General features: G+C 73.7%; 117 protein-coding genes, 1 other RNA gene and 3 pseudogenes (2 of these 121 cut by a window edge). 63 read left to right on the top strand and 58 right to left on the bottom strand.

Annotation, left to right across the window (positions count from 1 at the left end; translation table 11 throughout):
- The 3 genes from I4I82_RS26845 to I4I82_RS26855 form a co-directional block, all read right to left on the bottom strand.
- On the bottom strand, positions 1 to 517 hold the start of the coding sequence (locus tag I4I82_RS26845; protein WP_218596171.1) for an AAA family ATPase. It extends 779 nt beyond the left edge of the window; 517 of the gene's 1,296 nt are visible here — the first part of the coding sequence; it begins with the start codon at positions 515 to 517; its stop codon lies beyond the left edge, outside the window.
- Positions 514 to 687, bottom strand: a complete 174-nt coding sequence (locus I4I82_RS26850) for a hypothetical protein (protein WP_218596172.1) — start codon at positions 685 to 687, stop codon at positions 514 to 516. The genes I4I82_RS26845 and I4I82_RS26850 overlap by 4 nt, the downstream gene beginning before the upstream one ends.
- Before the next feature lie 68 nt (positions 688 to 755).
- Positions 756 to 1,571, bottom strand: coding sequence for a hypothetical protein (locus tag I4I82_RS26855; RefSeq protein WP_218596173.1), 816 nt, complete (start codon positions 1,569 to 1,571; stop codon positions 756 to 758).
- A 207-nt stretch (positions 1,572 to 1,778) separates the two neighbouring features.
- Here I4I82_RS26855 and I4I82_RS26860 point away from each other — a divergent pair, with 207 nt between their 5' ends.
- Positions 1,779 to 2,006: a hypothetical protein gene (locus I4I82_RS26860; RefSeq protein ID WP_218596174.1), complete on the top strand. Its 228-nt coding sequence runs from the start codon at positions 1,779 to 1,781 to the stop codon at positions 2,004 to 2,006.
- Positions 2,007 to 2,100: 94 nt separating this feature from the next.
- On the opposite strand, the gene I4I82_RS26865 is transcribed toward I4I82_RS26860, so the two are convergent.
- From I4I82_RS26865 to I4I82_RS26950, 18 genes are all read right to left on the bottom strand, one after another.
- On the bottom strand, positions 2,101 to 2,382 hold the full coding sequence (locus I4I82_RS26865) for a hypothetical protein (protein ID WP_218596175.1): 282 nt from the start codon (positions 2,380 to 2,382) through the stop codon (positions 2,101 to 2,103).
- A gap of 38 nt (positions 2,383 to 2,420) precedes the next feature.
- Positions 2,421 to 2,891, bottom strand: a complete 471-nt coding sequence (ssb, locus tag I4I82_RS26870; protein WP_218596176.1) for a single-stranded DNA-binding protein — start codon at positions 2,889 to 2,891, stop codon at positions 2,421 to 2,423.
- A complete protein-coding gene (locus tag I4I82_RS26875) occupies positions 2,891 to 3,355 on the bottom strand; it encodes an HNH endonuclease signature motif containing protein (protein WP_218596968.1) in 465 nt (154 codons plus the stop codon). Before I4I82_RS26875 ends, ssb begins: the two co-directional genes overlap by 1 nt.
- Positions 3,356 to 3,504: 149 nt before the next feature.
- Positions 3,505 to 4,374, bottom strand: a complete 870-nt coding sequence (locus tag I4I82_RS26880) for a recombinase RecT (protein WP_218596178.1) — start codon at positions 4,372 to 4,374, stop codon at positions 3,505 to 3,507.
- A gap of 556 nt (positions 4,375 to 4,930) precedes the next feature.
- On the bottom strand, positions 4,931 to 5,818 hold the full coding sequence (locus I4I82_RS26885) for a YqaJ viral recombinase family nuclease (RefSeq protein WP_218596179.1): 888 nt from the start codon (positions 5,816 to 5,818) through the stop codon (positions 4,931 to 4,933).
- On the bottom strand, positions 5,815 to 5,976 hold the full coding sequence (locus tag I4I82_RS26890) for a hypothetical protein (protein WP_218596180.1): 162 nt from the start codon (positions 5,974 to 5,976) through the stop codon (positions 5,815 to 5,817). Before I4I82_RS26890 ends, I4I82_RS26885 begins: the two co-directional genes overlap by 4 nt.
- Positions 5,973 to 6,269, bottom strand: a complete 297-nt coding sequence (locus I4I82_RS26895) for a helix-turn-helix domain-containing protein (RefSeq protein WP_218596181.1) — start codon at positions 6,267 to 6,269, stop codon at positions 5,973 to 5,975. The genes I4I82_RS26890 and I4I82_RS26895 overlap by 4 nt, the downstream gene beginning before the upstream one ends.
- Positions 6,266 to 6,712, bottom strand: a complete 447-nt coding sequence (locus I4I82_RS26900; protein WP_218596182.1) for a hypothetical protein — start codon at positions 6,710 to 6,712, stop codon at positions 6,266 to 6,268. The genes I4I82_RS26895 and I4I82_RS26900 overlap by 4 nt, the downstream gene beginning before the upstream one ends.
- Entirely contained in the window at positions 6,712 to 7,110 is a 399-nt protein-coding gene (locus I4I82_RS26905) for a hypothetical protein (RefSeq protein WP_218596183.1), read from the bottom strand. The genes I4I82_RS26900 and I4I82_RS26905 overlap by 1 nt, the downstream gene beginning before the upstream one ends.
- Positions 7,107 to 8,084, bottom strand: a complete 978-nt coding sequence (locus I4I82_RS26910; RefSeq protein ID WP_218596184.1) for a DNA-methyltransferase — start codon at positions 8,082 to 8,084, stop codon at positions 7,107 to 7,109. The genes I4I82_RS26905 and I4I82_RS26910 overlap by 4 nt, the downstream gene beginning before the upstream one ends.
- On the bottom strand, positions 8,081 to 9,385 hold the full coding sequence (locus I4I82_RS26915) for a helicase-related protein (RefSeq protein WP_218596185.1): 1,305 nt from the start codon (positions 9,383 to 9,385) through the stop codon (positions 8,081 to 8,083). The genes I4I82_RS26910 and I4I82_RS26915 overlap by 4 nt, the downstream gene beginning before the upstream one ends.
- Complete coding sequence (locus I4I82_RS26920) at positions 9,382 to 9,558, bottom strand: hypothetical protein (protein ID WP_218596186.1); 177 nt, start codon at positions 9,556 to 9,558, stop codon at positions 9,382 to 9,384. Before I4I82_RS26920 ends, I4I82_RS26915 begins: the two co-directional genes overlap by 4 nt.
- Positions 9,555 to 10,124: a response regulator transcription factor gene (locus I4I82_RS34800; protein ID WP_218596187.1), complete on the bottom strand. Its 570-nt coding sequence runs from the start codon at positions 10,122 to 10,124 to the stop codon at positions 9,555 to 9,557. Before I4I82_RS34800 ends, I4I82_RS26920 begins: the two co-directional genes overlap by 4 nt.
- Before the next feature lie 136 nt (positions 10,125 to 10,260).
- A complete protein-coding gene (locus I4I82_RS26930; RefSeq protein WP_218596188.1) occupies positions 10,261 to 10,728 on the bottom strand; it encodes a DUF6197 family protein in 468 nt (155 codons plus the stop codon).
- Positions 10,725 to 11,048, bottom strand: coding sequence for a hypothetical protein (locus I4I82_RS26935; RefSeq protein ID WP_218596189.1), 324 nt, complete (start codon positions 11,046 to 11,048; stop codon positions 10,725 to 10,727). Before I4I82_RS26935 ends, I4I82_RS26930 begins: the two co-directional genes overlap by 4 nt.
- Positions 11,045 to 11,329: a hypothetical protein gene (locus I4I82_RS26940; protein ID WP_218596190.1), complete on the bottom strand. Its 285-nt coding sequence runs from the start codon at positions 11,327 to 11,329 to the stop codon at positions 11,045 to 11,047. Before I4I82_RS26940 ends, I4I82_RS26935 begins: the two co-directional genes overlap by 4 nt.
- A gap of 72 nt (positions 11,330 to 11,401) precedes the next feature.
- A complete protein-coding gene (locus I4I82_RS26945) occupies positions 11,402 to 11,599 on the bottom strand; it encodes a hypothetical protein (RefSeq protein ID WP_218596191.1) in 198 nt (65 codons plus the stop codon).
- The gene (locus tag I4I82_RS26950; RefSeq protein WP_218596192.1) at positions 11,596 to 11,847 is read right to left on the bottom strand and encodes a helix-turn-helix domain-containing protein; all 252 of its coding nucleotides are present in this window, start codon (positions 11,845 to 11,847) and stop codon (positions 11,596 to 11,598) included. The genes I4I82_RS26945 and I4I82_RS26950 overlap by 4 nt, the downstream gene beginning before the upstream one ends.
- Positions 11,848 to 12,067: 220 nt before the next feature.
- On the opposite strand from I4I82_RS26950, the gene I4I82_RS26955 reads away from it, so the two are divergent.
- Positions 12,068 to 12,511 (top strand): hypothetical protein, encoded by a 444-nt coding sequence (locus I4I82_RS26955; protein ID WP_218596193.1) that lies wholly within the window; start codon positions 12,068 to 12,070, stop codon positions 12,509 to 12,511.
- Positions 12,512 to 12,678: 167 nt separating this feature from the next.
- Positions 12,679 to 13,008 carry an ImmA/IrrE family metallo-endopeptidase gene (locus I4I82_RS26960; RefSeq protein WP_218596194.1) on the top strand — a complete coding sequence of 110 codons (330 nt, stop codon included), beginning with the start codon at positions 12,679 to 12,681 and terminating at the stop codon, positions 13,006 to 13,008.
- Here the strand turns inward: I4I82_RS26960 and I4I82_RS26965 are convergent.
- Positions 13,005 to 14,381 carry a recombinase family protein gene (locus I4I82_RS26965; RefSeq protein ID WP_218596195.1) on the bottom strand — a complete coding sequence of 459 codons (1,377 nt, stop codon included), beginning with the start codon at positions 14,379 to 14,381 and terminating at the stop codon, positions 13,005 to 13,007. The genes I4I82_RS26960 and I4I82_RS26965 overlap by 4 nt on opposite strands.
- Positions 14,382 to 14,453: 72 nt before the next feature.
- Between I4I82_RS26965 and cobC the strand changes: the two genes are divergently transcribed.
- From cobC to I4I82_RS26995, 6 genes are all read left to right on the top strand, one after another.
- A complete protein-coding gene (gene cobC, locus I4I82_RS26970; protein ID WP_218596196.1) occupies positions 14,454 to 15,563 on the top strand; it encodes an Rv2231c family histidinol phosphate aminotransferase CobC in 1,110 nt (369 codons plus the stop codon).
- A complete protein-coding gene (locus I4I82_RS26975; RefSeq protein ID WP_218593573.1) occupies positions 15,560 to 16,702 on the top strand; it encodes a Nif3-like dinuclear metal center hexameric protein in 1,143 nt (380 codons plus the stop codon). Before cobC ends, I4I82_RS26975 begins: the two co-directional genes overlap by 4 nt.
- Entirely contained in the window at positions 16,699 to 17,436 is a 738-nt protein-coding gene (locus I4I82_RS26980; RefSeq protein WP_218593572.1) for a zinc ribbon domain-containing protein, read from the top strand. The genes I4I82_RS26975 and I4I82_RS26980 overlap by 4 nt, the downstream gene beginning before the upstream one ends.
- Positions 17,433 to 18,095, top strand: coding sequence for a histidine phosphatase family protein (locus I4I82_RS26985; RefSeq protein WP_218593575.1), 663 nt, complete (start codon positions 17,433 to 17,435; stop codon positions 18,093 to 18,095). Before I4I82_RS26980 ends, I4I82_RS26985 begins: the two co-directional genes overlap by 4 nt.
- A gap of 89 nt (positions 18,096 to 18,184) precedes the next feature.
- Positions 18,185 to 18,715: a beta-class carbonic anhydrase gene (locus I4I82_RS26990; protein WP_218593571.1), complete on the top strand. Its 531-nt coding sequence runs from the start codon at positions 18,185 to 18,187 to the stop codon at positions 18,713 to 18,715.
- A 24-nt stretch (positions 18,716 to 18,739) separates the two neighbouring features.
- Positions 18,740 to 20,053 carry an SLC13 family permease gene (locus I4I82_RS26995; protein ID WP_218593570.1) on the top strand — a complete coding sequence of 438 codons (1,314 nt, stop codon included), beginning with the start codon at positions 18,740 to 18,742 and terminating at the stop codon, positions 20,051 to 20,053.
- Positions 20,054 to 20,060: 7 nt separating this feature from the next.
- Here I4I82_RS26995 and I4I82_RS27000 read toward each other — a convergent pair whose 3' ends face one another.
- A complete protein-coding gene (locus I4I82_RS27000; protein ID WP_218593569.1) occupies positions 20,061 to 20,825 on the bottom strand; it encodes a sulfite exporter TauE/SafE family protein in 765 nt (254 codons plus the stop codon).
- A 53-nt stretch (positions 20,826 to 20,878) separates the two neighbouring features.
- Between I4I82_RS27000 and I4I82_RS27005 the strand changes: the two genes are divergently transcribed.
- The 3 genes from I4I82_RS27005 to rnpB all read left to right on the top strand — a co-directional run bounded on the left by I4I82_RS27005 (position 20,879) and on the right by rnpB (position 22,291).
- Complete coding sequence (locus I4I82_RS27005) at positions 20,879 to 21,553, top strand: HAD family hydrolase (protein ID WP_218593568.1); 675 nt, start codon at positions 20,879 to 20,881, stop codon at positions 21,551 to 21,553.
- Complete coding sequence (locus I4I82_RS27010; protein ID WP_218593567.1) at positions 21,553 to 21,726, top strand: hypothetical protein; 174 nt, start codon at positions 21,553 to 21,555, stop codon at positions 21,724 to 21,726. The genes I4I82_RS27005 and I4I82_RS27010 overlap by 1 nt, the downstream gene beginning before the upstream one ends.
- 159 nt (positions 21,727 to 21,885) lie before the next feature.
- Positions 21,886 to 22,291: RNase P RNA component class A (rnpB, locus tag I4I82_RS27015), an RNA gene on the top strand.
- 210 nt (positions 22,292 to 22,501) lie between these two features.
- Here rnpB and I4I82_RS27020 read toward each other — a convergent pair.
- The 3 genes from I4I82_RS27020 to I4I82_RS27030 form a co-directional block, all read right to left on the bottom strand.
- Positions 22,502 to 23,731: an IS256 family transposase gene (locus tag I4I82_RS27020; RefSeq protein WP_218596478.1), complete on the bottom strand. Its 1,230-nt coding sequence runs from the start codon at positions 23,729 to 23,731 to the stop codon at positions 22,502 to 22,504.
- A gap of 712 nt (positions 23,732 to 24,443) precedes the next feature.
- Positions 24,444 to 24,845 carry a type II toxin-antitoxin system VapC family toxin gene (locus I4I82_RS27025; RefSeq protein ID WP_218590240.1) on the bottom strand — a complete coding sequence of 134 codons (402 nt, stop codon included), beginning with the start codon at positions 24,843 to 24,845 and terminating at the stop codon, positions 24,444 to 24,446.
- The gene (locus tag I4I82_RS27030) at positions 24,842 to 25,042 is read right to left on the bottom strand and encodes a hypothetical protein (RefSeq protein WP_218590241.1); all 201 of its coding nucleotides are present in this window, start codon (positions 25,040 to 25,042) and stop codon (positions 24,842 to 24,844) included. The genes I4I82_RS27025 and I4I82_RS27030 overlap by 4 nt, the downstream gene beginning before the upstream one ends.
- A gap of 718 nt (positions 25,043 to 25,760) precedes the next feature.
- Here I4I82_RS27030 and I4I82_RS27035 point away from each other — a divergent pair.
- From I4I82_RS27035 to I4I82_RS27065, 7 genes are all read left to right on the top strand, one after another.
- Positions 25,761 to 26,081 (top strand): hypothetical protein, encoded by a 321-nt coding sequence (locus I4I82_RS27035; protein ID WP_218590242.1) that lies wholly within the window; start codon positions 25,761 to 25,763, stop codon positions 26,079 to 26,081.
- A 144-nt stretch (positions 26,082 to 26,225) separates the two neighbouring features.
- Complete coding sequence (locus tag I4I82_RS27040) at positions 26,226 to 26,444, top strand: hypothetical protein (protein WP_218590243.1); 219 nt, start codon at positions 26,226 to 26,228, stop codon at positions 26,442 to 26,444.
- 65 nt (positions 26,445 to 26,509) lie between these two features.
- Positions 26,510 to 27,196 (top strand): response regulator, encoded by a 687-nt coding sequence (locus I4I82_RS27045; RefSeq protein ID WP_218590244.1) that lies wholly within the window; start codon positions 26,510 to 26,512, stop codon positions 27,194 to 27,196.
- A gap of 11 nt (positions 27,197 to 27,207) precedes the next feature.
- Positions 27,208 to 28,560, top strand: coding sequence for a sensor histidine kinase (locus I4I82_RS27050; RefSeq protein WP_308112835.1), 1,353 nt, complete (start codon positions 27,208 to 27,210; stop codon positions 28,558 to 28,560).
- A gap of 160 nt (positions 28,561 to 28,720) precedes the next feature.
- Positions 28,721 to 28,864, top strand: a complete 144-nt coding sequence (locus I4I82_RS27055) for a hypothetical protein (protein ID WP_218590245.1) — start codon at positions 28,721 to 28,723, stop codon at positions 28,862 to 28,864.
- A gap of 51 nt (positions 28,865 to 28,915) precedes the next feature.
- Positions 28,916 to 29,365, top strand: a complete 450-nt coding sequence (locus I4I82_RS27060; protein ID WP_218590246.1) for a hypothetical protein — start codon at positions 28,916 to 28,918, stop codon at positions 29,363 to 29,365.
- A gap of 28 nt (positions 29,366 to 29,393) precedes the next feature.
- Positions 29,394 to 31,022, top strand: a complete 1,629-nt coding sequence (locus I4I82_RS27065) for a BCCT family transporter (protein ID WP_226370263.1) — start codon at positions 29,394 to 29,396, stop codon at positions 31,020 to 31,022.
- A 73-nt stretch (positions 31,023 to 31,095) separates the two neighbouring features.
- On the opposite strand, the gene I4I82_RS27070 is transcribed toward I4I82_RS27065, so the two are convergent.
- Positions 31,096 to 31,782 (bottom strand): hypothetical protein, encoded by a 687-nt coding sequence (locus I4I82_RS27070; RefSeq protein WP_218590247.1) that lies wholly within the window; start codon positions 31,780 to 31,782, stop codon positions 31,096 to 31,098.
- A 246-nt stretch (positions 31,783 to 32,028) separates the two neighbouring features.
- On the opposite strand from I4I82_RS27070, the gene I4I82_RS27075 reads away from it, so the two are divergent.
- The 11 genes from I4I82_RS27075 (at position 32,029) to I4I82_RS27125 (ending at position 43,926) form a co-directional block, all read left to right on the top strand.
- Positions 32,029 to 32,688 (top strand): cytochrome c oxidase subunit II, encoded by a 660-nt coding sequence (locus I4I82_RS27075; protein ID WP_218590248.1) that lies wholly within the window; start codon positions 32,029 to 32,031, stop codon positions 32,686 to 32,688.
- 112 nt (positions 32,689 to 32,800) lie between these two features.
- On the top strand, positions 32,801 to 34,450 hold the full coding sequence (locus I4I82_RS27080) for a cytochrome c oxidase subunit I (RefSeq protein ID WP_218590249.1): 1,650 nt from the start codon (positions 32,801 to 32,803) through the stop codon (positions 34,448 to 34,450).
- On the top strand, positions 34,447 to 35,040 hold the full coding sequence (locus I4I82_RS27085; protein WP_218590250.1) for a hypothetical protein: 594 nt from the start codon (positions 34,447 to 34,449) through the stop codon (positions 35,038 to 35,040). The genes I4I82_RS27080 and I4I82_RS27085 overlap by 4 nt, the downstream gene beginning before the upstream one ends.
- Positions 35,037 to 35,522: a cytochrome c oxidase assembly protein gene (locus tag I4I82_RS27090; protein WP_226370264.1), complete on the top strand. Its 486-nt coding sequence runs from the start codon at positions 35,037 to 35,039 to the stop codon at positions 35,520 to 35,522. Before I4I82_RS27085 ends, I4I82_RS27090 begins: the two co-directional genes overlap by 4 nt.
- 92 nt (positions 35,523 to 35,614) lie before the next feature.
- Positions 35,615 to 35,902 carry a hypothetical protein gene (locus I4I82_RS27095; protein WP_226370265.1) on the top strand — a complete coding sequence of 96 codons (288 nt, stop codon included), beginning with the start codon at positions 35,615 to 35,617 and terminating at the stop codon, positions 35,900 to 35,902.
- Positions 35,903 to 35,905: 3 nt separating this feature from the next.
- A complete protein-coding gene (gene fdh, locus I4I82_RS27100; RefSeq protein WP_225920695.1) occupies positions 35,906 to 39,166 on the top strand; it encodes a formate dehydrogenase in 3,261 nt (1,086 codons plus the stop codon).
- The gene (locus I4I82_RS27105; RefSeq protein ID WP_218590255.1) at positions 39,163 to 40,140 is read left to right on the top strand and encodes a 4Fe-4S dicluster domain-containing protein; all 978 of its coding nucleotides are present in this window, start codon (positions 39,163 to 39,165) and stop codon (positions 40,138 to 40,140) included. Before fdh ends, I4I82_RS27105 begins: the two co-directional genes overlap by 4 nt.
- Positions 40,137 to 41,168, top strand: coding sequence for an NrfD/PsrC family molybdoenzyme membrane anchor subunit (gene nrfD / locus I4I82_RS27110; RefSeq protein ID WP_226370266.1), 1,032 nt, complete (start codon positions 40,137 to 40,139; stop codon positions 41,166 to 41,168). The genes I4I82_RS27105 and nrfD overlap by 4 nt, the downstream gene beginning before the upstream one ends.
- A gap of 406 nt (positions 41,169 to 41,574) precedes the next feature.
- A complete protein-coding gene (locus I4I82_RS27115) occupies positions 41,575 to 42,405 on the top strand; it encodes a DUF427 domain-containing protein (RefSeq protein WP_218590256.1) in 831 nt (276 codons plus the stop codon).
- Positions 42,406 to 42,691: 286 nt separating this feature from the next.
- A complete protein-coding gene (locus tag I4I82_RS27120) occupies positions 42,692 to 43,441 on the top strand; it encodes an alcohol dehydrogenase catalytic domain-containing protein (RefSeq protein ID WP_225920696.1) in 750 nt (249 codons plus the stop codon).
- Positions 43,438 to 43,926: an MDR/zinc-dependent alcohol dehydrogenase-like family protein gene (locus tag I4I82_RS27125; protein WP_225920697.1), complete on the top strand. Its 489-nt coding sequence runs from the start codon at positions 43,438 to 43,440 to the stop codon at positions 43,924 to 43,926. The genes I4I82_RS27120 and I4I82_RS27125 overlap by 4 nt, the downstream gene beginning before the upstream one ends.
- Before the next feature lie 53 nt (positions 43,927 to 43,979).
- On the opposite strand, the gene qcrA is transcribed toward I4I82_RS27125, so the two are convergent.
- Together qcrA and qcrC are read right to left on the bottom strand one after the other, a co-directional pair.
- Positions 43,980 to 45,092 carry a cytochrome bc1 complex Rieske iron-sulfur subunit gene (gene qcrA / locus I4I82_RS27130; RefSeq protein WP_226370267.1) on the bottom strand — a complete coding sequence of 371 codons (1,113 nt, stop codon included), beginning with the start codon at positions 45,090 to 45,092 and terminating at the stop codon, positions 43,980 to 43,982.
- Positions 45,089 to 45,907 carry a cytochrome bc1 complex diheme cytochrome c subunit gene (gene qcrC, locus I4I82_RS27135; RefSeq protein WP_218590258.1) on the bottom strand — a complete coding sequence of 273 codons (819 nt, stop codon included), beginning with the start codon at positions 45,905 to 45,907 and terminating at the stop codon, positions 45,089 to 45,091. The genes qcrA and qcrC overlap by 4 nt, the downstream gene beginning before the upstream one ends.
- 201 nt (positions 45,908 to 46,108) lie before the next feature.
- Here qcrC and qcrB point away from each other — a divergent pair, with 201 nt between their 5' ends.
- Together qcrB and I4I82_RS27145 are read left to right on the top strand one after the other, a co-directional pair.
- The gene (gene qcrB, locus I4I82_RS27140; protein WP_226370268.1) at positions 46,109 to 47,614 is read left to right on the top strand and encodes a cytochrome bc1 complex cytochrome b subunit; all 1,506 of its coding nucleotides are present in this window, start codon (positions 46,109 to 46,111) and stop codon (positions 47,612 to 47,614) included.
- Positions 47,611 to 48,243, top strand: coding sequence for a copper chaperone PCu(A)C domain-containing protein (locus tag I4I82_RS27145; protein ID WP_218590260.1), 633 nt, complete (start codon positions 47,611 to 47,613; stop codon positions 48,241 to 48,243). The genes qcrB and I4I82_RS27145 overlap by 4 nt, the downstream gene beginning before the upstream one ends.
- Before the next feature lie 7 nt (positions 48,244 to 48,250).
- Here the strand turns inward: I4I82_RS27145 and I4I82_RS27150 are convergent, their stop codons facing one another.
- The 3 genes from I4I82_RS27150 to I4I82_RS27160 all read right to left on the bottom strand — a co-directional run bounded on the left by I4I82_RS27150 (position 48,251) and on the right by I4I82_RS27160 (position 50,058).
- Entirely contained in the window at positions 48,251 to 48,682 is a 432-nt protein-coding gene (locus I4I82_RS27150) for a hypothetical protein (protein ID WP_218596197.1), read from the bottom strand.
- Between the two features lie 124 nt (positions 48,683 to 48,806).
- Positions 48,807 to 49,562, bottom strand: a complete 756-nt coding sequence (locus I4I82_RS27155; RefSeq protein ID WP_226370269.1) for a DUF1990 family protein — start codon at positions 49,560 to 49,562, stop codon at positions 48,807 to 48,809.
- Between the two features lie 34 nt (positions 49,563 to 49,596).
- Positions 49,597 to 50,058, bottom strand: coding sequence for a phage holin family protein (locus I4I82_RS27160; protein ID WP_218594590.1), 462 nt, complete (start codon positions 50,056 to 50,058; stop codon positions 49,597 to 49,599).
- A gap of 183 nt (positions 50,059 to 50,241) precedes the next feature.
- Between I4I82_RS27160 and I4I82_RS27165 the strand changes: the two genes are divergently transcribed.
- From I4I82_RS27165 to I4I82_RS27175, 3 genes and pseudogenes are all read left to right on the top strand, one after another.
- A complete protein-coding gene (locus tag I4I82_RS27165; protein WP_226370270.1) occupies positions 50,242 to 51,270 on the top strand; it encodes a glucose 1-dehydrogenase in 1,029 nt (342 codons plus the stop codon).
- Between the two features lie 27 nt (positions 51,271 to 51,297).
- Positions 51,298 to 51,729 (top strand): annotated as a pseudogene (locus I4I82_RS27170) (cation:proton antiporter domain-containing protein); the annotation flags it as partial.
- Positions 51,730 to 51,796: 67 nt separating this feature from the next.
- Positions 51,797 to 52,120, top strand: coding sequence for a cation:proton antiporter domain-containing protein (locus I4I82_RS27175; RefSeq protein ID WP_226370271.1), 324 nt, complete (start codon positions 51,797 to 51,799; stop codon positions 52,118 to 52,120).
- Positions 52,121 to 52,141: 21 nt separating this feature from the next.
- Here I4I82_RS27175 and I4I82_RS27180 read toward each other — a convergent pair whose 3' ends face one another.
- The 10 genes from I4I82_RS27180 to I4I82_RS27225 all read right to left on the bottom strand — a co-directional run bounded on the left by I4I82_RS27180 (position 52,142) and on the right by I4I82_RS27225 (position 62,788).
- Positions 52,142 to 53,575: an NADH-quinone oxidoreductase subunit N gene (locus I4I82_RS27180; RefSeq protein WP_218596198.1), complete on the bottom strand. Its 1,434-nt coding sequence runs from the start codon at positions 53,573 to 53,575 to the stop codon at positions 52,142 to 52,144.
- Between the two features lie 5 nt (positions 53,576 to 53,580).
- Positions 53,581 to 55,068 (bottom strand): complex I subunit 4 family protein, encoded by a 1,488-nt coding sequence (locus tag I4I82_RS27185; protein ID WP_218593565.1) that lies wholly within the window; start codon positions 55,066 to 55,068, stop codon positions 53,581 to 53,583.
- A gap of 2 nt (positions 55,069 to 55,070) precedes the next feature.
- Positions 55,071 to 57,029, bottom strand: a complete 1,959-nt coding sequence (locus I4I82_RS27190) for a proton-conducting transporter transmembrane domain-containing protein (RefSeq protein WP_226370272.1) — start codon at positions 57,027 to 57,029, stop codon at positions 55,071 to 55,073.
- Complete coding sequence (gene nuoK / locus I4I82_RS27195) at positions 57,026 to 57,328, bottom strand: NADH-quinone oxidoreductase subunit NuoK (protein WP_218593563.1); 303 nt, start codon at positions 57,326 to 57,328, stop codon at positions 57,026 to 57,028. Before nuoK ends, I4I82_RS27190 begins: the two co-directional genes overlap by 4 nt.
- Positions 57,325 to 57,894 carry an NADH-quinone oxidoreductase subunit J gene (locus I4I82_RS27200; protein WP_218593562.1) on the bottom strand — a complete coding sequence of 190 codons (570 nt, stop codon included), beginning with the start codon at positions 57,892 to 57,894 and terminating at the stop codon, positions 57,325 to 57,327. Before I4I82_RS27200 ends, nuoK begins: the two co-directional genes overlap by 4 nt.
- Entirely contained in the window at positions 57,891 to 58,826 is a 936-nt protein-coding gene (locus I4I82_RS27205) for an NADH-quinone oxidoreductase subunit H (RefSeq protein WP_218593561.1), read from the bottom strand. The genes I4I82_RS27200 and I4I82_RS27205 overlap by 4 nt, the downstream gene beginning before the upstream one ends.
- Positions 58,819 to 59,850, bottom strand: coding sequence for a hypothetical protein (locus tag I4I82_RS27210; RefSeq protein ID WP_218596199.1), 1,032 nt, complete (start codon positions 59,848 to 59,850; stop codon positions 58,819 to 58,821). The genes I4I82_RS27205 and I4I82_RS27210 overlap by 8 nt, the downstream gene beginning before the upstream one ends.
- A complete protein-coding gene (locus I4I82_RS27215; RefSeq protein WP_218596200.1) occupies positions 59,847 to 60,197 on the bottom strand; it encodes an NADH-quinone oxidoreductase subunit A in 351 nt (116 codons plus the stop codon). Before I4I82_RS27215 ends, I4I82_RS27210 begins: the two co-directional genes overlap by 4 nt.
- Before the next feature lie 34 nt (positions 60,198 to 60,231).
- Entirely contained in the window at positions 60,232 to 61,122 is an 891-nt protein-coding gene (locus tag I4I82_RS27220; RefSeq protein WP_218593219.1) for a DMT family transporter, read from the bottom strand.
- Positions 61,123 to 61,216: 94 nt separating this feature from the next.
- A complete protein-coding gene (locus I4I82_RS27225) occupies positions 61,217 to 62,788 on the bottom strand; it encodes an alanine/glycine:cation symporter family protein (RefSeq protein ID WP_218593218.1) in 1,572 nt (523 codons plus the stop codon).
- A gap of 153 nt (positions 62,789 to 62,941) precedes the next feature.
- On the opposite strand from I4I82_RS27225, the gene I4I82_RS27230 reads away from it, so the two are divergent.
- Genes I4I82_RS27230 through I4I82_RS27245 form a run of 4 tightly spaced genes read left to right on the top strand, consistent with a single transcriptional unit; the run spans position 62,942 to position 67,264 of the window.
- Positions 62,942 to 65,422, top strand: coding sequence for a molybdopterin oxidoreductase family protein (locus I4I82_RS27230; protein WP_218593217.1), 2,481 nt, complete (start codon positions 62,942 to 62,944; stop codon positions 65,420 to 65,422).
- Positions 65,419 to 65,907: a hypothetical protein gene (locus I4I82_RS27235; protein WP_218593216.1), complete on the top strand. Its 489-nt coding sequence runs from the start codon at positions 65,419 to 65,421 to the stop codon at positions 65,905 to 65,907. Before I4I82_RS27230 ends, I4I82_RS27235 begins: the two co-directional genes overlap by 4 nt.
- Positions 65,904 to 66,578, top strand: coding sequence for an acetate uptake transporter family protein (locus I4I82_RS27240; RefSeq protein WP_218593215.1), 675 nt, complete (start codon positions 65,904 to 65,906; stop codon positions 66,576 to 66,578). The genes I4I82_RS27235 and I4I82_RS27240 overlap by 4 nt, the downstream gene beginning before the upstream one ends.
- A complete protein-coding gene (locus tag I4I82_RS27245) occupies positions 66,575 to 67,264 on the top strand; it encodes a hypothetical protein (protein WP_218593214.1) in 690 nt (229 codons plus the stop codon). The genes I4I82_RS27240 and I4I82_RS27245 overlap by 4 nt, the downstream gene beginning before the upstream one ends.
- On the opposite strand, the gene I4I82_RS27250 is transcribed toward I4I82_RS27245, so the two are convergent.
- The 6 genes from I4I82_RS27250 to I4I82_RS27275 all read right to left on the bottom strand — a co-directional run bounded on the left by I4I82_RS27250 (position 67,261) and on the right by I4I82_RS27275 (position 72,739).
- Complete coding sequence (locus I4I82_RS27250; protein ID WP_218593213.1) at positions 67,261 to 67,548, bottom strand: hypothetical protein; 288 nt, start codon at positions 67,546 to 67,548, stop codon at positions 67,261 to 67,263. The genes I4I82_RS27245 and I4I82_RS27250 overlap by 4 nt on opposite strands.
- Positions 67,549 to 67,624: 76 nt before the next feature.
- On the bottom strand, positions 67,625 to 68,524 hold the full coding sequence (locus tag I4I82_RS27255) for a YihY/virulence factor BrkB family protein (RefSeq protein WP_218593212.1): 900 nt from the start codon (positions 68,522 to 68,524) through the stop codon (positions 67,625 to 67,627).
- A gap of 2 nt (positions 68,525 to 68,526) precedes the next feature.
- A complete protein-coding gene (locus I4I82_RS27260; RefSeq protein ID WP_218596201.1) occupies positions 68,527 to 70,677 on the bottom strand; it encodes a transglycosylase domain-containing protein in 2,151 nt (716 codons plus the stop codon).
- Between the two features lie 169 nt (positions 70,678 to 70,846).
- Positions 70,847 to 71,416: a DUF2238 domain-containing protein gene (locus tag I4I82_RS27265; RefSeq protein ID WP_218594266.1), complete on the bottom strand. Its 570-nt coding sequence runs from the start codon at positions 71,414 to 71,416 to the stop codon at positions 70,847 to 70,849.
- Between the two features lie 130 nt (positions 71,417 to 71,546).
- Positions 71,547 to 71,699, bottom strand: coding sequence for a hypothetical protein (locus I4I82_RS27270; protein WP_218594265.1), 153 nt, complete (start codon positions 71,697 to 71,699; stop codon positions 71,547 to 71,549).
- 389 nt (positions 71,700 to 72,088) lie between these two features.
- Positions 72,089 to 72,739 carry a hypothetical protein gene (locus I4I82_RS27275; RefSeq protein ID WP_218594264.1) on the bottom strand — a complete coding sequence of 217 codons (651 nt, stop codon included), beginning with the start codon at positions 72,737 to 72,739 and terminating at the stop codon, positions 72,089 to 72,091.
- Between the two features lie 183 nt (positions 72,740 to 72,922).
- Here I4I82_RS27275 and I4I82_RS27280 point away from each other — a divergent pair, with 183 nt between their 5' ends.
- Positions 72,923 to 73,330: a hypothetical protein gene (locus I4I82_RS27280; RefSeq protein ID WP_218594263.1), complete on the top strand. Its 408-nt coding sequence runs from the start codon at positions 72,923 to 72,925 to the stop codon at positions 73,328 to 73,330.
- On the opposite strand, the gene I4I82_RS27285 is transcribed toward I4I82_RS27280, so the two are convergent.
- The 4 genes from I4I82_RS27285 to nhaA form a co-directional block, all read right to left on the bottom strand.
- Positions 73,215 to 75,815 carry an MMPL family transporter gene (locus tag I4I82_RS27285; RefSeq protein ID WP_218596202.1) on the bottom strand — a complete coding sequence of 867 codons (2,601 nt, stop codon included), beginning with the start codon at positions 75,813 to 75,815 and terminating at the stop codon, positions 73,215 to 73,217. The two genes, I4I82_RS27280 and I4I82_RS27285, sit on opposite strands and share 116 nt — an antisense overlap.
- Complete coding sequence (locus I4I82_RS27290) at positions 75,808 to 76,434, bottom strand: hypothetical protein (protein ID WP_218593707.1); 627 nt, start codon at positions 76,432 to 76,434, stop codon at positions 75,808 to 75,810. Before I4I82_RS27290 ends, I4I82_RS27285 begins: the two co-directional genes overlap by 8 nt.
- A gap of 268 nt (positions 76,435 to 76,702) precedes the next feature.
- Positions 76,703 to 77,461, bottom strand: coding sequence for a hypothetical protein (locus I4I82_RS27295; RefSeq protein WP_218593706.1), 759 nt, complete (start codon positions 77,459 to 77,461; stop codon positions 76,703 to 76,705).
- Between the two features lie 108 nt (positions 77,462 to 77,569).
- Positions 77,570 to 78,904, bottom strand: a complete 1,335-nt coding sequence (gene nhaA / locus I4I82_RS27300) for a Na+/H+ antiporter NhaA (protein WP_372451506.1) — start codon at positions 78,902 to 78,904, stop codon at positions 77,570 to 77,572.
- A 214-nt stretch (positions 78,905 to 79,118) separates the two neighbouring features.
- Here nhaA and I4I82_RS27305 point away from each other — a divergent pair, with 214 nt between their 5' ends.
- Positions 79,119 to 79,328 (top strand): DUF3040 domain-containing protein, encoded by a 210-nt coding sequence (locus tag I4I82_RS27305; protein ID WP_218593705.1) that lies wholly within the window; start codon positions 79,119 to 79,121, stop codon positions 79,326 to 79,328.
- A 24-nt stretch (positions 79,329 to 79,352) separates the two neighbouring features.
- On the opposite strand, the gene I4I82_RS27310 is transcribed toward I4I82_RS27305, so the two are convergent.
- The gene (locus I4I82_RS27310) at positions 79,353 to 80,237 is read right to left on the bottom strand and encodes an IS5 family transposase (RefSeq protein ID WP_218596203.1); all 885 of its coding nucleotides are present in this window, start codon (positions 80,235 to 80,237) and stop codon (positions 79,353 to 79,355) included.
- 146 nt (positions 80,238 to 80,383) lie between these two features.
- Here I4I82_RS27310 and I4I82_RS27315 point away from each other — a divergent pair, with 146 nt between their 5' ends.
- The 3 genes from I4I82_RS27315 (at position 80,384) to I4I82_RS27325 (ending at position 83,580) form a co-directional block, all read left to right on the top strand.
- Complete coding sequence (locus I4I82_RS27315; protein WP_225920698.1) at positions 80,384 to 81,739, top strand: NAD(P)/FAD-dependent oxidoreductase; 1,356 nt, start codon at positions 80,384 to 80,386, stop codon at positions 81,737 to 81,739.
- A gap of 154 nt (positions 81,740 to 81,893) precedes the next feature.
- Complete coding sequence (ectB, locus tag I4I82_RS27320; protein ID WP_218596204.1) at positions 81,894 to 83,162, top strand: diaminobutyrate--2-oxoglutarate transaminase; 1,269 nt, start codon at positions 81,894 to 81,896, stop codon at positions 83,160 to 83,162.
- A gap of 61 nt (positions 83,163 to 83,223) precedes the next feature.
- Positions 83,224 to 83,580, top strand: a complete 357-nt coding sequence (locus I4I82_RS27325; RefSeq protein ID WP_226370273.1) for a phytanoyl-CoA dioxygenase family protein — start codon at positions 83,224 to 83,226, stop codon at positions 83,578 to 83,580.
- A 16-nt stretch (positions 83,581 to 83,596) separates the two neighbouring features.
- On the opposite strand, the gene I4I82_RS27330 is transcribed toward I4I82_RS27325, so the two are convergent.
- Complete coding sequence (locus tag I4I82_RS27330) at positions 83,597 to 84,982, bottom strand: IS256 family transposase (protein ID WP_218594897.1); 1,386 nt, start codon at positions 84,980 to 84,982, stop codon at positions 83,597 to 83,599.
- A gap of 47 nt (positions 84,983 to 85,029) precedes the next feature.
- Between I4I82_RS27330 and I4I82_RS27335 the strand changes: the two are divergent.
- A pseudogene (locus I4I82_RS27335) lies at positions 85,030 to 85,563 on the top strand (phytanoyl-CoA dioxygenase family protein); the annotation flags it as partial.
- A gap of 105 nt (positions 85,564 to 85,668) precedes the next feature.
- Positions 85,669 to 85,998 (top strand): DUF3040 domain-containing protein, encoded by a 330-nt coding sequence (locus I4I82_RS27340; protein WP_218593384.1) that lies wholly within the window; start codon positions 85,669 to 85,671, stop codon positions 85,996 to 85,998.
- Positions 85,999 to 86,026: 28 nt separating this feature from the next.
- Here I4I82_RS27340 and I4I82_RS27345 read toward each other — a convergent pair whose 3' ends face one another.
- A complete protein-coding gene (locus I4I82_RS27345; protein WP_218593383.1) occupies positions 86,027 to 86,515 on the bottom strand; it encodes a DUF421 domain-containing protein in 489 nt (162 codons plus the stop codon).
- 176 nt (positions 86,516 to 86,691) lie between these two features.
- Between I4I82_RS27345 and I4I82_RS27350 the strand changes: the two genes are divergently transcribed.
- The 8 genes from I4I82_RS27350 (at position 86,692) to I4I82_RS27385 (ending at position 96,914) form a co-directional block, all read left to right on the top strand.
- Positions 86,692 to 87,948 (top strand): cation:proton antiporter domain-containing protein, encoded by a 1,257-nt coding sequence (locus tag I4I82_RS27350; RefSeq protein WP_218593382.1) that lies wholly within the window; start codon positions 86,692 to 86,694, stop codon positions 87,946 to 87,948.
- A gap of 135 nt (positions 87,949 to 88,083) precedes the next feature.
- Positions 88,084 to 89,877, top strand: coding sequence for a thiamine pyrophosphate-requiring protein (locus I4I82_RS27355; protein WP_218593381.1), 1,794 nt, complete (start codon positions 88,084 to 88,086; stop codon positions 89,875 to 89,877).
- A 454-nt stretch (positions 89,878 to 90,331) separates the two neighbouring features.
- Positions 90,332 to 91,795 carry an aldehyde dehydrogenase family protein gene (locus tag I4I82_RS27360; protein WP_218593380.1) on the top strand — a complete coding sequence of 488 codons (1,464 nt, stop codon included), beginning with the start codon at positions 90,332 to 90,334 and terminating at the stop codon, positions 91,793 to 91,795.
- Positions 91,796 to 91,883: 88 nt separating this feature from the next.
- Positions 91,884 to 92,450: a hemerythrin domain-containing protein gene (locus tag I4I82_RS27365; RefSeq protein ID WP_218593379.1), complete on the top strand. Its 567-nt coding sequence runs from the start codon at positions 91,884 to 91,886 to the stop codon at positions 92,448 to 92,450.
- A 152-nt stretch (positions 92,451 to 92,602) separates the two neighbouring features.
- On the top strand, positions 92,603 to 93,502 hold the full coding sequence (locus tag I4I82_RS27370; RefSeq protein ID WP_218596206.1) for an ABC transporter ATP-binding protein: 900 nt from the start codon (positions 92,603 to 92,605) through the stop codon (positions 93,500 to 93,502).
- Between the two features lie 62 nt (positions 93,503 to 93,564).
- A complete protein-coding gene (locus tag I4I82_RS27375; RefSeq protein WP_218596207.1) occupies positions 93,565 to 95,133 on the top strand; it encodes an efflux permease Rv1217c-related protein in 1,569 nt (522 codons plus the stop codon).
- A complete protein-coding gene (locus I4I82_RS27380; protein WP_218596208.1) occupies positions 95,130 to 96,353 on the top strand; it encodes a glycosyltransferase in 1,224 nt (407 codons plus the stop codon). Before I4I82_RS27375 ends, I4I82_RS27380 begins: the two co-directional genes overlap by 4 nt.
- Positions 96,354 to 96,428: 75 nt before the next feature.
- Positions 96,429 to 96,914 carry a hypothetical protein gene (locus I4I82_RS27385; protein ID WP_218590417.1) on the top strand — a complete coding sequence of 162 codons (486 nt, stop codon included), beginning with the start codon at positions 96,429 to 96,431 and terminating at the stop codon, positions 96,912 to 96,914.
- Positions 96,915 to 97,313: 399 nt separating this feature from the next.
- On the opposite strand, the gene I4I82_RS27390 is transcribed toward I4I82_RS27385, so the two are convergent.
- On the bottom strand, positions 97,314 to 97,703 hold the full coding sequence (locus I4I82_RS27390) for a MerR family transcriptional regulator (RefSeq protein ID WP_218590416.1): 390 nt from the start codon (positions 97,701 to 97,703) through the stop codon (positions 97,314 to 97,316).
- Positions 97,704 to 97,788: 85 nt separating this feature from the next.
- Positions 97,789 to 99,213 (bottom strand): SulP family inorganic anion transporter, encoded by a 1,425-nt coding sequence (locus I4I82_RS27395; protein WP_226370274.1) that lies wholly within the window; start codon positions 99,211 to 99,213, stop codon positions 97,789 to 97,791.
- Positions 99,214 to 99,793: 580 nt separating this feature from the next.
- Between I4I82_RS27395 and I4I82_RS27400 the strand changes: the two genes are divergently transcribed.
- From I4I82_RS27400 to I4I82_RS27410, 3 genes are all read left to right on the top strand, one after another.
- Positions 99,794 to 100,840: an acyltransferase family protein gene (locus tag I4I82_RS27400; RefSeq protein WP_218590414.1), complete on the top strand. Its 1,047-nt coding sequence runs from the start codon at positions 99,794 to 99,796 to the stop codon at positions 100,838 to 100,840.
- 13 nt (positions 100,841 to 100,853) lie between these two features.
- The gene (locus tag I4I82_RS27405) at positions 100,854 to 102,149 is read left to right on the top strand and encodes an MATE family efflux transporter (protein ID WP_218590413.1); all 1,296 of its coding nucleotides are present in this window, start codon (positions 100,854 to 100,856) and stop codon (positions 102,147 to 102,149) included.
- Between the two features lie 223 nt (positions 102,150 to 102,372).
- Positions 102,373 to 104,949, top strand: coding sequence for a PEP/pyruvate-binding domain-containing protein (locus I4I82_RS27410; protein ID WP_218590412.1), 2,577 nt, complete (start codon positions 102,373 to 102,375; stop codon positions 104,947 to 104,949).
- A gap of 264 nt (positions 104,950 to 105,213) precedes the next feature.
- Here I4I82_RS27410 and I4I82_RS35100 read toward each other — a convergent pair.
- Positions 105,214 to 105,444: pseudogene (locus I4I82_RS35100) on the bottom strand (IclR family transcriptional regulator domain-containing protein); the annotation flags it as partial.
- Between the two features lie 254 nt (positions 105,445 to 105,698).
- On the opposite strand from I4I82_RS35100, the gene I4I82_RS27420 reads away from it, so the two are divergent.
- The 6 genes from I4I82_RS27420 to I4I82_RS27445 form a co-directional block, all read left to right on the top strand.
- Entirely contained in the window at positions 105,699 to 106,004 is a 306-nt protein-coding gene (locus I4I82_RS27420; RefSeq protein WP_218590419.1) for an HNH endonuclease, read from the top strand.
- 4 nt (positions 106,005 to 106,008) lie between these two features.
- Positions 106,009 to 108,717, top strand: a complete 2,709-nt coding sequence (locus I4I82_RS27425; protein ID WP_218590411.1) for a winged helix-turn-helix domain-containing protein — start codon at positions 106,009 to 106,011, stop codon at positions 108,715 to 108,717.
- A gap of 112 nt (positions 108,718 to 108,829) precedes the next feature.
- A complete protein-coding gene (locus tag I4I82_RS27430; RefSeq protein WP_218596209.1) occupies positions 108,830 to 109,504 on the top strand; it encodes a hypothetical protein in 675 nt (224 codons plus the stop codon).
- Positions 109,504 to 110,157, top strand: coding sequence for a DUF2306 domain-containing protein (locus tag I4I82_RS27435; RefSeq protein WP_225920699.1), 654 nt, complete (start codon positions 109,504 to 109,506; stop codon positions 110,155 to 110,157). Before I4I82_RS27430 ends, I4I82_RS27435 begins: the two co-directional genes overlap by 1 nt.
- Positions 110,154 to 110,390: a DUF8691 family protein gene (locus I4I82_RS27440; protein WP_218590409.1), complete on the top strand. Its 237-nt coding sequence runs from the start codon at positions 110,154 to 110,156 to the stop codon at positions 110,388 to 110,390. Before I4I82_RS27435 ends, I4I82_RS27440 begins: the two co-directional genes overlap by 4 nt.
- Before the next feature lie 209 nt (positions 110,391 to 110,599).
- Positions 110,600 to 110,850, top strand: the 5' end (the start) of a protein-coding gene (locus I4I82_RS27445; protein ID WP_218590408.1) for a cupin domain-containing protein. The gene runs 835 nt beyond the window's last position; the window shows 251 of its 1,086 coding nt (coding positions 1–251); the start codon lies at positions 110,600 to 110,602; its stop codon lies off the right edge, out of view.

The raw sequence follows: 110,850 nt of genomic DNA on the forward strand, positions 1-110,850 counted from the left end.
GGTCGTCCTCTTCGTCGAGGAGCGAACCGAGCGACATCGGCGGCTCGGCGGCGACCGGGCGGAACGCGACCTCCGCCGCACCGATCGCCTCCCGGGCCTCGTTGGCTGCGCCGGCGAGCACCTCGTCGTCGTCGTTCTCGGCGGCGTAGGCGACCTTCCCCTGGAACCGCTCCATCGCCAGGGCGAGCTCGCGGGCGGTGTGCAGGGCGGAGATGCGCTCGACGTAGTACCCGGCCGACTCCCCGGGCACGAGGTGGGTCGCGAGGTCGGCGACGAGCTTGCCCATGGTCTGGGCTCGTGCGTCGCCTCCCGCGGCGTTGACGACCTCGCGCATGACGATCGGCGGGTCGGTGGGCATGCCTCGCTGGGCGAGGCCGGTGATGGCCATGGCGATGGCGGCGTGCTGCCAGTGGCTGAACGCTCCAGGAGCGAGCGCGAGGAGCTCGTCGGTGCGCCCGTGGAGGGCGATGGCCAGGAGCTGGCGCTCGGCGGTGTGGTCGCGCAGATTCTCGATCACGATGCCTCCCTCAGCGGGAGCGGCGCCCGACGCGGGCAACGGTGGTCGGTGCCGACGGGCTTGATCTGCCACCAGCACTCGGCGAGCTGCTCGCCACCGCGGCGGACCTTGAGGGAGTGCATGCCGGGCTTCTGGATTGGAGAGAGCTCGGCGGTGACCTCGACGCGCATGGGCTGTCCGCAGCGAGAGCAGGGGACGACGCAGGCGCCGATGACGGGCTGGGGATCGCGGTGGTTGCTCATCGCTCGATCAACACCCCGGTCTTGGGGTCGCGCAGCTGGCCGTGCTCGTCGTACGGATACGGCGAGGAGGGCCGGCCACCTGCGACGGCGCGGAGGGGGCGGCCAGCCATGGCGGCGAGTTCGCGGTCGATGGTCGCGTAGCCCTTGGATCCCGCGGCTCGCGCCGCATCCACGACCCGCGAGGCGTCGTTGCTGGCCAGCAGTTCCTTCGCGAGCTTGCCGACCTGGTTGCGCATGCCCTGCGTCGGCGTGACGCCGTTGGTGTTCATCGCCTCGATCCAGGCGGCGACGACGACTCGCGGCGTGACATCTGTGGGTCCGACAGGATCGGCGGCCGGCTGCGTCGGCCCGACCGCGGCAGCGGTCGGAGTTCCCTGTTCCCTGTTCCCTGTTCCCTTCCTTTCCCGATGCACGTCCTCACTGAGTCCTCCGTGAGTTCGCACGGATGCAGCCTTTTGCCTGTTCAGGGGCACAATCTGCCCCTCCGTCGGCGCCGGGAGCTTCGAGGCGGTCTTGCGGTTGATCCGCTGGTGTTCGGACCATCCGTTGACGGCCAGGTATGAGCGGTCACTGACGATGTAGTGAGTTATCAGTGAGGCCTCAGTGAGTCCTCGAATGTCCTCGTCGACGTCGGCGGTGGTGCGGTCCGACAGGGGCCAGAGCGCCGCCCGGATGAGGCGGGCGTCGTACTTGCACCGGCCCTCGTCGTCGGCGTACATCCACAGCCCGATGAACGTCAGCCGCTCCTCGAGGCGCAGGGCCTCGATCGTCAGGGACGTGAAGAACTCAGGCTTGATGGTGCGGATACGCATCAGTCGCCGACCTTCTGGGCTGGCCGGTGCTGTGCGTGGGGAGCGGGCACGGTTCGCCTCCTCTCGTTGCGGGGTTACTGCTGGTGGCGGGGCGATTCATGCCGTACTCTTGGTGACATGCATGATGCCACATGGAGGAGGCCACATCAACGCCCCCCGAACTCGGAACATGCTGTTGGCCGACGCCCGTGGCCTACGCTCTGTCCCATGGAGTCGACGCCAGAAGCGCAGCTCAGGGCTGCCACCGGCCGGCGCAAGCGCCTCGTGAAGCAGGCCGAGGCTGCTCGCCTGGCGGAGCGCGCGGCGATCCTCGCGGCGCTCGAAGACGGAATGCGACAGGTCGACGTTGTCGGCATCACCGGCTACACGCGCGAGCATGTCCGGCGCCTCGCCGATGCGGAGCGCGAGGAACGCGGCTCGGTCGATCACGACTGACGTCCTCTCGGGGATCTCCTGCCGCTGGGGAGCGGGCAGGGGGATGGCCACCAGCGGCCCGCGGTTCGGCAACACGCGGGCCGCTGGTGTGTTCTCAGGGCTGCGACTGCGGCGACTGCCAGCCGAACAGCGTCTTGAACGCCTCGACGACCCGCGCGTTCGCCGACTGGATCGCGTCCTCGCCGTCCTCGTGGCGGTCGCTCTCCCAGACGATCTCCTTGTCGACGATCACCTGACCGAGCCAGCCGTCCTTCGTCTGCACGGCCTGGGTGACGACCAGCCCTGACGGGGGCTTGGGCGCCTTCGCGCCGGTGTCCGGGGTGATGGTGAAGCCGTAGTTCGAGCCGGTCAGAGAGCCGTAGGTCGTGGTGCTCATGGAGGTACCTCTCGTTGGGGGCGGTTCGGGATGCGGGATCAGAACGGGATCTCGGAGTCGTCGGTCGCTGCACCTGTCGGCGCGGAGCTCCACGGGTCGACCTCGTCGCCAGCTGCTCGGGGCGTAGCAGCAGCGCCGTCGCGCGACACCTTCGCGACCTTCGCCGTGGCGCGAGACAGGCTCGGCCCGATGGCGAAGATGTTCATCTCCACCGAGGTGCCTTTACCGCTGCCGTCCTTGCGGTCGTACTCACGGAGTGAAAGCTCGCCAGAGACGATCACCTCGTCGCCCTTGGACAGGCTCTCGGCGCAGTTCTCTGCGAGCTGCTCCCAGGCGGAGGCACGGACGAACATGGAGCCGACGTCTTCCCACTCGCCGCTGCCCTGGTTCTTGCGGCGCTTGTTGAAGACCAGGGGCACCGAGCAGACCGCTTTGCCAGCCGAAGTGAATCTGAGTTCAGGCGCGTCCCACAGACGAGCGACCTCGCCTTGGACCTTGGGGAGTGACATCAGGCTGCCTTTCGTACGTGCTTGCGTGCGAGGCGGTGGGGTTGCCGGTCGCGGATGCGAGCGCACTCGATGCACTTGCGGGTGTTGGGCCTGCTCGGCGGGCGGTAGGTGTTCTCCGGCGTGTAGGGGTGCCCGTAGGGACACTCCTTCTTGAGCGCGTTGAAGGTGGAGATCCCCATGCCGCGTCGGTTGTTCTCGGCGGTCGTGACCGGCTCCAGGTGGCTCGGGTTGACGCACATCCGGTTCCTGCACAGGTGGTCGATGACCAGGCCGGCCGGAATTGGGCCGCGGTGGATCTCCCAGCTGTACCGATGAGCGATCCAGCGAAGGCTGCGCGACGGCCGGAAGCTGCCGTAACCGTTCTTCCCGGGCTCGAGACGCCACAACCAGCAGGGCCCGCGGTGCCGGAACGTGCTGGGTGTCGGACCGTCCTTGTCGATCAACCTCTCGAACCGTTCAGACATCGAGAGCGGCACGGAGCCGCCGTACGGATCGCCGTGGCGCATCAGGGCCTGGTAGTGCCGATTGCACAGCCCCTTTGCTGATCGCGGAGCGGTGCACCCGCCGAGAGAGCAGGGCGGTGCAGTTGCCGAGTTTCGTTTCCGCCGCACGCCTACTGCCCTCCCTCGAGCTCCGTGACCTCGTCAGAGCGGTCGCCGACGAGCTCGGCGTCGAGTACTGCGTCGACCGGCAGGTGTGACACGTCCTGCACGGCCAGCTCGCCGGGCACCCGCGGGGTGTCCATGCCGGCAGGCTCGGCCGCGACGTCGCGCACCGCGCGCAGCTGCTCGCGCATGTACTCGGCGGAGGTCGGCACCCACTTCGCGAGCTGGCGCACCGCGGACTTGAGCCACATCGCCGGCTCGCTCGTGGTCCAGGGGCTGTACTGGGAGTCGGCGCCCTGCGAGGTGGCCTTGATCCGCTGGATGGCGGCGCGGTTGAGGACGACAACCTTCGAGGTGGCGCCGTCCTTCATCCGCGCGAAGGCGTAGACGAGGCGCAGGTTGCCGCGGTCGTCGGCGTCCCAGTCGATCTCGTGGGTGGGGATCTCGTCCTGCCCCGGGCGGAACCGGAACGTGTCGTGCTCGTAGACGCACTCGGCGACGACGGAGGAGATGGCGCCGGCCCGGTACATGAGCTCAATGAGGCCCTGGTAGCCGACGATCCCGAGGATCTCCAGCTGACCCTTCACCTTGCGCGGGGTCAGGTAGAACTGCTCGGTGCCGGGCTCGAGGCCCAGGCGCGCGGCGTCGAGGAGCGCGGCGAGGAACACGCCGGGGTTGTTGCCGGCGGCGATCTCCAGCTCGAACCGGCCCCCCTGCTTGCGGCCCTTCTTGAGCGCGCCCTGCGCGAGGCGGATCCACTGCTCGGGCTTGATGTGGGAAGGGAGCACGGCCTGGAAGTCGCTGCCGTACTGCTTGACCATGGCGGCGGGTCCGGTGTCGCGCTTGGCTACGGCGTTGGTGATCGTTTCAGCACTCATCATGCGCTCCTAGAGAGTCGGTATCGACGGCCCGCTTCGCGCTGACAGCTCCTGCAGGTCCGGCGGCCGTTGTGAACGGAGGTGTTCTCCGGGCTGTACGCATGCCCCTGCGGGCAGCACGTCTTCGCGGAGTTGAGCTGGCCGACGCGTCCGCGTCGGATGTTCTCGACGGCCGTGACCGCTTCGAGGTGGCGCGGGTTCACGCAGCGCCGGTGGGAACAGGTCGGTCCGCCGGGACAGGCGTGGTCCTCGCTGTGACAGGTGTGGTCAGGAACGAGATCGCTCGACAACTCGCCGTGCTCGATTCCGTACGCAACCCGGTGAGCCTTCTGAACGCTCCTGCTGGACCAATGGAAGACGCCGTAGCCGTCCTTGTTGACGTAGCCACGCCAAGGCCAGCAGGCATCGGTCCCTGCGCTGGAGTCGACGTACGACTGGAAACGCTGAACAGGTGTTAGTCGGCGAATCGCCCCGGATCGCAGGGCGGCGCTGTAGTGGATCCAGCACATGCCGCGCCGACGACGTCCGGGTCGGCAGGCAGGGCCACACGCCTCGGTCATGCAGCTTCTCCGATGCTGGTGACGGCCTTGCAGGGCCGCAGGAAGGGCGGGTTGGTGCCACGGCCGGGGACGCGCATGGCGATCCGCTCGCCCCCCGAGGTGGCGTAGCGGGCGGTGCCCATGGCGTCGAGGAGCCGGCTGGTGCGCAGCTGCTTGTCGGCCTTGGCGGCGTCGAAGGTGGCGCAGGCGCGGCGCCAGGCCTGGACGGTCTCGGCGTCGACCTCGCGCTCGTCGCCGTCGATGTCGGGGTGCAGCTCGCGCACGACCTGGAAGGTGGCGTAGCTGTCGTCGATGGCCGGCCGGTTCCCGGCGGCGACGTCGGCGAGGAACACCGCGGCGGCGCCCCGCATGACCGCGGCCTCCTCCGCGGCGTACTCGACGACGTAGGAGCGGAACTCGAGGAACGGCAGCAGCACCGCGACGTGGCAGTGGTCGAGGCCGAGGGTGTCGAGCTGCCAGATGACCTGCGCCCGGTAGTAGACGGGGATCTCGTCGGTGCCGGCCTCGCCCCAGCCCTCGGTGACGGCGGAGGTCTTGCACTCGAGGAGCTCGAAGTTGCCATCGGGGTCGATCACCAGCCGGTCAGGGGTGGCGGCCTGAGTGGGGCGCGCGTGGTGCAGCCACGTCCCGGTCGTCTCGACCCGGTAGTCGGGGTGCTGGTCGGCGAACCAGGCGGCGATCGCGGGCTCGAGGTAGTGGCCGCGGCGGGTGGCGTCGTTGCCGTCGTCGCTGACCATCCCGGTCATGCGGTGGTAGAGACTGAACCTTGACTCCCAGGGGCTCAACCCCAGGACGGCGGCGATCTTCGAGGCCGACATGACGCGCAGCCACTCGGGGTCGCCGACCTCGATGCGTGGGACGAGGATCCCGGTCGGTGTGGTCACTGGATCACCTGGTTCTGGTCGGGGGAGCGGGGGAGCTGGTCGAGGTCGTGCTGCTCGAGGGCCTTGAGGACGTCACCGATGCGGACGAAGCGGGTGCCGGCGGCGAGCTGGCGGTAGAGCTCGCGCCGCAGTTCGACGAGCGGGGAGTCGGCGTTCATCCCGCACGTCCGGCGACGACGACGCGGCCGTCGCGGTCGAACCCGATGAGCCGGTCCCGGAACGCGATCGCCACCAGGTGCGCCTTGTCCCGTGCACCGACCCGTTCCCGGGCCCGCTTCACGTAGGTGGAGATGGACGACTCGGTGTGGTGGAGCTCGGTCGCGACCTGGCCGAGGGGGATGCCGGCGGCGATGCGGGCGACGATGAGGAGCTCGCGGTCGTCGGCCGGGGCGGGCTGGCAGGTGCAGCGGGCGCGGGCCGGGTGGCGGGAGCCGGTGGCGTGGCGGATCACGACGCGACCTGCCCGGCATGCCAGGTGGACGGCTCGGGGGTGAACCCGGCGGGCCGCCACCGCGGACCGTCCACCTGCACCACCGGCGCGGGCGCGGGCGCGGCTCGTCGGGGGCCGCGGCGGATGGTGCGACCGCCCGACCTCGCACCGGGCTGCCGGTCCCTGCGGGTGGCGTCGCGGTCGGCGTTGCACGCCCGGCACCTGCGGCCCCCGTTGCCGGTGTGGAGGATGTTGTCGCCGACCATGGGGTGGAGGCTTTTGCCGCAGATGTCGCGGCGTTGCCGGATCGGCGGGCCGGCCTTCTCCCGGCACTCGGTCGAGCAGAACTTCTGCCGGCTGTACTGGGTGGTGGTCTGGTCGGCGCCGCGGTGGAACAGGGCGTCGCAGTCGGGGTTCTGGCAGGGCTTGGGGGGCAGTTCGATGCGCTTCCCGCCGCGGGGCATCAGCGCTCACCTCCGGTGGTGTGCTGGTCGAGCCATGTGTCGAGGTCGTCGTGGCGCAGGAGCCAGTCGGTGAGCTCGTCGCGCAGGGTGGCGACCTGGTCGCGGTCGAGGACGACGGTGTCCTCCGGTTCGCCGGCCTCGACCATCGCGAGGCCTTGCTCGGCGCGTAGCGACACCCGCAGGAACGGCCAGACGCCGTCGTTCTCGCAGTCCGGGTCGAGCTCGCCGTCGACGTCGCGACCGTCCCGGGTGATGAACCCGGGGATGTAGGCGAGATCGAGAGTGCCGCCGCGGGGGTCGTCGACGGTGGGGAGGACGTGGGATTGGCGGTAGATGAGCGGGGCGGGGTAGTCGTCGCCGTCGTCGCCGAACAGGCCGAAGCTGCAGTAGATGCTCACGACGCAGCCGCCGTCACGCCGTCGAGGTCCAGCAGAGCCGGGGTGTCGAGCTCGGTGTCGAGACGGCGCAGGTTGTCGACTGCGGTCCGCCAGTAGCTGGGCTTCAGCTCGACGCCGATACCGCGCCGGCCCAGCTTCCGGGCGACGAACACCTCGGAGCCGATCCCGGCGAACGGGGTCAGGACCGTCTCGCCGGGGTTGGACCACAGCCGGATGCAGCGCTCGATGAAGTCCAGCTGCAGCGGGCAGATGTGCCGCTCGTCGGCGTGCTCCCGCCCGGCGCGGACGTTGAGGGTGCGGGTCTCCTTGATGTCGAGCCACACCGGCGCCAGCTGCTCCCCGCCGACGTCGCCCCCGTCGGTGCGGTCGAACCAGATCGGGGAGGCCCACTCGATCCAGTCGTCGTTGGTGACCTCACCGCGGGTGGCGTGGTGCGGAATCGGGACGGCGTTGTCGCCGGGCTTCACGAACTTCAGCAGGTAGTCGGCCAGGGCGGGGCGGGTGCCGGCGCTGTCCCGGTTCTTCGTCTGGAACGCCAGCGCGTGCGCCTTCGTCCGGATCGACTGGGCCTGCGGGTCCTTCCACACCGTGACCTCGCCGTGGAACAGCCACCCGGCGCGCTGGAAGGCGCGGATGACGTCGCCGCGGAAGTCGGTGAGGCCGCTGTACCCGTCGACGGCCTTCTTCGTGGCGACCTGCTGCACGTGCACGCAGGCGACCCGGCCGGGCTTCGTGACGCGCAGCTGCTCGGCGATGACGTAGCCGTAGTGGTCGAGGAACTCTCCGCGGGACGCGGAGTTGCCAAGATCCCGGGCGCTGGGCGAGTACGTGTACAGGGAGTCGAACGGCGGGGAGCACACCGACAGGTCGACCGAGTCGGTGTCGAGCTCGGCGAGGCGGATGCAGGAGTCGCCCAGCAGCAGCGACCACATGTCGCCGTGGGCTTCGTCCTCGAGGTACAGGTCGGTGCTCATGCGGCCCTCCGGTGGTGGGTGTTGGCGGCCATCGCGGCGACGAGCTCGCCGGTCATGGCGGCGGCGTCGCGCTCCTTGCGGGCGACATTCGCGGCGATCTGCGACTCCAGCTCCGACAGCACGATGTGGGCGCGGACGACGCGGGTCTGGCCGTAGCGGTAGCAGCGGCGGATCGCCTGGTAGTACTGCTCGTACGAGTCCGACAGCCCGACGAACGCCATGCGTGCGCAGTGCTGCCAGTTCAGTCCCTGCGACGCGATCGCCGGCTTCGTGACCAGGACGTTGATGTGGCCGTCGGCGAACCCGAGGAGCGCCTCGGCCTTCTCCTCCGGGGACATGGACCCGCCGACGTTGACCGCCCCCGGGATGGCGCGGGTCAGGACGTCGGCCTCGTCGTTGAGGCCGCACCACAGCAGCCACGGCTCATCGGGTTCGGCGGCGACGAGGTCGACTGCGCGGCCGCATCGGGCGTCGAGGGTGTCGCGCCGCACCTTCGCCCGACCACCGACACCACCGAGGTCGGTGGGGAACAGCTGGCCTTCGGCCTCGATCGCGACGGGCAGCAGCTCGGGCACGATCTCCAGGCCGGGCAGGTCGTAGCCGGTGTCGGGGTAGCCGAGGTCCGACGGGCGGCGCAGCGCCACGGCCCAGGACGCCATCCACGCGAACATGGGGCCGCGGGCGTGGCCCTTGAGCCGCCATCCCTGGTCGTCGTGGACGAAGTAGGCGGCGAGCATGTTGGCGCGGGTGGCGTGGCCGAGGAACTCGGCCTGGCTGCACAGCTCCTCGGGCTCGTTCGGGGCGGGTGTGGCGGTGCAGGCGAGGCGGCGGGGGACACCGGCGAAGTGGTCGGTGAGCAGGCGGCGGGTCTTGCCGTCGCTGTTCTTGAGGATCGACGCCTCGTCGAGGACGACGGCGTCGATGCTGGCCGGGTCGAACTTGGAGACCTGCTCGTAGTTGGTGATCCACACGCCGGGTGGGAGGGCGCCGCCGTCGCGGGTGTAGCGGGCGTCGACGCCGAGCTTCGCCGCTTCGCGGGCGGTTTGGTGGCAGACGGCGAGGGGGGCGACGATGAGGCTGGTGTCGCCGGAGTGGCGTGCCCATTCGATCTGCTGGACGGTCTTGCCGAGCCCGGTGTCCTCCCAGAGTGCGGCGCGCCCGGTGCGGACGGCCCAGGCGGTGAGCTCGGCCTGCCAGTCGTGCAGCATCGGGTGCATCTGGCCGGCTTCGACGTCGGGGCCGGCGTGCTCGACGCGGCGGGCCTTGGCGGCGAGGAACTCGGCGTAGCCGGGGGCGGTCATCGCCGTGCCCCGATCTTGAGGCCGCGGCGCACGTCCTCGATGCGCATGACCATCGCCCCGCCACGTTCGGCGGCGTCGACGAGCCGGGCGAAGGCGTCGATGCGGTTGCGCAGCTGGTTGCGTTCGTCGCGGAACCGGGCGAGCTGCTCGAAGTCGCTGACGGGGGCGGTCATGCGGCACCGCCGAGGATGTCGTGCTGGTAGCCGAGGGCGACGGCGTGTGCGCGGTCGCGGGCGCCGAGCTTGGTGAACAGGCGTCGGGCGTGGGTTTTCACGGTGTCCTCCGACAGGCCCAGTTCGGACCCGATCGATGCGTTGGTGCGGCCTCGGGCCATGGCTGCGAGGACCTGCACCTCACGCCCCGACAGCGCCCCACCGTCCGGTAGCGGCGCGGGTGTGGTCGCCGACCCGGGGAGGTGCAGGTGCGGTGCGAGCTCGTCGAGGACGGCGAGGAGCAGGTCGGGGCAGCGGGCGGCGCCGAGGAGCCGGGACAGCTGCCGGACCAGGGCGAGGTCGATGACGGGCGGGGCGGTGTGGGGGCGGCGACGTTCGTAGGCGAGGTGGGGGTGGGCCACGGTGAGGAGGGCGGGGAGGGTGGCCTCGTTGCGGGTACGGGCGAGCACCTCGTGCAAGCGGCTGACGAGTTCGATGTGCTGCCACACCTCGGTGGGGACGCGGTCGAGGGTGGTGACGGCGGTGCCGCCGTTGGCCGCGGTGATGGAGGTGGCTGCGCGGGTCATGTGGTCACCTGGGTTACGGGTCGCGGCGGTCACGGGCACGGGTTGATGCAGTCGCAGGACCAGCGGCTGCGGTGCGCGGGAACCACGCAGCGGGGGTTGCGCTCGTTGAGGTAGCGCCAGACGGCCAGCCACACGCTCACGACGCCACCCGCCCAACCTGCTCGGCCGCGGCTGCGTGGATCCGCAGCCCGGCAGCGCACGCCCGCAGCGCCTCGACCACGGCGCGGTCCTGCGCCTTGTCGGACCAGTTCATGACGTCGAGCGGGTCCCGCACCCCCAGATGCGCCATCAGCGCGGCGAGGACGGGGTGGGGCCCGGTGGTGGCGTAGGCGTGGGCCTTCGGGTCGTAGACGTCCTCGCCGACGATGGCGCGGTCGATGTCGAGGTGGTCGCGGTACCCGACGGCGACACCGATGGCGCCGAGGGCGTCGCAGCCGCGGCCTTCGGTCCATCGGGTGGCGAACAGCTGACATTCCCAGTACTCGCCGGTCGCGAGGCCGTTCGTGTGGATGAGGTGGGCGGCGCGGTCGAGGGCGTCGGCGATCCCGCTGGGGTTGAGCTGGGCGGGGGTGAGGGGGTGGGTGGGGAGGGCGAGGTCGGTCACGACGCACGCTCCTTCGGCTTGAGCGCAGCGGTGAGCCGTTCGAGGGCCTCGTCGCGGTCGAGGGCGTGGTACGCCGGGAGGCTGTTCGTGACGAGCAGGTGACGCGCGGCGGCCTCGACTGCGAGTAGCCGAGGCAGGTTCTCGCGCAGCTCGGCGATGGTGGCGGCCTGGTGCTCGTTCGCGCTGCGCGCGAACGCCAGCTCGTTGCGCAGCGCGCGCACCTCGGCGGCCAAGGTCGGCATGGACGGGCCGACCGCGATGTCGGCGGAGGCCAGCGCGTCCGCGACCTCCTCGCGGGTCGGACGGTTGGCGCGACTCACGCCCCACCACCGAGGAGCTGGTCGAGCAGGCCGTGCGACTTCCCGGCGCGCTGGGGGCGGCGGCGCAGGTCGACACCGGCGATCGCGGACACGTGGACGGACCCGGCGCGGTCGGCGCGATGCCTGCCCGACGGCCGGTCCTCGGAGATCCAGCCGCCGCGCGGGCGGGCGGGGATGGCGGCGCGGCCTCGGGCGATGGCGTCGGTGACCGCGGCGGGCTGACCGGTGATCGTGGGGAGTTCCCCGGTCGGGCTGTGGTCGTGGACGATGAGGCTGGTCATGGAGGGTGTGTTCCTCTGTGATCGGGGCGGGTCGGCGCGTGGCGGCGTCGGCTCGCCTACTACGTGGGTGGGTCAGGACGCGGCGCGGAGGTCGTCGTGCTGGGTCGAGCTGTCGACGGCGACGGGCATCGGCGCGAGGAGGTCGACGACCCGGGCTCGCTGCGAGTTGGTCAGCGGCGGCATCGCAGCCAGGAGCGCCTCGACGTGGGCCTCGTATGCGGCGGCACGTTCGGCGTCGCGTTCGGCGGCCCGCTCGGCGGCGGTGGTCATGCGGACACCGCGGTGGGCGCCTGCTCGAGGACCTCGACGGAGAACAGCTGACCGAACTCGACCTGCGGGAAGGCGCTGAGCAGGGCGGCGATGAAGTCGACGCCGAGCGCTGCGTCGCCCTTGAGGGTGCGGGACACCGTGGTCGGGTGGACGCCCATGGCCTGGGCGAGGGCGGCGTTGGAGGACAGGCCGGCGGCGGCCCGGACGAGCGCGAGGTTGTCGGCTCGGATCTGGATGGTCGGCTTCACGGGCGCTCTCTCTGCGTAGAAGCAGCTACTGCGTTGACGCAGGAAAGCTAGCGCAGGAGGCTGCGTGAACGCAACTCCTTCGTGTACGAAACCGGCGTGTCCGGCGTGTCGCTTTTCGCCAGGTGCTGCGCCCACGCATCACCCGTTGGAGCCACTACCTGCGGATAGTTAAGATCACGTGCGGCTGACATGCTGCGTGTACGCAGATACGCTGCGCCTCGTGCCGGAGAGCAGCTGGGCCTCGTGGTTGTCCGATCACCTTCGGCAGCGGAACTGGCGACAGGTCGATCTCATACGCGCGTCGAACGACACGGTGACCAGCCCGAAGATCTCGAAGTGGCTCCGGAGGGGCGAGGTGCCGGAGCCCGCCGCAGTGCGCGCCGTCTGTGTCGCACTGCAGGTGCCCGTCGTCGACGGCATGCTCGCTGCCGGCTACCTCACGCCGGCCGATCTCGACATCGAGGTCCTTGAGCGCCCCGCCGCCGGCGCGCACACGTTGGGCAACCGCGAGCTGCTCGCCGAGCTCGCACGTAGACTTGAGCGCAACAGTACCGGCGCGGCTGGCGTGATCGATCCGCCGAACGAAGTTCGGCACCTGCCGCCGCCGCTGCCTGCGGCAACGCAGGGTGAGCAGTGGGCTGCGCGGCGTAAGCCAAGTAAGTGATGCTAAGCGAATGCGGTAACGATTCAGTGATCAAAGTTTAAACTCTAGACGTGGCTCCCCGCTGTGCACTTCACGAAGATGCCGTCTGTCTCCTGGCCGCACTGAAGAGTGCGCTCGACAAGAACGGGGAGGTCACCCTCCGACAAACGGACCTCGGACCAGGACTGATGGGAGCCACCGTCTTCGGTGAATCCCTCGTCGCGATCGCCCCGGACCTGACCCCGAACGAGTGGCGATCCACTCTCGCCCACGAACTGGTCCACCTGGCCCGCGGCCCCGTCTCCACCGAGCGGGCCGCGGTCGAAGAACACCAGGTACAGAAGGAGACCGCCCGAATGCTTGTCCCTGCCGGGCCTGCTCTCGCCCAGCTCGACCGACAGTGGACCGAACAGGAGATCCAAGACCTGGCCGCCCGGTTCGCAGTCGACCGCGACACCGTCGAGACCGCGCTGCGGGCGCCGATCTTCATGCCGCTACCCCGGCCCCGCAGCAACTAGATGTCGCCCCGCCGATCCTCCACGCGCACCGAGGCAGGGTCGAAGTACACCCCGCCTGCTCCTCGCCCGGGGCGCTGCCGGAGCAGCGTCACCTCGACCAGGTTGTCGATGACGCGGCGCTGCTGGTCGATCCCCGCGGCGAGGAACGTCCGGCGAGGATCCGCCGCATCCGCGATGCCGGCCAGTGGCGAGCCCGTCCAGTGGCGAGCGAGCTGAGCCTCGAGCGCGGCGATCTCACTCTGCACCGGGCCGTTGGACAGCCGGAACTGGCTGGCCGTCATGCCCGAGTCTGGGTCGCCGAACTCGGCCGCGATCTTGTCCGCGTGAGCGCGGAGGTTCGCGAGCCTGATCCGCAACGGGCGCACGTCGACACTCGGTGTCAGCAGGTTCACCGCGTTGCGCGCCAGACGACGTCCGACGACGTCGAGCACGAGCTCGTCGACCGGCTTGGCGACTCGGCTCATGTGGTTCGCCGCGCACGCGTACCTCGGCTGCCCATCGGCGCGCTGCCCTCCGGAACGCACCAGTTCCCCGCACTCGCAGCGGTACAGGAACGACCCGACGAGCTTGAGGCTGGTCCCACGATGGGTGAGCCGTGTCCGGTCCGACAGGAGCGCGACGAGCGCCTCCCAGGTGTCGCGCTCGACGATCGCAGGCCACCGGGCCGGGCCGACGATGCGGCCGCGGTTCCCGACGAGGCCGGCGTTGCGCGGACGGAGCAGGACGTGGCGCAGGTTCGACCCGTCCCAGCGGGCGCCCGTCGAGGTGGTCAGGCCGGCGTCGTTCCAGCGTCGGACGATCGACCGCACCGAGTGCCCGGCGAGGATGTCGCGGGTAGCGGCCTCGATCTCCGCGGCCTCACCCGGCAGCAGCGCCAGCCCGTCGGGCTCGAACCCGAACGGTCGGCGCCCGCCGTGCCAGCGACCGTCGGCCTGGGCCTGCTGCCGCTGACGGCGCAGCCGCTCACCCTTCTGCTCCGACTCATGGCGGGCGACCGCACCGACGATGCGCGCCGTCATCCGCCCCGACGCCGTCGACAGGTCGAGCTCGCCCGCCCGCACCGTGTGGGTGGGCGCATGCTGGGTGAGGTCGATGTAGCGCTCGAGCTCGATGGGGGAGCGGTGCAGTCGGTCGGCGTGCCAGGCGACGACGGCGTCGATGCGGCCGGCGTCGATGTCGGCGAGCATCCGCTCGTAGCCGGGCCGTGCCCGCCGCGAGTAGGCGGAGGCGTCGTTGTCGACGTACACCTCGGCGACACTCCAGCCGCGGGAGGCGACGAGCGCACGGCAGTCCTGCTCCTGCCGGTCAACGCCGAGGCCGGCGCCGATCCGGTCCTGGCTGATGCGGCAGTACACGGCCGCGCGACGCGTCATGGCTAGTGAGGCTAGTCCCGGTTTCGGTACAGACGAAAACCACGTGCACCCCTCCACCGTAGGGTGCGGGGCATGGATCTTCCCCAGGCGCTGCGTCACCACGGCGACGTCGACGCCGAGCCGGGGCTGCTGGACTTCGCCGTCAACGTGCAGGGCTCGGGCCCGCCGCGGTGGCTGCGCGACCGCATCGTCGGAGTGCTCGACGACCTCGGCCGCTACCCGAGCGCGGCCCACGACCGCGCCGCGCGGGAGGCCGTCGCGGCCCGGCACGGCCGCCGCCCCGAGGAGGTGCTGGTACTCGCGGGCAGCGCCGAGGGGTTCGCGCTGCTCCCGGCCCTGCGCCCGCGCCTGGCCGCCGTCGTGCACCCCGGGTTCACCGAGCCCGAGGCCGCTCTGCGCGACGCCGGCGTGCCCGTCGAGCAGGTCCTCACCGACGCCGCCGACGGCCACCGCCTGCACCCCGCCGCCGTGCCCGCCGCCGCCGACCTCGTCGTCGTCGGCAACCCGACCAACCCCACCGGCGTCCTGCACCCCGCCGACGACCTGCGCGCGCTCGCCGCACCCGGCCGGGTCGTGCTGGTCGACGAGGCCTTCGCCGACGCCGTGCCCGGCGAGCCGGAGACGCTGGCGGGGGAGCAGGGGGCGCTGGTGTTCCGCAGCCTCACCAAGACCTGGGCGCTCGCGGGGCTGCGCGCGGGCTACGCGCTCGGGCACCCCGACCTGCTGGCCCGCCTCGCCCGCTCGCGCCCGCCGTGGCCGGTCTCGACCCCGGCGCTGGAGGCCGTGATCGCGTGCTGCGAGCCGGCGGCCGTCGCGCAGGCACGGGAGGCCGCCGTCGAGCTGGCCCGGCTGCGGGCGGAGCAGGCCGCCGCGCTGGCCGCCGTCCCGGGGGTGGCGGTCCTGCCCGGCCGCGCGCCCTACCTGCTGCTCCGGCTGCCCGACGGCCGCGGGGATCGGGTGCGGGCCGACCTGCGGGAGGCGGGCATCGCGGTGCGCCGCGGCGACACGTTCCCGGGCCTGGGACCCGACCACGTCCGGGTGGCGGTGCGGCCGGCGGAGGCGGTGGGGCGGCTGGTGGACGCGTTGGGGGCGGCCCTGGCCGAGCCCGCGGCCAGGAAAGCCACGTTGCTGCCCTCCGAGGACCTGAACGTGGCTTTCCTGAACCAGGGAGCGCGGGCATGACCACCACCCTCCGCGACCTCATCACCGCCCTCGAGACGGCCTACCCGCCCCGCCTCGCCGCCGACTGGGACGCCGTCGGCCTCGTCTGCGGCGACCCCGACGAGCCGGTCGACACCGTGCTCGTGGCCGTCGACCCCGTGCCCGAGACCGTCGACGAGGCCGCCGAGATCGGCGCGCAGCTCCTCGTCACCCACCATCCCCTGCTGCTCAAGGGGGTGCACGGGGTCGGCGCCGACACCCCCAAGGGCCGGTTGGTGCACCGGCTCGTGCGCGGGGGCACCGCGCTGTTCACCGCGCACACCAACGCCGACTCCGCCGCCCCCGGGGTCTCCGACGCCCTGGCCGCCGCGCTCGGCGTGACCGTCGAGGGGCCGCTGGTCGGCGCTCCGTTCCCGCCGCTCGACAAGATCGTCACGTTCATCCCGGTGGGCCCGGCGATCACCGCGGTGCACGAGGCCCTCTCGGCCGCGGGCGCGGGCAACATCGGCGCCTACAGCCACTGCTCCTTCGCCTCCGCCGGCACCGGCCAGTTCAAGCCGCTCGACGGCGCGCACCCGGCGATCGGCACGGTCGGGCGCCTGGAGCGGGTCGCGGAGACGCGCCTGGAGATGGTGCTGCCGCGGGAGAAGCGCCGGGCCGTCGTCGCCGCGCTGCGCGCCTCGCACCCCTACGAGGAGCCCGCGTTCGACCTGCTGGAGCTGGCCGAGCTGCCCTCGGCGCTCGGGCTGGGCCGGGTCGGCGCGCTGGCGGAACCCGAGTCGCTGCGCGCGTTCACCGCCCGCGTCGCCGCCGCGCTGCCGTCGACGGCCTGGGGGGTGCGGGCCGCGGGTGACCCCGACCGGACCGTCGAGCGCGTCGCCGTCTGCGGCGGTGCGGGCGACTCGGCTCTGGGGGCGGCGATCGCGGCCGGCGTCGACGTCTACGTCACCGCCGACCTGCGCCACCACCCGGCGTCGGAGCACGGGCTGCTGCCCGGCTCGCCCGCGCTCGTCGACGTCGCCCACTGGGCGTCGGAGTGGCCGTGGTGCGCGCAGGCGGCCGACGTGGTCCGCGCGGCCACGGGCGGTAACGTCGACGTCCGCGTCTCGCGGCGGCGCACGGATCCGTGGACCGTCGCGGTAGCAGGAGGAGAGACATGAGAGCCGAACCGGCCGTACAGCGGCGGTTGCTCGACCTCGCGGGGGTCGACACCGAGCTCACGCGCCTGAACCACCGCCGCACCTCGCTGCCCGAGCACGCGCAGCTGACGGCGGCCGAGGCCGCGGTGCGCGCGGCCAAGGACGCCGTCGTGGAGGCGGAGACGAACGCGGGCGACCTCGACCGCGACATCCGCCGCATCGAGCGCGACGTCGAGGGCGTCCGCACGCGGACCGCGCGCGACAACCAGCTCCTCGCCGGCACCGGCATCGGCGCGAAGCAGGCCACCGAGCTGCAGCACGAGCTGGAGACCCTGGCCCGCAGGCAGTCGGTGCTGGAGGACGAGCAGCTCGAGATCATGGAGCAGCGCGAGGCGCTGGAGGGCCACCTCGGCCACGCGCGCGCCACGCTGGAGGCGGCCGAGAAGGAGATCGCGGCCATCCTGGAGCGCCGCGACGAGGCCCTGCTCGACATCGGCACCGCCGAGGCCGGCCGCCGCCGTGCCCGCGAGGAGGTCGTCGCCACGCTGCCCGAGGAGCTGCTCGCCGCCTACGAGCGCCGCCGCGCCCAGCAGGGCACCGGCGCCGCGCTGCTGCTGGCCCGCCGCTGCCAGGCGTGCCGGCTCGACCTCGACCGCACCGCGATCTCCGCGCTCAAGGCCGCCCCGCCGGACGAGATCGTGCACTGCGAGGAGTGCGGCGTGATCCTCGTCCGCACGCCGGAGTCGGGGCTGTGACCGCGCCGGCGTCCACGTCCTGGACCGGCCAGACCGGCGAGCCGACACGCCTGCTGCTGCTGCGCCACGGCCAGACCGAGCTGTCGGTCGGGCGCCGCTACTCCGGCCACGGCGACCCCGAGCTCACCGCGCTCGGCCACGCCCAGGCCGCGGGCGCGGCGGTGCGGCTGGGTCGGTTCGGCTCGGAGATCACCGCCATCGTCAGCTCGCCGCTGCGCCGCGCGCGCCAGACCGCGGCCACGGTCGCGGAGGCCACGAACGCGCCGCTGGAGGTCCGCGAGGGGCTCATCGAGACCGACTTCGGCTCCTGGGAGGGGCTGACGTTCGGCGAGGCCAAGGAGCGCGACCCCGAGCTGCACGCGCTGTGGCTGGGCAGCCAGGACGTCGCCCCGCCCGGCGGGGAGAGCTTCGCGCAGGTGTCGGAGCGGATCGCGGCCGAGCGCGACGCGATCCTGGCCGCCCACGGGGGCGGCACGGTCGTCGTCGTCAGCCACGTGACGCCGATCAAGATGCTGCTGCGCGACGCCCTGGGCGCCGGCCCGGAGATCCTCTACCGGATGCACCTCGACCTCGCGAGCCTGTCCGAGGTGGCCTACTACCCCGACGGTGGCACCAGCGTGCGGCTGGTCAACGACACGAGCCACCACCCGGCAGGCTGATCACGGGGTGGTTCCGCGCACGCTCGGGGGACGCGACGCCCCGTTCGGCCTATCGTCTGCCTGTCGACGGAACGAGAGGGGTACGGGCGATGGCCATCGAGGATCTGCTGGCGCGCTACGAGGCGGGCGGCGGTCGTCTCGCCGCGAGCAACGCCGAGGGGCTCCCGGTACCGCCCGCGCTCCACACTGCGCTGCTGACGTGCATGGACTCCCGCATCGACGTGTTCGCGCTGTTCGGCATGAAGCTGGGTGAGGTGCACGTCCTGCGCAACGCGGGCGGCGTCGTCACCGACGACGTCATCCGCTCGCTGACGATCAGCCAGCGCAAGCTGCAGACCCGCGACGTCCTGCTCGTCCAGCACGCCGGCTGCGGCCTCACGACGTTCACCGAGGACGACTTCACCGAGGAGCTCGCCGAGGAGACCGGGATGCGCCCGCCGTGGCGCACGCACGCGTTCCGCGACCCGGTGGTCAGCGTCCGCCGCGACATGGCGCTGCTGCGCCGCGACCCGTTCCTGATGCCCGGCACGAAGATCCGCGGGTTCGTGCTCGACCTGGAGGACTTCCACCTGCTGGAGGTCCACGAGGACGGCGGGAGCCGGGCCGACGCCGTCGCCTGAGCAGCACTCCCTGCTCCGCGAAGCATGATCGACGGGGCGCTCGCCCTCGTCCTGCTCGTCGTGGTGCTGGCGTTCGCGCTGGCCTCACCGCGGGGCCTGCCCGAGGCGGTGGTCGCCGTCCCGGCCGCCGGTCTCGCGCTGCTGCTCGGCCTGGTGTCGCCGGGCGCGGCGGGGGAGGAGGTCGTCGAGCTCGGCCCGACCGTCGCCTTCCTGGCCGCGATCCTGCTGCTCGGCCACCTCGCCGGGGTCGAGGGAGTGTTCGCCTGGCTCGGCGCGCGGATGGCCGCCGCCGGGCGGGGGAGCGCGCCCCGGCTGCTCGGGCTGACGTTCGCCGCCGCCTCGGTGACGACGGCGGTGCTGAGCCTGGACGCCACCGTCGTCCTGCTGACGCCCGTCGTGCTCGCGACGTCGCGGCTGCTCGCGGTCCGCGCCCGCCCGCACGTCTACGCGTGCACGCACCTCGCCAACTCGGCGTCGCTGGTGCTGCCGGTGTCGAACCTGACGAACCTGCTGGCGTTCGCGGCGTCCGGGCTGACGTTCCTGTCCTTCGCCACGCTCATGGCGGCGCCCTGGCTGGTCGTGATCGCCGTGGAGTACGCGGCGCTGCGGTGGTGGTTCCGCGCCGACCTGGCCGCGACGGCGCCCGCCGCGGCGCCCGCGCCCGACCTCGCCGCGCCCGACCTCGCCGCGCCCGACCTCGCCGCGCCCGACCTCGCCGCGCCCGACCTCGCCGCGCCCCGGTTCGCGCTCGCCGTGCTGGCCGCGACGCTGGCCGGGTTCGGGCTGTCGTCGCTGTCGGGGATCGAGCCGGTGTGGGTCGCCGCGGCCGGGGCGCTCGTGCTCGGGGCGCGCGTCCTGCTCGCCCGCCGGGCCCGGCCGCCGGCGCTGCTGCGCGCGGCCGACCCGCTGTTCTGCCTGTTCGTGCTCGCGCTCGGCGTCGTCGTCGAGGCGGTCACGGCCAACGGGCTCGGCGCGGCGCTGGCCGCCGTCGTCCCGTCCTCGTCGTCGGGGTCGTCGCTCCCGGGGCTGCTGGGCCTGGCCGCGCTGGCCGCGGTGCTGGCCAACGTCGTCAACAACATCCCGGCGACGCTCGTGCTGCTCTCCGTGCTGGGCGACGCCCCGGCGCCCGGCCTGGTGCTGGCCGTGCTGATCGGGGTCAACATCGGCCCGAACCTCACCTACGTCGGCTCGCTGGCCACCCTGCTGTGGCGGCGCGTGCTCGCGGGTACGGAGGCCGCGCCGGCGGTGCGGGAGTTCACCGGCCTGGGCCTGCTGACGGTGCCGATGGGGCTGGTGGCGGCCGTCGTGGCGCTGTGGGCGGGGCTGCAGCTCGTCTGACCACCGCTCAGGTCACGAGCAGCGCGATCCCGACGCCGAGCCCGAGCAGGACGACCGCCCACCGCAGCACGTTCTCCGGCAGCCGCTGCGCCACGCGGGCGCCGAGGAAGCCGCCGATCAGCGTGGTGGGGGCGAGCAGCGCCACCGCCAGCCAGTCGACGGGCGCGCCGAACGCGAAGACCGCGACCGTCACCGTGGCGACCACCAGCGACAGCAGGCCCTTGAGCGCGTTGACGCGGCGCAGGTGGTCGCCGACGCACAGCGAGAGCGTCGCGATGAGGATGACGCCCAGCGCGCCGCCGAAGTAGCCGCCGTAGATGGCGGCGAGGAAGACCGCGGTGAGCAGGCCGGCGTTGCGGTCGGGCGCGCCGGCGTCGGGCGTGCCGATGCGGCGCTTGATCCACGGGCCCAGCGCCATCACCGCGCTGGCCAGCAGCACCAGCACCGGCACGACCGCGTCGAACACCGAGGCGGGCAGCACGAGCAGCAGCACGCACCCGATGCCCGCCCCGACCGCCGCGACGGCGGAGGTCAGCGCGATCCGCCTGCCCTGCCCGCGCAGGTCCTTGCGGGCGCCCGCGACGATCCCGAGGTAGCCCGGCCACTGCGCCACCGAGTTGGTGACGTTCGCGGCCAGCGGCGGGAACCCGACGGCCAGCAGCGCGGGGAACACCAGCAGCGACCCGCCGCCCGCGACGGCGTTGACCGCGCCCGCCAGCAGCCCGGCCACGAGCAGGAAGGCCACTGCACCCGGCGACGACACGTCGATCACCGCGTGACCGTATTCCGCGGCGCGACGACCCGCTCAGCGGATACCGTCGGGGCGTGCCGAGCACCCTCATCTTCGACGCCGACGACACGCTCTGGGAGAACAACGTCCTGTTCGAGCGCGTGGTGGAGGACTTCTTCGCCTGGCTCGCCCACCCCGACGAGGCCCACGCCCGCCGGGTGCGCGAGGAGATCGAGACCGTCAACATCAGGCTGCACGGCTACGGCAGCGCGGTGTTCCTGCGGTCGCTGCACGAGTGCGTCACGCACGTGCGCGGGCGCCAGGTCTCCGAGGTCGAGCGCCTCGAGATCGGCGCGCTGGCCGCCGCACTGCTGCAGCAGCGGGAGCTGGAGCTGCTGCCCGGCGTCGCCGATGTCCTGACCGAGCTGGGCACCCGCCACGACCTGCGGCTGATGACCAAGGGCGACCCCACCGAGCAGCTGGCGAAGGTCGAGCTCTCCGGGCTCGCGCACCACTTCACCAGCGCGCACGTCGTGGCGCGCAAGGACGTGGCGACCTACTCCTCGCTCGTCGCGGAGCTGGCGCTGGAACCGTCGGCGACGTGGATGATCGGCAACTCCCCGCGCTCGGACATCCTCCCCGCCCGCGCCGCGGGGCTGAACGCGGTGTTCGTGCCGCACCCGCACACGTGGGCGCACGAGGAGGCCGAGGTCGACGACCCGGCCGTGCTCACCGTCGCCTCGCTGCGCGACCTGACGACGCACTTCTGATGGCCGACGCCGCTGCCGACGACCCTGCCCACGGCACCGATGCCGACGACGGGCCCGGCGACCCGGTCTGCTGGCTGCACCGGCTGTGCCCGGAGTGCGGGGCGATGCCGTCCGAGGGTGACGACGGGGAGCGCTGCTGGCGCTGCGGCACCCCGTACGGGCCGGGTGCGTGACCCGGTCAGCCGATCGACCACTCCGAGGCCGTGTCGGCGACGGCGTCCGTGACGACGACAGGTGACCGCGCAGGTCGGGCGTCGAACATCCGAACACGCGCCGTGAGCGGACCCGCTCGCTTCGTCCCCGCCACTGCGTCCCTACACTGGGCGCGCGGACGAGCTGGCCGGGCGGCCGCGTCGGCGATCCTCCGGGATCGTCGCCGAGGAAAGTCCGGACTCCGCAGGGCAGGGTGGTTGTCAACGGCAACCCGGGGCGACCCGCGGGACAGTGCCACAGAGAACAGACCGCCTCCGGGGCGACCCGGCGGTAAGGGTGAAACGGTGGTGTAAGAGACCACCAGCACCCCGGGTGACCGGGGTGGCTCGGTAAACCCCACCCGGAGCAAGACCAAGAGGGCCCCGCTCCGGCGGGACCTGCGCAGGCGTTCGAGGGCGGCCCGTCCGAGTCTGCGGGTAGGTCGCACGAGCCCGTCGGTGACGGCGGGCCTAGATGGATGGTCGCCGCCCGCCGCCCCGCGAGGGGTGGAGGGCACAGGATCCGGCTTACAGGCCAGCTCGTCCCACTTCACCGATCTGACCTGCGGAGACGCAGTTCAAGATCGCTCGCATGGCATACACATGGCACGAGAATTGAAGATCTTGGTCGAACATGGTCCATCTCGCTGGACTTTCATCCACTGTGGACGATTCGACGCATGATCCATCGCCCGCGGGCTGTGGTCACGTCCCGCCGGGTGGTGTAACTCGGTCCGTGGGGTCTCTGCGGTTCAGATCATGCCGTCATCAGTTCCGGGGTGGCCAGCCCCTCTTGGGTTGTGGGGGCGGTGAGTAGGGCCATGGTGGCCTCGGAGAGGTAGCGGCGGTCGGTGGCCTGCCACTCGTCGTGGGCCTCGACCAGGACCGCGCCGGCCAGCCGGAGCAGGGCTTCGGGGTTGGGGAACACCCCGACCACGTCCGTGCGGCGTTTGACCTCCTTGTTCAGGCGCTCGAGCGGGTTGGTCGACCAGATCTTCTTCCAGTGCGCGGCCGGGAACGAGGTGAACGCGAGGAGGTCCTCGGTGGCGTCACGCAGCATCGTCTCGACCTTGACCGATTGCCGGCCGAGCATCCCGGCGATCACTCCGAGCTGCTCGCGGACATGGCCGGCGTCGGGTTGAGCGAAGATCGTGCGGATCGCCGCGGCCACCATCTCCGCGGAGCCCTTGGGGACCGTCCCCAGGACGTTGCGCAGGAAATGCACCCGACACCTTTGCCACGCTGCGCCGATCAGGACCGCGGAGATGGCCTGCTTGAGCCCGGTGTGGGCATCAGAGATGACCAGCTGCACCCCGCCCAGGCCGCGGGCCTTGAGCGAGCGCAGGAACGCGGTCCAGAACGCGCCGTCCTCGCTGTCGCCGACGGCGAACCCGAGGACCTCACGCCAGCCATCGGCCCGGACGCCGGTGGCGATGACGACCGCCTGGGACACCACCCGGTGGTTGACCCGGGCCTTGCAGTAGGTGGCGTCGAGGAAGACGTAGGGGAACTGCTGCTCGGCCAGGCTGCGGTCGCGGAACGTGCCGACCTCGACGTCGAGATCGGCGCAGATCCTGCTGACCTCGGACTTGGAGATTCCGGTGTCGGCGCCGAGCGCCTTGACCAGGTCATCGACCTTGCGAGTGGACACGCCGTGCAGGTAGGCCTCCATCACCACCGCGAACAACGCCTGATCGACCCGGCGGCGCCGCTCAAGCAGCGACGGGAAGAACGAGCCGGTGCGCAGCTTCGGGATCTTCAGCTCCAGATCCCCAGCCGTCGTCGACAACATGCGGGTGCGGTGCCCGTTGCGCTGGTTGCTGCGTTCCGCGGAACGCTCGTGGCGGCCGGCGCCGATCGCGTCGGTGAGCTCGGCCTCGATCAACGCCTGATAAACCGTCTCCGCAGCCTGGCGGACACGATCACCGACATCGGCGGCCTTGAGTGCATCGAGGACTTCGAGCAGGGCAGACTGGTCCAGGGCCATCGCGTGGCACCTCTCTACGAGATCCTTGGTCGGTTCACGCAGAGACTCACGCGGTGGCCCCTCCAACATGCTCAGGCACGCCGAACGGGCCGGGAGTTACACCACCAGCGGGGACGTGACCCGGGCCGTCGCGATGTGGGAAGCATCGGTACGGGCTCACCCGAGGGTCGGGCCACCGTGGCTGCGGTGTGGTCGAGCGGTGGTCCGTGGCGTGGCCGCCGGTCGGGAAGTGGTCCGCTGGGGCGTGTGCGGCGGGCGGAGGACGGCGTCGATGGCGGCGCGGGTGCGGTCCTCGGAGTCGGGCCACCGCTCGAGGTGGGGGCGCAGGGCGTCCACGACGACCTGGGAAGTGGCACGGTGCGGTGCGAGGCGGGGTCATGGGCGGGCGGAAGAAGGGTTCCCAGCGGGGGAGCAGGATGAGCTGGCGCGACACTCGCAGCCGCTACCAAGGGAGCTCCGAGTCGAGCAGGCGAAGCCACTGCGGGAAGCCGGTCCGGTGGCGATCCCGGCACAGCGGGTTGGAGTCCGCGCGCCCACGACGCCCGTGTTCCGCCCAACGAAGCAGTAACTCCTGCAGCGACAAGGGCAGAGCAGCGAGTCGGAAGAGACTCTTCTTGACGTGGCCTGAGCGTGGTCGATGCGGAACGGGGGCGTTCCTCGGGCTCCTTCGACCTGACCGGAGTCAGCGCGAGCGTGCATGCGGAACGACGAACTACTCGCGGATGAGGTCGAGCCCTTCGTGCTGCTCGTAGTCGGCGAAGTCCTTGATGTTGAACGTGGCCAGCGGCAGCCCGCGTATGAGGCAGCAGGCGGCGATCCACGTGTCGTTGGCAGGCCTCGGTCGCCCGCGCAGCTGAGCGAAGGCCTGGAGCTCGCCCCAGCGGGTGGCGACACGGTGGTCGTAGGGCAGGACCACGAGCCCGGCCAGGAAGGTCTGCATCGTGGCCAGGCTGCGCGGGCCCCAGCGCCGGACGAGCGTCCACTTCGTCAGCTCGCCGAGGGTGACGAAGGTGATGGCCGGGATCTGCCCGGCAAGCCGGAGGGACAGGCCCTCCGGGGCTCGACGACGCAGGAGAGCGGAGGCGACGTCGGTGTCGAGGACGACGAGGCTCACGCGCTGTCGGTGCGCCGGGAGGCGTAGAGATCGGCGAGGAACTCGCCGAACTCCTCGTCGGACTCGAACGGATCGACGTCGGCCGCCAGGTCGGTCACGGACGTGAGGGGCCGGACCCCCTGGCGTCGGACGAGCTCCTCGGTGGAGATGAAGTCGTCGGCCGGCCATCCGTCGGGCTGCTGCGGGGTTGTGGTCATGGGCTGCCTCCGTCTCTGCCGCGTATCGTGTCATGCGCTGAGCAGGTGGGGGCGTCTTCCATCGTCGGCGCGCACCTCGACCGGTTGCGGACCGAACCTCTGGCCAAGATCACATGGCACGTCTTGGCGCATGATCTTGAAGAACAGCGCGAGACGTCGGCAGGCGTCGAGAAGCTCTTTCCAGGTCTGGCCGATCCGAGCTGCGGAGACGCACTTCGCGATCGCTCTCATGGCACATGCACGGCAGGAGAACGGAGATCGTGGCCGGGCTCCGTCGGGGCGAGCGTGTGCTCGGCGGTGCCCCACAGGAGACTTGAGCGGCCGGCGGACCGTGGTGACTTCCCGCCGGTGGCCGGGTGAGTGGTGTCCGATCCGCGAGGGAGCTCCCCAGTCGCCTCGCACGTCGGTCACCCGGTGCCCGGGTCCTCGTCACCGGCCCGCCGGCCGCTGGGACCAGTTCTAGTCGAGCGGACCGCGTGCCGACCAGACGGTGCGGGACATCGTCAGTCGTTCGTCAGGCGGGCACGCACCCGATGACCGGGGCTCGCGTGGCGGGAGCGGACGAGGGCCTCGGCGTCGTCAGCCGATCGCAAGGCCGGCAGCGTGTCCTCGAGGCCGGGCCGGGGGTATCCGCAGCCGTCAGCGGTCGTCCGCAGGGGGCCCCCATCGTGAACCGGCAGCCGTCCCGACGGTCATCGACCCTCCGTGCCGCCACGCCGTGCTGGCAGCGGTCCTCGTGCTGCTCGCGACAGGGTGCGGGGCAGGGCAGGAGGCGGCGACGAGCACGCAGCTCACCCACGCCGGCGGGGCCGTCGGGCAGGTCGGCCCGATCTCCGTGCTGGACGTGGAGTTCCGCTTCGTCCCGTCCATCGCGGGTGACGAGGACGACGCGCCTGCTGGCGTTGACGGGACTGCGCGCACCGATCCGGTCGGGGCTCATCCGGTCGTCCTCGGCTTCGCGCGAGCGGGTGACGTGGTCCTCGACGTCCCGGTCGACACCCCCGACGTGCCGCGCGATCCCGCCGCCGACAGCCGGTGAACCGCGCGGTCGTGACAGCGTGGACGTGGCAGTCCCGGCCGTGGTCGAGCTGACGATCTGCTTGCGGAAGGGCTCCGCGCGGCCCGGGCTCGCCGCGACGGGTGCCCGGTGCGCCACTATCGAGCCGGAGGAGAGGAGCGACTGATGCCAGTGGGTCTGGATCCGCACGGCTGTGCCGACCGGGTCGCCGGTCTGCTCGACCAGGAGTTCGCCGCACTGCTCCCGCGCGCGGTCGTCCGGCACGAGGTCGGGGTGGCCGAGCGGGAGCTGAGCGGTCAGGTTCCCGACGGTGCGCTCGAGGAGCTGATGCACCGGTTGGCCGCGCAACGGTTGTGGCAGCGCCACGACGGCGCGTCGTCGTGAGCCCCGGGCACGGGCGCCTCGACGGTCCGCCGTCGAGGGCGGGCGCGTCGTGGAGGATGGGCACGATGGACGCGAGGCTGCTGCTGGTCGAGGACGACGAGCGCATCCGGCAGGCGCTCGGCCTCGCCCTCGCCGACGAGGGCTGCGAGGTCGTGGAGGCGGCCTCGGGCGAGGAGGCGCTGCGCCTGATCGGCACGACGGACGTCGACGTGGTGCTGCTCGACCTCATGCTGCCCGGGGTCGACGGGCTCGAGGTGTGCCGGCTGCTGCGGTCGCGCGGTGACCTCCCGATCATCATCGTCTCCGCTCGGACCGACACCACCGACGTGATCGCCGGCCTCGAGGCCGGCGCCGACGACTACGTCACCAAGCCGCTGGTGGCCAGCGAGCTGGCCGCGCGGATCCGCTCGCTGCTGCGCCGGCGCCAGCCCGGGCCGGAAGGGCCCCGTGTGCTGCGCATCGGCGATGTGGAGGTCTCCCCGGAGGAGGAGACGGTCCGGCGGTGCGGCGAGGAGGTGCACCTGACCCGCACCGAGTTCGGGCTCCTGCTCGAGCTCGCCGAGGCCGGCGGCCGGGTCGTGACGCGGGAGGAGCTGCTGCGGAGGGTGTGGGGCTACGACTACTTCGGCGACACCCGCCTGCTCGACGTCCACATCCGGCGACTGCGGCGCAAGATCGAGCACGACCCCGATTCCCCGACGTGCGTGCTGACCGTCCGCGGTAGCGGGTACAAGTCCGGCCCGCCCGGGTGAACCGTCTGCCGGTGCACCTGTCCCTGCGCTGGCGCGTGGCCCTGGCGTTCGGCCTCGGGGCCCTGCTGTTCACGGGAGTGTTCGCCACCGTCACCTGGAACCTCGCGTCGGAGTACATGCTGCGCCAGCGCGAGACCAGCGCGACCCTGCAGGCCGAGCTCAACGTCCGTCTGGTGGACGCCTCGCTGCGGTCCGGGTCGGAGGGCCTCGGCGACCTGCTGACGGGGTTGAGCACCGACTCGGAGTCGACGGTGCTGCTGCGGCGCCCGGAGGGGTGGATCACCAGCGGACGGCAGGTGGATCCCGCGCAGCTGCCGTCCGACCTGCGCGAGCTCGCGCGGCAGGGGACGCCTGCCCGGCAGCGCCTGGTGGTGGACCGGGTCCCGGTGCTCGCCGTCACCCATCCCGTCAGCTCGGCGGGCACCGCCTACGTCGAGCTGTTCCCGCTCTCGCAGCTCGACCGCGTGTTCCGCTTCATCAGCACGGTGCTGGCCGCGGGCGTCGCCCTGAGCGCGCTGCTCGGGGTCGCACTGGGGGCGTGGGCCAGCAGGCGGGCCCTGCGACCGCTGACCGAGCTGACCGCCGCCGCGTCGCGCGTCGCCGGTGGCGACGTCACTGCCCGCCTGCCCGAGCAGGGCGACCCCGATCTCGCGCCGCTCGCCGTCACGTTCAACCGGACCGCCGAGGCGCTGGAGAACCGGGTGCGCCGCGACGCCCGCTTCGCCGCCGACGTCAGCCACGAGCTGCGCTCCCCGCTGACCACGATGGCGAACGCGGCGGAGGTGCTCGTGCGTCGCCGTGCCGAGATCTCCGGCGTCGCGGGTCGGGCGCTGGACCTGCTGCTCGGGGAGACCGGACGGTTCCAGCGCATGGTCGTGGACCTGCTGGAGATCTCCGGTGACCGTGACGACGGCCCCAGCGAGTCCGTCGACCTCGTCGACCTCGTCGGCCACGTCGTCGGGGTCCGCTCGCCCACGCGGCGGCCGGTCGTCGAGGCTGCCGATCCCGCGCCGATCGTGCAGGGGGACCGGCGCCGGCTCGACCGGGTGGTGGCCAACCTGTTGGACAACGCCGACCGCTACGGCGGTGGCCCGGTGCGCGTGGCGGTGCTGCGCCGCGGCGGCCGCGCCCGCGTCGAGGTGGACGACGCCGGGCCGGGGGTGGCCGAGCAGTACCGCGAGGTGGTGTTCGAGCGGTTCGCGCGTGGTGCCGAGTCCGGGCGCCGGGGCGGCGACGGGGGCAGCGGCCTGGGGCTGGCGCTGGTGGCCCAGCACGTCCGGTACCACGACGGTGCGGTGTGGGTCGAGGACCGGCCGGGTGGGGGAGCGCGCTTCGTCGTCGAGCTGCCGGAGGCGCCGGGATGACCCGCTACCGGCTCGTCCTGGCTGCTGTGGTCATGGCCGCGGTCGGATCCGGGTGCGGGGTGGGCGTGGACGACGCCCCCCGGCCGCTGGAACCGTTCTCCACCGTCCCGCCGCAACCGGCGCCGACGGTGGTCGAGCGGCCGGACGACCCCTCCGCTCCGTGCCCGCCGCCCTCCACGACGCCGATGCCGGTCCCGGACGTGCCACCGTCGACCGGACCACCGTCGACCGCACCACCGTCGACCGCACCACCGTCGACGAGCCCTGCCGACGCGGGGTGCGCGCCAACCTGACGACGAGCTGACGATCCGCCACGCAGCGGGCGTCCGTCGAGCCCGGTGCCTACATTCGGACGGTGCATTCCGATGACCAGCTCGACCGCCTCCTCCTGGCGACCGCCTACTCCGGGGACGGCCAGACGATCGGGCCGGTCGCCGCGGTCTACGTCGACGACGTCGACCGTCCGGCGTGGGTCTCGATCGTCGTCGAAGCGGACGGGACCGAACGGCTCGCGCCGCTCGCCCGTTCCTGGCTGTACCCGGGGCACCGGCTGGTGCTCGCGGTGATCCGGCGGGCCGTGGAGGGCGCACCCGTCGCCCCCTCCGGTCACCTCGCAGCCGAGGAGGAGGACGTGCTGTTCCGCTACTACGCCCACGTCATCACCCCGGCCAGCAGCAGGGCCCTGCCCGCCTCCGTCGTCGACGCGAGGCTCACCCGTGCGACCGACCCGGCGGCCGTCCGCCTCCGCCGGGTCGCGGTGGTCGCGGGCCGACCGGTGGCCGTGGATTCCGGCACGACCGCTTGACCTGATCGTACGGAAGGGAGCGCGACCCGTGGACAGACTCGCCCGACGCCTCGGTCTGCGGACCGATCCCCACATCTTCTTCTGGTCCGCCGGCCTGATGGTCGTGTTCCTCGTCCTGCTGCTGTCGTTCCAGCAGCCGATCGGTGACGCGTTCGGCGCGGGCCGGGAGTGGATCACGACGAACCTCGGGTGGTTCTTCATCCTGGGTGTCACCAGCTGGCTGGTCTTCCTCATCTGGGTCGCGACGAGCAGGTACGGCAACCTGCGGCTCGGGAAGGACGGTGACCGCCCGGCGTACTCGAACCTGTCGTGGTTCGCGATGCTGTTCGCCGGTGGGATCGGCACCGTGCTGATGTTCTGGGGTGTCGCCGAGCCGATCTCGCACTTCGCCTCGCCGCCGTTCGCCGGTGTGGAGCCCTACAGCGTGGAGGCCTCGCAGGACGCGATGGGCATCTCGCTCTACCACCTGGGCCTGCACACCTGGGCGATCTTCACCCTGCCCGGCCTGGCGTTCGGCTACTTCATCTACCGCTACGACCTGCCGATGCGCGTCTCGTCGGTCTTCTACCCGTTCCTCAAGGAGAAGATCCACGGCCCGATCGGCAAGACCATCGACGTCTTCGCCGTCCTCGGGACCCTGTTCGGGGTGGCGGTCTCCCTGGGTCTGGGGACCTCGCAGATCAACGCCGGGCTGACCGCGCTGACCGGCGTGCCCGACGCGGTGTGGCCGAAGGTCCTGATCATCACGACGCTGACCGCCGTGGCGACCGCGTCGATCGTGGCGGGGCTCGACAAGGGCGTCCGCCGGCTGTCCAACCTCAACATCCTGATGGCCGTCGGCCTGATGCTGTTCGTCCTGATCGCCGGCGACACGGTCTTCCTGCTGCGCCAGCTCATCGAGAGCATCGGGATCTACGCGGGCGACATCGTCCCGCTGTCGTTCTGGAACGACTCGATGGCCCAGTTCACCGACGAGGGCGGCTGGGGCTGGCAGGCCGGCTGGACGGTCTTCTACTGGGCGTGGACGGTGACCTGGGCCCCGTTCATGGGTGTGTTCCTCGCCCGGATCTCGCGCGGGCGCACCATCCGCCAGTTCGTCGGCGGCGTCCTGGTGGCCCCGGCGGCGTTCACCCTCGTCTGGTTCGTCGTCTTCGGCTGGTCGGCGATGGAGATCGACGGCATCGGCGGGAGCGGTGGCCCCATCTCCGCGGCCGTGGCCGACAGCGTCCCGCTGGCGATGTTCGCGTTCTTCGACCAGTTCCCGGCCGCCACCCTCGTCTCGGGCATCGCCGTCGTGGTCGTGGCGCTGTTCTTCGCGACGTCCTCGGACTCCGCGTCGCTGGTGGTCGACATGCTCTGCTCGGGCGACGGTGAGGCCGGCCCGGTCCGGCAGCGGGTGTTCTGGGGCCTCTCGGAGGGCCTGCTCGCGGCCTCGCTGATCGTGCTGGGCGGGGAGGCCGGGCTGGCCGCCCTCCAGGAGGTCATCACGGTGATCGGGCTGCCGATCTTCCTGCTCGTCTTCGCGATGATGTTCGCGCTGATCGTCGGGCTGCGGCGGGAGCGGGTCCCGAAGCCCGTGGAGGCCCCGGCCCGGCACCAGACGGCCGAACCGCGGCCGGCGCAGGAGTCGCCGCCGAGGGCGGGCAGCCAGACCTGACCGCCGCGCGGCGGTCGGCCCCGGGACCACTGCGGATCCCGGGGCCGACCTGCGTCGCGACGTCGCGGCGGCGTCACCGGCGGTCGGCGTCGCGCTCCCCGTGTCCGGGCCACAGCTTCGCGCCGAGCGCGCCACCGAGCCCGCTCGCGACGACGGACAGGCCGAGGGCCAGTGCCGCCCAGCCCGCGCTCTGGCGGGCCGTCTGCGCCGCGTCGGCGAGGTCGACGCCCGGCGCCGGGTTCTGCAGGTTCACGAACTGCGTCGCCACGTCGGCCAGCGACCCGAGGAGTGCTCCGCCGCCGATGAGGGCCAGCACGAGCAGGGTCACCACCGTGGCGGCCCACGCGACGACGGCGTTGATCATGCCGTCGTTCGCGCGCCGCCACAGCGCGGAGGCCCCGGCGGCCATGCCGCCCAGGAGGAACGCGACGAGGCCGAGGACCCCGCTCACCACCCCCCGTGCCGTGCCGCTGTCCGCGCCGTCGAAGCCGAGGTCGAGCCAGCCCAGGGCGAAGAACAACAGCTGCAGGACGACGTAGAGCGACACCGTCGTCAGTGCGCCGGTCCAGACCGCACCCCAGCGGATGCGGTCGTGCCGCACGTCGCCGACGGGCGCAGCCGTGGCCGGGTGCGTGACGGGCGAGTTCGTGAGGGTCGGATCGGTGTGGTGGTCGGTGCCGGCGCGGGCGTGCGAGCCGTCGTGTGCGGCTGCGCCCCTCGCGCCGACCCGGGTGGCGCCCGGTCCCGGATCTGTGGACATGTCGTCCTCCTTGTCGATGTGCTTCGGTTCGTGCCCACCTGGCGGCAGGTCGTGTGGGGGTGTCCGCCCTGTCGGCGCTCGAACGTCCCGTGACCGATCCGTGACTGTCGCGCGGCTCACGGCGCCGGACCGCCGTCGACGACAGGGGTCGGAGGGCCGCAGCAGTGCGGGTTTCGGACCGTCCGGGGCGGGAAGCCCCGATGGGCCTGAATCGCTCGGGCGAGGGCGCGCCCGGTTGGGGGATCGATGTTCTACCGCGAGGTCTTCGAGCGGGTCTTCACGCTGCAGCTCGTGATCGCAGCCGGGGTGTTCGTCGTGGTGTGCGGCGTGCTGCTCGTCGCGCTGGTGCGCAACCGCGCCCGCAAGCGGGACCACCTGCCGTTCGCGGCCTCGGAGAACAACCCTCTCGAGATCGGGACGGCGATCGTCCTCAGCGGGGTCGCGGCGTTCCTGGTGTGGGTCAGCATCCAGTCCAACCAGGAGCTCGGCGGCGGTGCCGGCGTGGCGGTCGCGGAGGACCGGCCGGCGGCGGCGCAGATCGACGTCGAGGCCTTCCGGTGGTGCTGGGAGTTCGGCTACCGCGACACCCCCGTGGAGGTCACGGGCAGCTGCGACCGGGGGGACCGTCCCGTCCTCGTCGTGCCGGCGGGCGAGCCGGTCGAGTTCGCCCTGCGTTCCCGCGATGTCGTGCACTCGTTCTGGGTGGTGGACCTCGGCCTCAAGCGGGACGCCTACCCCGACCACGTCAACGCGCTCACGATGGTGTTCCCGGAGGGCCGCTGGCCCGGCCGGTGCTCGGAGTTCTGCGGCACCCACCACGTGGACATGGAGTTCGTGGTGCAGGCCGTGCCGCCCGATCAGTACCAGCAGTGGCTGGTCTCCGGCGGTACCGGCCCGGCGGTGTGACCGGCCGGTCGGCGGGTCGGGTGGTTGCCGGGGTTTGGTCGCGCTCCCGCCGGGAAAGCGCTGGCGCGCCCCCCACGAGAGCCGAGGCACCGCGGGCGCGGGGGAGGAACACATGACGGAGTCCGAGGGCCCTGTGGCGGACGGGGAACCCCGCGCCTCCCGAGGAGGGATCGTCGGTTGGCTGACCACGACCGACCACAAGCGCATCGGGCTGCTGACCCTGGGCACGGCGACCGTGCTGCTGCTGGTGATCGGCGCCCTCGCTCTGACGATCCGCACGCAGCTCGCCCAGCCCGAGCTCGAGGTGCTGGACAACGACACCTACAACCAGTTCTTCACCATGCACGGGTCGGGGATGATCTACCTGGTCATGACCCCGTACGCGATCGGGCTGGGCCTGTACCTGGTCCCGCTGCAGATCGGCACCACCAACGTCGCGGCCCCCCGCGCCACGCTCGTGGCCTACTACCTGTACCTGGCCGGCGCCGTCACGATGCTGTCGGGCTTCGCCACCTCGTCGGGCGCGGCCGACCACGGCTGGTACTCCTACCCGCCGCTGGCGGGAACGCGCTACACACCCGGCCCGGGCGTGGACCTGTGGATCCTCGGCGTCACCCTCGCCGGGACCGGCCTGCTGATCATGTCGGCGACCGTGCTCTGGACCACCCTCCTCAAGCGCGGGCCCGGCATGACCATGCTGCGCATGCCGGTCTTCACGTGGTCGACCGTGGCCACCAACCTGATGGCGGTCGGCGCCTTCCCTGCCCTGCTGGTGTCGATGGGGATCCTCGCTCTGGGCCGGATGAACCCCGACCTGTTCACCGAGAACGCGTGGAACATCGGCTACCAGCACGTCTTCTGGTTCTTCGGCCACCCGGTGGTGTACGTGATGTTCTTCCCGTTCGTGGGCGCGGTCGCCGAGGTCCTGGCCACCTTCTCCGGCCGGCGGTTCTTCGGCTACCGGATCACCGTCGTCTCCCTGCTGACGTTCGCCGCGCTCTCGATGAGCGTCTGGGGGCACCACATGTTCACCACCGGGCAGGCGGAGAACGACTACTACTCGCTGACGTCGATCCTGCTGCTGGTCCCGGCGGGGCTGGAGTACTTCGGGCTGCTGGGCACGGTCAGCGGGGGCCGCCTGCGCTTCGACACGCCCATGCTGTTCGCGCTGGCCTTCATCCCGCAGTTCCTCGTGGGTGGGCTGACCGGGATCATGACGGGCACGCCCTCGGTCGACTACGACATCCACGACACCTACTTCATCGTGGCCCACTGGCACTACACGCTGGCCGCCGGGAGCCTGTTCGGCTTCTTCGCGGGCTTCTACTTCTGGTTCCCCAAGGCGACGGGGATCCTGCTGCGCGAGGGCCTCGGGAAGACCCACTTCTGGCTCTGGGTGGTCGGGACGAACCTGACGTTCTTCCCGATGTTCCTCCTCGGGCTGCACGGCATGCCCCGCAGGATCCCGAGCTACCTGCCCGAGGACGGGTTCGGCTTCCTCAACCTGCTGGCCACGATCGGAGCCGGCCTGCTCGCGGTGGGCACGCTGGTGTTCGTCGTCGACCTGGTCGTGTCGGTCCGTGCCCGGCGCCCCGCTCCGCCGGACCCGTGGCAGGGCCACACGCTGGAGTGGGCGACGTCGTCGCCGCCGCCCCCGCTCAACTTCACCGAGCGCTTTCCGGTGCCGCCCGTCCGTAGCTACGCCCCGCTGCTCGACCTGCGGCACGAGCGGGAGCGGGCGGCCGGGAGCGTGGGCGGATGAGCGCGGTGCCGACGCGGCCCCTGCACCTCGTGGTGGGCGGCTGGGTCACGGCCAACGGGGTGCTCGCCGGGGTGCTGGTGGGCTACACACCGGAGCCGATCTCCATCGTCCTCTACGCCGCCGCCCTGGTGATCCTCGGCTCCTTCGGGCTGGCGGTGCTGCTGGCCGCCCGGCGGGGCGCCGGCGGCCAGCAGCTGCGCACGGCCCGGCACGGACGGGAGGCGGCTCTCGTCGCGCTGGGGGTGACCCTCGGCGGGCTGGGCCTGGTCTACGGCTGGCCGCTGGCGTTGATCGGCCTGCAGCCGCTGCTCCTCGCGGCGTGGCTGCTGCGCGGTGAGCGGATCCGGAGCGGGGTGCGCCCGTGGCCCGCCGTGCCGGACGGGACCGAGCCGCACCGCGCCGCAACGCCCGGGTACACGGGGACGGCCCTGGGCACCTCGGTGCCGGTACCCGCCGGGCACGCGGCCCACGGGCCGCCGCCCCGGCCTCCTGACACCCCCGCCCCGGGCGCGGGCCCGGTCCGCCGCGCCGGGCTCGCCGTGATCGCGGCGCGCGTCGTGCGTGAGCTGGTCCGCCGGCGCGGCCGGTGAGCGGGCACCCCGGACACCTGGCACACCTGGCGCACATGGCCGGGATGGGCCTGCTGGTCTCCGTCGTGGCACCGCTGCTCGCGGTCGCACTGCGCCCGGCCGGGGTCCTCGACCGCGTCGCCCCGCCCGCGGTGCTCGCGCTCCCCGGGTTCGCCGTGCTGCACGCCGCCGTCACCGTCGGCACCCACGGGCTGCCGCCGCTGTCGGCCGCGAGCACCGCCGCACACCTGCTGATGCTGGCGGGCGCCGTGCTGTTCTGGTGGCCGGTCTTCGGTGGCCGCCGCCTGTCCGAGCCCCGGCAGGTGCTCTACCTGTTCACCGCGGCACCGGTGCTGGACCTCGCCGGCGTCTGGGTCGTCGCCCGCGGCGACGGCGCGGGAGGCCTGGCGATGATCGTGGGCATGCTGCCGCTCGCGCTCGTGGCGATGGGTGTCACCTGGCGGTGGATCGTCCGCGAGGAGGAGCAGGCCGCCGCACTGTGAGGGCCGCGCCGGCCCGGAAGACGATCGTCAGGTCCGGTGCGATTAGGGCTCCGACGAACGGGAAGCCCGCACCGGTGGTGACGAGGAGGCGGGTGCGCGAGCTGCTCGCGCGGGGCGAGGACCATCGGGACATCGGCCGCCGTACGGGGGTGCCGGCCGGCCAGGCGTACCTGGTCGGTACGGGCCGGCCGACCGACGGGGGGCATTCCTCCGACGGCACGGCGCCGCGCCCGGGTGAGCAAGCGGCCCCGCAGCACCTGGTGTCGCCGCCGCACGAGAACCCGACGAGCAAGCAGGTGGTGCACGAGTGGATCGCCGCCCGCGTGGCCGCCGACGGACAGCAGCGGCGCGCCGGCGCCGCCCGCGAGGAGAGGGAGTAGCCGATGGGCGTGGGGGACTGGATCCGGTCGTGGCCGGTGTACCGGCAGCTCGCCGACGGGGACCCGCTGGGCCGGGGGGACGCGGTGAAGAGCCGGGCGAGCTCGGCGCTGCAGCCGCGCACCGTGACGGCCGACCGGGTGGTCAAGTCGGTGTGCCCGTTCTGCGCCGTGGGCTGCGGGCAGAACGTCTCGGTGCAGGACGGCGAGGTCACCCAGATCGAGGGCGACCCGGACTCCCCGGTCAGCCGCGGACGGCTGTGCCCGCGCGGCTCCTCGAGCCTGCAGCTCACCACCAGCCCGCGGCGGGAGAGCACGGTGCGCTACCGCCGCCCCGGCGGCACGGAGTGGGAGAACCTCGACCTCACCACCGCGATGGACATGATCGCCGACCGCGTGATCGACAGCAGGCGACGCGGCTGGCAGTGGGAGCACGAGGGCAAGCGGGTCCGGCGGACCATGGGCTTCGCGAGCCTGGGCGGTGCCACGCTGGACAACGAGGAGAACTACCTCATCAAGAAGCTGTTCACGGCGCTGGGCGCCGTGCAGATCGAGAACCAGGCCCGTATTTGACACTCCTCCACCGTCCCCGGTCTGGGGACCAGCTTCGGTCGCGGTGGCGCGACCACCTTCCAGCAGGACCTGCAGAACGCCGACTGCATCCTCATCGAGGGCTCCAACATGGCCGAGTGCCACCCGGTCGGCTTCCAGTGGGTGATGGAGGCGAAGGCGCGGGGGGCCAAGCTCATCCACGTCGACCCGCGCTTCACGCGCACCAGCGCCGTGGCCGACCTGCACGTGCCGCTGCGCGCCGGCACCGACATCGCGTTCCTCGGCGGCATCGTCAACCACGTCCTGCAGAACGACCGGTACTTCCACGACTACGTCGTGGCCTACACGAACGCCGCGACGATCGTGGGCGAGGACTTCCGTGACACCGAGGACCTCGACGGCCTGTTCTCGGGCTTCGACCCGGAGAGCCGGTCCTACGACGTCGCGTCCTGGCAGTACGAGGGCGGGACCGTCCAGGCCGCGTCCGGGCAGCGCGAGCAGGCCGCATCGCAGCGCCTCTCCGAGGACGACGACGCGGAGGGCGCCGCGCACGGGGAGTCGCACGGTTCGGGCGGGGCGGGCATCACCGGTGACTTCCGCGCCGACGAGACGCTGCAGCACCCGCGGTGCGTCTTCCAGATCCTCAAGCGCCACTTCAGCCGCTACACCCCCGAGGTCGTCGAGCAGACCTGCGGCGTGCCGCAGGAGACGTTCCTGGAGGTGTGCCGGTTGCTGGAGGACAACAGCGGGCCCGACCGCACCAGTGCGTTCGCCTACTCCGTGGGCTGGACCCACCACACGGTCGGCGTGCAGTACATCCGGACCGCATCGATCCTGCAGACGCTGCTGGGCAACATCGGCCGGCCGGGTGGGGGGATCCTCGCCCTGCGCGGGCACGCCAGCATCCAGGGCAGCACGGACATCCCGACGCTGTTCAACCTGCTGCCCGGCTACATCCCGATGCCGCACGCGTCCTCGGCGGCCGACCTCGCGGGGTTCGTCGAGAGCGAGAAGGCGGAGAAGGGGTTCTGGTCGGAGCTGAGCGCCTACCTGGTGAGCCTGCTGAAGGCCTACTGGGGCCCGGCGGCCGGGCCGGAGAACGACTTCTGCTTCGGCTACCTGCCGCGGCTGACCGGCAGCCACAGCACGTTCGAGACGGTGATGGCCCAGCTCGCCGGGGAGTGCACCGGGTACTTCCTGCTCGGTGAGAACCCGGCCGTGGGGTCGGCTAACGCCAAGATGCAGCGGCTGGGGATGGCCAACCTCGAGTGGCTCGTGGTGCGCGACCTCAACATGATCGAGTCGGCCACGTTCTGGAAGGACGGGCCCGAGATCGAGACGGGCGAGCTGCGGACCGAGGACATCGGCACCGAGGTGTTCTTCCTGCCCGCCGCTGCGCACACCGAGAAGGACGGCAGCTTCACCAACACCCAGCGGATGCTGCAGTGGCACCACCAGGCCGTCGAGCCGGAGGCCGACGTCCGCAGCGACCTCTGGTTCACCTACCACCTGGGGCGGATCATCCGGGAGAAGCTCGCGGGCAGCACCGAGGAGATGGACCGGCCGGTCGTCGATCTCACCTGGGATCTGCCGACGAAGGGCCCGCTCGACGAGCCGGAGGCCGAGGCCGTCCTCTCGGAGATCAGCGGCTGGGACGCCGACGGCACCCCGCTGTCGACCTACCAGCAGCTCGCCGACGACGGCAGCACGGTCAGCGGCTGCTGGATCTACTGCGGCTCCTACGCCGACGGCGTCAACCAGACGGCGCGGCGCAAGCCGGGCGCCGAGCAGAGCTGGGTGGCCCCGGAGTGGGGCTGGGCGTGGCCGCTCAACCGTCGCATCCTCTACAACCGGGCCTCGGCCGCACCGGACGGGACCCCGTGGAGCGAGCGCAAGGCCTACATCTGGTGGGGCGGTGAGCAGGGGAAGTGGGTCGGCCACGACGTGCCGGACTTCTCGCCCACGACCGCGCCCGACCACGTCCCGCCCGACGACGCACAGGGCGTGGCCGCGCTGTCGGGGACCGACGCGTTCATCATGCAGGCCGACGGCAAGGCGTGGCTCTACGCCCCGGCGGGCCTCACCGACGGTCCGCTCCCGGCCCACTACGAGCCGCAGGAGTCGCCGGTGGCGAACCCGCTGTACGGGCAGCAGCGCAACCCGGCGCGCCAGATCCGGTCCGTGGTGCACCCTGAGGACCGCTTCCAGCCCAGCGGCGACGAGCCGGGGGCGGACACGTACCCCTTCGTGCTCACGACCTACCGCATCGCCGAGCACCACACGGCGGGCGGGATGAGCCGCTGGTCACCCTACCTGGCCGAACTCGCGCCCGACCCGTTCTGCGAGGTCTCCCCGGAGCTGGCCGCCGAGCGCGGTCTGCGCCACGGCGACTGGGCCACGGTGATCTCGGCCCGCAACGCCATCGAGGCACGCGTCATGGTGACCGACCGGATCACGCCGCTGCGGGTGCAGGGCGCCGTCGTGCACCAGGTCGGGCTGCCCTACCACTGGGGCGGCAACGGGCTGGTCACGGGCGACGCGGCCAACGAGCTGACCAGCCTGGTGATGGACCCGAACGTCCACATCATGGAGACCAAGGCGCTGTCCTGCGACATCCGCCCGGGCCGCCGGCCGCGCGGGCCCGCCCGCGTCGAGCTCGTCGCCGAGTGGCGGCGCCGCGCGGGCATCACCGAGGAGACGGGGTTGGACGCATGACCACGGACCGCACCGACGTGCCCACCGCGCCGGCGGGCGACGCCGACCCGGCCGCGCTCGGCGGGTACGGCGAGCACCCGCCCCGGATGGGGTTCTTCACCGACACCTCGGTCTGCATCGGCTGCAAGGCGTGCGAGGTCGCGTGCAAGACGTGGAACGCGATCCCCGAGGACGGGCTCGCCTTCACCGGCATGTCGATGGACAACACCGTCGGCCTCGGTGCCGACACCTGGCGCCACGTCGCGTTCATCGAACAGCGCCGGCCGCTGGGGGCGCAGGACCCCGGTCTGCACCACGACGGTGGCCTGCACGGCGACACGGACGTGCTCGCGATGGCCGCGCGCGGCTCGGCCACACCTCCGGCGGAGTCGCCCGCCACTCCCACGGACCCCGGCCACCCGGACGAGTTCCGGTGGCTGATGTCCTCGGACGTGTGCAAGCACTGCACGCACGCCGCCTGTCTCGACGTCTGCCCGACGGGGTCACTGTTCCGCACCGAGTTCGGCACGGTCGTCGTGCAGGAGGACATCTGCAACGGCTGCGGTTACTGCATCCCCGCCTGTCCCTACGGCGTCATCGACCAGCGGAAGGAGGACGGGCGCGCCTGGAAGTGCACCCTGTGCTACGACCGCCTCGGGGTCGGCCAGGAGCCCGCGTGCGCCAAGGCGTGCCCGACGAACTCGATCCAGTTCGGGCCCCTCGACGAGCTGCGCGAGCGCGCCGACGCCCGGGTGCGGCAGCTGCACGACGTCGGTGTCGGCGACGCCCGGCTCTACGGCCACGACCCGGACGACGGCGTCGGCGGCGACGGTGCCTTCTTCCTGCTGCTCGACGAGCCGGAGGTCTACGGCCTGCCGCCGGACCCGGTCGTCACCACCCGCGACCTGCCGGCGATGTGGCGCCACGTCGGCGGGGCCGCGCTGGCGCTGGTCGGTGGCGCCGTAGCGGCGTTCCTGGGAGGGCGGGTCCGGTGAGCGGCTCGGACGTCACGCGTGACGGCGTGCGGGGTGCCCGTCCCGACCGCGAGGCGACCACCGGCGCCGTGGACGGTCAGGGGCGGCGCGGGCGGGACAGGCGCGAGCGCGAGCAGCCCATGGTGCCGCGCGCGGAGTTCCAGTCCTACTACGGCAAGCCGGTGCTCAACCCGCCGGTCTGGGAGTCGCCCGACGTCCCCGGCTACCTGTTCCTCGGCGGGCTCGCGGGCGCGTCCTCGGTGCTGGCCGCCGGGGCCCAGCTGACCGGCCGGCCGGAGCTGGCGCGTACGGGCAAGGTCGCGGCCGTCGGCGGCGGCCTGCTCTCGCTCGTGGCGCTCGTCCACGACCTCGGGCAGCCCAAGCGGTTCCTGCACATGCTGCGGGTGTTCAAGGTGACCTCGCCGATGAGCGTCGGGTCGTGGCTGCTCGCGGGCTACGTGCCCCTGGCCGGGGTCGCGGCCGCCTCGGAGCTCACCGGACGGCTGCCCCGCGTCGGCTCGGCGGCGACCGCCGGGGCCGCCGCCCTCGGCCCGGCGGTCGCCTCCTACACCGCGGCCCTGATCAGCGACACGGCGGTGCCCGCCTGGCACGACGGGCACCGGGAGATGCCCTACGTCTTCGTCGGGTCCGCCGCGACGGCGGCGGGAGGTGTGGGCCTGCTCGGCGCGCCCCTGCGGGAGCAGGGGCCGGCGCGCGTCCTGGCGCTGCTCGGTGTCGCGGCTGAGCTCGGGGTCTTCGAGCGGATGAGGCGGCGCATCGGCATGGTCGCCGAGCCCTACCGCTCCGGAAGGGGCGGCCGCTACGTCCGCGCCGGCGAGGCGCTGTCCGTGGCCGGAGCCGCCGGCGCGGTGCTGGGCCGGCGCAGCCGCCTGGCATCCGCGGTGTCCGGCGCCGCGCTCGTCGCCGCCTCGGCGGCCACCCGGTGGGGGATCTTCCACGGCGGCATGGAGTCCGCGCGGGACCCGCGCTACACGGTCGTGCCCCAGCGCGAGCGTGCCCGCGCCCGGGAGGCGGCCGCCGGTGCCTGACATCGGCCGCGACCGTGCGCGGTTCCCGGTCCCGCCGACCGGACGGCGGGTCACCGTGGGGGGTGCGCGGCCGCGACCGGCCGATCGTCGCGAGGAGCAGGCCGTGACCGCACGTCGACCGCCGGAGACCGCCGAGCCGGCGACGCGACCGGCGAGAAGAAGGCGAAGCAGAGCCGGGACCGGACGCCGGTCGGCTCGTTCCGGCCGGCGCCTACATCGCGTTCGCCGGACTGGGCGACATCGTCGGGACCGTGGTGTTCGTGGCCACGTCCTCACCGGTACCCGTCCCTGCGCGACGGGGAGGGCCGGCGGTCGTGACGGCCGCCGACGCACGGGATGACCGGTGGACGGTGACCCGTCGCGGCTCAGCGTGCATCCCGCCCCGGCATCCGGGTACGCCGGGGCCATGAGCATCACCATGGCCGGGGGGCCACTGGCGACCGACGCCCCCGAGGCGGTCAACTACCGCATGGAGGGGCCGGAGCACCGGCTGTTCCTCGGGCCGTTCCCGCGCCGCGTGCGCGGGGTCCTCAACGGGCGCACGGTCCTCGACACGCAGGACGGCGCCCTGCTGCACGAGACCGGCCGGTTGCCGCAGCTCTACGTGCCGCAGATCGACGTGGCGGGGCACCTGCTCGAGGCGGGTGAGACCGTCGAGCACTGCCCGTTCAAGGGCGAGGCGCGCTTCTCCACCCTGGTAGTGGACGGCGCCCGCGCCCGTGATGCCGTCTGGTCCTTCCCGCAGCCCGCGCCCGGGGCGGGATGGCTGCGCGGCTACCACGGAGTCGCCTTCGACGCCCTCGACGCGTGGTACGACGAGGCCGAGCAGGTGCGCGGTCATCTGCGCGACCCCTACCACCGGGTGGACACGCGGCCGACGGACCGCCGCGTGCGGGTCAGCGTCGGCCGCACGGTGCTCGCCGAGACCGCGCACGCCGTCCTGCTCTCCGAGACCGGTCTGCCCAACCGGCTCTACGTGCCGCCCGGCGACGTCCACGCCGACGCCCTGACCCCGAGCACGACCACGAGCCACTGCCCCTACAAAGGTGACGCGGACTACGCCGGGGCATCGGGGACCGAGGATGTGGCCTGGCGCTACCGGGAGCCGTTCCCCGACGCCGTCGCGGTGGCCGGACACTGGTGCTTCGACGAGACCAGGGTCCGCGTCGAGTCCGACACCCGCTCCTCCCCGGCCGAGCGCGGGCACTCGCGGTCCGTACGACCGAGGTGGCTCTGACCGCGTACGGCCCCGCCCGACGAGAAGGCGGGCCCCGCCGGCGGCCGCTACATGACGGTGCGGGTGTGCAGCGCGCAGAGCTCGGGGCGTCGTCCGCCGGAAGACCGGGGGCTGCGAAGGCGACGGGCCGGGCCTCGACGAGGGCCGTCGTCGTGCAGAGGTCGCGGGGGAGATGTCGGCGCAGCCCCCTTCCCCTGCCGTCGGGTGCGACGACCCACGACGCATGGTCGCGGGATCAGCGGGCACCCGGCGGGCGACCGGGACGGCGAGGAACAGGGAGCAGGGCATGAAGGCAGTCGTGTGGCACGGGATCGGCGACATCCGCGTGGACGAGGTCCCCGATCCGAAGGTGCAGGACCCCGGCGACGCGGTCATCCGGACCACGACCGCGGCGATCTGCGGGACCGACCTGCACTTCGTGCGCGGCACGATGACCGGGATGGCCGAGGGCACCATCCTGGGCCACGAGGTCGTCGGAGTGGTCGAGGAGACCGGGCCCGGCGTCCGGAACCTGACACCGGGCACCCGCGTGGTCGTGGGTTCGACGCTCTCGTGCGGCTACTGCTCGTACTGCCGGTCGGGCACCTACTCGCAGTGCGACAACGCCAACCCGGGCGGCCCGACGGCGGGCACGGCCTTCTTCGGCGGACCGGCCCCGACGGGCAGCTTCGACGGCTTCCAGGCCGAGTTCGCCCGGGTGCCCTTCGCCCACACCATCGCCGTGCCGCTGCCGGACTCGGTCACCGACGACCAGGCGATCATGATCTCCGACATCTTCCCGACCGCGTGGTTCGGCGGGCGGCTCGCCGAGATCGGTAAGGGCGACACGGTCGCGGTGTTCGGCCTCGGGCCGGTCGGCCAGTTCGCCGTGCTGTCGGCGTTCCTGCAGGGTGCGGGCCGGGTGCTCGCCGTCGACGCGATCCCCGGCCGGCTCGCCGCGGCGCGCCGGCTGGGCGCGGAGGTGATCGACTACAACGCCGAGGACCCGGTGGCGGTGCTCCAGGAGCTGACGGGGGCATCGGACCGGACCGCGTGATCGACGCGGTCGGCGTGGAGTCGGAGCGTCCGAAGTCGTTTCCGGCCGCCGAGCAGGCGCAGGAGCAGTCGGAGCAGCTCGACGCCGCGCGGGACCAGGCCGCACCCGAGACGAACCAGCAGGGCGACCTGTGGAAGCCCGGTGACGCGCCGACCCAGGCCGCGCAGTGGGCGGTGCAGGCCGTGGCGAAGGCGGGGACGATCGGCGTGATCGGCGTCTACCCGCCGCAGCTGCGGAGCTACCCCTTCGGTGAGGCGTTCAACAAGAACCTCACCATCCGCACGGGCAACTGCCCGCACCGCCGCTACGTCCCCGAGCTGATCCGGCTCACCGCGACCGGTGCCGTCGATCCGGCGCGGGTGCTCACACAGGTGGAGACGGTGCCCGAGGCGATCGAGGCCTACGAGGCGTTCGACCGGCGCGAGGAGGGCTGGCTCAAGACTGCCCTGGTCACCGACGCCGTGGTCGCGACCCCGCCGCGCTGACCCCGCCGGGTGCCGGCACCGGCCGGGATCGATCCGGCCGGGCCGGCGCCCGTTCACCCGCGGGAGCCCAGCTCCCAGAACGAGGGCCCGACCGGCTCCACGAAGTCGCCCGTCGCCACGAGGTACCCCTCGTCGTCGATGTCGATCGGGAGCTGCGGGAGCGACCGTGCGGCCGGGCCGAAGACGGGCCTGGCCCCCTCGTCCATGGCGAACGCCGACTGGTGGCACGGGCACAGGGCCCGGTTGTTCTGCGTGTCGTAGAGCGACGCGGGGCAGCCGAGGTGCGTGCAGAGCTTCGAGTACGCGTAGTGGTCGCCGTAGTGGAAGTCCTCCTGGCCCGCACGCGGGACCACCGCGGTGCCGGGGCGGAAACGGATGAGCATGACGGGGGAGTCGGTCGAGCGCTCCGCGGCGAGCAGCAGCTCCGGGTTCCCCCGGTCGGACTCGCGGAACGGCACCACCGTCAGCATCGATCCGGGCGCCATGTCCTCCGGACGCACCCGCACTATCTCGCCGAGCACCCCGGTGATCAACCGCAGATAGACCGTCTCCCCGCTGAGCGGCGCCCAGCCGGTGGTCCACAGGGCCGCCCGGTCGCCGCCCTTCCACGGGTCGCGCACCAGGCCCCCCGCGGCCACCACGAGACCGCTGATCCCGAGCAGACCGGCCGCGCCGATCACCGCCCGCCGCAGCAGGGGTTCCCGGCCGAACCCCGTGTCGTCGCCGGCCTCGGCGAACCGGGCGGCCGCCGTGGCGCGGTCGACCGGCTCCGACGGCCCGCCGTCCAGCTCCTGCACCGCCACCTCGTCGGGGTAGGAGTGCTTCACGTGCACGATCAGTGCGATCCCCAGCGCGAGCACCGCGACCCCCGCCGTGATCCCGATGACCGGCGTGTAGAGGGCGTAGAGGGTGTACCCCTCCCGCCCGGGGAGGACGTAGTCGCTGGGCCAGGCCACGAAGCAGACCAGGAACGCCAGTGCGGAGAGGATCGACAGCGCGAGCCACGCCGCGGTGGCCCGTCGCCCGCGCGCCCGCGTCCGGGCGGACGTGGGTGTCCGCGCCACCACTCGGACCCCGTCGAGGCGGCCGCCGAGCTCGGTGAGCTGCTCGCGCGTCATCCGCCGCAGGGTCCGGCGGTCCGGCCGGCCGCCGTCCGGGGCGCTCACGAGCGCGCCCCGATCCAGGCGGTGACGAGGACGAGCGCGGCGAGGCCCACCAGGAACGCGGTCAGCCCCTCCGCGGTCGGGCCGACCTCGCCGAGGCCGAAACCGCCGACGTTGTTGCGCTCCCCGCGCACGGCCAGGACGTAGGCGATGATGTCGCGCTTCTCCTCGGGTGCGAGCTGGCGGTCGGAGAACCGCGGCATGGCCTGGGGGCCGCTCAGCATCGCGGTGTACACCTGGACCGGGGACGCCTCCTCCAGCGTGGGGGCGTACTTGCCGTCGAGCAGGGCCCCGCCGCGGCCGGTGAAGTTGTGGCAGGAGCTGCAGTTGAGCCGGAACAGCTGCCCGCCGCGTGACGCGTCGTCGCCCACCAGCGCGCCGCCCCGGGCCTCGGGGACCCGGGGGCCGCCCCCCGCCGCCTGCACGTACGCGCCGAGGGCCCGCAGGTTCTCCTGCCCCTCGGCGGTGCCGGGGTCGAACTGGGGCAACGGGGGCTTGCGGCGCGCCTGCGCCTGCTGGCGCGCCAGCGGCATGCGGCCGGAGGAGACCTGGAAGTAGACCGCCGCGTCGCCCACCCCGATCAGGCTGAGCGCCCGGCTCTCGACGCCCTGCAGGTTCTGCCCGTGGCAGGTGATGCACGAGGTCGCGTAGAGCTGCCGGCCCTGCTCGAGCAGTGCGGGATCGGACCGGGCGTCGGCCGTCTGCGGACGGGGGGCGAGCAGGCCGTAGAGCGCTCCGGCGACCAGGAGTCCCACCAGTAGCGCGGCCGCGTCGCGGACGCGCCGGTGCCGGGACCGGCCGGACGGGCGCTGCCGCATGCTCGACTCCTCCTGTAGCGCTCCCACCCCGTGCCCGCCCTGTCCCGGCCCAAACCCCCGCGCGGCGTTTGGGACGCGGGCAGCAGGGCAACCGGGTCGTCACGAGCAGGTACCGGCGGGTGGTTCGGCCCGGGACGTGAGGAGTGCACTCGTGACACCGCCGAGCGCAGCAGGACGGCATCGCCGCCGGACGGCCGCGCGGTGAGCCTGCGGTGGCGCCTGGCACGCGCAGCGACCGCCCGCGCCGCGACGGCCGCCGACGACCGGCTGCACCTGGCCGGGATCGCCCGCGAGCAGTCCTCGCACGTGTTCCCCAAGCACCACTCGTTCTTCTGGGGAGAGCTGGCGCTCTACTCGTTCCTGGTGCTGGTCCTGTCGGGCACGGTGCTGGCCCTGCACTTCGTCCCGGCGACCACCGAGGTGGTGTACGACGGGTCCTACGTGCCACTGGAGGGGCAGCACGTCTCCCGGGCCTACGACTCGGCGCTGGGCCTGTCCTTCGAGGTGCAGGGCGGCCTGTTCGTGCGGCAGGTCCACCACTGGGCCGCACTGCTGTTCGTGGCCTCGATCGTGCTGCACATGTGCCGCAACTTCTTCACCGGCGCGTTCCGCAAGCCCCGCGAGCTGACCTGGCTCGGTGGCGTCGTGCTGCTGGGTCTGGCGATCGTCGAGGGCTACAGCGGCTACTCCCTCGTCGACGACCTGCTGTCCGGGATGGGAGTGCGGATCATGTCCGGGATCCTGCTGTCGGTCCCGGTGGTCGGCACGTGGCTGCACTGGGCGGTGTTCGGGTCGGAGTTCGCCGGGGAGGAGTGGCTCTCCCGCTTCTTCATCGCCCATGTGTTCCTGATCCCGGGCCTGCTGATGGCACTGATCGCGGTGCACCTGGGGCTGGTGTGGTATCAGAAGCACACCCAGTTCCCCGGGCCGGGCGCGCGGGAGGACAACGTCGTGGGGGACCGCGCGGCACCCGGGTTCGGCACCCGGACCGTGGCCAACGGGCTGTGCGTCGTCGGCGTGCTCGCGATCATGGCCGGGGTCCTGCAGATCAACCCGGTGTTCCTCTGGGGGCCCTTCACCCCGGCCGCGGCCTCGACCGGCGCCCAGCCGGACTGGTACGCGCTGTTCCTCATCGGCGCCCTGCGGCTGTTCCCGCGCTGGGAGATCGCACTCGGGCCCTACACCGTCCCGGCGCCGTTCTGGCCGGCACTCGTCCTGCCGCTGGTGCTGTTCGCGTTGCTGGCCGCCTACCCGTTCCTGGAGCGCTGGAGGACCGGAGACCGGCGCTCCCACCAGCTCCTGCAGCGGCCTCGCGACGCCCCCGGCCGCACCGGTCTCGGCGTCATGGCGCTGACCTTCTACCTGGTCCTCACCGTCGCCGGTGGCGACGACATCCTCGCGATCACGTTCGACCTGTCGATCAACGGACTGCGCTGGGCCGAGCGCATCGCGCTCCTGGTGCTGCCGCCGGTCGCCTACCTGATCACCAGCCGGATCTGCCGGGGCCTGCAGCGCCGTGACCGCGACGCCCTCGCGCGGGGCCTGCGGACCGGGCTGCTGGAGGAACGACCGGAGGGGGTGTTCGTGGAGCTGCGCCAGCCGCCCGGGGGCGTCGACCACGAGGGCCGGCCGGTGCCGGTCGCCTACGACGGCGCCCGCGTCGCCCCCGAGATCGCGACGCTGCCCGAGGACGAGGCCCCGCGATGAGCCGCCCGCGCGGTACGTGGCTCGTGGTCGCGGTCGGCGTGCTCGCGCTCCTCGCCGGGTGCGGGGCGGGCGGGGCGCCGGAGTACCTCGTCGCCCAGGGCGACGGCGCCGACGGACGCGTCGGGGACGTGGTGCTCCGCGACGCGCAGCTGCGCCACGTCGGCCCGGTCGCCGGTCCCGTCGTGCATCCGGTCGGCGGGACCGCCGTCGTGCAGGTCACCATCGTCAACACCGGCGGCACCGCCGACCTGCTGGTCGCCGTGAGCAGCCCGGTCGCCGCGGCGGGCGTGGTCGTCGGCGAGGCCGTGCTGCCCCCCGAGCACGTGCTCACCGCCGGCTACACGGGACCGGTCGCCGAGGTGGCGCTGCCCGGCACGACCGAGATCGCAGTGGGGTTGACCGGATTGCTGAGCCCGGTCCGGGCCGGGCTGACCTACCCGGTCGAGTTCCGCTTCCTGCGGGCGGGGACTCTGCGCCTCGACCTCCCGGTGGGCCCGCCCGAGGAACCGCGTGCGGGGTGCGACCTGCCGCCGGACGGCCGGGAGCCGATGGTCCTGACGGCCCCCCTCGGGGCGCCGGTGCCGCCCGCCCCGTCCCCAGGGCCGGCGTGCCCCGAGCCGCCGGGGTGATCGACTCTCAGCGGGCGAGCGGCTCGACCACGGCGTCGTACAGGTACGCCTCCGTGTCGGCCCGCGCGTACAGCCCGGTCTGGCTGTAGGGCACGCCGTCGGACGGCGTCACGCGGTGCAGCTGCCCGACCCTGCCGGTGACGCGCACGGCGCGCCCCTCCTCGACGGTCACGGGTGCCCGGCTCAGCACCGTCAGCGTGCGGCCGCCGACGGAGCCGTCGGACACGGCGAGCGTCGCCGGGCCGAGGACCTCCGCCACCGCGCCCACCACGGTGACGGAACGGCCGAGGAGCTCGCCCTCGTAGAAGGCCCGCTCCTGCGTCACCTCAGACACGGTGACGCCCGCGCCCGGCCCCGCCGCGTCCGGCCGGTCCGCGCCCGGACCGGTGCACGCCGCGAGCCCCACGGCGGCGAGCGCCAGCCCGACCGCACGTCGCACCGGTGTCCTCCGGTGCCTGCGTCCCCCTGTCACCCCGAGCCCCCGTCCACCTCACGCCCTGCCATCCGCCCCGTCCCTCCACCCGCTCCGGGCACCCGCCGTGCGCGGGTGCTGTTCCGCACGCTCACCGGCCGCCGCGCCGCACGTGCACCACGACGCCGCGGGTGTCCGCCGGACCCGCGCCGGCGGGCGCCCGCACGAGGCCGTCCGGCCCGGGCGGCAGCGGCGGCGGAGGTTCGCGCACCAGCGCGGGCAGCCGCTCGATCGCGCGGCGGTAGAAGCGCAGCTGGCGCCGGCGACCGAACAGCCGCCAGCCCAGGCGCAGCCAGGGGTTGGGGATCGGGGCCCGGCGTGAGTGCGCCCGGATCCGGAAGGCGACCCGGCCCGTGTCCAGCTCCTTGACCACCTCGTAGCGGAGCTCCCCCTGCTCGAGGTGCCCGCGCAGGGTCCGGTACGACCACCCGACGGCCCGCTCGGGGCCGCGCGGGCCCTCGCGCGTCTCGTCGAGCACCTCGTTCACCCGTACGCCGAGCAGGAACCGCAGGAAGAGGAAGCTGCCCTGCAGCAGCATGTCGCGACCCAGCAGAGGGACGTCGGGCCGGAACGCCGCGCGCAGCAGCGACGGGTCGGAGAAGTCGTAGGCCTCGATGAGCCGCACGGCCGTCTCCGCCGCTCCGCCGGGCTGGAACGCCCCCGGCGCCTCGACGCCGACCGGCGTGCAGCGCTGGTCCTCGTGCCACCCGCGGCGGTGGTGCGGAGGGGCCTGGGCCGGGTCGAAGTTGAGCGGCAGGTCGGCCAGTAGGTCGAGCTCGCGGGCGGTGTCGAGCCCCCGGGGCCGCAGCGAGACGCGGCGTCGCCGGGCGGGCGGGTTCGCGCTCACCGCGTGCGGCTCGGTACGCGTCCGGCCCGGACCCTCATCCCGGAGCCGCCCCGTCCTGCCCCTGGGCGGGTGCACGGTCCGCCGCCGACCGCAGGTCGGCGCGCAGCCCGTCGACGGCCCCCTGGGGCGCGATGGGCAGCGCCCGGCGGAGCTCCTCGATGCCGACGCCGGCCAGCGCGGCCGCGCCGCCGCCGAACAGCGCAGTCGCCAGCAACGCGGCGGCCGTCCGGGGGAGGTAGCGCTCCAGCGCACGGGTCACGACGGCGGCCGAGGTGCCGGCGGCCAGCGCTCCCAGCACGACCGAGCCGCCGAGCATCGCGGCGCCGGTGCCGGCGCGCCGGGCGGTGCCGGCCAGCTCGTCCTGCGCGCTGCGCAGCTCCTGGCGCACCAGGGTGCGCACGTCGTCGGTGAGGGCGCGCAGCAGTTCGCCGGTGCTCGCCCCGCTCTCCTGCGCCGTGCCGGGGCCCGTCGACGCGGGCGGCCTGGAGGTGGTCATGGCGTGCCTTCCTCTCGGGGGGTTCCCGACGCCCGGGGCGACGGGAGGAGTGCTCCCTCCCGGGTCCCCGGGCTGCGTCGTCCTGAACATCCCGCGGCCGCCGCCGACGGTCGTCCGACGACCCGGCGCACCCGTTTCAGCCGCGGGTGGCCGGGCAACCGCTGCAACGTGCAGGCACTCACCGTGATCCCGGGAACCGCCGGCTCCGTCGAGCTCACCGACGCCCCCGAGCCGCCCGACGGCGACGGCGCGGTGCTCGTGGAGGGCCTCGCGGTCGGCGTGTGCGGTACCGACCGGGAGATCGTCGCCGGCGAGTACGGGGAGGCCCCGCCGGCCGCGCAGCGGCTGGTGATCGGGCACGAGTCGCTGGGCCGCGTCCTCGAGGCCCCGGACGGTGCCGGCCTGGAGCCGGGCGACCTCGCGGTCGGGATCGTGCGCCGGCCCGACCCCGTCCCGTGCGCGAACTGCGCCGCCGGTGAGTGGGACATGTGCCGCAACGGCCGGTTCACCGAGCGCGGCATCAAGGGCCGCCACGGGTACGCGAGCGAGCGCTACCGGCTCGAGCCGGAGTTCGCGGTGCGCCTGGACCCGGGGCTGGACCGGGTGGGGGTCCTCATGGAGCCGACCTCCGTGGTGGCGAAGGCGTGGGAGCACCTGGAGCGCATCGGGCACCGGGCGGCGTGGGCGCCGCGGAAGGTGCTGGTCACCGGGGCCGGCCCGATCGGGCTGCTCGCAGCCCTGCTGGGGGTGCAGCGCGGGTGGGACGTGCGGGTGCTCGACCGGGTCCGGACCGGGGTCAAACCGCAGCTGGTGGCCGACCTCGGGGCGACCTACCACACCGATCTGTCCGACGTGGACAGTGACTCGGACGTGATCATCGAGTGCACCGGGGCGGCACCCCTGGTCGCCGATGTGATGGCCCGCAACGCCCACAACGCCGTCGTGTGCCTGACCGGCGTCTCCTCGCGCGGGCGGCCGCTGGAGGTGGACGTCGGCGGGCTCAACCGCGACATCGTCCTGCAGAACGACGTGGTGTTCGGCTCGGTCAACGCCAACCGTCGCCACTACGAGCAGGCGGCGGTGGCGCTGTCCCGGGCCGACCGGGGCTGGCTGGAGCGGCTGGTCACCCGGCGGGTGCCGATCGGCGACTTCGCCGACGCCCTCGACCGGCGCGACGGCGACGTCAAGGTCGTCCTCGACATCGCCCGCTGACGCGAGGGCACCTGGGAGGGGAGCGGCATGGTCCTGGTGCTGACCTTCGGGGTCGTGCTGCTGGTGACGGTGGCGCTGTCCGGGCTGGCCGCCCGGTCGGTGCTGTCGACCGCGCTGGTGTTCCTGGTGGCCGGGGCGCTCGTCGGGCCCGGCGGGCTGGACCTCATCGACGTCTCGCCCACCGACCCGTCGGTGGGCGCGCTCGCCGACCTCGCGCTGTTCACGGTGCTGTTCGTCGACGGCGGCCGCCTGCCGCTGGGCCGGTTGCGGCGGGGCTGGCAGCTGTCCGGGCGGGCCCTGGGGCTCGGCATGCCGCTGACGCTGGTGCTGATCGCCGTCGCCGGGCGGTACGTGGTCGGCCTGGACTGGACGACGGCCCTGCTGCTGGGCGCGATCCTGTCGCCGACCGATCCGGTGTTCGCCTCCACCATCGTGAGCCGCACCGAGGTCCCGGGCCGGTTGCGCACGCTGCTCAACGTCGAGTCGGGGCTGAACGACGGGCTGGCGCTGCCGTTCGTGCGGGGCGGTGGCGGTGCTGGCGCTGGCGGTGGTGCGCCCGGCGTCGGTGCTCGTCGCGCTGTGGCGCGCGGGGCTCGCACCCCGCGAGCGCTACGCCGCGGCCTGGTTCGGTCCGAAGGGCTTCGCCTCGGTGGTGTACGCGCTGCTGGCGGTGCAGGCCGGGATCCCGGCGGCGCAGACGGTGTTCGAGCTGGCGGCGCTGACGATCGCCCTGTCGATCGTCGTGCACAGCATGTCCGACGTCCCGGTGTCCCGGGCGTTCGACGTCGAGGAGATCGCCGGGCTGCCCGGCGATCGCGACGACGGTCGGCGGGAGCCGGACCCGTCCTGAGAGGCCACCCGGGCCGGACACTCACCCGGATGTGCCGGCCCACGCCCACCCCGCTCCCGCCCCGAGGGCGATTCCGGCCACCGCCGCGGCCACCGCCACCCCCGCCGCCCACGGCCGCGGGGAGAAGGCTCCCGGGCCGGACCGCGACACGGGCTCCCCGGCGGCGAACGCCGGCCCGATCCAGCGCAGGTAGTAGTAGAGGCTCGCGAGCGTGTTGACCAGGACGGCCACGGCGAGCCAGGCGAGCCCGCCGGACCACGCCGCCGCGGCGACGGCGAGCTTGCCGACGAACACCGCGGTCGGCGGGGTGCCGACCAGTCCGAGCAGCCCGACCAGCAGCGACCCGCCCAGCCACGGGTGCGCCGCGGCGAGGCCGCGGTAGCCCTCGAGGCGCCTGCGGGCCGGGAACGCGGCCACGACGGCGAACGCCGCGAGGTTGGCGGCGGCGTACCCGACGAGGTGGAGCAGCAGGGCCGGCAGCGCGAGGTCGGTGCGGCCGGCCACCGCGACCGGCACCAGCAGGTACCCGGCCTGGCTGACCGTCGACCACCCGAGCAGGCGCTGCGGGTCGGTCTGCCGGTAGGCGGCGAGGTTGCCCAGGGTCATGCTCGCCACCGCGAGCGCGGCGACCGGCGACGACCAGCCCACCGCCCCGGGCAGGGCGTCGACCAGGCGGAAGGCGGCGACCAGGGCGCCGATCTTGGGCACGGTCGTCAGGAAGGCCGCCGCCGTCGGGCCGGTGCCCTGCGCCGCGTCGGGCACCCAGAAGTGCACCGGCACGGCGCCGGCCTCGAACAGCAGCCCGGTGAGCACGGCCACACCACCGACGGCGATCAGCACGTCCGCCGCGCCGCCCGCTCCGGCGCCCAGCCCGCCGTAGCCCGTGGTGCCGGTGACCCCGGACAGGACGGTGACGCCCAGCAGCATCACGATCCCCGCCAGTGCGCCGAGCAGGTAGGTCTTCAACGCCGCCTCGGCCGCCCGCGGCGTGCGGGCGAGCCCGACCACGGCGTACAGCGGGATCCCGGTCAGCAGGAACGCGACGACCAGGACGAGCAGGTCGCTCGCTCCGGCCAGCAGCGCCGCGCCGGTCGCGCTGAGCAGCAGCAGTGCGTAGGTCTCGCTCTCCCGGCGGTCGCCGGCCAGCTCGTCGGAACCCAGCAGGATCACCAGGGCCGTGGCGGCGGCGACGGCGATGCGGGCCACCCCGGTGGCGGTGTCGACGGTCGCGCTCGCGTCGAACGCGGTCCCCGGGGCCCCGCCCAGCGCGACGGCGGCCGTGCCGGCGGCGGCCAGCAGGGCGCCGAGGGCGATCAGGCGCGCGACCCACTGCCGGGTCCGGGGCAGGAACGACCCGGTGAGCAGCGTGACCAGCGCCCCGGCGAGCAGGCACACCTCCGGCAGCAGCGCCAGCGTCCCGTGGCCCGTGCCGCCGCCACCCCCGTCGCCGCCCATGCCGGTCAGCGGCCGACCATCTCGACGACCGCGCCCGCCGCCGGCTCGATCACGTCCAGCAGCGGGCGGGGGAGCACCCCGAGCAGCAGGGCCAGCGCCAGCAGCGGTGCCACGGACCAGGTCTCGGCCGGACGCAGGTCCACGAACCCGGGTGAACGCGGTCCGGGCGCGCCGGTGAACACCCGCTGCAGCGCCCGCAGGAACACCGCCGCGGTGATGAGGATGCCCGGCAGGGCGAGCGCGGTGACGGGCGTGGTGGCCACGCCGCCGGCGAACACCTGGAACTCGCCCACGAACCCGACGAAGCCGGGCAGCCCGAGCGAGGCGAACGCGCCGACGGCGAACAGGGTGGCCAGCCGCGGGGCGGGCCCGGCGAGGCCGCCGTAGTCGCCCATCGCGTAGCTGCCGGTCCGGTCGTGCAGCACCCCGGCCAGGAGGAACAGCGCCCCGGTGATCAGGCCGTGGCCGACCATCTGGGTCACCGCGCCCGTCACCGCGACCGTGCGGGTCGCGGCGTCGCCGCCGGCCAGCCCGGCCGCGGCCACCCCCACCACGACGTAGCCCATGTGGTTGACCGAGGTGTAGGCGATCATCCGCTTGACGTCGGTCTGGGCCAGCGCGACCAGCGCTCCGTAGAGCACCGAGACGATCCCGACGGCCAGCACCACCCCGGCCCACGCCCTCCACGCGCCGGGCAGCATCGGCATCGCGATCCGGACGAACCCGTAGGTGCCCATCTTCAGCAGCACCGCGGCCAGCACGGCGGAGCCGATGGCCGGGGCGTCGGTGTGGGCCGGCGGGAGCCAGGTGTGGAACGGCACCGTGGGGGTCTTGACGGCGAGCCCGACGAGCACGGCGGCGAGCACCAGGCCCCCGGCCACCGGCTGGTCGAGCAGCGGGGGGGCGGCGGCGAGCTCGACCATGTCGAAGGTGTGCGGCTCCGCGGCGACGAACAGGCCGATGAAGCCCAGCAGCAGGGCCAGCGAGCCGAGGAAGGTGTAGAGGAAGAACATCAGCGCCGACCGGGTCCGGTCGCCGTGCCCCCATCCGACGATCACGAAGTACATGCCCACGATGGACAGGTCGAAGAACACGAAGAACAGGATCAGGTCGGCCGCGGAGAACAGGCCCAGGCACGTGCTCTGGAGGAACAGGAAGAGGGCAGCCTGCGAGCGCGGCCGGTCGCGCCCGCGCAGGGCGTGGACCGCGCACGCGAGGAACACCACCGCGGTCAGGGCGACGAGCGGCAGCGACAGCCCGTCGACGCCGACGTGGTAGCTGCTGCCCACGCCCGGTATCCACGGCACCTGCTGCTCGTGGGCCAGCCCGCCCGGCGGCGGTGTGCGGTAACCGACCCACAGCACGCCGACCAGCACCAGGTCGACGGCGGCGACGGCGACCCAGCCCCACCGGGCCACCGGGTCGGGCAACCACCGGACCGCGGCGAGCACGGCCGCGGCGGCCAGCGGTAGGAACACGACGACGCTGAGCACGCTCACCCCACGATCACCAGCAGCGCGACCGCGGCGACGAGCACCGCGGCGGCCTGCAGGAAGTACTGGTGGACCTGGCCGGTCTGGGACCGGCGGGCCGCCGAGCCCAACCGGTGGACACCTGCGGACGCGGCATGCACGGCCGCGGCCACGCCGTCACGGTCGGCGCGTGCGGTGGCGCGACCGACGGCCAGGCCCCCGCGGGCCGCGGCGCCGACCGCACGGTCGAGCCCGCGTTCGCCGATGCGGGCGGCGGTGCGCCCGGCCGCGAGCGTCGCGCGACCCGCGCCCGCGACCGCGCGGTCGTGCACGCGGTCGTCGAACCGGGCCAGCGCCGCGGCGACCGCCAGCACCGGCCGCACGACGGCGGCCCCGACCGCCGTCTCCAGGCCCAGCCAGCCCGCGGCCCAGGCCGGCGACCACCCGGCGACCGCCCGGGGGCGCAGCGTCACCGCGGCCAGCACGACGAGCGCGAGCAGCGCCGATCCGGCCAGCTCGGCCGCTCCCGGAGCGGGCGCGCCCCCGGAGCCGAGAGCCGCGCCGAGCGGTCCGGCCACCGGCGGCAGCGCGAGCACCCCGAGCACCGCAGCCCCGGCGGCCAGCACCACCAGCGGGGTCTGCTCCACGGCCGGGACCCGGCGGGTGCCGCGCTCCTCGGTGTCGTAGCCGGCCTCGACCCCGGCCGGGGCCGGGCGCACGACCAGGACGAGCACCTTCCCGGCGTAGGCGGCCGACAGCGCCGCCGCGGCCACCCCGACGACGTACAGCGCGGGGGAGCGGTGCAGCGCGGCCGACAGCACCGCCTCCTTGGTGGCCCACAAGGACAGCGGGGCGACCCCGGCCAGGGCCAGCGCTCCGGCCGCCGCGCACGCCCCGACCAGCGGCCAGCGCCGCGCGGCGCCGCGCAGGGACTGCAGCCGCCGGGTGCCCAGCGCGGCCAGCCACGCCCCGGCGACCAGGAACAGCAGCGCCTTCGTCGCGGCGTGCGCGACGAGGTGGGCGGCCCCGCCACCGACCGCGGACAGCCCCGCGGCCAGCACCACGAACCCGAGCTGCGCCGACGTGGACGCGGCCAGCAGCTGCTTGAGATCGCGCTGTGCGAGCGCGACCGCGCCGAGCAGCAGCGCGGTCACCGCGCCGACCCACGCCGCGGTGGTCGCGGCCCACCCGGCGGCGGCGAGCAGCGGGCTGGTGCGCAGCAGCAGGTAGCCGCCCATCGCGACCATCGACGCCGAGTGCAGCAGGGCGCTGACCGGGCTGGGCCCCTGCATGGCCCGCGACAGCCAGAACGCGAACGGCAGCTGCGCCGCCTTGCCCAGTGCGGCGACCAGCACCCCGGCCGCGGCGACGTGCAGCCAGCCGCCCTCTGCGTCCGCGAGCGCGTCCAGGGCCAGGCCGCCCCCGCCGGCCAGCGCGGCCGCGGCCGCGGCGTAGAGGCCGAGGTCGGCCGCGCGGGTGGTGAGGAACGCGGTGGCGCCCGCGGCGGGACGCGCCGGGTCGCGCCAGGCGAAACCGATCAGCGCATAGGACGCCGCCCCCATCACCTCCCAGCCCACCAGCAGCGCGGGCAGGGTGGTGGCGGTCGCGGTGAGCCCCACCGCGGAGGCGAACAGCAGCATCAGACCGTGGAAGCGGGCCGGAGCGGCCGGGACGGCGTCGCCGCGGTAGCCGGCGGAGAACACGAGCACGAGCAGCGCCACCAGTGCCACGGTCGGCAGCACCAGCGCCGACAGCGCGTCCACGCCGAGCGCGAACGGGGCCCCGGCCAGGAACGGGACCGAGACCGCCGGACGGGCGACGGCCACCGCGGCGCCCAGCCCCACCCCCGCGGCGGCGGTGCCCAGCGACACCGGCACCGCGACCCGGTCCGCCCGGTGCCCGGCCAGGGCCAGGGCCGCGCCGGCCGCGGCGGGCAGCGCGACCAGCAGCCACAGCGCGGCCGGGCCGGCGACCGTGCTCACCGCGACAGGTCCGTCGCGGAGTCGGTCATGTCCGAGCCCCGCTCGCGGTGCACGAGGGTGGCGACCGCGAACCCCATGGCCATCTCCACGGTCATCGCGGCGACCACGACCAGCAGCAGCACCTGCCCCGACGGCTGCGGCGAGAGGAACCACCACAGGGCCCCGGCGGCCAGGATCACCGCGTTCAGCATCAGCTCCAGGCCCATCATGACCATGACGACCACCTGCTGCGACAGCGCGCCGTAGAGGCCCACCGCGAACAGCGCGGCGGCCACGACGAGCACGGCCTGCAGGGTCACCGGCCCACTCCGCCCGGTTGCGGGTCGTCGGGGGGCCGGCGGTCCAGGTCGTCGCCGAAGCGGTCGTAGCGCCCGCGCGGTGCGGCCAGCGCGATGCCGGCGACGACGGTCGCCAGCATCACCGCGCTGACCACCATCATCACCAGCATGTGCGAACCCATCAGCGCGTGACCGAGCGCGGCCGTGGGTTCGGCGGCGGGCACGCCCCGGCGCACCGGCCACGGCACGAGCAGCGCGCCCCCGCCCAGCAGCAGGAACACCGCCCCGGAGGCGATCACCGCCGTCCGGTTGCCGTGAACCATGCTCATCGGCATCAGCGCCGGGTTCATGCCCATGAACATGACCATGAAGACGGCCATCACCGCCATCTCCATGACCATCATCAGCACCACCACCACCCCGACGTACTCGAGCCCGAGCAGCGACACCGCCAGCCCCACCGCGACGAACGACACCGCCAGTGCGTACGTCGCCCGGGCCATCGAGTCGACGAGGAACACCAGCACCCCCGACGAGACGGCGAGCACGGCCAGCACCCAGAAGGACACGGCGGTCACGGCGCTCATCGGTTCACCACGACCACCGCCACGACCAGCAGCTGCAGCAGCGCCGCCGGCAGCAGGACCAGCCATCCGGCCTCGACGAACCGGTCCGGGCGCAGAACCGGCACGTGCCGGCGCAGCCACACCAGCACCGCCAGCAGCAGCAGCGCCTTGACCGGCACCCAGACCGCGCCCGGCAGCAGCGGGCCGGCACCGCCGCCGAGGAACAGCGGCACCGCGAACACCGCGCCCGCGGCCAGCAGCGCGTAGCGCCCCGCGAGCAGCAGCCACCGGTCGATCCCCGAGGCCTCGGCGAGCACGCCTCCCGCGATGTCGGCCCCCACCGCGGGCGACAGGGGCCCCCAGACGGAGAACCCGACCACCCCGACGCAGTACACGGCGAACGCCACCGGCATCCCCACCACGAACCACAGCCCGTGCTGCGCGGCGGCGACCTCGCCCACCCGCAGGCTGCCCGCGGCCAGCGCAGGCGCGGTCAGTGCGAACATCAGCGGCAGCTCGTAGGCCAGCGCCTGGGCCAGGAAGCGGTACCCACCGACCAGCGGGTGCACCGCGTTCGGTCCCCACCCGGCCAGCCAGACGAACGCCCACACCGCCACGTCCACCGCGGTGAACCAGACGACCCCCACGGACAGGTCGGCGAGCACCCACCGGCCGAGCGGCACCACGGCCGCCACGAGCAGCGCGGCGACCAGCAGCCCGCCGGCGCCGATGCGCCACAGCGGCAGGTCGGCGGCGACGGTGACCCGCCGGCGCTGCCGCAGCAGCCGGGCCGTCTCGGTGAGCGGGACGAGCAGCCCGGCCGCGGCGCCGGGGCCGGGCCGGCGGGCGGCGAACGCGCCGTCGAGACCGGCCGCCGCCAGGGCGAGGGCACCGAGCAGGATCGCGCCCGCCGGCGCCCACAGCGGGCCGACCGCCACCACCGGATCAGGCATGCGCACGCTCCCGGTGCACTGCCGCGGCCGTGTCCGGGGCGAGGCCGGCCACGACCAGGCGGGCGGCTCCCAGCTCCAGCCCGCGCACCAGCACCGGCAGAGCCGCCAGCACGGCACCCGGGTCGGGCGGGACGGCGGTACCCCTGGCGGGGTCGAGCATCACCAGCAGGCGGTCGCGGACGTCGCCGCCCGCGGCAGGGGGCAGGCCGTGCGTCCGCAGCGCACCCTCGTCGAGGGGACCGAGCCCGCTCAGCTGGCGGCGCAGCACCCGGGAGCGCCGCACGCGCGCCCGTACGGCACCCAGCGCGGCCCCGGCCCCGGCGGCGTCGTCCAGCAGCAGGTCGCGGGCGTGCCGGGCGTCGTCGGCGGCAGCGTCCCAACCGGCCAGGGCGAGCAACCGGGCGGCCCCGTCACAGCGGGCTGCCACGGTGCGCGAAGCTGCGGTGCCCGCGCGCGGCGGGCGCGGCAGCGGACCCGCGTCGAGCACCTCCGTGCGGGCCCCGGCCACCACGTCGCCGTGCAGGGCGCAGTGCAGCACGAGCCCGGCGGGCCAGTGCGGCAGCACCGGGCCGAGCGGAACCTGCAGCACGTCCATCTCCAGACCGTCGCGGTCGTCCGCCCCGCCGGCCAGCGGAATTCCGGCCGGTGCCATCTCGTCGTCCGGCTCGTCGTCGGGCCGGGCGGTCCGGTCCGGCCGGTCGCGTGCGTCGGCGCGCTGGCGCCGGTCGTCCTGCAGCCGGGCGGCGACCTCGTCCAGCGCCCCAGTGGCGTCGGTACCGGTCACCGCGGTGCGGGCGCGCGGTCCCGGCAGCTGGTCCCAGACCCGGTCGACGGCGGCGGCCAGCCGCGGGCCGGGCACGCCGCAGACCACCAGCACGTCGGCGTCGGCCGGCGACAGCGCCGTCCGCCAACCCCGGGCCGTCACTGCGCGCTCGACCGCCACCCGGCTCGTCCACCAACCCGGCACCTCGACCACGAGCACGTGGGCCCGCCGCACCGCCCACGCCGCCAGCCACTCGTTCACACCCACCGCAGCGCCCCCTCCCGCCACGCCCACACGACCCCGACCATCAGCACGCCCAGGAACGCGAACATCTCCACCACCGCCGACACCCCGACGTCGGCGGCCACGACCGCCCACGGGTACATGAACAGCATCTCCACGTCGAAGGCCAGGAACAGCACGGTCGCCGGGTACCAGCGGACGTGGAAGCGGGAGAGCGCGTGCTGGTCCGGTGTCCAGCCGGAGTGGAACGGCAGCACCGGCAGCGGATCGCGGGCCAGCGCGACGAGCCGGTGCAGCAGGTGCGCGCCCGCCACGGCGGCCAGGCCCACCACGAGCATCGACAGCAGTCCCCACCACGCGCTCATCGGGCGCTCCCCACCGCGCCCGGTGCTGCCGCCCTCACCGGCTCGCGGGTGCCGCTCGGGCGGCGTCGGGCGGCCGGTTCTGCAGGGCCGGTGAACCGCCGAGGACCACGACCCCGGCGGCGACGAGCGCCGCGCCCGCCCCCGTGCCGAGCAGTGCGGCGCCGCCGCGGGCGGTCTCGCCGAAGACGAGCAGCCCCCACAGGACGGCCACGAGCGGGTTGGTCAGGGTGATGCCGGGTTCCACGGCGACCAGCCGGCCGGCCGCCAGCGCGTTCTGCAGCAGCCAGAAGGAGGCCAGACCGGTGACGACCGACGCCCACGTCTGCCACGCCCCGGCGGCGGCGAGGGGGCCGCCGGTGCCCAGTGCGTGTGCCGCTGTGGAGAAGAACACGCCCGTCAGCCCGTAGCCCGCCCCGCCGGCGGTGGCCAGCAGGGCGGCGCGCAGATCCCCCCGGGCGCGCCACCCGGCGACGGCCAGTGTGACCACCGCGAGCAGCACGACCCCGACGGCCGCCACCCAGACCGGCCCGGGCACCGACAGCCGCTCGCCGCCCGAGGGGGCGAGGAAGTACAGGAACGCGGCCAGCCCGGCGGTCATCATCGCCACGGCCATCCAGTCGCGCGGGGCGGGGCGCCTGCCGAGGAACACCGCCGCGCCGATCACGGCCAGCGGCAGCTCGACCACGAGCACCGGCTGCACGACGGCGAGCCCGCCCTGTGCGAGCGCCCCGATGTGCAGGGCGAGCCCGACGAGGCTGACCAGTACGCCCACCAGCCACCGCGGCTGCCGGGCGAGCCGGCCGACGAGACGCACCGAGGCACGGGGGTCGCTCTCCTCGTGCTGGGCCGAGCTGCGCTCGAGCAGGTCGCCGACCGCGTTGCACAGCCCGGCCGCACCTGCGAGGGCGATCGCCACCGCGCTCATCACTCCCTCCTCATCCGGCCGGTCGTCCGTGCCGGCCCCGCCCCCGATCTACCCGGAGTGCAGGCGTCGACACGCTCGCGGAGCGACCGGGCGCTCAGCGCGCGCGGTCGGCGGGCTCCGTCTCGGTGAGCTCCCCGCTGCGGACCGCCGCGCGGAAGCGCAGTACCTCCTTCTTCGCCACCGGTGCGAGCAGGTAGAGCCCGACGATGTTGAACAGGGCGAGCAGGAACAGGACCGCGTCGGCGAAGTTCAGGACGCTGCTCAGCGTCAGGACGGACCCGACCACCACGAACAGGCAGAACAGGGAGAAGTAGACCCGCTCGCTCGTCGCGCTGCGGCCGAACAGGTAGGTCCACGCCTTCAGCCCGTAGTAGCCCCAGGTGATGATCGTCGAGATCGCGAACAGGGCGACGGCGAGGGCGAGCACGTAGGGGAACCAGGGCAGCACCGTCTCGAAGGCGTTCGAGGTGACGAGGACGCCGTCGGGGGTCTCCTCGCCCCCGCTGGCGAAGGCGGTGGCCCGGGCGTCGCGCCAGAACGGCGTCCCGGCGATCACGATCGTCAGCGCGGTCATGGTGCAGATCACGACGGTGTCGATGAACGGCTCCAGGAGCGCGACATGACCCTCGCTCGCCGGGTAGCGCGTCTTGACCGCGGAGTGCGCGATCGGTGCGGAGCCGATGCCGGCCTCGTTGGAGAAGGCCGCGCGCTGGAAGCCGACCAGGAGCGCCCCGACCGCGCCGCCGACCACGCCCTCGGGGGCGAACGCACCGGTGACGATCTCGGCGAGGGCCGCCGGGACCTGCCCGATGTTCACGACGATCACCACCAGGCACGCGGCCACGTAGACGATCGCCATGCTCGGCACCAGCCTGCTGGTCACGCGGCCGACGGCCGGGATGCCGCCGATGACCACGGAGCCGACGAGCGCGGCGAGCGCGATCCCGAAGATCAGTGCCGCCCCGGGACCGCCGAGCCACCCCGTGCTCCCGCCGGTGACCTCGCGGAGCTGGGCGAAGGTCTGGTTCGCCTGGAACATGTTGCCGCCCGCGATCCCGAAGAAGAGGATCATGGCCGCGGCGCCGGCGGCGAGCACCCGGCCCAGGCCGCGACCCACCGGGCCCGGCAGCCGCTCCGCCACGCCCTTGCGCAGGTAGTGCATCGGCCCGCCGGACACCGAGCCGTCGGCGTGCACCTCGCGGTAGCGCACGCCGAGCGTGCACTCGACGAGCTTGGTGCACATCCCCAGCAGACCGGCGAGGATCATCCAGAACGTCGCGCCGGCGCCGCCGATGGTGACCGCGACCCCGACCCCGGCGATGTTGCCGAGCCCGACCGTCCCCGACAACGCCGAGGTCAGCGCCTGGAAGTGGGTGATCTGCCCCGGGTCGTCGTCGCGCGAGTACTTCCCGCGCACCAGCCGCAGGGCGAGCCGGGTGCTGCGGAACTGGATGAAGCCGAAGTAGACGGTGAAGACGGTCCCGGCCAGCACCAGCCACGCGACGATCCACGGGAACGAGACGTCCCCGACGGTGATCTCGGCGAACACGAACGCGGACAGGCCGTCGGACACCGGCGCGAAGACGGAGTTGATGCCGTCCTCGATGCTGCGGAGGAGCCCGCCCTCCGGATCCGGCGCGGGCTGTGCGGAGAGACTCGTGGTCATGGGCGACAACCGTGGCAGCACGGGTCCGGTTCGGCGATCCCTGACGACGGATCGTCAGTTCCCCGCAAGGCTCCGACGTGTCGGTCCCTGCTGCGGGGGGTAGGCCCGGACGTGGTCGCGTCGACGCGACCACCCCGACGCGGAGGTGAGCACGTGCAGGAACAGGACCGGATCGCGGAGCCGTGGGGCAGGCGGACGCCCTACGGGTCGGGCTCCGAGTGGCCGTCGCGCGTGGACCTGCACCTCGCCGACGGGGTGCGGCCGGAGGACGTGGAGCGGTGGGTGCAGACGGCGTCGCTGCTGCACTCCAACGGCGACGCGATGGACATCGCCGTCGCCGACGGGCGCATCGCGGGCGTGCGTGGACGGGCGGAGGACCGCGTCAACCGCGGCCGGCTCGGCCCCAAGGACCTGTTCGGGTGGCAGGCCAACGCCTCCCCGGACCGGCTCACGCGACCACTGGTCCGGGAGGGCGGCGAGCTCGTCGAGACCGACTGGGACACCGCGATGGGCCGCATCGTGGAGCGCGCCGGGTCGCTGCTGCAGGAGCGGGGCCCGAGCTCGGTCGGCTTCTACACGACCGGTCAGCTGTTCGCCGAGGAGTACTACACCCTCGCCGCGATCGGGCACGGCGCCATCGGCACCAACCACATGGACGGCAACACCCGGCTCTGCACCGCGACGGCCGCCGCCGCGCTCAAGGAGACCTTCGCCAGCGACGGGCAGCCCGGCTCCTACACCGACGTGGACCACGCCGACGTGATCGCCCTGTTCGGGCACAACGTCGCCGAGACCCAGACGGTGCTGTGGAGCAGGATGCTGGACCGGCTGGCCGGGCCGAACCCGCCGCGGATCGTCTGCGTCGACCCGCGCAGCACGCCGGTGGCGCGGGCGGCGCAGGAGCACGGCATCCACCTGGCTCCGCTGCCCGGCACCAACCTGGCGCTGATGAACGGGCTGCTGCACGAGATCATCGCCCGGGACCACGTCGACCACGACTACGTCCGGACGCACACCGTCGGGTACGACGAGCTGGCGGAGCGGGTGGCGGAGTACCCGCCGGAGCGCGTGGGGCCGATCTGCGGGCTGGACCCGGCGCAGATCCGCGAGGCCGCCCGCATGCTCGGGGAGGCCGAGCGGCTCCTGTCGACGGTGCTGCAGGGCTTCTACCAGAGCAACCAGGCCACCGCGGCCGCCGTGCAGGTCAACAACCTGAACCTGGTGCGGGGCATGATCGGACGGCCCGGGTGCGGGATCCTGCAGATGAACGGGCAGCCCAGCGCGCAGAACACCCGCGAGTGCGGCGCGGACGGCGACCTCACGGGCTTCCGCAACTGGTCCAACGACGCCCACGTCGCCGAACTCGCCCGGCACTGGAACCTCGACCCGTTCCAGATCCCGCACATGACCCCTCCCACGCACGCGATGAAGATCTTCCGCCACTGCGAGGAGGGATCCATCCGGTTCCTGTGGGTCACGGCCACCAATCCTGCGGTGTCGCTGCCCGAGCTCGCGCGGATCCGGGAGGTCCTGGCGCAGGACCGGCTGTTCCTGGTGGTGCAGGACATCTTCCTGTCCGAGACCGCGCAGTTCGCCGACGTCGTGCTGCCCGCGGCCACCTGGGGGGAGAAGACCGGCGTCTTCACCAACGTCGACCGCACGGTGCACCTGTCGGAGAAGGCCGTGGACCCGCCGGGGGAGGCCCGTCCCGACCTCGACATCCTGCTCGACTTCGCGCGCCGCATGGACTTCCGCGACCAGGACGGGAACCCGTTCCCGCAGTGGCACGACGCGGAGTCGGCCTTCGAGGCATGGAAGGCGGCCACGGAGGGCAGGCCGTGCGACTACACGGGCCTGAGCTACGAGCTGCTGCGCGGCGGCTCCGGCATCCAGTGGCCGTGCAACGCCGAGAACCCCGGCGGCACCGAGCGCCTCTACACCGACGGCCGGTTCTTCGCGCATCCCGAGTACTGCGAGAGCTACGGCCGGGACATGGTGACCGGGGCGCCGCTGAGCCCGACGGAGTACCGGGCGCTCAACCCGGAGGGCCGCGCGGTCCTCAAGGCGGCCCAGTACGTGCCCCCGCACGAGCGCCCGTCCGCCGAGCACCCGTTCGCGCTGATCACCGGCCGGACGCTGTACCACTTCCACACCCGCACCAAGACCGGGCGCGCCCCGCAGCTGCAGGCGGCCGCGCCGGAGGTCTGGGTCGAGTGCTCCGCCGCGGACGCCACCCGGCTGGGGCTGCAGGAGGGCGACCTGGCCGCAGTGAGCACCCCGCGGGGCGGCATCCGGGCCCGCGTGCGGATCAGCGGGATCCGCGACGGGGTGCTGTTCGTGCCCTTCCACTACGGCTACTGGGACGCCGGTGCGTCGGGGCCCGCCGGTGCGGGCGCGGGCCGGGCGGCCAACGAGCTGACCGCCACCGACTGGGACCCGGCGTCCAAGCAGCCCCTGTTCAAGTCCGCGGCCGCCCGGATCGAGCGGGTCGAGGACTCCGAGGACGTGGCGGCGAGCGCCCCCACCACCACGGGGTCGGCCCCGCAGCGTGCCGGGGTGCCGCCGACCACCGGCGGACCCGACGCCGCGGCACGGTCCGTGGTCCCCGCCACGAGCGCAGGAGAGCCCCGATGAGCAAGATCCCACTGGTGCTGCGCGAGCTGCACCGTTCCGAGACGAGCCTGGCCAGGGCGCTGCTCGCCGCCGCCGACCGGCACCGGGCCGAGCACGAGGTCTTCCACGTCGCGCGGGACATCGCCGGGTGGTCCCGTGACCACGTCCGGCAGCTGGCCGAGGCGGGCCGCAGCCACGGCCTGCGCCTGGCCGCCGAGCCTCGGACGGCCCCGCTGCCGCCGGTCGCGGCGCTGAGCAGGCGGCTGTCGACCTCGTTGGGGCGCAGGCCCGAGCCGGGCCTGCTGCTGCTCGCCGACCTGCGGCGGCTGCACCTGAAGGCGGCGGGGCTCTCCGTGGACTGGGAACTGCTCGCCCAGGTGGCCCAGGGCACGAAGCAGCGACCCCTGCTGGAGCTGGCGCAGCGCTGCCACCCGGAGACGCTGCGTCAGCTGCGGTGGGCCAACGCCCAGATCAAGAGCCACGCCCCACAGGTGCTCGCCTCATGAGCGGGGACGGGGACGGGGAGCTGCCCGTGCGGGTCGTGCTGCGTCCGGTCGGAACGCCGCTGCCGCTGGGCTTCCTCGCGCTCGCCGTGGCCACGACGGCGTTCGCGGCGGTGCAGCTGGGGTGGGTACCGGTCGACCAGAGCCGGATCGCCGCGCTGGCCGCCCTGCTGTTCACGGTCCCGCTGCAGCTCGTCGCGTGCGTGTTCGGCTTCCTCGCGCGCGACCCGGTCGCCGGGACCGGGATGGGCGTGCTGGCCGGGACCTGGGCGACCGTCGGGGTGAGCACGCTGACCGCACCGCCGGGCACGTCCAGCCCGGGGCTGGGCGTGGTCCTGCTCGTGGCCGCGGCGTGCCTGCTCGTGCCGGCCGCGGGTGCGCGGGGCAAGCTCGTCGCGGCCGCGGTCATGGTGGTGTCGGCCGTGCGGTTCGCGGTCACCGGCGTCGCCGAGACCACCGGCTCGGGCGCGTGGCTGGCCACGGCGGGGTGGGTGGGGATCGCGCTCGCACTGCTCGCCCTCTACGCGGCCGTCGGGTTCGAGATCGAGGACGTCCGGCGGCGCACCGTGCTGCCGCTGGCGCGCACCGGGGCCGGCGCGGTCGCCGTCGGCGGCGCGCCGCAGGAGGAGGTGTCCGCGGTCGCGCACGAGGCCGGCGTGCGCAAGCAGCTGTGAGCGGCGCGCGGACCGGGGCCGGCGACCGCCGGGTGGACCCCGATCACGACGACCTCGGCGGCCTCGCGCGCGCCGAGGCGCTGTCCCGGCGGCTCGACATCCCCATGGGCGTACTCGGGATCGTGTTCCTCCTGGTCGTGCTCGGCCAGGTGCTGGCGACCGACCCCGCGACGGTGACCGGGTTCGCCGTCGCCGGGTGGGTCCTGTGGTCGGTGTTCGTCGCGGAGTTCGTCCTGCGGGCGGTCGTCGCGCGCGACCGCGGCCGGTTCTGGGCCCGCAACTGGTGGCAGCTGGTGTTCCTGGTCGTGCCGTTCCTGCGGTTCGCCCGCGCGCTGGCGCTGCTGCGGTTCGCCCGCGTCGGGAGCGTGCTGTCGGCGGCCGTGCGCGGCTCCCGCTCGGCGGGGCGGCTGCTGTCCGGGCGGATCGGCTGGTTGCTCGCCGTCACCGCCGTCGTCGTGCTCGCCTCCAGCCAGCTGCTCTACGTCCTGGGCGCCTACGCCGGTTACGGGGAGGCCCTGCACGACGCCGCGCTGGCCACGATCGCCGCGGAGCCGCTGACCGCTCCCGGCACCCCGGCCCGCATCCTGGAGGTGCTGCTCGCGGTGTACTCGGTGGCGGTGTTCGCCACGCTCGCGGGTGCGCTGGGCGCGTTCTTCCTCACGCCGGCGGCGGACACCGGGCGCTAGTGCCAGCGCCAGGGCGCGGGCCCGCCCCGCCCCGTGTGACCCGACGGGTTCGCGACCTCCTGGGCGACCAGCACCGTGATGACGACGGCCAGGACCGCCAGGCCGAACACCGCGATCGACCCGCTCAGCGCGGCCAGCGCCAGCACGATCGTGGGCAGCACCCAGAGCGGGACAGGCTCCATCGTCTCGGGCCGCGCGACCGCCCGCCGCCGCGGATCCCCACGCGTGGACCCCGCACCGGGCCGGGACCGGCCACCGCGGGCCGGGCCGTCGTGCTCGTCCATGCCCACCACCTCCACCGTGGTCCTACCCCCGGTGCGCCCGTCGGCCACCCGTTCACGCATGATCGTCAGGTGGTCGTCAGGTGGTCGCGCGCCGCCTCCGCCGCCCGCCGCGGTGGAGCACGGCGTTGAGCTCCCCGCCCAGCAGCAGCGCGACGCTGAGCAGGTAAGCCCACGTCATGACGATCGCGCCGCCGCCGAACGCGCCCAGGACGGGGTTCACCCCCGCAGCCAGGGTCAGGTACAGATGGAATGCCGCGCTCGCCGCGATCCACAGTGCCGTCGTGAGCAGCGCGCCCGGGATCGACTCCCGCCATGGGGCCTCCCGGCGCGGGGCCAGGTGAAACAGCGTGGTCGCCCACAGCACCAGCCCGACCAGGAGCAGCGGGATCCGCAGCGCCCCCCACGCGGCGGCGAACGCCCCGCCGAGCCCGACGAGGTCGGCGATCTGCCGGCCGGTCCCGAGGAGCGGCCCGACGACCACCACGCTGACGGCGAGCACGACCGCGAGCACGGTCGCGAGGCCCAGAGCCAGGCCCAGCAGCCTGCGGCGTACCCAGCTGCGCGTCTCCCGCACCCCGTAGGCCAGGTTGAGCGCCTCGACCACGACGGCGAACGCACCGGAGAGGGTGACGAGCGCGCCCAGGGCCGCCACCGTGAGCAGCCCGCCCCCGCCCCGGTCGAACAGGTCGCGGACCGAGGCCACCACGCCGGCCGCCTGGTCGGTGAACACGGCGTCGAGGGCGTCGACCACCTGCCGCTGCGCGGCCGCGGCGAGGTCGGCGCCGACGATCAGGTCGAGGACACCCAACAGGCCCGTCCCGAGGAGGAGCGCGGGGAAGATCCCCAGCACGCCGAAGAACGCCGTCTCCCCGGCCAGCCCGAGCACGCGGTCGTCGCGGGCTTCCGCCGCGACCGCACGCACCACCCTGCCCGCGCGCACCAGCGGCCGGCGCAGGAGCGGGGGGACCCGGGGCACCGTCAGCCGACCGGGGGCCCGAGCTGCCCGGTCCGGTAGCCCGGGGCCGCCTGCTCGGGCAAGCCGACGACCGGCACCCCGTCGTGCAGCGGTGCCATTGTGGCGAACCAGGTGCGGGCGGGCACCGTGCCGCCGAACAGCGTGCCCTCGTCGCACAGCCGGGGCGGTGCGCCGTCGCAGACGGGGCGGGGCGGGCTGCCGTCGGCCCAGGTGATCACGGCCCCGGCGAGCTGGGGGGTGGCGCCGACGAACGCGGCGGACAGGTTCTGCTGGGTGGTGCCCGTCTTCCCGATCATCGGGCGTTCCCAGCCCGCGGCCTGCGCCGCGGTGGTGGCCGTGCCGCCGGTGTGGTCCTCGGACAGGGCGAAGGCGAGGCTGGCTGCCAGGTCCTCGTCGACCGCCTGCTCGCAGGGCGCCTCGGCCAGGGGCACCGGCGTCCCGGTGCTGTCGAGGACGGCGTCCACCGGGCTCGGGGGACACCAGATCCCGCCGCTGACGATCGTGGTCGCGACGTTCGCCAGCTCCAGCGGGCTGGTCGGGACAGGTCCGAGGGTGAACGAGGCGCGCTGCTCCGCGCGCACCGCCTCGCCGACGGTGCGTCCCTGGGTACCGGGCTCCCGCAAGCTCTCCCGCAGCCCGAGCCGGCGGGCGACGTCGACGACGGGATCGACGGACCCGAGCTGGTCGAGCAGCTGGACGAAGGTCGTGTTGGGGGACTGCGCCAGCGCCTCCTGCAGGTCGACCTCGTCGGGCGTTCCGGCGTCGCCGGAGACCTCGTAGGGCTCTCCGTCGTCGAGGAAGACCTGGGAGGTGTAGGTCTCCGGGGCCGGGAGCTCGGTCTCGACCCCGAGCCCCTGCTCCAGCGCCGCGGCGGCGGTGAAGATCTTGTAGGTCGAGCCGGCACCGTAGGGCACGGCCGCCGACGGCAGCGGGTAGGAGCTCTGCCCGGCCGAGGCGTCCGGGCCGAGCGCGCGGTTGGCGGCCAGTGCCAGCACGCGGTGCCGCTCGCGGCCGGGCTGCACCACCGCCACCGCGTTCGCGATGCCCCGGGTGCCGTCGACGGGCACCTGGTCGGCCGCCGCCCGCCGGGCCGCGTCGGTGACCCGCAGGTCCAGCGTCGACCGGATCGTGTAGCCGCCGGTGCGCAACTCCTCGGCGCCCAGCCCCACGTCGCCGAGGTAGGCCAGCAGGTAGCGGCAGAAGAACCCGGTGCCGGGCCGCGCGTTGACGCAGCCGTCCTCGGCCACGCGCAGCGGCTCGACCAGGCCCAGGCCGCTCTCCGAGGCCGTCGCGGCCTGCGCGGCGGTGACGGAGCCGACCTCGACCATCGCGTCGAGCACGAGGTCCCGGCGGGCGAGCGCCGCCTCCGGGTTCTCCGCCGGGTCGTAGGTCTCGGGCGCGCGCACGAGTGCGGCGAGCAGGGCGGCCTGCGCCAGGTCCAGCTCGGTGGGGACGGTGTCGAAGTAGGTGCGGGCGGCCGCGGTGACGCCGTAGGCACCGTTGCCGAAGTACACGGTGTCCAGGTAGCGGGCCAGGATCTCGTCCTTCGTCAGCCGCTCCTCGAGCCTCAGGGCGACCTGCACGTCGACCAGCTTGCGGGCGAGCGTGGGCGCGTCCGCGGCGTCGCGCTCCGCCGCGGAGCCGGCGGTCAGCAGCCGGTGGTTCTTGACGTACTGCATGGTGATCGTCGACGCCCCCTGGCCGGAGAGCGGGTTGCCGCTGGCCCGGAGGTTCGTGGCGAGGGCCCGCCCGAGGCTGCGCACGTCGACCCCGCCGTGCTCGCGGAACCGCCGGTCCTCGATCGCGACCACCGCGTCCTCGAGCACCCGGGCGACCCCGTCGGGTCCGGTCGGGACGCGGTACTGCTCGTAGAGCCGGGCGATCGGGGCGCCACCGGCGTCGGTGACGAGCGTGCCGAGCGGAACGGCGTCCGGGTCGGGCAGGGTGATCGCGCCGGCCCCGGGCAGCGTCCTGGGCGTCACCCGCGCCAGCCCCGCGACGGGCGCGGCCAGCAGCCCGCCGAGCAGGGCGCCCGTCGCGAGGACCACGAGGGTCAGCCGGAGCAGGGCGCCGCCCACCGCCCCCGACCCCGTCGACGGCAGCCGCACGGGCCGGTGCCTCGCCTGCGTTCCGCGCTGCCGCACCTGCGTCACGCCCTCCTCCGTCCCGCCGGTCGTCACACCGGCCGTCGCGCCCGGTTACCCGCACGGGCCGCGCAATCCCCCCGCCGTCCGCCACCGTCAGGAACTCGTCAGGCGGTGGCCCGTTCGACGAGCCGGCACCGCACCTGCCGCGGGACCGCCGCGTCCGACGTCGCGGGACTCACCGCAGCGCGAGCCGCTCGGTGCCCCAGCCCGCCGCGGACCAGAGCGCGAGGCCGAGTCCGGCCACCGCCGAGCTGAGCGTGCCCATCAGCAGATCGAGCACGGTGTCGCCGTAGCCGACGACCGGCGGGCCCGCGCCGTGGTAGACGATCCACTCGTAGAACTCCCACCACACGGCCAGGGTGGTGCCCACCGCCGTGGTGACGACGACGATCGCCGCGCGGCGCGTCCCCGGTTCGTGCAGCCCGGCCACCAGCCCGGCCCGGGCGAGCAGCAGGTACACGGCCGCGGCCGTCGCACCGGGGGTGGTGGCGTGCACCGGGATGTCGATCCATCCGACGGCGACGTACAGACCGAGCACGTTCGCCCACCCGGCGACGACCCAGGTCACGGCGACGGCCGCGTCGACCGGGCGGGGGAGGGCGGTCAGCCGGGGGACGAGCACCACGGCGACCACCACCGCGAACACGGCGACGTCGGCCGCGGTGCCCGCCACCGCCGACCACGCCACGCCCGCCGCCGCGACGACGCGCACGAGGTCGGCCACCAGGTCGCCGACCCGCAGCACCGTCCGCGTCCCGCGTGGCGCGACACGACCGGCGGGCCCGCGCGCAGTCCGGGGCGCTCGATCGTCCATGCCCCCGGGTGCCCGCTCCGCGGCCGGTCCCACCGACGATGAGCTGACGATCGGCCGGCGGTCAGCGGCCGTGCACCGCATCGGCCGTGGCGACGCGCACCGCCCGGACGGCGGTGCGGGTGAGGCGGAACCGGGCGCGTTCCGGCGACCACTGCAACCGCCGCTGACCGGGCGGCGAGATGCACTCGTCGAGGGCGACCGCCGCGGCCCGCACGGCGTCGAGCCGTGGCGTCCCAGCGCGGCGGGCACCCAGGCGCGGGTGCTGCGCCGGCCCGTCGTGAAGTCCTCGTGGCGCAGCGTGGGCTGGGTGTCGAGGCCGCCGACGAGCCGGCCGAGGGCCCGGGCCCGGGCCCGGGCGAGCAGCCCGACCAGCGCCCCGCCGACGTCGTGCGATCGCGTCCAGCCGGACCGACGCGGTTGGCCCAGCGGCGGCGTCGCGCTGCTCCAGCCCTGTCACGGCCATCAGCAGCGCTGCCACCGCACCCGGCTGGAAGGCACCGAGCGAGGCTCCGCCCGTCCGGCTCAGGGCGAGGCGCACCGCCTGCGGGACGCCGTCGGTGTCCGGTCCGTCGTCCGCGCGGCGGGGAGCGAGGTGGACCGGGGTCATGCAGGCGCGCCAGCGCTCCGCAGGTCCGCGCACGCCGGGGCCTGCTCGAAGGCGTTGCGCAGCTCGGGATCGGCGGTCAGGGCGCCGACGGCCTGCACCTGGTTGCCCAGGGCGCCGAGGACGTTGCCGCCGACCGCGACCGCCTGCCCGACCGCGACCGGGTTCGTCGCGTCCGCCGCGTCGACCTGCCGGAGGGCCTCGGACACGTCCGCGCGCAGGTCGACGACCTGCTCCCGGACGTCCTGCGCGAGCTGCTCGCCGCCGTCCACCGGTGGCGGACCGGCCGAGGCGATCTCCTGCTCGGCCGCCTCCGCCCGGGATGCGGCCTCGCCCAGGTAGTCGCGGTAGGCGTTCTGCGCGGCAGCCGGGTCGGTGACGTCGACCGGCGGTGGTGTGCGCAGCGTCCCGACCACCGGGAGGAGTGCGGTGCAGACCCGGTCGGTCCAGGCGACGGCCCCGGCGTCGGCGGTGCCGTCGGCGGTCGTCCCGCCCGTCGCCGGGGCGGTCGGGGCCGGCGGGGCCGGCGGCGGATCCGCAACCGGATCCTCGCCGCCCGCGCACCCCGTCAACCCGAGCCCGGCGGCCGCGACGAGGGCGACGAGCGGCCCCGTCCGGTTGCGGGGGCTCCGGTGCAGGAAGGCGTTCATGGTGGTCCTCTCCTTCTGGCGGACCTCGACCGGCCCACCGTCGCGTCGCGTCGGGCCGTCCCGGCCCGATTCCGATGCCCCGGGTTTCCCGGGCAGGGCGAGCGGCTACCTGACGTGCGGCTTGCGATACCGCGGGCCTGCCTGTCCACCCGGACGGGGGCGGCACCGTTACCGTCGAGGGCCATGGGTGACTACGACGACCCCGAGCTCACCGGCGAGGAGCGACGGCGGCCCGACTGGCTCGTGGTGGGCGCCGTCGTGCTGGCCCTCGTGGCGGGACTGGCGGTGGGGTTCCTCCTGGGCGGCGGGACGAGCCGGGAGAGTTCGGTGGCCTCGGTCGAGACCTCCACCGAGCCTGCCCCGCCCCCCGCGCCGGCCGCGCCGCCGGCGGACGCTCCTGCGCCGCAGCCGTGCCTGGAGGCCGGGTCCGCGGCCTCCCGGATCCTCCAGGAGCTGGACGCCGCGGTCGTGGCGATCAGCGCACTGGACCCCGGCGCCCTACGGGAGATCCTCGACCGGCTCCAGCCCGCGCAGGCAGAGCTCGAGCGGGCCGTGGCCGCCTGCGGGAGCGTCGTCGGGCCTGCCCGCTGACGCGGGGCCGGGCGGAGCCGGCCCGCCGGCGCCGGTGCGCCCGGGCACCCAGGAACGCCCCGGCGCCGAGGACGGCGAGGACGGCGAGGACGGCCCACGCGGGTACGGCCTGGGGGCGCGCCGGGGCGGGCCGCTGCGCCGCCGCCCCCGTACGGGACCGGTGCGCCGTGCCCGGGACCGACGACGTGCCCGGGACCGACGACGTGCCGGGGGCCGGGGCGGGGGAAGGGGCCGGAGACGTGGCCACGCCGATACCGGACCCGGCATCGCCCGCCCCGGGGGCCGCGAGCCGCCTGCCGGGCCAGCCGCTCGACCGGCCGAACAGGGAGATCAGGGCCGGGACCAGCAGCGACCGGACCACGAACACGTCGATCAGCACACCGAGCGCGAGGGCGAAGGCCATCTGATGGAACGTGACGACCGGGATCAGCGCGATGAGCCCGAAGCTGACGGCGAGGGTGACGCCGGCCGCGTTGATCGCCCGGGTGGACCGCGGCACCGCCACGGCGAGCGCCTCGCGCAGCGGACGCCTGCGCGCCTCCTCCCACACGTAGCCGACGGAGAAGATGTTGTAGTCCGACCCGAGCGAGATGAGCAGCACGGCCGCGGCGAAGGGCACGTAGAAGATCAGCCCGTCGGTCCCGAGCGGGCCCTGGAACATCCAGGTGGTCAGGCCCAGCGCGGCGCCGACCGCGAGCACGCTCGTGGCCAGCAGGTACAAAGGCGCGACCAGCGCCCGCAGGAAGACCACCAGCAGCAGCAGGTCCACCAGCAGGACCGCGACGGCGACCCGTCCGAGGTCGTCGGCCGCCGCCTCCACCAGGGGGAGGCCGACGGCGGTGTCGCCGGCGTAACCCACCTCCGTGCCGCCCAGCCCGACCGCCTCCAGCAGCGCGGGCATCCGGTCCCGCAGCTCGGCGAGCCGGTTGATCGCGACCGCCCCGAGCGGGTCGGAGTCGAGGACCACCAGCAGGCGGGCCGCCCCGCCGTCCGGGGAGAGGAAGACCCCCTGCTCGCCCTCCAGCGGCAGGTCACCCGGCCCGAGCACGCTGGACACGCCCGGCTGCCGCGCCACCGCGTCCGAGAGGTCCGCCAGCGCGGCGGGTTCCCCGGTGATGCCCGGTCCCGTCAGGATGATCTGGGTGGGCCCCAGGATCCCGGGCGAGAAGCCCTCCCTGGCCGCCTCGGTGGCGACCCGGACCGGGTTCTCCCCGGGGAGAGCCGCGATCGGGGCCACCCCGGCGCGCAGGTCCGAGAGCGGCAGGGTGGCGGCGACGAGCAGCGCCACCAGCCCGCCGGTCACCAGCGCGGCGTTCCGGCGGCGCCCGACGAGACGCAGGTAGCGGCCGGGGACGACCGGCAGGGACCGCGCTCCCCGCGTCCGGCGGGCCGTGGCGCCCGAGCCCGGCCTGGAGGGCCAGAACGCCGCGGGGCCGAGTATGGAGAGCAGGGCGGGCACCATCGTGACCGACACGGCCAGCCCGACGAGCACGGTGATGGCGAGCCCCGGGCCGAACGCCCGGAACAGCGGCGACTCGGCCACCAGCAGCGCGCTCACCCCCGCCGCCACCGTGACCCCCGCGACGGCGACGATCGGCAGGTACAGGGTCATCCCGGCCCGCACCGCCCCGCGGCCCCGGCGCCCCTTCTCGTACTCGGTCGCCACACCGGACAGGAGGAAGATCGTGTAGTCGGTGGTGATCCCGAGCAGCAGCGCCACCACCAGCGGCTGCAGCTGGTTGGGCACGGCCAGGTCGGTCAGCTCGCCGAACAGCCCGATCAGCCGGTCGGTGAGCAGATAGGCCACCCCGGCTGTGGCCAGTGTGACCACGGGTGCCAGCACGGACCCGAAGTTCAGCCCGACGATGAACGCGATCGCCGCCAGCGTCGCGAGCTCCACCAGGGGGAGCGACTCCGCGATGATCTCGTTCTGGGCGGCCTGGGCGAGGAACGTGCCGGTGGAGCCGACCAGCCCGCCCTCCGGCGTCTCCAGGCCCGCCGCGTAGGCCCGGGTGATCGCGCCCTGCTCGGCGATGCCGACGGTCGGATCCAGGAACAGGTAGGACACGATCGTCGTGCCCTCCTCCGCGGCGCCCGGGAACAGCAGCCGAGTGTTGATCACCGGGTAGGCCAGCAGCAGGTCCTCGCCCGCGGAACCCTGGGCGACCTCCACCGCGGCCAGCACCGTGTCGGCCACCAGGTAGGGGTCGAGACCCTCCGGGTCCCGCTGGACGACGGCCGTGGGGCTCAGCAGCGGCAGCCCGAACCGCTCGGCCGCCCGGACCTGCGCGGTGACGGCCTCGCTCGTGCCGCCGAGCAGGCCGGCCAGGCTGCCGCCGACGACGGTGAGGCCGGGCAGGAACTGGATCGCGAGGGCGGTGAGCACGGCCAGTGCGGCCAGCACCCACCAGCGGGCGGCCACGGCCGCGGCGGCGTGGTGCTCGACGGCGGAGCGGCGTAGCCGCTGCGCCCTGCGCTCAGCCATCGCCGGCGCCGGGCCAGGTGGGCCCGGGGGTCACCCCGAGCCTGCGCAGCTCCGCCCGCGCGAGCTCGCCGTGGCGGCCCTGCTCCAGGTCGGCGAAGGGCTGGTGGCTGACGCGGCGCAGCTGCGCGAACGGCACCCGGCGCACCGCGGCGCGCGCGAGGTGCTCGACGACGAGCGGATCGGCCGGACGCGCCAGCATCCGGCGCAGCGCGCGCAGCTCCCGGCGCCGGGCGAGCCGCAGCGGCAGGTACAGCAGGGCCACGGGCAGCAGCCCGATCAGGGCGATCGACGTGCCCAGGGCGACCGCGACCGCCTGCATCGCGTCGCGGGCGGCGACGGCCTCGGCCCGGACACCGCCGGCGGCCCGGGCGACGTCGTCGGCGAGACCGCGGGCCCCCTCGCCGACCAGCGGCAGGTCGGCGACCAGCCCGATCGCGCGCCCGGTGCTCTCCAGGGCCGACGCCGCGTCGAGCAGCCCGCGGTGCAGCTCGGCCAGCTGCCACAGGGTCTGCGCGACGACCAGGCCGAGCGCACCGAACCCGAGCGCCAGCACGACCGCCGCGACGTCGATCCGCCGCACGGTGCGCGCGCTCGGCGCCAGCGCGAACTCGGAGATCACGGGACGAGTGCGTGCGGAGCCCGCCCGGCTCCCCCGTAGGGCTGCATCCGACGCGCACCTCCGACGGCTGACCGAGGGGACGCCGCGACGGTACCCGGGGCGCCGCGAACCCGCCGTGCACGAGACCGAGCGCGCCGCTCGCCGGGCGGGGTCGCACATCCGGCCGTGCCGGACCGGCGGGGGCGCGCTACCGCGGCCCGGCGACCGCCGGGGTGTCGTCGGGCACCCGGTCGGCCAGGGTCCGAGCCGGTGCGGCGCTGCGCGGAGGTCATCCCTCGAGGAGGGTCACCAGCCCGAGCAGTACCGAGTAGAGCGACAGCCCGGTGAGGAACCATCCGAAGCTGGACCGACCGCCGGACGGGAGCTCCTCCTTGAACACGTTGAGCAGGACCGAGCCGCCGAGCAGCGCGGTGAGCAGCGCGACGACGACGGTGCTGCTCGGGGCGAACACCGCGGAGAGCGCCCAGCCGGCCAGCAGGGCCGCGGCGAGGGCGCCGCGGCCGCGTGCAGCGAACCGCCGGGGGTAGCGCTCCTCGAGGCCGCGGTCGGTGAGGACGAAGTGCAGCCCCATGGCCACGGTGAACAGCAGCGCGAACGCGATGCCGGTCCGCAGCCGCAGGGGCATCGTGTAGGTGATCAGGCCGTTGTAGACGAGGAACGAGGCGAGGTGCAGCCGGTACACCCCCACGGGTGGGTCGTCGTCCTCTCGTGCGGGCCTGCGGGTGGCGAGGCGCTCCAGCCCGAAGAACACCGTGAAGCCCACCAGCGCCACGAGGAAGATCGCCAGCTCGAGCAGCGGGGTGGGCTGCACGACGTCGGACAGCGCCTCCCCGACCGCCTCGTTGCCCGAGGCGATCTCGGGCAGCAGGTGCAGGAAGACGTAGGCGACCGCGAGCCCGCCGGAGAAGGAGCCGGTCGCCCTCTCGGGGACGCCGGGCAGTCTCCGGATGCGCGGAGCAGCCAGGTGCAGCACCGCGAGCGCCCCGGTGATGACCAGCGCCCCCAGCACCGACGGCACGGTCGACATCGAGGACCCCATACCGGTGCAGTACCCGACGGCACCTGGACGAGTCCGGGGCGCCGGCGTCGATCCGGCGATGCGGCGGTCGCGTGGCGACCGAACGCGGGTGGTTGGTCAGCGGGTGGGGCCGCCGTCCTCGCCGGAAGGGGCGTCGGTGCGCTGGTACACGTCGGGGATGCCGTCGGCGTCGGCGTCGACCTGCTCCTCGGCACAGATGCGGCGGTAGTGGCGGTTGCGGATGCGCAGCACGACGGTGGCCAGGAGGGCCGAGAGCAGGGAGCCGAGCAGGACGCCGATCTTGACGTGGTCGTCGGCCTCGGAGCCGGCGCCGAAGGCGAGCTCGCCGATCAGCAGCGAGACGGTGAAGCCGATCCCGGCCAGCAGGGACAGGCCCAGCACGTCCCACCAGCTCAGGCCCTCGGCCAGGCGGGCGCGGGTGAAGCGCTGCACGAGCCAGGTGGCGCCCATGACGCCGATCGGCTTGCCGATGATGAGGCCGGCGAGGATGCCGAGGGTGACGGTGTCGGTGAGCGTCGCCCCGAGCCCGCCGCCGTCGACGACGGAGACGCCCGCGGCGAAGAAGGCGAACACGGGCACGGCGAAGCCGCTGGAGATGGGCCGGAAGCGGTGCTCGAAGTGCTCGGCGAGGCCGGGGCCGGGGCCGGTGGCGCGGCGTACGACGGGAACGGCGAAGCCGAGCAGGACCCCGGCGACGGTGGCGTGCACGCCCGACTCGTGCATCAGGGCCCAGGTCGCGACGGCGAGGGGGAGCAGCACCCACCAGGAGCGGACGCGGCGCTGGACGAGCACGGCGAACAGCGCCAGCGGGACCAGGGACAGCGCGAGTGCCGGCAGGTGCAGTTCGGAGGTGTAGAAGATCGCGATGATCGTGATGGCGAGCAGGTCGTCGACCACGGCGAGGGTGAGCAGGAAGACCCGCAGCGCCGTGGGCAGGTGGGTGCTGATCACGGCGAGGACGGCGAGGGCGAAGGCGATGTCGGTGGCGGTGGGGATGGCCCAGCCGCGCAGCGCGTCGCCGCCCGTGCCGAGGTTGACGGCCACGTAGATCAGAGCCGGTGCGGCCATGCCGCCCACGGCGGCGGCGACGGGCAGGGCGGCGCGTCGGGGATCGCGCAGGTCGCCGGCGACGAACTCGCGCTTGAGCTCGAGCCCGGCCACGAAGAAGAAGATCGCGAGCAGGCCGTCGGCGGCCCAGGTGGCCAGGGACAGGTCCAGGTGCAGCGCGGCGGGGCCGACCGTGAACTCGCTCAGGGCGGTGTAGGCGCCGCGCCAGGGGGAGTTCGCCCAGACCAGGGCGACGACCGCGGCTCCGACGAGCAGTAGCCCGCCGACGGTCTCGGTGCGCAGGATGTCGGCGATGCGGCTGGCCTCGGGCCAGCTGCCGCGGCCGAACAGGCGGGTCCTCGTGGGCTGCGCGGGTGGGGGCACGATCTTCCTCCGGGGTCGACGGGACGACGCCGACCAGACTTCCCGGCACACCGCGGACGATCCTACGGGCGCGGCGGCGGTCGTGGCGCTCGAACCGGTGTGCGTCACATGCCGCGTCGGGTCGATCGTCAGGAACTCGACAGGTGCAGTCGGGCGGGAACGTCACAGGATCGACGACGTCGATCGGACAGGTGGACGGGGAGAGGCAGTCGTCATGGTGAACGGTGAGCGCCGCCTGCTCGCTCAGATCGAGAGGCACCTCGCGGTCGACGACCCGGTGCTCGCCGAGTCCTTCCACCTCTGGGACGAGCGGTGCGGTGGCAGCGGCGGTAGCGGCGGCAGGGGCGCGGGATCCACCGACTGGCTCCTCGTCCTCACGGCGATGGCGGTGGCGGCGCTCGTGCTGCTGACCCTGGTCGCCTGAGAGAGTGTTGTGAAACCCGGGCGGTCAGTCCTTGAGGTCTTCTGCTAACCGGCGGGCGGCCTCGATCTCGACCGAGCTGGTCGGTGGGGTGAGTTCCTCACCAGCCAGCCGGGCGGCCATCAACCGGATCATCGCGAACTGGATCATCGCCTCGGCGTGGGCGGTCTTGCGTTCGTAGTCGCGTGCCAAGCGTCTGCACCTCGTCAACCAGCCGAAGGTTCTCTCCACCACCCACCGGCGGGGTAGCACCTGGAACCCTTTCACGTCCGCGTTCCGCGGAACGGCCACGATCTCCAGGTTCTCCTGCTCATGCGCCCAGCGCACGAGCCCGGCGTCGACGGAGTTGACGTAGCCACCATCGACCCACACCAGCCCGACCTGCGGGAACCGGTCCCGGATGCCGGTCAGGACCAGTTTCGCGCCGGCCCGGTCCTGCACCGACGCGGAGTGCACGATCCCGACCAGCATCAGCCCGAGGGTGTCCACGAGCAGGTGTCGCTTGCGCCCGCGAACCCGTTTGCCGGCGTCGTAGCCGATCGCCTCGCCACCCTCGCTGCTGCGGGCCGACTGAGAGTCCAGCACCGCGGCCGAAGGCTGCGGGTCACGGCCGTCAGCGGTTCGGACCCGCTCGCGCAGCACGTCGTGGATGCGCGCCCATGTCCCGTCCCGGGTCCAGGCGGCGAACCACTGGTAGGCCGTGCTCCACGGGGCCAGGTCGTGCGGGACCAGCCGCCAGGCGTACCCACTGACCAGCACGTAGCTGATCGTGTCGATGATCAACCGCCGCGAGTGCACCTGTGGGCGACCGCCCAGGCTCGGGTTCGTCCGCGGCAGCAGCGTTTCGATCACCGCCCACTGTGAGTCGGTCACCGACGAGTCGTAGGACGGATTGCAGATACATGGGCACACCCGACCGGATGATCACCGACCCAGTGCGGCTACCACCGAAGCCACGCCGAGTGATCATCGGGTTTCACAACACTCTCTGAGGGCGCGGGCGGTGGGACGGACCGACCGGTCCGTGTCCGGCCGCCGCACGCGGGTAGCCCGACCGCATGACGCTCCAGGAGGACGACATGGGTGCCCGAGAGACCGGAAGCCGACCCCGCGTGGTGGTCGTGGGAGGCGGGTTCGCCGGACTGCAGGCGGCGCGCACGGCGCAGCGCAGGCTCGGCGGGGCCGCCGAGATCGTGCTGGTCAACCCGACCGACTACTTCCTGTACCTGCCGCTGCTGCCCGAGGTCGCGGCGGGTGTGCTGGAGCCGCGCCGGATCTCGGTGTCGCTGGCGGCTGCGCTGCCCGGGGTGCGTCTCGTCCTCGGGGAGGTGGACGAGGTCGACCTGGACCGTCGCCGGATCGGCTGGTCGGACCCGGAGGGTGGGCGGGGCGAGCTGGGCTACGACCGGCTCGTCCTCGCCGCGGGCAGCGTGAACAAGCTGCTCCCGATCCCCGGCGTCGCCGAGCACGCCCACGGCTTCCGCGGTCTGCCCGAGGCGCTGTACCTGCGGGACCACGTGACCCGGCAGTTGGAGATGGCCGCGAGCAGCGACGACCCGCAGGAGCGCGACGCGCGCTGCACCTTCGTGGTCGTCGGGGCCGGCTACACCGGTACGGAGGTCGCGGCGCAGGGGCCGCTGCTGACCGACGCCCTCGTCCGCCAGCACGTCGGGCTGCGCGGTCAGCGCGTGCGGTGGCTGTTGCTGGACCTGGCCGAGCGGGTGCTCCCGGAACTCGACGTGCGGCTGTCCCGCACCGCGGACCGCGTGCTGCGCGAGCGCGGCGTCGAGGTGCGCACGGGCCAGTCGGTGGAGGAGGCGCACGCCGGCGGGGTTCGGCTGACCACCGGGGAGGAGATCACGAGCCGCACGCTGGTCTGGTGCGTCGGGGTCCGGCCCGACCCGCTCGTCGCCGAGCTCGGTCTGCCCACGGAGCGGGGGCGCCTCGTCGTCGACGAGCAGCTCGCGGTACCGGGCCACCCCGAGGTGCTGGCGTGCGGCGACGCGGCCGCGGTCCCCGACCTGACACGCCCCGGCGAGATCACCACGATGACGGCCCAGCACGCCGAGCGCCAGGGCCGGCTCGCCGGTCGCAACGTCGCCGCCTCGCTCGGGCACGGCCGCCCCGGTCGCTACCGCCATCACGACCTGGGCTTCGTCGTCGAGCTGGGCGGACGGGCGGCCGCGGCCAACCCGTTCCACGTGCCGCTGTCGGGGCTGCCGGCCAAGGTCGTCACCCGTGGTTACCACCTGTTGTCGATGCCGGGGAACCGCGTCCGCACGGCCGTCGACTGGCTGCTCGACGCCGCGCTGACCCGGCAGACCGTCCAGCTCGGCCTCGTCCGCTCGCCCGCGGTGCCCCTGGAGAGCCGGTCACCGGAGGTCGCCCGCACCATCGATCCCACCTTGCGATGACCTGACGAAGCCCCTGCGGCCCGTCCCGGACGGGTACCGTCGGCGACCGTTCAGGTGCGGGCGCCCGCGGTGTCGCGGAGCGCCCCCGGTGTCGCCCGGATCCCCCCACGCCGCGGGGACGGGCTCGACCAGGACGACGACGATGAGGACGGGTATGACCACGAGTGCGTTCGAGGATCTGGAGTCCGAGGTCCGGAGCTACTGCCGCAGTTGGCCGGTGGTGTTCGACACCGCCCGCGGGTCGCGGCTGACCGATGTGGACGGCCGGGTCTACCTCGACTTCTTCGCCGGCGCGGGTGCGTTGAACTACGGGCACAACCCGCCGGCGTTGAAGGGGCCGCTGTTGGAGTACCTCTCCCGTGACGGCATCACGCACGGCCTGGACATGTACACCACGGCCAAGGGTGAGTTCCTGCGGACGTTCGAGGACAAGATCCTGCGCCCGCGGGGGTTGGACTACAAGGTGCAGTTCCCCGGGCCGACGGGTGCGAACACGGTGGAGTCGGCGCTCAAGCTGGCTCGCAAGATCAGCGGCCGCGAGGCGATGATCAATTTCACGAACGCGTTCCACGGGATGACGTTGGGTGCGTTGTCGGTCACCGGTAACTCGATGAAGCGCGGCGGTGCGGGGATCCCGCTGGTGCACGCGACCCCGATGCCCTATGACAACTACTTCGACGGCACGCAGCCTGATTTCCTGTGGATGGAGAAGCTGCTGCAGGATTCCGGGTCGGGGCTCAACGAGCCGGCTGCGGTGATCGTGGAGACGGTGCAGGGTGAGGGTGGGATCAACCCGGCGCGGGTCGAGTGGTTGCAGGGGTTGGCTGCGTTGTGCAAGCGCAACGGGATCCTGCTGATCGTGGACGACGTGCAGATGGGGGTGGGGCGTACGGGGCCGTTCTTCTCCTTCGAGATCGCGGGGATCGAGCCCGACATCGTGTGCATCTCCAAGTCGATCAGCGGGTACGGGTTGCCCATGGCGCTGACGCTGATCAAGCCCGAGCACGATGTGTGGGGTCCGGGTGAGCACAACGGGACGTTCCGCGGCAACAACCCTGCGTTCGTGACGGCGACGGCGGCGATCCACGAGTTCTGGAGCGATGACGCTCTGGAGCGTTCGACGCTGGCCAAGGGGGAGCGGGTGGAGGAGGTGTTCACCGAGATCGCGTCGCGGTCGCAGGCCGTGGAGCTCACGCCCAAGGGGCGCGGTCTGGCGCGGGGTCTGCAGTTCTCCCAGCCCGAGCTGGCGGCGAAGGCGTGTGCTGCGGCGTTCGAGCGGGGTCTGCTGATGGAGACCTCGGGTCCGTCGGACGAGGTGATGAAGATCCTGCCGGCCCTGACGATCACCGATGACGAGCTCGAGGAGGGCCTGGCGATCGTCGGGGAGTCCGTCGCCGCCGTCACCGAAGGAGTGTCGGCCTGAGTTGGAGACACGAGAGGGCGATCGGATCCTGGCGAGGACGGGCGACCGCTACCCCACCCGGGTGGCGGACCGCCCGGTCATCATCGACCGGGCGGAGCCCGCGGTGTGGAGCACGGACCCGGGGATGCTCACCGCGGACGAGCTCGCGGCGCACGAGCGCGACGGCTTCGTCACGGTGCCGCAGCTCCTGACCCCCGACGAGGTGGGGGAGTACGCGGCCGAGCTGGACCGCCTCGCCACCGACCCGGCGGTGCGGGCCGACGAGCGCACGATCGTCGAGAAGACCTCGCAGCAGGTGCGGTCGGTGTTCGAGGTGCACGCGCTGAGCGAACCGGTCGCGGCGCTGATCGCCGACGAGCGCGTGGCCGGGCGGGCCCGCCAGATCCTCGGCTCCGGGCCTGTCAAGATCTCTGTGTAAGTCGATCTAGAAATTGTCAGGACAGGTAGGGGCTGAGGCGTTCGGGGTAGGTCAGGGCGAGGGCGCCGAGGGCCTGTTTCCAGCCCTGGACGACGGCTCCTTCGACGAGTCGGCCAGACGCTCGGCGGGCGTGGGCGGGCAGCCCCTTCTCCTTCTCCCGTGCCCGGGCTCGCTTGTCCTCGATATCGCGGATGGCGAGCCAGAGCAGCTTGATCGCGGCGTCGTCGTTCGGGAAGTGACCACGGTTCTTGATGATCTTCCGGAGCTGGTAGTTCAGCGACTCGATCGCATTCGTCGTGTAGATGATCCGCCGCAACTCCGGTGGGAACGCCAGGAACGGGATGAACCGCTCCCACGCGTTCGTCCAGGTCATCACCGCCGCCGGGTAGCGGCGCCCGAGGTCGGAGGCGGCGAACGCGTCGAGCTCCACGCGGGCGACCTCGTCGGTCGGGGCGGTGTAGATCGGCTTGAGCGCCGCGGCCACCTTCTTGCGGTCGGAGTAGGACACGAACCGCATCGCCGCCCGCAGCAGGTGCACCGTGCAGGTCTGCACGATCGACTGCGGCCAGGTCGCCTCGATCGCCTCCGGGAACCCGGACAGCCCGTCACAGCACACGATGATCACGTCCCGGACGCCGCGGTTGCGCAGCTCGGCGCACACTCCGGCCCAGAACTTCGCACCCTCGGCGGCCTGGACCCAGATGCCCAGGACGTGCTTGACGCCGTCGAGGTCGACGCCGACGGCGATGTGCGCGGCCCGGTTGCGGACCTGGTGCCCGTCCCGAACCTTGATCATGAGGGCGTCGAGGTAGACGATCGGGTAGATCTCCTCCAGCGGGCGGGACTGCCAGAGCTTGACCTCCTCGAGCACCGAGTCGGTGACCTTGGAGATCGTGTCGTGGGACAGCTCGGTGCCCAGCGTGCGGGCCAGGTGGTGGCTGATGTCGCGCACCGTCATCCCGCCCGCGTAGAGCGAGACGATCATCTCGTCGAGGCCGCCGGTGCGCCGTGACCCCTTCGGGACCAGCCGTGGCTCGAAGGTTCCGGCCCGGTCCCGCGGCACGTCGAGCGCCACGTCGCCGACCTCGGTCGCGAGGGTCTTCGGGGTGGACCCGTTGCGGGAGTTCGGGGTCCCGCGCCCGGCCGGGTCGCCACGCTCGTAGCCCAGGTGAGCGGTCTGCTCGGCGGCCAGGCCACGCTCGAGGACCGCTTTGATCATCTCGGGGAGGAAGCCCCCGTCACCGGTCAGCGCGAGCTCACCGGCATCCACCTTGGACATCAGCCCGTCGAGCAGACCGGCATCGACCATCCGGTTCACGGCGTCACGGGCCGTCTCGGGCTCGGCACCGACCGAGGGGGCGGCTCCGAGCGGATGCACATCCTGATCATCGATCACGGACATCTGTGTACTCCTCAACTCAAGAGGATCTTGTTACACAGACCATCTGACAGGCTCTCGGCTCCGAGGTCTACGTGCACCAGAGCCGGATCAACTACAAGCCCGGGTTCGGCGGTGCCGGCTTCTACTGGCACTCCGACTTCGAGACCTGGCACGCCGAGGACGGGATGCCCTCGCCGCGCGCGGTGAGCATCTCGATCGCGCTCACCGAGAACTACGCGCACAACGGCTGCCTGATGATCATGCCGGGCTCGCACAAGGAGTTCGTGGCGTGCGTGGGGGAGACCCCGGCCGACCACTACAAGGAGTCGCTGCGCGAGCAGGAGATCGGCACCCCCGACCCGGAGAGCCTCACCGCGCTCGCCGACCGTCACGGCATCGCGATGCTCACCGGCGCCGCGGGCTCGGCCACGCTGTTCGACTCCAACTGCATGCACGGCTCGGGCAGCAACATCACGCCCTACCCGCGCTCGAACATCTTCGTGGTGTTCAACAGCGTGGACAACGGGCTCGAGGAGCCCTTCTCCGCGCCGGGCCCGCGGCCGGCGCACGTCGCCGCGCGGCAGATCGTGCCGGTGCGCTGAGGCCGGCGGAGGACCTGCGAGAGCCGACGAAAGAGACTATCCTCCACCCCAGGTGAGCCGGGAAGTCTGGTCGGCAGCAGCTGTCCGCCGCCCGAAGGGTTCCCGATGACGGTCCCGGCCCCGCCGCCTCCCGATCGAGACGGCCCCCGCGCCCTCACGCCGCGCGAGCGCGCTCTGCTGGCCCGCATCGAGACCGATCTCACCGAGGCCGACCCGGCGCTGGCCCACGACCTGGCCACCCGCCGGCCCCCGGTGATCGGCCTGCGCCCGCCCGTGACGAAGGTACAGGCCGGCCTCCTCGCCCTGATCATGGTGGTCCTGTCGGGTGCCACCCAGCTCCCCGAGAACCTCTGGTGGCCGGTGCTGCCGGTGCTCACCCTGCTCCTCGTCGTGCCCTGGCTCGTGCACTGCGTGCGGCGTCCGGCCACCGACTGACCGGCGTCCGCGGGCCGCGCCGCGGCGGTCAGCTGTCGCGGGAGGGCAGGTCCGGAGCGGTGCTGAGCACGCTGAGCGTCCCGTCGGTCTCCAGCACGACCGCCTCGACCTCGTCGAGGGAGCCGCGACCCGAGCCGCGGGCGGCCTGGAGCACCTCGCTGCGCGTGACCCGTGCCCGCCGCATCGGGCCGTCGAGGAAACCCCGCCGGTACAGCAGCACCGGGTCGGACTTCACGACCCGCTCGATGACCGACCACCGCCGCGACGCCCGGCTCACGACGTACTGCAGCAGCACGAGCAGGGCCAGGCCCAGGACTCCCTCGGCCAGGCTCACGTCCGCGCTCAGCAGCACCGTCGCCAGCGTCGAGCCGAGCGCGACCGTCACGACGAGGTCGAACGCGTTGAGCTTGGACAGCGTCCGCGCCCCGGAGATCCGCAGCACCGCGACGAGGGCGACGTAGGCGAGCGGACCCACCGTGGCGATGCGCCCGAGATCGGACCAGGAGTCGAACCACATTCCTGCGGACTACCCGGCTCCGGAGGTCCGAGACCCGCTGCGACCTGACGAGCGCCCGGACCACCCGCACCGGGTGCCGAAGCCGGGCGTGCCGGCGATGGTTCCCGCGCTGTGGTGCGGGTACCGCGCCGGATGTGCTCGAGACGTCGAACCCCACCCCGGCCGGCTGACGCGTGATGGACCCCCTCCTCGTCTCGTTCGCCGTGACCGTGCTCGTCCTCGGCATGGTGTCGCGGTTGCTCAAGCGCCATGCGCTGTCCCCGGTCCTGCTCGCGCTCGGCGTGGGCGTCCTGGTCGGCCCGGCCGTGCTCGGGTGGATCGATCCCGCGGCGGCGGTCGGGAGAACCCGGCTGCTGGAGGAGCTCACGCGCATCGGGCTGGCCCTGGGCGTGGCCGACATCGCCCTCCAGGTCACCCGGGCGGACCTGCGTCGGAATGCGCGGCGTCTCGTCCTGCTCCTGACCGCGGTCATGGTGGGCATGTGGCTGCTCACGGCGGGCGGCGCCTGGCTGCTGCTGGGGGTCCCGGTCGGGGCCGCGCTGCTGCTCGGCGCCGCGCTGACCCCGACGGACCCGGTGGTGGCCTCCGCGCTGGCCGGCGGGGCGCTCCCGAAGCGGATGCTGCCGCGGCGGCTGCGCCGCACCCTGCAGACCGAGTCCGGGGCCAATGACGGGCTCGCGCTGCCGTTCGTGCTGCTCGCGGGGCTGCTGGCGACGGAGACGGCCGGCAGTGCGGTCGCGCACTGGGCCGTGGAGGCCGGGCGGGAGGTGGGACTGGCCGTGGTGATCGGGCCGCTGCTGGGCTGGGCCGTCGCCCGGCTGGCCCGCGCCGCCGCGGCGGACGAGCTCATCGGCAGCAGCTACGTCCCGCTGCTCGGCGTGGCCACCGCGCTGGCCGCCCTCGGCCTGGTGCACCTTCTGGGTGGTAGTGGCGTGCTGGGTGCGTTCCTCGCCGCGCTGGCGCTGTCGCTGACCCTGCCCGACGTACTGCGCGGACCCGTCGGCGAGATGCTGTCGGCGGCGAGCCGGCTGGGAGTGGTCGCGGTGTTCGGGGTGTTCGGCACCGTCCTGCCCTGGGCCGGATGGCTCGCGCTCGGCGTCCCCGGACTGCTCTTCGCCGCCTGGGCGCTGCTGGTGCGCCGCCCGCCGGTCGCGGGCGCCGTGCTCCTCGCCTCCGGCACGGGCCCGCACTCGCGCCTGTTCCTGTCCTGGTTCGGCCCGCTGGGCGTCGCCGGCATCTACTACCTCGCCTACGCGGAGCGCTACGGGCTACCGGGGTACGAACGGCTCTTCGCGGCGGGGTCGCTCGCGATCTGCGCATCCGTGCTGGTGCACACCCTCACCTCCACGCCGGCCGTGCGGTGGTACGCCCGCCGCTCGGGGACCGAGCGTGCGGAGGGCGAGTCGGCAGAGGTGGAGGGACCGTTGCCGTGACGCCGGGCCCCACCGACGACCCGCCGAGTTGCAGGGACCCGACTCCGGGGATCCCGTCGGGCCCGACCGGTGTCGGCCCGGCCCGACGGGGTAGCCACCGCCCGACGGAGCAACCGTGCACAGGGAGACGAGCGCATGGCCGAGACGGTGGGGGACTACGTTCTGCGTCGACTGCGGGAGTGGGGCGTCGAGCAGGTGTTCGCCTATCCGGGCGACGGGATCAACGGGATCGTGGCGGCGTTCGGCGAGGCCGACGACCGGCCGCGGTTCATCCAGTCCCGGCACGAGGAGATGTCGGCCTTCGAGGCCGTCGGGTACGCCAAGTTCTCCGGTCGCGTCGGGGTGTGCATGGCGACCTCCGGGCCGGGGGCGATCCACCTGCTCAACGGCCTGTACGACGCGAAGCTGGACCACGTGCCGGTGGTAGCGATCGTCGGGCAGACGGAGCGTTCGGCGATGGGCGGGGCCTACCAGCAGGAGGTGGACCTGCAGTCGCTGTTCAAGGACGTGGCGAGCGAGTTCCTGGTCGAGGTCAACGTCCCCGAACAGCTGCCGAACGCGATCGACCGGGCCTTCCGCACCGCGATGACGCGCCGCGCGCCGACCGCGATCATCATCCCGAGCGATCTGCAGACCGAGTCCTACAGCCCGCCGGGGCACGCCTTCAAGGAGGTGCCGTCGAGCCCGCCGGGCCTGGCTGCGCCGACGATGGTGCCTCCGGAGAGCGAGATCGCCCGGGCCGCGGCGGTGCTCAACGCCGGGCGGAAGGTGGCGATCCTGGTCGGGCAGGGCGCCCGCGCCGCCGCGATGGAGGTCGAGCAGGTGGCCGACGTGCTCGGCGCCGGGGTGGCCAAGGCGCTGCTGGGGAAGGACGTGCTGTCCGACGAGCTGCCGTTCGTCACCGGTTCGATCGGACTGCTGGGCACCCGGCCCAGCTACGAGATGATGCGCGACTGCGACACCCTGCTCATGGTCGGCACGAACTTCCCCTACACCCAGTTCCTGCCCGGTCTCGACCAGGCCAGGGCGGTGCAGATCGACCTGGACGGCACGCTGATCGGGATGCGGTACCCCGTCGAGGTCCCGCTCGTCGGCGACGCGCGCTCCACCTTGCAGGCCCTGCTGCCGCGGCTGTCCGGGCCGACCGACCGGGCGTGGCGGGAGACGATCGAGGGGAACGTCTCGGGCTGGTGGGACACCATGCAGCGGGAGGCGATGGTCGATGCCGACCCGATCAACCCGATGCGCATCGTCTGGGAGCTCTCCGAGAGGATCCCGCTCAACGCCATCGTCACCTCCGACTCGGGGTCGGCGGCCAACTGGTACGCCCGGCACCTGCGCATCCGCGGCGACATCCGCGGGTCGCTGTCGGGGACCCTCGCCACGATGGGGCCGGCGGTGCCCTACGCGATCGGGGCCAAGTTCGCCCACCCGGACCGGCCTGCCATCGCCATCACCGGCGACGGGGCGATGCAGATGAACGGCATGGCCGAGCTGCTGACCATCGCCCGCTACGCCGACCGCTGGTCGGACCGGCGGCTGGTCGTGTGCGTCCTGCACAACAACGACCTGAACCAGGTCACCTGGGAGCTGCGGGCGATGGGTGGAGCGCCCAAGTTCGAGGAGTCCCAGGTCCTGCCGGACGTGTCCTACGCCGATTTCGCCCGCGGGCTGGGTCTGGAGGCGATCACCGTGCGGACGCCGGACGAGCTGGGGCCGGCCTGGGACCGGGTACTGGCGGCGGATCGGCCCGCCGTTCTGGACGTCCACTGTGACCCGGAGGTGCCGCCGATCCCGCCGCACGCCACCTTCGACCAGGCCAGGTCCGCCGCGCGGGCCGTGCTCACAGGCGATCCGGAGGCCTTCCACCTCGTGACCCAGGGGATCAAGACCAAGATCCAGGAGGCGCTGCCCGGCCGGAAGGGCTGAGCCGGGCCCGCCGGGACCGTCCCGGCACGAGGCGACGACGAGAGGACAGGCATTCGCGCGCCGGTCCTGTACGCCGCCGTCGGACGGCACGGGGCGCCGGCCGCCGGCAGGTCACCGTGGCGAGCCGCACGGCCCCGGGCGATCACGGTGACGGCGGGGATGAGCCCGGCCCCACCGGGTATCCGTCGGGCATGAGCGGAGCCGAGGACAGCGAGGGCGCGGGCCACGCCGGGGACACCGCCGAGGACCGGGCGGCACGGCAGCGCCGTGCCGGATCACCCCTGCACCCGGCCGACGCGCCGGATGCGCTCCGGCCCGACCTTCCGCAGCCCGCACCGCCCGGGAGTTCGCGCGCCCACCGCGACCCGGAGGACGAATCGGATCCGGTCGAGGGTCCCCCGGACTGAGCCGGGGAGCCACCGGCAGCTGCGGATCCGCGACGAGAGGAGTGCTCATGCCCCTGCTGGACCCCGACCTCTGGACCGGCAAGGTGTTCACCGGTGAGTGGGTGGACACCGGCTCGACCAGCGAGGCCGTCGAGCCGGCCACCGGGAAGGTGCTCGGCACGGTCGGGAGGGCCGGAGCCGAGCAGCTCGCCGCCTCGGCCGAGGCCGCGGCGATGGCCGGGGAGCGCTGGGCAGCCACCCCCTACCAGGAGCGGGCGGCGGTGCTCAGGCGGGCTGCCGACCTTCTCGAGGAGCACCGCGACGAGATCGGCCGGTGGGTGCAGCGCGAGGCGGGCAAGGTCGCCGCGGCGACGCAGCTGGAGCTCGCGCTGTCGGTCGAGGAGCTCCGAGAGGCTGCGGCCCTGCCCTCGCAACCGTGGGGCCACCTGCTGCCCACCACACGACCGGGCCGCACCAGCATCGCGCGCCGGGTGCCCGTCGGCGTCGTCGCCGTCATCGCGCCGTGGAACTTCCCGCTCAACCTCGCCATGCGCTCCGTCGCCCCGGCCCTGGCGACCGGCAACGCCGTGGTCCTCAAGCCGGCCAGCGAGACGGCGGTGTGCTGCGGGGTGACGATCGCCCGGCTGCTGACCGAGGCCGGGCTACCGCCGGGGGTGCTGCACGTGCTGCCCGGGCCGGGAGGTGAGCTCGGCACCGCGGTGGCCGACGACCCGCACATCGGCATGATCTCCTTCACGGGGTCGACGCCGGTCGGCCAGGAGCTGAACGAGGCCGCCGGTCGCCGCACCAAGCGGATGGTCGCCGAGCTGGGCGGCAACAACGCCTTCGTCGTGCTGGACGATGTGGACGTCGAGAAGGCGGCCGCTGCGGCGGCCTACGGCGCGTTCACCCACCAGGGCCAGGTCTGCATGGCCACGGGGCGGGTGCTGGTGGCCGCGGCGGTCGCCGCGGAGTTCACCGACCGGTTGGCCGCGATCGCGCAGGGGATGTCCGTCGGCGACCCGCTCGACGACGTCGACCTCGGGCCGGTCATCAACCGGTCCCAGGCCGAGCACATCGACGACGTGGTGCGGCGCACCGTCGAGGCGGGAGCCGAGGTCCGCGCCGGAGGCGGGCGCGACGGCCTGTTCATCCGGCCGACGGTGCTCGCCGGTGTCACGCCGGACATGCCGGCCTACGCGGAGGAGATCTTCGGGCCGGTCGCCCCGGTCACCACGTTCGACTCCGACGACGAGGCGGTGCGGTTGGCCAACGGCACCCCCTACGGTCTCGTCGCCGGGGTGCACTCCGGGTCCGTCCGCCGGGCGCGGGCGGTCGGTGACCGGCTGCGCGCCGGGATGGTCCACGTCAACGACCAGACGGTGAACGACGAGGTCGTGGCCCCCTTCGGCGGGGTCGGCGATTCCGGGGCCGGACGTTTCGGCTCGTTCACCAACCTCGACGCGTTCACCACCTGGCAGTGGGTGACCGTTCACGAGGAGCAGGTCGTGCCGCCCTCGGCCTCCGCGTGAGGGGCGTCAGGGCGGTCGTGGAGCAGGTTGGCCCGGCCCGGCACGGGTACGTCCGGTACGTCCCGAACCCCACCACGAGGAGGCCACCGTGGCCGACCAGAGGACCGACACCGACGTCGTCGACGAGCTGACGACCGACCACCGCGAGGCGCTCACGCTCCTCGACCGCATCGGGGCCAGCAGTGACCCCGGCGAGCGGCGCGACCTCGCCGACACCGTGATCGCCGAGGTCGTCCGGCACGCGGTCGCCGAGGAGATGTTCGTCTACCCGGCGATGCGCGACCACCTGCCCGACGGGGAGCAGGCCGTCAAGCACGACATCGAGGAGCACAAGGAGCTCGAGGAGGTCATGAAGCAGCTCGAGGCGGTGGACGCCGGGGAACCGCGGTTCGACTCCCTGCTGAAGAACATGACCGACCTGCTGCGCCACCACGCCACCGACGAGGAGACCGAGCAGTTCCCGCAACTGCGCGAGCGCATCCCGCGCGACGAGCTGGTCACGATGCGGGAGAAGGTGGATGCGGCGAAGAAGGTGGCGCCCACGCGCCCGCACCCGTCGGCGCCGAACAGCGAGCTGTTCCACAAGCTCGCCGGTCCCGGCGTCGGGCTGGTCGACCGGCTGCGCGACCGGCTGACGAACCGCACCACCGGCTGATCCGAGCATCGGGTGCCACGCGCGGCGTGGCACCCGGTGCGGATCGCCCGCGAAGGCACTACCGCGCGGGTACCGCCAGGAGTACGGTCCGCGTCAGGAGCGCCGGGAAGCCTGGTCGGCATGTCGATCACTGCTGACCACCGGAGGCCGTCGTGCCCGTTCCCCGCTCCGTTCCCGCGATCCGCACCGAGCACCTCGGCAAGCGCTACGGGTCCACCACCGCCGTCGAGTCCCTGGACCTGACCGTCGAGCCGGGCGAGGTCTTCGGCCTGCTCGGTCCGAACGGGGCCGGGAAGTCCACCACGATCCGGATGCTCCTGGGCCTGGCCCGGCCGACCACGGGCCGGGCGTGGATCTTCGACGCTCCCGCGTCCGACGTGGCGGCCGCCCACGCCCTGCTGGCCCACGTCCCGGCCGACGTGGCGCTGTGGCCGACCCTGACCGGGGGAGAGGTCCTGCACCTGCTGGGCGAGATCGGGCCGGGCGTCGACCGGGCCCGGCGCGACGAGCTGGTGGAACGGTTCGCGCTGGACCCGGGGAAGCCGGCGCGGACCTACTCCAGCGGCAACCGGCAGAAGGTGGCGCTGGTCGCGGCGTTCGCCACGCGGGCGCCGCTGCTGGTGCTCGACGAGCCGACGGCGGGGCTGGACCCGCTGATGGAGCAGCAGTTCCAGCAGGTCGTGCGCGAGGCCCGCGACGAGGGGCGGACGGTGCTGCTGTGCTCGCACCAGCTCGCCGAGGTCGAGGCGGTGTGCGACCGGGTCGGGATCCTGCGCGGGGGACGCCTGGTGGACGTGGCCGGGGTGGGCGGGTTGCGGGGGCTGCACCGCAGCCGCGTCGAGGCGGTCGTGGTCGGTCCGGTGCCGGACCTGACGGGGGTCGCGGGGGTGTCGGACGTCGAGGTCGACGGGGCCCGGTTGCGGTTCGCGCTCGACGGACCACCCGGCCCGGCGCTGCGTGCCCTGGCCGCGGCCGAGGTGACGGCTCTGCGGGTGCACGAGCCGAGCCTGGAGGAGATCTTCCTCGGCTACTACGGGCGGACCTCGTCGTGAGCACGACGGTGGAACGTCCCAGGACGCCGACGCCGGTGCGTCCCGGTGGTGCCCGCCGGGCCGTGACCGGGCTCGCGCTGCGGCAGGTGCGCCGGGGCGCGGTGGCCGTGACCGTCGTCGCGGCCGGCATGTCGGCGCTGGTCGTCGCGACCTACGACGACGTCGTCGGCTCGGCCCCCGGCGGGGCGGCCGCGTTGGCGGCGCTGGCGGGCAACCCGGCGGTCCGCACGCTGTTCGGCGACCCGGTGGCGCTGGACAACCCCGGCGGCTTCGCGGTCTGGCGCACCGGGACCGTGCTCGCGGTCCTGGTCGGGGTGTGGGCCGCGCTCGCGACCACCCGCGTGCTGCGCGGCGAGGAGGACACCGGCCGGCTGGACCTGCTGCTCGGCGGGGTCCTGCCGGTCGCGGCGGTGGTGCGCCTGCACCTGGCGGTCCTGCTGGGGGCGGTCGGTGTCGTCGGGGTCGCCACGGCCGCGGCGCTCGTGCTGGCCGGGGCGGAGCCCACCGGGTCGGTGCTGCACGGGGCCGGAATGGCGGCGGTGGGGGTCGCCGCCATCGGTCTGGCCGGGGTCGCATCGCAGGTGGCGCCGGCACGGGCGGCGGCGAGCGGCCTGGCGGTGGCGGTGCTGCTGGGTGGGCTGCTGGTCCGGATGGTCGGCGACGGGGTGCAGGCGCTGGGGTGGACCCGGTGGCTGTCGCCGTTCGGGCTGGTGGCGCTGGTCGAGCCGTTCCACACCGACCGGGTGCCGCCGCTGCTGGTCCTGGTCGCGGCAGGGCTCGCGGTCGTCGCGGTGGTGCCCTCGCTCGCCGGGCGGCGGGACGTGCGGGCGGGGCTGCTCCCGGCCCGGCCGCCGCGCCGCGCGCGCACGGCGCTGCTCTCCTCTCCCGCGCGGTTCGCCGTGCGCCAGGTGCTCGCCCCGCTGGCCGGGTGGGCGGCCGGGATCGGCGCGTTCTTCCTGCTGATCGGGTCGGTGTCGCGCTCGATGACCGACTTCCTCGACGCCAACCCGGTGTTCGCCGACCTCGCCGGGCAGGCGGGGTTCGCGGAGCTGGGTTCGGTGCAGGGCTACGCCGCGACCCTGTTCGCCCTGCTCGCCGTGCCGGCCGGCGCGTTCGCCGCGGTCCGCACCGGCGCGCTGGGCTCCGCGGAGACGGGCAGGCGGCTGGACCTGCTGCTGGCCGGGCCGGTCACCCGCACGCGGCTGCTCGCCGGGCACGTCGCCGTCACGGCGGCCGCGGCGGTGGTGCTCACCGTCGTGGCCGGGGTCGCGCTGTGGGTCGGGGCGGCGGCGGTCGGCAGCCCGCTGGGGTTCGGCGAGTCCCTCGCCGGCGCGCTCAACACCCTCCCGGTCACCGCGCTGGGCCTGGGCGCGGCCGTCGCGGCGCTGGGTCTCGCACCGGGCGCGGTGGTGCCGATCGGGCTGCTGCCCGGGGCGGGCGGCTTCCTGCTCACCGTCGTGGCCGACAGTGTCGGCGCGCCGCCGTGGGTGGTCGGGGTCTCCCCGTTCGCCCACCTGGCCGCGGTCCCGGCGGTGGGTCCGGACCTCGGGGGAGCCGCCGTCATGACGGTCGTGGCGGCTGCGCTGGTCGTCGCCGGCGCGGTCGGCTACGGGCGCCGGGACGTGCGGTGAGGATCCTGCTGCTGACCGCGGGCAGCCGCGGTGACGTCGACCCGTTCCTCGCGCTCGCCGACCGCGCCTCCGCGGCCGGGCACGAGGTCGTGCTGGGGGTGACCCGGGAGTTCGTCGACGCCGCCCGGGCCGTCGCGGCGGACAAGGCGGACGGCGGACCACCGCGGTTCGAGGTGGCCGCCCTCGACGGCGACTTCGCCGCGCTGGTCGAGGCGCAGGGGGTGTCACCGTGGGCCGCCGCGCGGGCCTTCCGCTCGACCGTCGCGCCGATGATGGCTGCGATGCTGCGCTCGGCGGTGCGCGTCGCCCTCGACAGCCGGCCCGACGTGATCGTGCACCACCCGAAGGTTCTCAGCGCCGAGGTCGCCGCCGCGCGGCTGGACCGGCCGCGGGTCCTGGTCGAGATCGTCCCGACGCTGACGCCCACCCGGGAGTTCCCCGCCGCCGGGATCACCACGACCGGGCTGGGGCCGCTCAACCCGCTCACCTACCGCCTCGCCGCCGCGGCCGGGTCGGTGTTCGGCGGGGTCCTGCGCGACCTGCGCACCGAGGCCGGGCTGCCGTCCCGCGGCCCGCTCCCCGGCCCCGCCCGCACGCTGGTGCCGGTCAGCCCGGCGCTGCTGCCCCGCCCCGCCGACTGGCCCGCCGGCACGGTGGTGACCGGCCAGTGGACGAGGCCCGAGCGGCCGGCCGCCGCCGATCCGGAGCTCGCGGACTTCCTCCACGCCGGGCGCGTGCTCTGCGCCGGGTTCGGGTCGATGGCCGACGGTGACCCGCAGCGCCGGGCCCGGGCCGTCGTCGACGCCGCCCGCGAGCACGACCTGCGCGTCCTGCTCGTCACCGGGTGGGGAGGCCTGCAACTCCCGGGAGACCTCGCCGGCGAGGACGTCCTGGTGCGGTCCGCGGTCGCCCACGGGCCCGTCCTCCCGCTCTGCGCGGCCGCGGTGCACCACGGCGGGGCCGGCACCACGCACGCCGTGGTGCGCGCCGGGCTGCCGTCGGTGGTGGTCCCCTTCCTCGCCGACCAGCCGTTCTGGGCCCGGCTGCTGCACCGGCGCGGGCTGGCCGCGCCACCGGTCCCGGCCCGGCGCCTCGATCGTCCCCGGTTCGGGGCGGCGCTCGGCGCCCTCCCGGAGGCCGCCACGGTGCGCGCCGTGGCCGGCCGCATGGCCGACGACGACGGCTGCGGCACGGCGCTCGACGTCGTCGAGCGGATCTGAGGTCCGGGAAGATCGTCGTGCTCACCCTCGGCACGCGCGGCGACGTGCAGCCGTTCGTGGCACTGTGTCCGGGGTGTGCGGGCGAAGCTGGCCCTCGCCCGGGCGATGCCGGCGTCGTTCGGCCGCGTGCTGGAGGACTGCGCGTCGATCGCGCACGGCCCCGGCAGCGACGCCGACGTCGTCGTGCACAGCGGCCGGGCCATCGGCGCCCCGCACGTGGCCGAACTGCTCGGCGTGCCCTGCGTGCTCGCGCTGACCGTGCCGCCGTACGTGCCGACCCGGGAGTTCCCCTGGCCCGGTGCGCCGCCGCCGCCCGGGTTCCCGGCTGGGCGAACCGGGCCGGTCACGTCGGGATGCGCGGGCCGGCGGTGGTGTTCGCCCGTCGTGGACGACTGGCGCGGACGCGACCTCGGGCTACCCGGGCGCCGCGGGCGCCACGACCCGCTGGGCCGCCCCGAGGGAGGACCGGTCGCCGTGCTCAACGCGGTGACCCGCCTCCTGGTCTACTCCCGGGGATCGCGCTCGGGTTCACCGGCAGCAACGATTCCGTCCAGGCGGTGAGCACGTTCGTGCTGCAGGTCGTCGGGTCCGACGACGGGGGGACGCTGGTGCACGAGGCCCTCGACGAGGTCCGCCACGGCGTCGACCACCCGGAACTGCAGGCCGGGGTCGCTGCTGACGGCTCCTCAGGTCAGCGCGGGCTCGACGGCACGGAGGTCCGGAGGAGCGCGCTGCAGCCAGGTCGGCGGCGGGGCTCTGTACCGGGACGAGATCATCCACGCCGAGCTGCGCCGGCCGGAGGGCGGAGCGGTGGTGTTCGGATCCGCCGGGCAGGGGTGGAGGTCGTGGAGCCGCCGCACGAGACGCGGTTCGGTTCGGGTGTCGTCACGAGGGCCTGCTCGCTGCGCGATGTCGAGGGCGATGTCCGGAGGTTCGCCACCTACCGTGGTGCTCCCTGGCTCAGCCGGTGCGTCGTCGGGCGTCGGCCTCGATGCCGCGGATGTCACGGCTGAGGCGCTCGAGGCCCTTGACCTGGGAGCGGAGGGCCTCGGCACGGCTCTCGGCCAGTGCCCGGTAGGTCGCCAGCCGGGCGGCGAGGGCGGTGACCTCGGCGGGATCGGTGGTGGCGGCGGCGGAGTCCAGCGTCTCGAGCAGTTCCTTGATCTGGTCGAGCGAGAGGTCGAGCGGGCGCAGCGCCTTGACGAACTCCAGTCGGGCGACGTCGGCCTCGGTGTAGAAGCGGAACCCGCCCGGAGAGCGGTCCGAGGGCAGGACCAGCCCGATCTCGTCCCAGTGCCGGATCGTGCGCAGTGACAGGCCGACCCGATCGGACACCTCACCGATCCGCATCAGGAACGTGGTCCGTTCCGAACTCCCGCTGCCACCGTCCGGACCCTACCCGAGGGGGAGGGGGCAACCCGGGACGATCATCCGGTCAGTGGGCGCCGCTCAGCCGTCCCGCCATCCGGTCGTGCCGCGCCCGGCTGCCGTCGTTCATCCCCACGACCGTCAGTGTCGTGCCGCGTGCTGCGTACTTCGTCCGGATAGCGTCGAGCGCGGCCACGGTGGACGCGTCCCACACGTGCGCAGCGGACAGGTCGATGACGACCTCGTCGGGGTCGGACCCGTAGTCGAACTGGTAGACGAGGTCGTTGCTGGAGGCGAAGAACAGCTGGCCGCTGACCCGGTACAGCTTGGTGCCGCCGTCGGGATCGACGACCGAGGTCACCTCCACGACGTGGGCGACCCGTCGGGCGAACAGCACCATCGCGACGAGCACCCCGACCGCCACGCCGTAGGCGAGGTTGTGGGTGGCGACGGTGACCGCGACGGTCGAGACCATCACCGCGGTCTCGGACAACGGCATCATCCTCAGTGTCGCGGGCCGGATGCTGTGCCAGTCGAACGTGCCGACCGCGACCATGATCATGACCCCGACCAGTGCGGCCATGGGGATCACCGCGACGACCTCGCCCAGAGCGACGACCAGGACGAGCAGGAACACCCCGGCGAGGAAGGTGGAGACCCGGGTGCGGGCGCCGCCGTCCTTCACGTTGATCATGGTCTGGCCGATCATGGCGCAGCCACCCATGCCGCCGAAGAAGCCGGTGACGATGTTGGCCACCCCCTGCCCCCAGGACTCCCGGGTCTTGTCGGAGCGGGTGTCGGTGATGTCGTCCACGAGCTTCGCGGTCATCAGCGACTCGATCAGCCCGACCAGTGCGATGGTCAGGGCGTAGGGCGCGATGAGCTGCAGCGTGGCCAGGTCGAGCGGTACGTCCGGCAGGCCGAGTACGGGCAGGCTGTCGGGCAGCGCACCCTGGTCGCCGACGGTCGGGACCACCACGCCGGCGACCACGGTGAACCCGGTGAGCAGTGCGATCGCCACGAGCGGACCGGGTACGGCCCGGGTGAGCCGGGGCAGCCCGACCAGCACCACGAGGCCGACCGCGAGCAGCGCGTACACCGTCCAGGGCACGTCCACGAGGTAGGGCAGCTGGGAGGTGAAGATCAGGATCGCCAGGGCGTTGACGAAGCCGACCATCACGCTGCGGGGCAGGAACCGCATCAGCCGCGCCACTCCCGCCACGCCGAGCAGGACCTGGAACACGCCCCCCAGCAGGACCGCGGCGATCAGGTGATCGACGCCGTGCTCCCGGGCCAGGGGGGCGACGACGAGCGCGATGGCGCCGGTGGCCGCGGAGATCATCGCCGGGCGGCCACCGACGAAGGCGATCGTGACGGCCATGGTGAACGACGCGAACAGGCCGACCCGCGGGTCGACGCCCGCGATGATCGAGAACGCGATGGCCTCGGGGATCAGGGCGAGGGCGACGACGAGGCCCGACACGGCTTCCACGCGCAGGACGGACAGGTGCAGCCAGGGTGGCCGCGAGAGAGTCGTTCGGCCAGGTAGGGCAGGGAGCACTGTGGTCACTTTCCGCGTCGGGGAGCGCGAGCCACACTCGTCGGGGCTCTAGCGCGAGTCGCACTCTACCTTCACATCAGGTGAGATTTCTCGGTGTCCCTGCTCACGCAGGTCTGCCGGCGTCGGGAGCCCGTGACCCACCACTAGGCCTGCTGATCAGCCTGTTCTCGTGCGTCACGCGCGTCGGCGTCCGGCGACTCACGACGTGTCCTACTTCTGGGTAACCTACCGTCGTGTCACATGCTCGCAGGGACCCCGCGACTGCCGGTTCGGCAGCATCAGCCTACTCTCACGTGAGAGTAGAGATGGTTGCTGCAACGGCGCGGCACGAGACGCCCGTGCGCGAGTCCGGGCCTGAGGGGACGACGTGACCTACCGCGAACCTCCGACCGCGCCGACGGTGGCCCTGGGCCCGATCGTGCCGGGCGAGGCGGTGACCGAGCCGGCACCGCCTGGGCGCGGCCGTTTCGGCCCGACCCTCGATCGTGCGTTCGACCCGCGGTCGAACAGTGTGAACGCGCTGCGGCTGGTCCTGGCGGGTCTGGTGCTGTTCTCGCACACGCTGAAGCTGCACGGCGGCTCCGATCCGCTCGGGCGCCTCACCGGCGGCGACGTGGACATCGGCACGATGGCCGTCGACGGCTTCTTCGCCCTCTCCGGCTTCCTGATCGTCGGCAGCTACCTCAACTCGCCGTCGACCGGGCGGTACCTGTGGCGGCGCTGCCTGCGCATCCTGCCGGGGTTCTGGGTCTGCCTGCTGGTCACGGTGTTCGTCGTGCTGCCCATCGCCCAGCTGCTGACGTTGGGCACCCTCGAGGGATTCCCGCTCACCGGTGAGGCGTCCGCGCTGTCCTACCTGGTCGACAACAGTGCGCTGTTCATCCGCCAGTTCGAGGTGGACGGGCTGCTGGGCGGGGAACCGGTGAACGGCTCCCTCTACACGCTGTTCTACGAGTTCCTCTGCTACCTCGGCGTCGCGGCCCTGGGTGCCGTGGGGCTGCTGCGCCGCCGGACCTGGCCGCTGCTCGTGGTGGCGGGCCTGGTCTGGCTGTTCGTGGTCGGGCAGCTCGTCACCGGCGCAGGCATCTACGAGGCCAGCGACACGCTGAGCATCGCGGTGCGCTTCGGGGCGATGTTCCTGGCCGGAGCGGTCGTGCACCGACTCGCGCACCACATCCCGGTGGGCTGGGCCGGCGGCGCGGTCGCCTCGGCGCTGCTGGTCTCGGCGGTCGTGCTCGCGGTCCAGGCCGGCGGGGATCCGCAGAGCACCCTGGTCTACGTCGTCGTGGCGCCGCTCGCGGTGGCCTACCTCGTCCTGCTGCTCGGTGCGCGTCCCGAGCTGCGCCGGATCGGGGCCCGCCGTGACCTGTCCTACGGCCTCTACGTCTACGCGTGGCCGGTCCAGATCCTGCTGATCGTCGCCGGTGCGTCACTGTGGCCGGTGGCCCTGTTCGGGGTGGGGTCGCTGGTGATCGCCCTCGGCATGGCCTGGGCCAGCTGGACCTGGGTCGAGGCACCTGCGCTGCGGCTCAAGTCGTGGTCACCGCGCCGGACGTGAACGGCGGCGAGCGGTGAGGATTCCCGCGGTCGCCCGCCGAGCCGGCTGGAACCTGGCCGACCAGATGGTGTCGAGCCTGACCAACGCGGTCCTGTCGTTCATGGTCGCCAACGCCGTCGACGCCGAGTCCTTCGGCGGCTTCGCCGTGGCGTTCACGGTCTTCGCGCTGGTGATCGGGGCGGCCCGGGCGCTGGCGACCTCACCGCTGACCATCCGGTTCTCCGACTCCGATCCCGGCGAGCAGCACCGGGTCGCGGCCTCCGCCAGCGGGATGTCCCTCACCCTGGGGTTCGCCGTCGGCGTGGGCTGTGTCGCGGTCGGTCTGGTGGTGGGCGGTCCAGCACGCGAGGCACTCGTCGCGATGGGCATGATCCTGCCGGCGGTGGTGGTGCAGGACTCCTACCGCTTCGTGTTCTTCTCCCGGCAGACGCCGGTGAAGGCTGCGGCCAACGACGCGTTCTGGGCCGTGCTCCAGCTCGGTGCCGTCGGCGCCATGCTGCATCTCGGGGTGTCGTCGGTCGCGCCCCTGGTGTTCGCCTGGGGACTGTCGGGCGCCGCGGCGGTCCTGCTCGCCGTCCGCCAGTCGGCGACGGTCCCCTCCCCTCGCCGCACCCTGGCCTGGTTCCGCGAGCAGAGCGATCTCACGCGCTACCTCCTGGCGACCTGGGCCACCCAGCACGGAGCGGCCCAGGGCGCGATGCTCGTCATCGCCGCCATCGGCACGGTGGTGGCCAACGGGGCGCTGCGCGGGGCGCAGATCCTGCTCGGCCCCACCTCGATCGTCTCCTCGGCGGCGTTGACCTTCGCCATCCCGGAGTTCTCCCGCCGGCGGGGCCGGCTCTCCCGGCGGCAGTGGCTGCTCTCGGCGGCCGGGGTGTCCGCCGCGGTCTCCTTCCTGGGGCTGTGCTGGGGCTCGATCTTCCTGCTCATGCCCGACGCGGTCGGTGAGTACCTGCTGAACGCGACCTGGCCGGCCACCCGCGATCTCCTGGTCCCCGCGGTGATCACACAGGTCCTGAGCTGCGCCATGATCGGTCCGGTGGTCGTGCTCTATGCGATCGACCGCGCCCAGTCCACCCTCACCATGGAGATCGCACTGGGAGCGGCGACGTTCTCCGGCGGGGTCGGCGGGGTGGTCCTCGGCGGGGGACCCGGCGCGCAGTGGGGCTTCGCGATCGCCCACGCCGCGATCCTCCCGTTCTGGTACCTGCGGCTCTGGCGCGAGCTGCACCGGCAGGAACAACCGCCCGCCGGCGCAGGACCACGGAGTGACGCCGGGCAGCACGAGGGGTTCCCGCGTCATCCGTGAACGTCCGAGGAGGACCCGCTGCCCATGCACGATGCCGACGTCCAGGACCCGCCGCCGCGGACCGGTGCGCGACACGACGCCCGGATCGTCACCGTTGGCGCGGTCGCCTACGGCGGGCTCCGCGAAGGACGTTGACGCAGGGCCTGGTCGGAGTACGGTCATGACCGGTGTGCCGGGAAGTCTGGTCGGCGTCTCTGTCGGTCCGTCCCGGATGGAGCGCGCCATGGTCTCGAATCCTCTGCCTCCGTCGGCCCGTGTCAGCGGGGCGAGTGGCCCCGCCGGGTTCGACCCTGGTGACCCGCCCGGGTCTCCCGAGATCGTCGAGCTCGCCGCCGTCGTCGCGGGGCAGCTCGATCTGGTGGGCGGCAAAGCAGCGGGCTTGTCTGCCCTGATCGAGGCGGGTGAACGCGTGCCCGCCGGTTTCTGCATCACCACGGTCGCCCACGACGCAGCCGCGGCGGCCGGTGGTCGGCTCGGCGAAGCATCGGCTCTGAAGATCGTCGAGGCGTACCGGAGGCTGGGGGGCGGGCCGGTCGCCGTCCGGTCGAGCGCGACGGCGGAGGACCTGCCGTCGGCCAGCTTCGCCGGGCAGCACGACACGGTGCTCGATGTCGTCGGCGAGCAGGCTCTGCTCGGTGCGGTGCAGGTGTGCTGGGCGTCGCTGTCGGGTCCGCGTGCGCGCGCGTACCGCGAGGCGGCCGGTGTCGACGACGCGGCGGTGCGGATGGCCGTGGTGGTGCAGCGCATGGTCGACCCGCTGGCCGCCGGGGTCTTGTTCACGGCCAACCCGATCACCGGTTGCCGAGCCGAGATGGTCGTCGACGCCGTCGCCGGTCTCGGCGATGTGGTGGTGGACGGCAGCGTGGCGGCCGATCACTACGTCCTCGCCGGGTCGGCACCGCCCGACTCGGGATGCCTGAGCACCGCTCGGCTCGACGAGCTGCGTGAGGCCGGTGCCCGGCTGCAGGAGCGCGCCGGTGCACCCCAGGACGTCGAGTGGGCCTTCGACCACGACGGACGGCTGTGGTTGTTGCAGTCGCGGCCGATCACGACGCTGTTCCCGCAGCCGACCTCGCCCCGTCCGGGTGCGCGGGTGTTCTTCGAGGTCGGCCACATGCAGGGCATGCTGCGTCCGTTCACCCCGATGGGGATGTCGGCGATGCGGGTCGCCACCGCGCTGTCGCTCACGGGCGTCGGGATCCCGGCCGACCCGTTCGTGGGCCATCCCGGCCTGGTCGACATCGGCGGACGGATGTTCCTGGACATCACCGCCCTCGTGCGCAACAGGTCGATGCGCGAGAAGCTCCCCGCCTCGATGGCGATCTACGGCCCTCGGGTGTCGGCCGCGGTCGAGCGGGTGCTCGACGATCCGCGGTTCGCGCCGGTGCCCGGGCGTCCCTACCGGCTGCGCACGGTCGTGCCGGTGGCGATCCGACTGGTACCGGGAATGCTCGTCGGGCTGGTGGGCGCGATCCTCGACCCGGCGCACGCACGCAGGCGTGCTCTGCGGGCGACGGCGATGGTGCGACTCGGTGCCCGGCCGTCGGTGCAGCCGGGCACCGCCGAGGAACGGATCCGGTTCGCGATGGACGTGCAGGGCACGTTCATGCGGGTCGGGATGCGGGAGATGCTGCCGCCGATCTACGCGGGCCTCCTCGCCCGGCAGGTCACGATCGCCCTTCTCGCCGGGGTGGCGTCCGAGAGCGAGATCGACGAGACGCTGCGCGGGATGCCGCACAACATCACCACGGAGATGGACCTCGCCCTGTGGGCACTCGCGGCCGCCGCGGCACCCCATCGCGACCTGCTCCTGCACACCGCCCCGGCCGAGCTCTCCGCGCGGTACCGTGCCGGCTCGTTGCCCGACATCGGGCTCGACGAGTTCCTGCGCGGGTACGGCCATCGAGGGGCAGCCGAGGTGGACGTCGGCCTGCCGAGGTGGGCAGAGGACCCGAGTCCGGTGTTCGCGGCGATCGCCGGCTACCTGCGGGTGACGGATCCGGAGCAGGCACCGGATCGGCGTTTCGCCCGCGCCGCCGCCGACGCGGAGGCGAAGATCGATGAACTCGTCGCGCGCGCGCGTCGCGGCCGACCGGTGCGGGCCCGGCTCGCGGGGTTCCTGATGCGTCGCGGTCGCGCTGTCGCCGGTCTGCGCGAGCTGCCGAAGTTCGCGTGGCTCTACGCCTTCGAGGAGATGCGCCGGCAGCTGCTGTCCACGGGTGCGGAACTGCAGGAGCGAGGGGTGCTGGAGCGGGCCGACGACATCATGTTCCTCGACTTCCGGGAGGCGCTCGCGGCTGCCGCCGGGGCCGATCAGCGCCGGTTGGTCGAGCCACGACGTGCGGTCCACGTCCACGAGGCCGCGCGACGGTCGGTTCCCGGGGTCGTGCTGTCGGACGGGACGATCCCGGAGGCGCTGATGCCGTCGACACCGCCCGTGGACGGGGCGCTGATCGGCATGGCAGCCGCGCCGGGGACGGCGACCGGCCGTGCGCGGGTGGTCCTCGATCCTGCGGACGCCCGCATCGAGCCCGGGGAGATCCTGGTCGCGCCCACCACCGACCCCGGGTGGACGCCGCTGTTCCTGACCGCGGGCGGCCTGGTCACCGAGACCGGCTCTCCGATGGCTCACGGACCGACCGTCGCGCGCGAGTACGGCATCCCGGCGGTGATCTGCGTCCGCGACGCCACTCAGCTGATCAGCACCGGGCAGCTCGTCACCATCGACGGTGCTGCCGGCACCGTGACCGTCGCCGACGACGTCGAGCGTCCGAGCAGCAGTACCGCCGGCGTCGGGTAGGGGCTCCGGAGGTCGTGACCCCGCCGCCGTCGATCTGGGTCGACCGTCGCGTCGGACCGGTCCACGGGAAGATGCGAGGTCCGGGAGAGGTCGACGAGGTCCGAGTGCGCGTGACCGACAACGGGCGGTGGAAGCCCGTCGCCCCGCGCGATCCCGCAGGTGCGCGTACTCGTTCTCGGCCGATCCTCGCGTCCTCCCGGTCCGGGTCCCGGTGGGTCCAACGTCCGCCGTGGCGATGTGGCCGCGCCGCCCCGACAGCACCGCGGCGGTCCGCCGATTCGCCTGGACCAGGCGCGGCTCGGTCTGCTCGTCGAGCCGGAAGGTGGGCACGGACAGGGCCATCGTTCCGACGGGGCGACCCGTCGCACCGAAGACGGGACGAGCGACGGAGCTGAGGCCCTGCTCCCGCTCGTCGCGCGCAACGGCCACACCTGCCCGGCGAACGCTGTCGAGGTGCTCCGCGAGGGTGCGTGCCTCGGTGAGTCCGACCGTCATCGACCGCGTCGTCGGCCGCCCGTGTCGCTGTCGACGTCGGGCCGGATCAGCCTCGGGCGGAGGGTGCGGGCTCGTCGTCCTCGCCCTCGATCTCGTCGCCGTCGGGGTGAGGGCCAGCAGATTCGCGACGCCGCGGGCCCCCGCGAGGGGCGGCGACCGCAGTGCCGACGTGGTCGGGGCGTGCGGAGCCCTACGCTGCCGATGTGGTGGCGAGGAGCCGGAAGGCGCGGGCAGGAGCGCGGCGCCGCAAGCGGATGGCTGCGGTGAGCCACGACCTGACCGAGGAGCAGTGGAGCGCACTGCAGGTGGCGTGGGGCGGATGTGCCTACTGCGGTGCCGCCGACGGTGTGCCGCAGCGCGACTGCGTCCTGCCCATCTCACGCGGGGGGCGCTACACCGTCGACAACGTCGTACCGGCCTGCCGCTCGTGCAACAGCAGCAAGTGCAACGAAGAGGTGACCGGGTGGCTGCGCCGCAAGCGGCTCGACGAGCAGGCGTTCCTGGGGCGCTACATCGAGATCCGGTCGGCCATGGTCGTGCGCACGGCGGGCCTACGCTGACCGGATGCCTGTGCTGGGCACCAAGCTGCACCTGCCCGTGCCGCGCCGCCGACTCGTGCCGCGCGGCCGCCTCGTCGACCGGTTGCGCGCCGACGAGGGGACGGGTCTGCGGCTGGTGCTCGTCGCGGCACCGGCCGGGTTCGGGAAGACCACGCTCCTGGCCCAGTGGCTGTCGGCGGGCGAGCCGTCGCCGCGCCGGGTGGCATGGCTGGCCCTCGACCCGGGTGACGCCGACCTCCAGCGCTTCCTGACGCACCTGGTGGCCGCGATCCGGACGGTCGAACCCGAGGCCGGTGCCGAGGCGCTCGCGCTGCTGGAGGCGGGCGGGTCCGACGAGGTGCTGGTCAGCCTCCTCAACGACCTCGACCTCCTCGCCGGGCCCGTGGTGGTCGCGCTCGACGACTACCACGTGATCGGTGCGGCAGCCGTCCACGAGGCGGTGGCCTTCCTCCTCGACAACCTCCCTCCGCAGGTCGTGCTGGCGATCGCCACCCGGGCCGATCCGCCGCTGCCCCTCGCCCGGCTGCGCGCACGGGGCCAGCTGGCGGAGGTGCGGGCCGCGGACCTCCGGTTCACCTCCGGCGAGGTGGAGGCGTTCCTCGGCGACGTGATGGGGCTGCGCCTGGACCCCGCACTCGTGACGGCGCTCGCGGCCCGCACCGAGGGGTGGGCCGTCGGGCTGCAGTTGGCCGCGCTGTCGGCCCGGTCGCGGGCCGGCGCGGACGGGTCCGGGGACGTCACCGGTTTCGTCGAGGCCTTCTCCGGCAGCCACCGGTTCGTCCTCGACTACCTCGTGGAGGAGGTACTCGACCGCCGGTCGGACGAGGTGCGCGCGTTCCTGCTGGACACCTCGATCCTCGACCAGCTCAGCGGTCCGCTCTGCGACGCCCTCACCGGGCGGTCGGACGGCCAGCGGGTGCTGGAGACCCTCGAGCGCGACGACCTCTTCGTCGTCCCGCTCGACGACGAGCGCCGGTGGTACCGCTACCACCACCTCTTCGCCGACGCTCTGCGTGCCCGGGCGGCCGCCCGGCCGGGCGACCGCGTCCCGGGGTTGCACGCCGCGGCCGGGCGCTGGCTCGCCGCGAACGGGCTGCTCGCGGACGCGGTGCGGCACGCCGTCGCGGGCGGCGATCACGAGCAGGCCGCCGATCTCGTCGAGCTCGCCGAGGCCGACCTGCGCCGGCGCCGCCAGGACCACGTTCTGCGCGCCTGGCTCGCGGCGCTGCCCGAAGAGGTCGTCCGCCGCCGGCCGCTGCTCGCGACGTACGCGGCGTGGAGCCGGCTCTCCGAGGGCGACGTCGACGGTGTGGAGCCGTGGCTCGACGACGCCGAGGCGGCCCTCGACGCGGCCCCGTCCACGATCCCGGAGGTCGGCGCGTCGACCGAGGCGGTACGGGACCGGGCGGCGGAGATCCGCTCGCTGCCCGCGATGATCGCGGTGTACCGGGCGTCGGTCGCGCAGGCCCGGGGCGACACGGACGGCACCGTCGCCCATGCCCGTCGGGCGCTCGCGCTGGCCGGGCCGCAGGACCACTTCCCGCGTGGTGCCGCGGCCGGCTTCGTCGGCCTGGCGGCGTGGGCGTCGGGCGACCTCGCGGTCGCGGTGCCGACGTTCACCGAGGCGGTCTCCGCCCTGCGCACGGCCGGGATGGTCGCCGACGAGCTGGGGGCGACCGTCGTGCTGGCGGGCATGTGGCTGGCGCGCGGTCGTCCGGTCGAGGCGCGCCGGCTCTACGAACGCGCGCTGGCCGTCGCCGGGTCCCGCCCGGGGCCGGTGCTCTCCACCACCGGGGACCTGCACGTCGGCCTCGCCGAGGTCCTGTGCGAGCAGGGCGAGCTCGACGCGGCCGAGGAGCACCTCGAGGCGGCCGGCGAACTCGGTGACCGGGCATCGCTGCGGGAGAACCGCCACCGCCGGCACACCGCCACGGCCGCACTGCTGCGGGCGAGGGGGGACCTGGACGGGGCGGTCCTGGCGCTCGACCGGGCCGAGGCGCTGTTCCTGCCCGGGTACTTCCCGGACGTGCGGCCGATCGCGGCGACCAGGGCCCGGGTGCGTATCGCCCAGGGCAGGTCGATCGATGCGCGGACGTGGGCGGACGAACGCGGTGTCGCGCCGACCGACCCGCCGACCTACCTGGCCGAGCACGATCAGCTCACCCTCGCCCGGCTGCTCGTCGCCGAGGGTGACCCGCGACGGGCGCTCGACCTCCTCGACCGCGTGGTGGACTCCGCGCAGGCGGCCGACCGCGAGGGCAGTCTGGTCGAGGCGGAGCTGGTGCGGGCGCTCGCCCATCGCGCCGGCGGTGACCCGGACGCGGCAGCCGCCGACCTCACCACCGCCCTCACGCGCGGCGTGCCGGCCGGGTACCGCCGGCTCTTCCTCGACGAGGGACCGCCGATGGCCGAGCTGCTCGACCACATCGCCCGCGCCGGCGGCAACGACGCGCGGACGCACGCCGTGCACATCGTGGCCGCCGCCCGGCGGCCGTCCACCCCGGCTCGGCCCACGCCCGAGGAGGGCCTGAGCGAGCGCGAGCAGGAGGTTCTGCGCCTGCTGGCGACCGAGCTCAGCGGTCCGGAGATCGCGCGGCACCTGTTCGTCTCGGTGAACACGCTGCGCACGCACACCCGGCACATCTTCACCAAGCTGGACGTGAACACCCGCCGCACCGCGGTGCGCCGTGCGGCGGACCTCGGCCTGCTCTGAGAGCGGATCACCACGTCCGTCACATCGGATGGTGACGCGGCCTCACCCGGTCTCCTCCTACCGTCACGGACGTCGCCGAGCACCCCGCGCGGCCCACGACGGGAGCACCGCCATGACCGTGACCACCTCGTCCCTCACCCGAGCGGCCGGCGTCGCCGCGATGGCCGCCGGTGCGATCTTCATCGGCGTCCAGATCAACCACCCGCACCTCGACGTCGCCTCCATCACCACGACCGAGGTCGTCTTCCGCGGCTTTCTGAAGGTCGCCATGGCGGCGCTGGCATTGACCGGAATCACCGGCATGTACCTCAGCGAGATCCGTCGCAACGGGGTCCTCGGACTCGTCGGCTACCTGGTGCTGGCCCTCGGATACCTCCTGATCCTGTGTACCTCCTTCGCCGCCGCGTTCGTCCTGCCCGGCGTCGCCGGGACCGATCCCGGCTTCGTCGGCGACGTGATCGCGGTGTCCCGGGGCGGCGCGGCCACCGGTGACGTCGGGGCGCTGGCCCTGGTGTGGAAGGTCCAGGACCTGAGCTACCTGGCGGGCGGTCTCGTCCTCGGCGTCGCCCTGTACCGGGCGCGGGTGCTCGCCCGCTGGGCGACCGCACTGCTCGCGTTCGGGGGAGTCGTCAGCATCGTGCTGTCGCTGCTGCCCGACGCCTTCTACCGGCTGCTCGCGTTCCCGAACGGCATCGCCATGATCGGGCTCGGCTACTCGCTGTGGCGGCTGCGGCGGTCCGTCGGCGACACGACGCCCGTGGCGCGTCCCCAGCAGACCTCGCTCTGATGCCCACCCGGCTCCCGACGTGGGGCGTGCCCGCCGCCCTGGTGGCGCTCGGCGTCGTCCCGGTGGTCGCCGGGTCGCTCCGCCTGGCCGAGCTGTCCGGCGGGGCGGCGGTGCTGCCGCCCGACGGCCGATACACCGCGACTCCCCTGCCCGTCGTCGTGCACATCGTCTGCGCCACGGTGTTCGCGCTGCTCGGGGCCCTCCAGTTCGCGCCCGGGGTACGGGCGCGACGACCCGCCTGGCACCGCCGGGCAGGGCGCGTCCTGGTGGTCGCCGGGCTCGGGGTGGCGCTCTCGGCGCTGTGGTTGAACCAGTTCTTCCCGAACCCCGACGCCGATCGGCAGGTGCTGTACCCGCTCCGGGTCGTGTTCGGGGTGGCGATGGTGGCCGGCCTCGTCCTCGGGCTGCTCGCGGCCCGGCGCCGGGACTTCGGCCGGCACCGGGTGTGGATGGTGCGCAGCTACGCGATCGGCCTCGTCGCCGGCACGCAGGTCCTCACCCTGGGGTTCGGCGGGGCGGTCCTCGGCCGCGCACCGGTGACGACCGCCCTGCTGATGGCCAGCGCGTGGGTGGTCAACCTGGTCGTGGCCGAGTGGGCGCTGCGGTGGCCCGCCGCGCGGACAGGTCCCCGGCCTGCAGGAGCGCTCGCGTGACCACCGCTCCCACGACCTACGCGATACGCGTCGCCGGGCACCTCGACGACCACTGGTCGGCGTGGCTCGGCCGCCTGCACATGACCCGCGACGACGACGGCACGACGACCGTCACCGTGCCGGTCGCCGACCAGGCCGAGCTCCACGGGGTGCTCGCCGGGCTGCGCGACATCGGCGCCGTCCTCCTGGAGGTCCGCGCCGTCGAGCCCCGACCCCGTCCCCGGGGCCGGTGACCGAGCGGGTGCGTCAGACGCGCTCGAGCGGGGTGTGCGGAGCGGGCGGGAGCGTGAGACCCGCCGGGTGAACGGCACTCTCGCCCAGCCCCATCGGGCGAGGGGCCCGTTCGCGCACCGGCCCGACTGCTACACGTAACGCGCGATGGACGGTCGTCGTCGAAGCGTTGTACGGTGGGCCCCTCAGCTCTCGACGAGGAGGCCCTGGCATGACCGCCGTCCACGACGACCCCACCGCCGAGGAGCAGGAGCAGCTCGACGCGCTGTACGCCGCGTTCGACGCCGCCCACATGAAGCCCCTGTGGACCCAGATCGGCGGGCTGATGCCCGTCACCCCGCGGCCGGACTCGGTGCCGTTCCTGTGGCGCTGGTCGACGCTGCTGCCGCTGGCGGAGAAGGCGGGGGAGCTGGTGCCGGTCGGGCGCGGCGGGGAGCGGCGGGCGATCGCCCTGGCCAACCC

It is taken from the genome of Pseudonocardia oceani, from assembly GCF_019263585.2.
Classification (GTDB): Bacteria; Actinomycetota; Actinomycetes; order Mycobacteriales; family Pseudonocardiaceae; genus Pseudonocardia; species Pseudonocardia oceani.

Bases quoted from the DNA above. Each gene is read 5' to 3' on its own strand.
- I4I82_RS26850 (WP_218596172.1), bottom strand. From the start codon at position 687: ATGCGCGTCGAGGTCACCGCCGAGCTCTCTCCAATCCAGAAGCCCGGC.
- I4I82_RS26855 (WP_218596173.1), bottom strand. From the start codon at position 1,571: ATGCGTATCCGCACCATCAAGCCTGAGTTCTTCACGTCCCTGACGATC.
- I4I82_RS26860 (WP_218596174.1), top strand. From the start codon at position 1,779: ATGGAGTCGACGCCAGAAGCGCAGCTCAGGGCTGCCACCGGCCGGCGC.
- I4I82_RS26865 (WP_218596175.1), bottom strand. From the start codon at position 2,382: ATGAGCACCACGACCTACGGCTCTCTGACCGGCTCGAACTACGGCTTC.
- ssb (WP_218596176.1), bottom strand. From the start codon at position 2,891: ATGTCACTCCCCAAGGTCCAAGGCGAGGTCGCTCGTCTGTGGGACGCG.
- I4I82_RS26875 (WP_218596968.1), bottom strand. From the start codon at position 3,355: ATGTCTGAACGGTTCGAGAGGTTGATCGACAAGGACGGTCCGACACCC.
- I4I82_RS26880 (WP_218596178.1), bottom strand. From the start codon at position 4,374: ATGAGTGCTGAAACGATCACCAACGCCGTAGCCAAGCGCGACACCGGA.
- I4I82_RS26890 (WP_218596180.1), bottom strand. From the start codon at position 5,976: ATGAACGCCGACTCCCCGCTCGTCGAACTGCGGCGCGAGCTCTACCGC.
- I4I82_RS26900 (WP_218596182.1), bottom strand. From the start codon at position 6,712: ATGCCCCGCGGCGGGAAGCGCATCGAACTGCCCCCCAAGCCCTGCCAG.
- I4I82_RS26910 (WP_218596184.1), bottom strand. From the start codon at position 8,084: ATGAGCACCGACCTGTACCTCGAGGACGAAGCCCACGGCGACATGTGG.
- I4I82_RS26915 (WP_218596185.1), bottom strand. From the start codon at position 9,385: ATGACCGCCCCCGGCTACGCCGAGTTCCTCGCCGCCAAGGCCCGCCGC.
- I4I82_RS26920 (WP_218596186.1), bottom strand. From the start codon at position 9,558: ATGACCGCCCCCGTCAGCGACTTCGAGCAGCTCGCCCGGTTCCGCGAC.
- I4I82_RS34800 (WP_218596187.1), bottom strand. From the start codon at position 10,124: ATGACCCGCGCAGCCACCTCCATCACCGCGGCCAACGGCGGCACCGCC.
- I4I82_RS26940 (WP_218596190.1), bottom strand. From the start codon at position 11,329: ATGACCAGCCTCATCGTCCACGACCACAGCCCGACCGGGGAACTCCCC.
- I4I82_RS26945 (WP_218596191.1), bottom strand. From the start codon at position 11,599: ATGACCACCGCCGCCGAGCGGGCCGCCGAACGCGACGCCGAACGTGCC.
- I4I82_RS26960 (WP_218596194.1), top strand. From the start codon at position 12,679: ATGGGAGCCACCGTCTTCGGTGAATCCCTCGTCGCGATCGCCCCGGAC.
- I4I82_RS26965 (WP_218596195.1), bottom strand. From the start codon at position 14,381: ATGACGCGTCGCGCGGCCGTGTACTGCCGCATCAGCCAGGACCGGATC.
- cobC (WP_218596196.1), top strand. From the start codon at position 14,454: ATGGATCTTCCCCAGGCGCTGCGTCACCACGGCGACGTCGACGCCGAG.
- I4I82_RS26975 (WP_218593573.1), top strand. From the start codon at position 15,560: ATGACCACCACCCTCCGCGACCTCATCACCGCCCTCGAGACGGCCTAC.
- I4I82_RS26980 (WP_218593572.1), top strand. From the start codon at position 16,699: ATGAGAGCCGAACCGGCCGTACAGCGGCGGTTGCTCGACCTCGCGGGG.
- I4I82_RS26990 (WP_218593571.1), top strand. From the start codon at position 18,185: ATGGCCATCGAGGATCTGCTGGCGCGCTACGAGGCGGGCGGCGGTCGT.
- I4I82_RS26995 (WP_218593570.1), top strand. From the start codon at position 18,740: ATGATCGACGGGGCGCTCGCCCTCGTCCTGCTCGTCGTGGTGCTGGCG.
- I4I82_RS27010 (WP_218593567.1), top strand. From the start codon at position 21,553: ATGGCCGACGCCGCTGCCGACGACCCTGCCCACGGCACCGATGCCGAC.
- I4I82_RS27020 (WP_218596478.1), bottom strand. From the start codon at position 23,731: ATGGCCCTGGACCAGTCTGCCCTGCTCGAAGTCCTCGATGCACTCAAG.
- I4I82_RS27030 (WP_218590241.1), bottom strand. From the start codon at position 25,042: ATGACCACAACCCCGCAGCAGCCCGACGGATGGCCGGCCGACGACTTC.
- I4I82_RS27040 (WP_218590243.1), top strand. From the start codon at position 26,226: ATGCCAGTGGGTCTGGATCCGCACGGCTGTGCCGACCGGGTCGCCGGT.
- I4I82_RS27045 (WP_218590244.1), top strand. From the start codon at position 26,510: ATGGACGCGAGGCTGCTGCTGGTCGAGGACGACGAGCGCATCCGGCAG.
- I4I82_RS27070 (WP_218590247.1), bottom strand. From the start codon at position 31,782: ATGTCCACAGATCCGGGACCGGGCGCCACCCGGGTCGGCGCGAGGGGC.
- I4I82_RS27075 (WP_218590248.1), top strand. From the start codon at position 32,029: ATGTTCTACCGCGAGGTCTTCGAGCGGGTCTTCACGCTGCAGCTCGTG.
- I4I82_RS27080 (WP_218590249.1), top strand. From the start codon at position 32,801: ATGACGGAGTCCGAGGGCCCTGTGGCGGACGGGGAACCCCGCGCCTCC.
- I4I82_RS27085 (WP_218590250.1), top strand. From the start codon at position 34,447: ATGAGCGCGGTGCCGACGCGGCCCCTGCACCTCGTGGTGGGCGGCTGG.
- I4I82_RS27105 (WP_218590255.1), top strand. From the start codon at position 39,163: ATGACCACGGACCGCACCGACGTGCCCACCGCGCCGGCGGGCGACGCC.
- I4I82_RS27115 (WP_218590256.1), top strand. From the start codon at position 41,575: ATGAGCATCACCATGGCCGGGGGGCCACTGGCGACCGACGCCCCCGAG.
- I4I82_RS27120 (WP_225920696.1), top strand. From the start codon at position 42,692: ATGAAGGCAGTCGTGTGGCACGGGATCGGCGACATCCGCGTGGACGAG.
- qcrC (WP_218590258.1), bottom strand. From the start codon at position 45,907: ATGCGGCAGCGCCCGTCCGGCCGGTCCCGGCACCGGCGCGTCCGCGAC.
- I4I82_RS27145 (WP_218590260.1), top strand. From the start codon at position 47,611: ATGAGCCGCCCGCGCGGTACGTGGCTCGTGGTCGCGGTCGGCGTGCTC.
- I4I82_RS27160 (WP_218594590.1), bottom strand. From the start codon at position 50,058: ATGACCACCTCCAGGCCGCCCGCGTCGACGGGCCCCGGCACGGCGCAG.
- I4I82_RS27180 (WP_218596198.1), bottom strand. From the start codon at position 53,575: ATGGGCGGCGACGGGGGTGGCGGCGGCACGGGCCACGGGACGCTGGCG.
- I4I82_RS27200 (WP_218593562.1), bottom strand. From the start codon at position 57,894: ATGAGCGCCGTGACCGCCGTGTCCTTCTGGGTGCTGGCCGTGCTCGCC.
- I4I82_RS27205 (WP_218593561.1), bottom strand. From the start codon at position 58,826: ATGCCTGATCCGGTGGTGGCGGTCGGCCCGCTGTGGGCGCCGGCGGGC.
- I4I82_RS27215 (WP_218596200.1), bottom strand. From the start codon at position 60,197: ATGAGCGCGTGGTGGGGACTGCTGTCGATGCTCGTGGTGGGCCTGGCC.
- I4I82_RS27220 (WP_218593219.1), bottom strand. From the start codon at position 61,122: ATGAGCGCGGTGGCGATCGCCCTCGCAGGTGCGGCCGGGCTGTGCAAC.
- I4I82_RS27225 (WP_218593218.1), bottom strand. From the start codon at position 62,788: ATGACCACGAGTCTCTCCGCACAGCCCGCGCCGGATCCGGAGGGCGGG.
- I4I82_RS27235 (WP_218593216.1), top strand. From the start codon at position 65,419: ATGAGCAAGATCCCACTGGTGCTGCGCGAGCTGCACCGTTCCGAGACG.
- I4I82_RS27240 (WP_218593215.1), top strand. From the start codon at position 65,904: ATGAGCGGGGACGGGGACGGGGAGCTGCCCGTGCGGGTCGTGCTGCGT.
- I4I82_RS27250 (WP_218593213.1), bottom strand. From the start codon at position 67,548: ATGGACGAGCACGACGGCCCGGCCCGCGGTGGCCGGTCCCGGCCCGGT.
- I4I82_RS27275 (WP_218594264.1), bottom strand. From the start codon at position 72,739: ATGAACGCCTTCCTGCACCGGAGCCCCCGCAACCGGACGGGGCCGCTC.
- I4I82_RS27280 (WP_218594263.1), top strand. From the start codon at position 72,923: ATGGGTGACTACGACGACCCCGAGCTCACCGGCGAGGAGCGACGGCGG.
- I4I82_RS27285 (WP_218596202.1), bottom strand. From the start codon at position 75,815: ATGGCTGAGCGCAGGGCGCAGCGGCTACGCCGCTCCGCCGTCGAGCAC.
- I4I82_RS27295 (WP_218593706.1), bottom strand. From the start codon at position 77,461: ATGTCGACCGTGCCGTCGGTGCTGGGGGCGCTGGTCATCACCGGGGCG.
- I4I82_RS27305 (WP_218593705.1), top strand. From the start codon at position 79,119: ATGGTGAACGGTGAGCGCCGCCTGCTCGCTCAGATCGAGAGGCACCTC.
- I4I82_RS27315 (WP_225920698.1), top strand. From the start codon at position 80,384: ATGACGCTCCAGGAGGACGACATGGGTGCCCGAGAGACCGGAAGCCGA.
- ectB (WP_218596204.1), top strand. From the start codon at position 81,894: ATGACCACGAGTGCGTTCGAGGATCTGGAGTCCGAGGTCCGGAGCTAC.
- I4I82_RS27330 (WP_218594897.1), bottom strand. From the start codon at position 84,982: ATGTCCGTGATCGATGATCAGGATGTGCATCCGCTCGGAGCCGCCCCC.
- I4I82_RS27340 (WP_218593384.1), top strand. From the start codon at position 85,669: ATGACGGTCCCGGCCCCGCCGCCTCCCGATCGAGACGGCCCCCGCGCC.
- I4I82_RS27345 (WP_218593383.1), bottom strand. From the start codon at position 86,515: ATGTGGTTCGACTCCTGGTCCGATCTCGGGCGCATCGCCACGGTGGGT.
- I4I82_RS27350 (WP_218593382.1), top strand. From the start codon at position 86,692: ATGGACCCCCTCCTCGTCTCGTTCGCCGTGACCGTGCTCGTCCTCGGC.
- I4I82_RS27355 (WP_218593381.1), top strand. From the start codon at position 88,084: ATGGCCGAGACGGTGGGGGACTACGTTCTGCGTCGACTGCGGGAGTGG.
- I4I82_RS27360 (WP_218593380.1), top strand. From the start codon at position 90,332: ATGCCCCTGCTGGACCCCGACCTCTGGACCGGCAAGGTGTTCACCGGT.
- I4I82_RS27390 (WP_218590416.1), bottom strand. From the start codon at position 97,703: ATGCGGATCGGTGAGGTGTCCGATCGGGTCGGCCTGTCACTGCGCACG.
- I4I82_RS27410 (WP_218590412.1), top strand. From the start codon at position 102,373: ATGGTCTCGAATCCTCTGCCTCCGTCGGCCCGTGTCAGCGGGGCGAGT.
- I4I82_RS27420 (WP_218590419.1), top strand. From the start codon at position 105,699: ATGGCTGCGGTGAGCCACGACCTGACCGAGGAGCAGTGGAGCGCACTG.
- I4I82_RS27425 (WP_218590411.1), top strand. From the start codon at position 106,009: ATGCCTGTGCTGGGCACCAAGCTGCACCTGCCCGTGCCGCGCCGCCGA.
- I4I82_RS27430 (WP_218596209.1), top strand. From the start codon at position 108,830: ATGACCGTGACCACCTCGTCCCTCACCCGAGCGGCCGGCGTCGCCGCG.
- I4I82_RS27435 (WP_225920699.1), top strand. From the start codon at position 109,504: ATGCCCACCCGGCTCCCGACGTGGGGCGTGCCCGCCGCCCTGGTGGCG.